Source organism: Methanosarcina sp. MTP4 (assembly GCF_000970045.1).
Taxonomy (GTDB): domain Archaea; phylum Halobacteriota; class Methanosarcinia; order Methanosarcinales; family Methanosarcinaceae; genus MTP4.
In genome coordinates this window covers 2,479,871-2,595,213 of the sequence record NZ_CP009505.1, presented here as the reverse complement: position 1 = coordinate 2,595,213, position 115,343 = coordinate 2,479,871, and the positions used below count along the sequence as shown (strand labels likewise).

Here is a 115,343-nt window from a genome sequence, read left to right as displayed (position 1 = left end):
TGATTCTCGGGACGAAGGTGTGATCATTACAAACCTGGAACTGAATCCCATAGCTTCCCCGAGCTTTGAGCCCGGACCCCCCAGGGAAGAAGCAATCGAGATGGCCCGTGTCGTGGACAGGGGAATCAGGGAATCAGGCGCAATTGATATAAAGAAGCTTTGCATAACGGAAGGCGAATCCGTATGGATCGCCTTTATCGACATTCATGTCCTGAATGACGAAGGGAATATCATTGACGCATCCTGCCTTGCTGGTATTGGAGCCCTCATGACCACCATTGTCCCGAACGAGATGGCGGGCATTGGGGAAGACGCACCTCTGGCAATGAAGGAAATGCCGGTGGGTGTAACCATTGCCAAGATCGGAGGGAAGCTTATGGTGGACCCTGGCAGGGACGAGGAAGCTGTCTGTGAAACAAAGCTGACAGTAGTGTCCAGCTCGGACGGGTCGGTTAACGGCATGCAGAAGATCGGTTCTGCCCCTCTTACCGAGGATGAGTTGCTGGAAGCAATTGAGCTGGCACGCAAAAAGGCTGAAGAAATCCGGGGAGAATTCCTGGTAGGCCTTGAAAGGAAGGACTAAAGTCAGGCAGGATTCATTGGGCAGTATTCATCGGGCAGGATTAATTAAATATAAATATTACATGCCTGTATTACGGTCTAAGTTTAAGCTATTAAACTTAGGCCAGTCCCTTTGGACCTAAAAGTGTTACATTTCAGGTTTTACAGTTCAAGGAGTTTATAACGATGGCAAAAAAGTATACTAGACGAGGACGAGTCAGCAGATCTGCAGGTAGATTCGGGACCAGGTACGGGAGAAAAGACAGGAAGCTGGTTGCAGATCTCGAAGAACGCATGCGTGCACCCCACGTATGTGTAAAGTGTGCCCGTCCGACCGTAAAGAGGATCGGTACAGGTATCTGGAAGTGTAGCAAGTGCGGACATACCTTCGCTGGCGGAACTTACATCCCCTCCACCAGTGTTGGCCAGAACCTTCTGCGCACCATGAAGAACGCCCTTGAGGCAAAATAATTCCGGATTACCGGTATGTGAGGTTGTATGGGTTACAAGTGCACTCGATGTAAACAGAAAGTGGAAATCGATTACGAGTACACAGGCATACGCTGCCCGTACTGCGGACACAGAATCCTGGTGAAGGAGCGTCCGACTACTATAAAGCAGATCAAAGCCGAGTAAGAACTATGTTCATTACTCTGGCTGACGAGTACGGAGTAGTCGATAGTATGAAGGGTTTCTATTGATATAAGCCCTTCTCTTTTCATTTTAAGGCATAGCCTTGACAAAAAACAGATGTCTGCGATCAGGACAGTAAATCTCCATCTCTATTTTCAGCCTGGGCAACAGATCACAGCAGTACGTAGCTGCAACTCCGTAGTACTTTTTTAAGATGCGCCAGAGTTCCCGGACCTCGACCCCATCGTGCACATAAGGCCGCATACTCTCCAGGACCTCCCTGGCAAGCTCTTCTTCTGTCACCTTATCAGACACTTCAATATATTCGACCGTATACCTGGTCACGGTTTCCAGGTCCGTGAACTGTTTTTCCAGGGCGTGTAACTTAATGTTGTGGTACCGGTCTGTACCGCATACAGGGCATTGTGTTTTTATATACATTTTTGAAACCCCCATAATTTACATGTGAATAAAACAGTCTGACATATATAAAAAATAATTAAGCGGGCTGAAAGTAATCGAGAAGAAATTTAAATATGTATGGATATTTTCAAAATTTACAACTGAAAATTATCTCAAAACGGATTAAAAGCAGAAGATTATATGAAATCTATATTTATAAAAAATGAGGTATTATTAGTGTCAAAAAATTATATATAATATAAATATTATCAGATGGAGCTAATACATTGAGAAAAACGGAAAAACAGAATTCCTCCCAATATGATCCAACCCCATGGATTGAGAGGAAATTTTAAAAAACGGAAAAACGGATTTCCTCTTACGATGGTCCAACACCTCGGACTGAGAGGGAATTTTAAAAACGGAAAAACGCACGTTCCCAATTTGATTTAACCCCAATGATTGAGAGATAAACCCCTTTATCCTCTCGATCCTTACTTTTCTATAACTTTTTTCTTTCGGATATCTTTTATCAAAAATTTTAAAACTTGCTTATGCAATATTTGTCTACGTTTAAAAATATTTTCATTTGGGTACATTAGGAAAAACTTTTATTCTTTCAAACCTATGGCGAATTACAAGTTTCTAAAACTTGGAAAAACGGTATAAATAAAAAACAGTCGTCCGAAATGATTTAACCCCTTCAGATTGAGAGGAAACCCTTTGCCCTCTCAATCACCTACTTCTCTATAAAAGATTGGTAGCTCTTTTCTGAAAAAAAACTTTACGATATAATTATTAAGTTTGCTAAATACAATTTATAGAATAGAACGGAGGTGGACCAGCTTCATTTGATCAGGAAAGTGTATCTGAAAAGATACCATGGAATGCCTTAGAGCTCGGAGTCGGATCTATGAAACTGGCCTATTAGTAATCATCCATCTTTGTAAATAAAGTTATTCCGTGCTCCCCCAAACTCAGGCTATGTATCCCTGGAAAGCATATACGTAATCATTTCCGGGGTCAGTTTGTTTTCCTTTACAATCTTTTCTATCTCCTCTGAGGGTGCGCCTTCCAGTTCTAATTTCTTTAGATCTTTAATAACAGAAATCGGGATGATGTAGTATTCGTAGATGTCTTTCCTGTGACCCCATACATCCCCTTCCATGAGCTGGATTCTCTGGATTTCCAGGTACATTTCGATCGCCTTTGAAACCGTCTGACGGTAAGATTCAGGAAGCTGAATTACCTCAACTTTCGGGCAGGCCTCAACAAGCGCAAAAACATCCATGTTCGAGGGGCGAAACGCCAGGTGAACCACTTTTTCATTAGGATCAAGCGTAAAAATCTCTTCTTTGGAACTAACTACACGTATCTTCATTTAATAATTCCCCACTTGTTTATTTTTTTCCCGCTGTTACAGTTCATTTACTTCTGATAAATATTTTACCCCTAACAATCTTTTATAAAATTCAAAAATCAGAATTCCCCCGAACCCCCGGCATATAAGCTTTTGATATCTCAGACACAACGAGGGCCCCGCAATGGATCAATCCGCCGGAGTGCTGATACATTGGGACATGGCAGTAATAAAAAAACTCATTCGTATTAATAAGTGTTAAATTTTCAATCAAAAGTATTAAATAATGGGGGGTCGTAGTACACATTGCGTTCTCATCTCGTCGCCTCCACAACAAGCATTTCCACACATCGAAGAATGAACATTGGGTATTAGGGACAAACATAAAATCAACACAAGCACAACCATACGCCGAATTCAACACCTTGAATCTTTCCTACAAAAAACTCCGTTGAACACCGTTCGAGGCTTCCAGGTTTTCCTGGGTGAGAACGCAAATATTTTTTTTAGAGCTTCGGCGTTGTGTAAAAAATCAGAGCAAAAATCTTTTTACACAAAGCCGCTAGACATTACACGTTTAGAACCGCCTGAGGCGTATCTTCTTTATCCCCCTTCTCTTTTTTCAACCCCTGTTCCCGTTCAATCCAACCCCCACATATATTCAAGAAGCCTAAAAAATGACATTCACGGCTCAACATAAGCCGCGGCCAATTTTGCGCTTTCGGTACCAGTCTTCACGAATGTAGCTGCTTTTCGGAAATCGTTTGTAGCTGATATGATATGACCGTTTTTGTAAGCATCCGCCCCTGTTACTATGAATTTACCTGCCTTATTGTAATCTTGTAGAGCTAACACCCATTGTTTTTGAGCGTCCTGGAGCGTGGAGGATACCGTATAGTTATCATTTTCTTCTTTGGCTTCCCGGGTATCGTTTACAAGATTCTGACCCCATTTTCCCAAAACGTCAGCGTCAAACGACTCCCGGGCACTGCTTATCCCTGCAAAATCAGTTCGAATGATTTTTGATTGATTTTTCGCAGAAGCTATCCATTCTTCATCTTGATATGTGGATGTGTTGGACTGGGGTGAATTTTCCTCAACCTGTAGTGAACTTTCTTCGTCAGCTGATCCCGATAAACTCTCTTCACAATTATTCAAAGTTTCTTCGTCAGCTGACCCCACACACCCCACAGCCAATAAAGTTGCAAAGATTACAAAAAGAACGATAACTTTAGTTACTAATTTCATCACGCCACACCTAAACTTTAGAAATTATGAAAAAAATTAGACGTGAAACTAAATAAATTTTCCTATATTGTTATTCAATCACAAGTTTTTCTGTAGAAATTACACTTTTGGGCCTGCTAAAACTCCCCCGAACCCCCGGCGTATAAGCTTTTGATATCTTTGAAACAACGAGGCCGTCATAAGGTCAAGTCGTTGAAGATCCACCCTGGGGAGATCAGGTGGAGCTCTGGAATACAGCCAGGCCGGGACAGGCAGATCCAGAGGAGCTCAAAGCCTCAGCACGGCTGTCAAAAGTAAAGAAAAAAGTCTTCACGGCCTCGAGTTATCTCAATTCGATTAGTTTCTAGTATGTTATTCTGGTCTTTTTCTCCAATCCCTCCCTCCTAAATATTATTTTTTTTTGCATATGTATTATGAAGTTCGAATAAAATAATTAATTGTAGCAAAGTTGATATGCAATAACTGCCATCTTTGTAAATAATATTTCAAATGTTTGTCTAAGCAAATTCTGAAGTTTTACACAGGGTTGCTTTAAAAAATATTTATGTTTGGAATATCAACAAAAATAGAAAAGAGGGAATAATTATGGTATCTTTAAAAGACATTATGGATGAAGCATCTGCCAAATTAGGAGACGTAAAATTTAAAGGGCTTATGTTAAAAGAAGCCCGGATCAAGAATGGAGCCGGACGTACCCCCGAAGATGTTCTGGGTTGGGACTATATATTCCGGACAAATGATGGAGTTTGCTACAGCTTTTATGGGGCCCAATTCCCATTAATCGGCTTGACACAGGCGGTTCCAATACTCTGCCCCCTTGGAATACAAACCTTTGATTCCTACGAAATTGACTTCAAAAAAGCAATTGAGATCCTGAACACAATGAACTGCGGAGATGTCTTTGTAGCCATGACACTCTCCTGGCCGTTGACTCCTGAATGCACGGAACCATACTGGCACATCAGAACCTCCCTTGGAAACGACATTTCCATAGGGGCCAACAGCGGTAAACCCAATTGCAACAAGATATAAGCGGCCCCAAAAAATATGAATATGTTGGGAGGTTAAACATTATTCAATATGGGAAATGCATTAAATAAAGATACATTCAAAAGCTGCAAGAAGCCGGAGAACCCGGAGCTCCGGCATGCAGCCAGGCTGTAAAACTCCTGTAGAAACTTAAGGATTCCGGGTCTTATCCTCTTATCCCTCCTCTCTTTTTTCTTTCCCTCCCCCAAACCCCCGGCGCATAAGCTTTTGAAACTTTTCCCTCAGAATTTGCTGTCAAGTTTAAAAGTAACTACTCAGCCCAAACAAAAAAGATCAATAGCTATCTTCTTTCAATTTTTCAATATTTTGCCTAAAAGCATTCCCAGGACCCAGATAGTGTATAAATTGATCAGTGACTACACATTTCGTTCTAAAATTATAACCCTTGTGACAGTCCCAACACATGTAAACATCCTGATCGATCTTCCGGTCTTCTGGTGCACAATGAGCACAAGCACCATCAAAACAGCCTTCACACCCGGTAGTGTAACCACCATAAAAGGGACAGATTATAACCACGCTAAAATCCTCAGAGCCGCAAAATGGGCACCTCCCACTTTCAAACGACTCAAAGATATCTTTTTCAGTCAGCAAATGTAATCTCCCCTTTCTTTATGATCGATTAATTCATTTGAAAAAAATTAGACTAGGTACTAAATAAATTTGCCTATTTGTTATCCAATCACAACTTTTTCTTCCGAAATAACACATTCGAAACCGCCTGAGGCATATCCCCCTTACTCCTCTCGTCCTTTCCTGGACCCCTTTTTACTTACATTATCTGATTCCTTTTCCGAAAAACCCGATAGCAACCAGAATCCCACTAAGGGATTTGACTGGAATTTCAGGAATATATTTTCCTAAAATAACAAATACGGCAATTACAAAGAATATTACAAAGAACATTTCTGCCATTGGAGACAAAGCCATAAAATTACCTCTTACATTTCCCGACCCCTGGGCGTTCCTTACAGCCTCTGATCCCTTGTCCAAAATTTTGACTTCGTTTTTATACAGATCATTAAGTCCAGATTCAATATTTTTAATTTCAGTATCTACTCCTGTTTTGAATTCTTTAAATTCATTTTGCGTTCCTTCAAAATTTCCAGATGCATATTTTTGAAAAGTTTGCCTGAAAGGGGAGTCTAAAGTTAAATGCTGATATTTATAGAGACGATTGATACCTTTTTTTGATACTTCAGAAGGATTCTCATACTCATTAATTAATTGAAAAAGTGGATAATAAAAAAGTTCGAGTTGCTTTTGTTTTAATTCAATATCGCTTTTATTCTTTTCAAAAATTAAGGATCTTCTTGTGAATTCTGCATAAAAAAAAGTAATTATCAAAAGTAAAAAAGATGTTATCAGAGATGAACTTACAGCATGTGTTTGTTCTAATTCTATAAAGTACATTGTAAAAAACATAATAACTAACAAAAAGTACGCAATTTCAAAACGATATTTTTTTTTTATTTTCTTTTTCTTGTTACTCATTGTACTCACGTTTTCAATTTGATTATATATAAACAGTTGATTGAACGAAAAAATATTATTCAATCACAACTTTGCTTTTCATAGTCGAAGGCAGATCATCTTTCCCTTCAAGTTCTTTCGCTTTTGCAAAGCACTTCTTAGCTTCCTCATATTCTCCAGCTTCAACATGCGCAATTCCAGCCTTAGTCAATGCCTCAGCTTTTTCTTTTGCAGTCCTTGGAACTTCATCCAGGAGTGCCCTGCCTTCCTCGTGTTCTACAAGAACTTGATACAATTGTGCCATCTTTTTTTCGTGTTCGCGCTGTTCTTCGTGGACGAAATGCTCTGCTAATGCAATTGAAACGATGTCACTCTGGCTCGAATATTTTTCGGATGTTATCCCTTCGTCTATTTTTTTCGCAAGGATTGGAGACACCGTTGCGTTTACAGTGCTTTTTCGTCGTGTAATTGCCATTACAACAGTGTTACAATAGCAATGTATTGTATAAGAAATTGACACAATTATATTACATATGCGTTGTGTACAATTACCACTCAATAATTGTAATTACGATGCAAAATGGGGACAAAAGAATTGAACGATACAACGCAACCCTTTGGAAAAATATGAACCTGGCATTCCCATATTCTCATATCCTATGTATGCAAAAATATAAGCTGCCTCCAGGCGGAGGGAAAGTGAAAAATACTTCATACCCATCATGAGAACTATGTTCATTACTTCTTCTCGCAAACCTTCTGCAAAGACCCGGACGCTTTGCAAGTACCTCTCGCGCTTCACCGGTGCAAGTTATGTGAACCGCGGCAAGATGAGCATGCAGCAGCTTCTGGAGTCTGCAGGAGCCGAACCTCTGATACTCGTGGGAGAGTACCACGGAAATCCCGGAGAACTTGGTTTTTACGGAAAAGCCGGGCAACTTCTTTTTTCTGTAAGGTTTACGGAGTCCTATTCCCCAAAAATCGATTCCCACCGCTTCCGGGAACTGGAACCTCTCTTCTCTGGCAGAGGCGAAATTGCCAATGCTCTTGCATCTTTTCTCCCCTTCGACAGGGTTAAAGAAGCTCCTTGCGATGTCCCCGTTATGTTGGTTGGTGAGGAAGAAATCGATTGCATGGACGAAGGAAAGTCCCTTTTCAAGCTCAATATCAAAAGTTTTAAAGCGTACTGATTTAATATCTATTCTTAATTAAAAATTAAGTTGAGGGGTCCAGAAACCTCTCCAAATTAAAAAACAATTTTTCTAAGGAGGAATTCCTTGAAACTTTCCGCAGAATTTGTGTTCGAATCCGGTGAAGCCGAAAAAATCTACATGGCTGTCCTTCCCGAACTAAACGATGCTTTTTCCGACCGCTCTCTTGTAGGGCTCTCCCTTGAAGCCGACGGCCGCCTTGTACTTACAGTAAGAGCCGAAGATGCCGTTTCCATGCGCTCGGCCCTGAACACCTGGTTCCGGTTAATCCAGATCGCTCAGGAAGTCTCAGACCTCACCGCTGCTGCGCAATAATAGTCGAGCGTCGCACTTAGGCGTTTTTGAGCTCAAGTTAAACCCTTTAAATTATCGAATCTTCTTCAAAATCCACATCCAGCACCGGGAGTTCCCTGACTTTTCCTTCCCTGTCATAGCAGGTCCAGCTTTTCCTGTCATAAGGGGAACCCACGATGATATGGCAGTTTCCGGTCTTTGAAAAGAGGCGCAGGTCAGCCCGGGAAGGCCGGCGGCTGGGACCGGGGTGGCTGTGGACGGAACCTGCGGATTTGACGTTTGGCATCATGTAGAGCCTGATAATTGCGCTTTTGTTGCTGGACTCGGTGCCCGGGAGGATCAGGACTTCGGTAATGACGCCGTCCGTCGCCTGCAGGAGGCCGGCGAACTCCAGGGGAGCCATGGACTTGCTGGCTTCGAGGACGAAGTCCAGGGTTTCGCGGGCAATTCCCTTAATCTGCATACTGGTAAGTTTTCCCGGAAGGGATATATCTGTTTCTGGAATAATTGTTTTCTGAAGATCTTCTTCTCCTTCACCTTCGTCTTCATCATGTAGATTTTTGAGGAATTAGTCTGGGGAGCGTGGGACTCCAACTGCTTTATTCTTTTGGTTTTTTTGTTATTTCTGGAAATTCCGAAATTGGCCTTTCGTGCCTGTTGAAGTTTTCCAGCAATTTTTGATGTCCGTGACAGAAAGTGGGGAACCTCGAATCGATAGTGAAGGTGTAAGCCCAATCCTCTTTATCCCGGACAGAACGGCCTATCGCCTGCACCAGATAGAGGGCGGTCCTGTTTTTATAGAATTTCCGATCCTGCTTTTTTCGTGCTTTGATCTGGATGTCTCCCAGGAAAGGGTAGGGGACTTTGATGATTATCTGGAACCTGGATGTGTCAGATTTGAGGTCAACTCCTTCAGACATCGAAGGGGAACATAAAACGAGAGGTTTTTCGCTCTCTTCATGTTGTTTCAGGACCTCTTCCCGGTTAAGGGAGGTATGTCCCTTGATTCGATCCCGGTATTTCGAATGGTTTTTTATAAAGTGCAGGTTTTTGTAGGTGTTACAGTGGATAATTCCTTTTTGGGTGGGAAATATCTCAAGAATTTCATCGATAGTTTCCACAACTTTATTCATATTGGCTTCATAATCCTTGAAGAGACGGTTGTTTTCATAGCCCAGGTCGCAGACCTGAAGGTGATACAGTTTGTTTGATTCTTTCGAGAAAACAGGAGGAATTTTAATGGTTGCGTACTTTCCTTTTGGAATTCCCAGGTCCTTTGCCATATTATCAAAATCGAGGATGGTAGCAGACATCAAGATATTGACTTCCCCGAATTTGAAATACGTCTCTTGAGCGAACTTGTTGATCCTGACGGGTTTGAACTCCCCTTTTTCAATATCGGAACCTTCCTGTTCGATCTGGATAACCCAATTTTTAGGGTTTTCGGAGTAATCGCCTAAGAAAAAAGATATTGTTGTGTGTTTGTTTTCAAGGTTCTCAATCAGTTTTATAATCGTTTCCTGCACTTCTGATTTCGTTTTTCCTTCGCACGATTTTGGAACGTCGAATGGGAATTCTTCTTCCGTAACTTTCTCTTGATCTTTGGGTAAACTGAGGATAAAGTGGTTGATAGCATTCAATTTCACTATCATGCCGGGAATCTTCATGTACAGGTCATTCAGCCACCCCATCCACAACGGGAGCAACTTCTCCTGCCCGTACTTCATCTGGTCATGGGTACCCAGAGTATCATCTTCAATGTAGGGAAAATCTACACCACCAAGATCTTCAAGAAGCTTTTCGGTGAATGAAATCATATAAAAGCTCATGATCTGCTTTTCGATGTTGTGACATTCATCCGAAACCAGGACCGGCCTTACCCCAAAATCCCCTACATAATTTCCCTCAGTTAAAAGGTAAGGGTAATTATGGATAACTATGTCGCTGTTAAGTGCCCTGGTCTTGTGAAGCCAGTAATTGCATTTTTGGGATTCTTCCGCCTTTTTTTTCCAGAAAAGGGGGCCTCTTGAGGCAGAATATGCCGCAAACAAAGGGTCGTCTGGTTCTGGATCATCTCCTGCAACAACGCAGCCTACACATTTGAACTTTTTATCAAGAACGCAAGTCCCCCTGTTGCACATGATTTCCTCGCCTGCTTCCTTCTCCATTGATGCCTGTTTGCAGACAAAATTCGCTCTGCCCATAGCCTGTATGGTACAGTCTTCAAAATCCCGCAAATATTGTTTCTGCAAACTTTTTTGGTCGGTGCAGATATGCCCCCTTCCAAAATATTTGCAAATAGCTATCGCAATCGGGGATTTTCCACTCCCGGTAGGGGCTTCGACCAGAATGTATTTCAGTCCTTTGTCGAGAGCCTCGACAATGCCTTTGATTATCTGTCGCTGTTCTGGCCTGGTCTCTTCCATAGGAAAACAAGAAAGGATTTCTTCATACGTACCCATCAAAAAACCTCAGTTATGCTATGCCTGGGCTTCACTCATTTTGTGTCCATCCCTGGTCAACTACCCCTGCTTCGGATATAAATTATTATGATGTGATTCTGTTCAGTCGTATGCACTATAGTGCAAACGGTTGTTTTATTTAGGTTCTCAACAAATTATTATGCAGCAAATTGTATAATTCAACCAGCAGATTGTATAATTCAATTAGCAAATGTACAATTCGGGGGTAAGGGTCCGGGTAAGATAGCCGGTCCGGTACACCGGGTTTTTGATTACGGGGGATCGGGATGAGAGGTACGCGCTTTGCTTCGGAGCCGAAGAAGGCTGCAGATATTCACGCTTCGCTTTATGAGGAATCGCTTGACATGCACAGGACTCTCAGGGGGGTGCTCGAGACGGCTAGCAAGGTCCGTCTTCGCACGATCCATGACCTGAGTGTGGCTTATTCGCCCGGGGTTGCGGAGCCCTGCCGGAAAATAAGTGAGAACCCGGATTTTGCCTATTTCTACACCCTGAAGAGTCACACCGTCGCCGTTGTCACGGACGGGTCTGCCGTGCTGGGCCTTGGAAACATCGGGCCGCATGCGGCTTTGCCGGTGATGGAAGGAAAGGCCATTATTTTTAAGGAGTTTGCCGGGATTGACGCCTTTCCCATCTGTCTCGATACCCAGGAAACAGAGGAGATTATCAAAGCCGTAAAGTACCTGGCCCCCGTTTTCGGGGGGATCAACCTCGAAGACATAAGCGCTCCCCGCTGTTTCGAGATAGAGACCCGGCTGCGGGAAGAGCTGGACATCCCCCTTATCCACGACGACCAGCACGGGACGGCTATCGTCATGTTTGCGGGGCTCCTGAATGCCCTTAAGCTTGTTAGAAAGGATTTGAAAGCCCTGAAGATTGTCATGTCCGGCCTGGGGGCTGCCGGGGTCGGGATCTTCAGGTTCCTGGTCCGGGAAGGGGCAGACCCCGAAAAAATGCTTGTCTGCGACAGCCGGGGGATTGTTTATGAGGGCCGAAAAGAGAGCATGAACCCCGTAAAAGAAGAAATCGCCCGGCTGACAAACCCCGAAAAATTGAAAGGCAGCCTTGCGGATGCTTTTCCCGGAGCAGACCTCTTTATCGGGGTCTCGGCTGGAGGGATCGTCAGCGAGGCTATGGTCCGGTCCATGGCAAAGGACGCAATTGTCATGGCAATGGCAAACCCGGTCCCCGAGATCATGCCCGAGGCCGCAAAACGGGCAGGAGCCAGGATCGTGGCAACGGGCAGGTCCGACTTTCCGAACCAGCTCAACAACTGCCTGGGCTTCCCCGGTATTTTCAAAGGGGCTCTCAGCACCTGTGCCAGGAAGATAACCCCGGAGATGGAGACGGCTGCAGCCTATGCCCTTGCAGGTATCGTGAAGGGCGAGGAGCTTTCCGAGGACTACATAATCCCGGGGCCCCTTGACAAGCACGTGGTCCCGGTAGTCGCAAAAGCCGTTGCAGGGGCATCCGTCGAAAGCTGCTCTGCCAGGCATGTCCTGGAAAAAGAAGCGTGAGAGGTTTGAGTTCCAGTTGAAAAAGCTCTGTTTGTGAGACAGGTTTTTTCACATTTTTCTATTCCTCAACCTTTCTATCTGGATCTGATAAGTTCAGTCATGAACTGGAAAGGGATCAGGGGTTATTCGGCCTTATTCCTTTTAATCTCTTCTAATATTCTTTTCTGCGTCTCTGCCATTTCTTTTAATGTTGCATTGATCTCTGTCAGAATCTCTATCGTGTTTTGTGTTATAATGGTTTCCTGGACTTCCACCAGACATGTCTCAGTTTCCTCCATTTCTTCCCTTTGCAGTTCCCGCAGAACATCTCCCAATACGCCAAATTCACGGCTCTTTTCGTCATTTACTGTTTCTTCATCTTCAAGATGCATGCTTCTAACAGTGCCACTAAATATAAATAGATTATTTTTTGAGCTTTATAGAGACTCTGCCTAAATTAACTTTGAGGGATCGAAATCAAATATCGGATACGGACAAAAGGTCAATAATGAATTAATTATGTGCGGTACAAAGGCATATACAGTAAGAAGGAAAAATGCAGTAAGAGGGAAAAACGCAGTAAGAAGGAAAAACGTAGTAAGAAGAAAAAGAAGAAACATTCCCTGTTGCTAAAACCTGGAGGGGAAAAATGAGCGAAATTCAACGAAAGTTTGATGCTATTTCAAAAAAGTATGATGAACAGAGAAAGAAGTTTATACCCTGTTTCGATGACTTTTATGGAATCGCGGTATCCGTGGCATCAGTAGATGCGGAAAATCCAGGCATTCTGGATATAGGTGCCGGAACAGGGCTTCTATCGGCATTTCTGATGGAAAGATATCCGGAGGCATCATTTACGCTTATTGACATATCGGAAAAAATGCTGGACATGGCAAAAGCCAGGTTCGGAAATAACTCAAACGTAAAATACATTGCAGCAGACTATTCAAAATATGATTTCACGGAAAAATATGATCTGGTAGTTTCAGCCGTATCTATCCATCATCTGGAGGATGAAGAAAAAAAGGAACTTTACAAAAAAAGCTATTCCATGCTTAAAGAGAACGGGGTTTTTATTAACGCTGATCAGGTACATGGAGAAACCCCTTTCATAGAAAATCTGAATAAGACGACCTGGAGACAGCGGATCGAAAGTAGCGGCTTGCCCGAAGAAGAAATATTGGCTGCTTATGAAAGGGTTAAACTTGATAAGGATTCAAGATTAGACCAGCAGCTCGATTGGCTTAGAGAAGCAGGTTTTTGTGATGTTAGCTGTATATATAAGTACTATCAGTTTGCAGTGATGTTTGGGAGAAAACTGGATAGAAATAATCGTTGAGGGTTCAAGGTTCGCCAGTGAAACTTTACTTTTTGCTTTTTTATTCTGGAAGGCTGGACTTAAACCCCCGGACCGTATCAATCTGTGTTTTTTAGTCATCTGAATACCCTTTTTGGTCATACAAATATATTTTGTGGAAAAAGCTGTTCATACTCGCACGACCGTTGAGAGTCCGGGTTTTTTCGAACAGTGTGTTTCCCGGGGAGTCCGAATGAATGAAATCAAATCACCGAACTTTTTGAGGTGATTCTGAACTTGAATGACGATTGGGTCTGGCCCTAAAAGAGCGTTTTATAGAGCTTCACAGAGCTGAATTTTTTCTTTTCCCTCTATTTTTTTCCACTCGTTTTATCTGCTTGTTTCTTCCCTGCCTAAAAAGGGTTGTGGACCTTTTTTTTGCGGAATACCGGTTTATAACTCTCTGTAGATAAATCAAAAGCTTTATATTGGAATTTCACGTACTAGTCTCAACAACGCTGTACACAGTTGAGCATCATTTTCAAAAACCGTGCAGTATGGGCTTTATTGTTATACTGGTATTTACTGAGTCTTAAAAAAGCTTTAAGTAAGGCTCTGGGAATTTCAGTTTCTCTTTAAACCTTACTATAATCAGTTCTAATTAACCACTTGATTAGTTCTTTAATCAACTCCTCAATTTAATTGACTCCTCAATTTAAGTAAACCCTCGATTTAATTATCGAGTTTTTCCAATTTATCACCTACGGATCCGAGATGAGTATCATTGAGTAATAAAAAACTGTTAATGGGTAACGAGGCCATTGCGCTTGGGGCCATAGAAGCCGGAGTCCAGGTGGCTACCGGGTATCCGGGTACGCCTTCCACCGAAGCTCTGGAAACCGTAATCAGGTATTCGGAGAAGGGTGGAATCTACACCGAGTGGTCCAGTAACGAAAAAGTGGCACTTGAAACGGCTGTCGGGGCCGCGTATTCGGGGGCAAAAGCGCTTGTAACCATGAAGCAGGTGGGCCTGAACGTTGCATCCGACCCCCTGATGAGCCTTTCCTACATTGGGGTAAAGGGAGCCCTTGTCCTGCTGGTTGCCGATGACCCTGGGCCCCATTCCTCCCAGACCGAGCAGGACACCCGGGCTTTCGGGCATTTCGCAAACCTCCCGGTCCTGGACCCTGCCACGCCTCAGGAAGCCTACGAGCTCACAAAGCTGGCCTTTGAGCTTTCGCACGAGTACGAAATCCCCGTGATCCTCAGGACCACCACAAGGGTCTCTCACGGCTCCGGGGATGTGGAGATTGGGACGTCAGCCGGGATGGATGCCGGAATGGAAGCCGGACAGATAAAACCCGTTGCATGGGATTTCGAAGGCTTCACAAGAGACAGGCGCTGGACAATTTTTCCGCGGCTGACGGCTGAGAGGCATCCCTGGCTTGAGGGGCTGCAGGTACAGCTCTCGGAGCTTTTTTCCGCCCTCCCTTACAATACGGTTTCGGGGCAGGGAAAAATCGGGATCATGGCTTCGGGAGTTTCGGCTCTTTATGCAAAGGAAGCTATCAGGGGTTTTGAAGCCGGATTTACCCTCTTCAGGATAGGGACTGTCCATCCTTTTCCCGGAAAGGCTGCTCTTGACTTCCTGAAAGGGATCGAAAACCTGATTGTAATTGAAGAGCTGGACCCCTACCTCGAAGAAGAGGCCCTCAAGCTTATCGGAAAAGAACACCTCCAGGTGGACGTTTACGGGAAAAAGGACGGCTTTTTCCCGGTAAGCGGGGAATATTCCGTGGACCTCGTGATCGACGGCATCGACAAAGTGCTGGAAACTATAGGAATTGCTTCCCGCCTCTCCCATGCGTCCCCTGCAGTTTTGCGGGAGAAGCTGCCTCCCCTGCCTATCCGGGCCCCGACCCTTTGTGCGGGCTGTATGCATAGGACCGTCTTTTACGCTTTCAAGCAGGCCGCAAAACAGCTCAGAAAAGAAACGAAGGCGTTGCAAGCACCGGATACCGAGCAGACAGTGCAGGCAGTTCAGACAGATACGATTTTCTCGGGGGACATAGGCTGCTACACCCTGGGAAATGCCCATCCCCTGAACATGGTGGACACCTGCCTCTGTATGGGGGCGGGGGTAAGCATTGCAGGCGGGCTTTCCAGAACGAACCCTGAGGCCAAACACGTCGCCTTTATCGGGGACTCGACCTTTTTCCATTCCGGCATCCCTGCAGTGGTAAACGCAGTCTACAACGAGGCGGATATCACGCTTGCTGTCCTTGACAACCGGACAACCGCCATGACAGGGCACCAGCCTCATCCCGGAATCGGGGTGACAGCTCTCGGGAGCAGCTCGAAAGCCATTGACATTGCAAATGTGGTTCTGAGCTGTGGAGTCGAGTTTGTTAAGACCGTGGAAGTCGAAAGCCTGGCCGAATGTGTGGAAGCCGCAAAAGCTGCCATGGAATTCCGGGGGCCTTCGGCTGTTGTGTTCAAAGGGAAATGCGTCGGGATAACGAAATCCGACAAACGCTGCATAATCGACCCTGACCTCTGTACCGGCTGCGGCTTTTGCGTGAAACAGCTGGGCTGCCCTGCCCTGGCCCTTCCCGGTGGAGCGGTCGGGAAGAGCGGAGAGGATGCAGAGAAGGCAGGGAGCGTAGGGAATGCAGGGAACGCGGAGAGTGAAAAACCGCAGATCCTGGACAACTGCAGCGGCTGCGGGCTCTGTGCCGAAATCTGCCCTTCCGGAGCCATAAAGACTGAGGAGGTGCTGAGGTGAAATTCGATATCCTGATTGCAGGGGTCGGCGGGCAGGGCGTTGTGCTTGCTTCCCGGCTGCTTGCCCTTACCGCAATGAAAGCGGGTTTTCATGTGAGTACGGCTGAAACCATAGGGATGTCCCAGCGGGAAGGCTCGGTAAGCAGCCATATCCGGATAGGGGACGAAATTTCGGGTTCCCTGATCCCGGTTGGACAGGCGGACCTGCTCTTTGGCCTCGAACCCGCGGAAACCGTGAGGAACCTGGCTTTCCTGAAAAAAGGCGGGCAGGTGATCGTGAACACCCACGAGATCCCCCCTGCTTCAAAGCCTCCCGGAAGCCCTGACTACGACCCCGAGGGCCTGCTTTCCTTCCTGGAAGCAAGCTGTCCGGGCCTGCTCTGCCTTGATTTCACAAAACTTGCCGGGGAAGCCGGAACGCCTAAAGCCGCAAATGTTGCCATGCTGGGAGCCGTTGCAGGGACCGGAGTGCTGCCTTTTTCAAAAGAGACTCTTCAGGCAGTGCTCGAGGCTGAAATTCCCGAAAAGTACAGGGCAGTTAACAGCACAGCGTTTGAACGTGCAATGGAAGAGGTTTCCGGTATTTCCTGAATCTCCTATCTGAATTGGAAATTCCTTATACATACGGGAATAATCCCAATCTCCGGACAATTTCCAGATAATTTCCAGAATCTGGTTTCAATACTAATTCCCAAAATGCTAATTCCAGAAATTTATGCTAATCTCCGAAACCTGAGCGGAGAGCAGAAGGTGAAAAGAAATGTATGAAGTATCCGTGGATTCTGAGCTTGATCCGCAGGCCCAGCTCTATAGTCCCGAACTCTCGGAAAAAGATACCCTTTCAAAACTGAAAAGCCTGCTGAGGCGTGTAGCCGAAGGTAGTCCTTTCTACCAGAAGAAATTCAAGGAAGCAAATGTGGACATCGAGGAAATCGAGACCCTGGAAGACCTGAAAAAACTTCCTTTTACGACCAAGGAAGAGCTCAGGGACGCCTATCCCCTGGGGTTGCAGGCAGTTCCCGATTCTGAGGTCGTCAGGATCCATTCCTCTTCCGGGACCACTGGCAAGCCTGTGATCATCCCTTACACCAGGAAAGATGTGGACGTCTGGGCCGAGATGATGATGCGCTGCTATATGATGGCAGGCCTGAACAACCTGGACAGGATCCAGATCACTCCCGGGTACGGGCTCTGGACCGCAGGAATAGGATTCCAGCTCGGGGCCGAAAAACTCGGGGCTATGGCGGTTCCCACAGGGCCGGGAAATACCGAAAAGCAGCTTGAGATGCTGGCCGACCTGAAGTCGACAGCCCTTGCAAGCACCTCTTCCTACGCCCTGCTCCTGGCAGAAGAGATCGAAAAGCGTGGGATAAAGGACCAGATCCACCTCAGGGTAGGGATCGTGGGTTCCGAGCGCTGGAGCGAAAAGATGCGGAACAGGATCGAATCAGAACTCGGGATGGAGACCTTTGACATCTACGGGCTGACGGAAATCTACGGGCCCGGGATTGGCCTGGACTGCTCCCGGCATGAAGGAATGCACTACTGGTCCGACCACCTGCTCTTCGAGATCATAGACCCGATCACGGGAGAACAGCTTCCGAAAGGCACCCTGGGAGAACTGGTAATCACCACGCTCACCAAGGAAGGCGCTCCCCTGATCCGCTACAGGACCCGGGACCTGACCCGAATCATTCCCGGTCCCTGCAAGTGCGGCTGTCCCTTCCCGAGGATCGACCGGATCCTGGGCAGGAGCGATGACAGAATCAAGTTCAAGGCCGTAAACATCTATCCTGGCCAGGTCGAGGACATTATCCATAACAAAGTCCCCGGGGTAAGCAGCGAATACCAGATCTTCCTGACCCGCAAAGAAGGCAGGGACTCCATGCTCTTCAAGGTTGAAATTGAGGGTGCCGATGACCCTGATGGAAAAGCAAAGACCGAAAAAGCCCTGAAAAAAGCCTTCAAAGACTTCATCGGGGTCAGTGTCGATGTCGAGGCCGTGAAAATCGGGGACCTGCCAAGAAGCATGAAAAAGAGCAAAAGGGTGTTTGACGAAAGGGAACTTTGAGAGTCCCTCTTCATCAACTTTTGAGTTTCCCGATCACCTTCTGACTCATTTATTAACAGGGGCTTTTCCCTGTCTTATTTTTCCCCTGTCTTTTTTTGTTTTACTCTACCCTGTCTCCTCAATCCCCATCAATTCCTTTCTCGGGAGAGCAGGTCCTGAAAGGGGCATTTTGCCCGGGAATTTCTCCCGGACCGCCGCCTGTTCCGGAAGCTTCTTTTTCCATCTCAATGTCTTTCTTGTAAACGATGGTCCTGTATGGGAAGGGGATTTCAATGCCTTCCTTATCAAAGCGCTTCTTGATAGCTTCCCTTATCTGGCATCCTGAACCGTATGAAACGCTCCGGTCCTTGAACCAGACCAGCAGCCGCATGTTCACTGCGAAATCCCCGAGTTCTGTTACGTAGACTTCAATATCTCCCCTTTCCCGGAAGTCAGGGTCTACGGTGTACAGTGCAGGGTAAATGTCCAGAAGCCCCGTTTTCTGGGACTCTTTTTTCCTGAAGCCCGGCCTTAAAATGTTGTATTCCACTTTCTGGGGGGTCATGACGTTGGGATGTTTCCTGGCTTCTTCGATCATAAGTTTCCGGGCGAAGTCGATGTCGGCATCGTAGCTGATCCCGATGTCTATGGGCCAGATAATCGCAGGGTCTTCGATGGTCCAGTTAATGATGGATTCTTCGCTAATTATGGAGTTCGGGATTATAAGGCGCCGGTTGTCCCAGGTGGTGACCACCGTATGCCTGAGGTTCAGGTCCGTTACTTTCCCGTATTCGTTCATTATGTTGACCCTGTCTCCAACCCTGAAGGGCTGGAATATGGCAAGGGAGAGCCCTGCGATAATGTTGCTCAGCGTGCTCTGTGCCGCAAAACCGATAATGATACCTGCAAGTCCTGCAGAAGCAAGAAGGGCGGTGGCGATGTTCTGGAGGTCAGGGATGCTGAAGATGATAATCAGCAGGCCCATGAAATAGATTGCAGCGACCGTAATATGCCGGAACATCCTGAATGTGGTCATATCCACATGAAGCCGATCACTTGCGTTTTTCAGGTAACTCTGCATCAGGTGGTTTGCCAGCCTTGCAAAGAAAATGGTGCTCACTGTCACTATAAGAATAAAGACGAGTGTGTCCAGGTTGTTTGAAAACCAGTCAAAGGTCTGGCCAATCCCATCATCATATTGAGATAGATTTAAGGTAATGGCAGATTGCGGGAAATGCATGGTACCGGATGTTTGTTAGAGGCTTTATATAAACCTTAATGAAGATTCGATCATAAAACAATTTCCGGAAAAAAAAGGAAAAATGAAAGCCATAAAAAATGTAATATGGCAATTCAGGTCTTTTGGCTCTGTTTTTTCATTACTGCCAGTTCTATTCTGCCAGCTTTCTCCTGTTCGTTTTCTCCTGTTGAAAGAACCTGTTCAGGCAAAACCTCCTTCCTCTTTCATGTAGACCCAGTACCCTTCGTACGGTGCCACTTCAAAGATATCGGTCCCAACCTGGTTTTCGTTCAGTGTGCCGTTAAGGCCGTTGTAACCCACAAAGGCATAGGTGCCAGTGCCTTCTTCGTCAGGGACCCAGGGTCCGATGACCTTTGCGTAATAGTCAGCTATGGAAAGCAGTACCGTATCTGCCGGAAGGGCTTCTTCTACCGGAGATCCTATTGCGTTCCATCCCTGGTTCAGTTTCATGCTCGGCGGGACAGCAGCCACCTTTCTCTCGGTTTCAGCGAACTGCTCGGAGGCATCAAACTCGACCGTTGCCGGGGCATTGATCCAGTACCCCTTCAGGGGTTCCAGGTCAGTGGGTGTCTCAAAGAGTTCGCTTGTAGCGTTGTAATAGAGCAGGGCATTGTAATCCACACCATCAAGCAGGGACTCAACGGTTGTATTCTCGGCTTCGAAGGGAATCGAGAAGAAGTACCATATCAAAGGCGGTTCTTCCGGCGGGACCAGGACCGCATCGATTACGTGGATGACTCCGTTGCTGGCTTCGACGTCTGCGACTATTATTTCTGCATCGTCAACAAAGACCCTTCCGTCCTCTGTCACGTTTACTGTGATGTTGCTTCCCTGTAATGTCATTATTTCTGTCAGGTTCACAACATCCTCTGCCATCAGTTTCCCGTCCGCCACATGGTAGAGCAGGATTTCTGTTAGCATATCGGTGTCACTCTGCAGGGCTTCAATAGTCTCGTTTGGCAGTGCTGCAAATGCGTCGTCCGTTGGTGCGAACACCGTGAAGGGCCCTTCTGCTTTCAGGGCATCTGTCAGGTTTGTGGCATTAAGCGCTGCCAAAAGTGCTGTGAAGTTTCCGTCGGCTTCTGCCGTTTCAATGATGTCCAGTTCTTCCGGTTCCGGTTCCGGTTCCAGTGGGACCAGGACAGCATCGATCACGTGGATGACTCCGTTGCTGGCTTCGACGTCCGCGACTATTATTTCCGCTTCGTCAACAAAGACTCTTCCGTCCTCTGTCACGTTTACTGTGATGTTGCTTCCCTGAAGCGTAGTTATGTTTGTCAGGTTTGCGACATCTGCTGCCATCAGTTTCCCGTCCGCCACATGGTAGAGCAGGATCTGTGATAGGGCTTCGGTATCGTTCTGCAGGGCTTCAATAGTCTCGTTTGGCAGTGCTGCAAATGCGTCGTCCGTTGGTGCGAACACCGTGAACGGCCCATCTCCCTTCAGGGCATCTGTCAGGTTTGTGGCATTAAGTGCTGCCAAAAGTGCTGTGAAGTTTCCGTCCGCTTCTGCCGTTTCAATGATGTCCATTTCCTCCGGTTCCGGCTCGGGTTCTGGCTCGGGTTCCGGTTCCAGTGGGACCAGGACAGCATCGATCACGTGGATGACTCCGTTGCTGGCTTCGACGTCCGCGACTATTATTTCCGCTTCGTCAACAAAGACCCTTCCGTCCTCAGTCACGTTTACTGTGATGTTGCTTCCCTGAAGCGTGGTTATGTTTGTCAGGTTTGCGACATCTTCTGCCATCAGTTTCCCGTCCGCCACATGGTAGAGCAGGATCTGTGATAGGGCTTCGGTATCGTTCTGCAGGGCTTCAATAGTCTCGTTTGGCAGTGCTGCAAATGCGTCGTCCGTTGGTGCAAACACCGTGAAGGGCCCATCTCCCTTCAGGGCATCTGTCAGGTTTGTGGCATTAAGTGCTGCCAAAAGTGCTGTGAAGTTTCCGTCGGCTTCTGCCGTTTCAATGATGTCCATTTCCTCCGGTTCCGGCTCGGGTTCCGGTTCTTCCGGCGGGACCAGGACAGCATCGATCACATGGATAACTCCGTTGCTGGCTTCGACGTCCGCGACTATTATTTCCGCTTCGTCAACAAAGACCCTTCCGTCCTCAGTCACGTTTACCGTTATGTTGCTTCCCTGGAGCGTGGTTATGCTTGTCAGGTTTGCGACATCTGCTGCCATCAGTTTCCCGTCCGCCACATGGTAGAGCAGGATCTGTGACAGGGCTTCGGTATCGTTCTGCAGGGCTTCAATAGTCTCGTTTGGCAGTGCTGCAAATGCGTCGTCCGTTGGTGCGAACACCGTGAAGGGCCCATCTCCCTTCAGGGCTTCTGTCAGGTTTGTGTCATTAAGCGCTTCCAGGAGAGCTGTGAAGTTTCCGTCCGCTTCTGCCGTTTCAATGATGTCCATTTCCTCTGGCTCGGGTTCCGGTTCTACAATGGTGATGTTCACCTCGTAGCTAGCTTCCTCGATTACCGGGTCTCCCCCTTCGTCAAGAGTGTACAGGAATTTTACATTGTCGCCGATGTTCACCGTGTTCAGGCCGAAGTCTTCCGGAGCTAATTCATCGTTTATGAATATGAACCAGAATTCTCCTCTGGTAGCGTTGTTTTCTATTCCATCGATGCTCTCAAGGATGAATGCCCCGGTTTCATTGAACTCCTCATCCGAAGCGTTGAAGGAAAGCTCGCTGGCGTTAAGTGCTCCAATGTCGGTGAAGTTATCGAGCTCATAACTGGCAGTTTCATTGTTGCTCGGGACGAAGGTAAAGTTCCCCGGGATAAGGACAACGTCGTCATCGAAACGCACATCCGGTCCCTCTTCCTCTTCCGGAGGGATCAGGACGGCGTCGATCACATGGATTACCCCGTTGCTTGTTTCGATGTCCGAGATGATTATTTCAGCCTCGTTAATAAGCACCTTTGCGCTCCCTTTAGCGTCCACGGTGAGGTTACTTCCCTGCAGAGTTGTTATTTCTGTCAGGTTTACCAGATCCGCTTCCATCAGTTTTTCATCAACCACATGGTAGAGGAGGATTTCTGTCAGTGCTTCCGTATCGTTCAAAAGCGCTTCCAAGGTCCCTTCCGGCAGGGCTGCAAAGGCTTCGTCCGTCGGGGCGAATACCGTGTACGAGCCATTCTCACTGAGAGTTATATTAAGGCTTGTAGCATTGAAGGCAGTCGAAAGGATAATGAAGTTTCCGTCCTCTGCCATTGCTTCTGCAATATTTTTGTTTTCCCCATCCGGCGCCGCCGCGGCGCAGGAAGCCATACTTATAAGTAACAAAATTGTTAAAGTATGTACTAAACAGTTAAATTCCTATCTAATACTTGATTCCCCCACTTGTTTCTTTCAGTAGACACGAACCCTGTTCTGATCTGACTGATTTTTTTTTGTGTGAATATGTATTAATTCCAATCTAATATATCATAAGAAAAGTATTTGTATTTTGTTATTTATATTATTTAATAATGAATATTAATCTTTTTATAAAAATTCTTGCGACTATTATAAAATAGGAAGTTGCTCTTGATTTCACTTACTTCTAAAATCTTTTAATTCTATTTTTTATCATACTTTTTCTTCTATGCTCCAGCATATCTCCAAAATTCCTGTTTCCACTTACAGATCCCTTTTCCGGAATTATTGATTTTGGGGATTTTGTCAGTAAACCTGTATTTGGAACTTCATACATGTAAAAAAGTTAACTGTGCTACGAAACTGTGCTACAGGAATCAGATATATTAGTTAATTTTTATCTTTTTCCCGTCTTGGAAACGTTGTCTTAAAGTGTCTCTAAGAGTGGCTAAACATGTCATAAAAAAGACATCTGTTAACTGTGCAAAATTATAATCGGCACAATAACATTTGTCTATTAGTTCTTTCTTGTGCTGTAAAGTGCACAAAGTGATTTTTAAATAATGTGCCGTAAAATCGGTTAAACCTGTCATAAAGTTGCGAGAAAAATATAGAGATAGTTGTGAGAATAATAGAAGAGGGAACAAACCTTCGGGTAAGCAGAAAAAGGAAAGCCATTTTTAAGCCGGATTCAGGAAAAAAATGGGGAAGGAAGGGTTTTACTTCCTTTCCTTTGCATACGCAACAATTGCGTCCTTGACTCCGTATTTAAAGGCTACAACGAATGCGATACCCCATGCCAGAGGCCCGAAGAAGAGGTAGAGGATACCGGTGTCAATAAGCATCGTGTCCAGGGCGAGAAGGACCACGATCAGGAACAAAAAGCCTCTCAAGAGAGGAATTATGATATTCGCTCCCTCGATTTCCATACCTTTTACCATGTTGCTCAGGTAGTCCATGATAATGTCAATGGTCAGAACCCCTATCATAAGGATCAGAATTCCAATAAGGAGCCGTGGCAGGTATTGGGTTATGTCCACCAGAAGTGCCGTGAACAGAGGCAGCCTCAAAATGTCCACTGCTGCCGTAATGAAGAGCAGATAGCCGAAGAGCCTGATCAACCCGGCTACTATTCCCGAAGCCGTCAACCCTCCAGATTTTAATGAATCCCCGAAGGGAGTACTTTCAAATTTATCGTCAACCCCGGTTGCAACAAGTAGCTTTTTTGCCGTATCGCTAATGAAATCAACGATCAGCAGTCCTATGAGCAGGACAATGAAAGCTGAGATCACAAGTGGGATGTAGTAGATGACCTGGGTGATGAAGTCTGCTACTATCTGGATATCCAGCAGGTCTATAATAATCACTGCGAAGATAATGTAGATGAACCACCGGATAACGGCCGCAAAAAAGCCAACCGTACTCATATCTGCTTTTTTTATCATGCCACCGATAGCCGTTTTTTCAACGAGGTCATCAAGTCCTATCTTATCCAGAACCTTCGATCCCAGGTTACCCAGAACCACTCCCACGATCTTTCCGACGATCAGCAGAAGGATAACCACTACGAGGGTCGGAATAAAAGCAATGAACTGGTCTACCATAGTGAGTAAACTATTCATGATTTCCGATTCAGCCATAATAACCACTCCCAATATCGCTTGTGTTAAAGGATCACTTTTCAGGATTATTTCTCAAGCTACCCCTTTTTGGAGAAATATTCCAATTTATATATACTCCATATTATATTATCCGGTATATAATACATATAGCTTTCTGAGATTTAGCTTTCTGAGATTTAGCTTTCTGAGATTTAGCTTTCTGAGATTTGTGGAGGGCCTGTTTTTGAAAACGGATTACCTGTACGAATCCGGCTTATCATGACAGCTGCAAGTAGCAGGGATGACCCCGAACTACGGTAAGGGATGAGCCGGGACTCCGGCAAGGGGAAACTAGGGACTTATGTAAAATTGTTTGGACAGAAACTTAAACTAATTTCAGTGTCAATTTCCATTTGGGAACAGGGGATAAAACAGTGAAAGTCAGGATGTTTGAAAGGAAGAAATCGAAAGTCGGCATGGCTCCCGGTACGCTGGTGCATGTGGGGGAGAAAAAGGCCGAGAGGGTCGTGGTCAGGGTCTGGGCTTACAATCAGAGTGAGCTGATAGAAAAAGAGCTGGAAACTGTCGACGATTGCCTGGTTTTCAAAGACAGGCCCGACCTTAATGTCTGGATCAACGTTGACGGGCTTGACCGGGTCGAGGTTATCGAAAAACTCGGCGACTGTTTCGGAATTCATCCCCTTACCCTGGAAGACATCCTGAATACCGGGCAGCGGCCCAAGATGGAGGATTACGAGTCTTATATTTATACCGTCCTGAAGATGATGCTCCTTTCCAAAACCTGGGACGAAGACCTGGAAGAAATAATCGTGGACCAGGTTAGCATCATTCTGGGTCCGAACTTTCTTCTTTCGTTCCAGGAAAGGGAAGGGGATGTTTTTGGCCCTATCCGGGAGCGGCTCAGGAAACCCGATTCCAGGCTCCGGAAGTCCGGGGTCGATTACCTGGCTTATTCCCTGATAGATTCCGTTATCGACTATTACTTCGTTATACTCGAGAATTTCGGGGAAAAGGTCGAAGACCTTGAAGACGAACTGATAAGCGACCCGAGGTCTGAAACCCTGCACACCATCCAGAGATATAAAAGGGATATGATCCTGCTCCGGAAGTCCGTCTGGCCTCTCCGGGAAATGATTAACGGAATGCAGAAAGTGGAGTCCGGGTTTATTAAAGAGTCAACCCGGATCTACCTGCGCGACGTCTACGACCACACAATCCAGGTCATCGATTCCATTGAGGCTTTCCGGGATATCCTCTCCTCCATGCTCGACGTCTACCTCTCCAGCGTGAGCAACAAAATGAACGACATCATGAAAGTCCTCACCATCATCGCCACAATTTTCATCCCCCTCACTTTCATCGCAGGCGTTTACGGCATGAACTTCGAGTACATGCCTGAACTAAGGTGGAAACTGGGTTATCCGGCAGTCATGGCCTTCATGATATTGATCGGGATCTCCATGTTTTCCTACTTTAAGAAGAAGAAATGGCTCTGAACCGGAATCTTTACCTTTATTTTATACTCTTATTTTATACCCTTATTTGATACTCTTATTTTATACCCTTATTTTATACCCTTATTTGATACTCTTATTTGATACTCTTATTTCCTTTCTTCAAGAGCATCCCTTATTTTTTTGACCGTAAGAGCCCCGGGGGTCCCTTTCATGTTGTGGGGAGGCCAGTCCCCTGATTTAATTTCTTCCGAGTTTTCGTCGTGTTCGTCTTCAAGGAGCAGGATGAGTTCAATATCGTCGGGAATGTCGTCTACCATCTTTGCCCCGCAGACCTTGAGTTCCCCCAGGGCTTCTTTTCCTTTTTCCTCATCAAAGGGGACAGTGCAGCCCTTCACGACGTTTGTCCGAAGACCCCTTTCAAGAAAGCCTAGAGAGTTGTGGTAGATACAGACCTCGTCAACCAGACCTGTTATGAACACTTCACCAATGCCCAGTTCCGCAAGCTCCAGTTCGAGTCTCGGGTTTGTAAAGGCGTTGTAATGGTCTTTCGGAAGCCTGAGCACTGCGACATTTCCCCTGCTCAGGACCTTTTTCACAAGTTCCACTATCGGGCCAATGATTGTTTTCCCCAGTGGGGCTGCGAGTCGCCCCTCATACTCTTTGTTTTCATGTTCGTATTTCTCAAACACGAAGTCATTAGTCATGTCTATGATAACCAGTGCTTTCAAGCTTTCACCCTTATCTTCGTTTTTACCCTAATCCACGTTATTCAAAATAAGTTTACCCCAGGGTCCCGTTCTTAGCTTTTCTCAGGCAGGTTTTCTTTGCGATTCATGGATTCATCCCTGAAATTCCGGTATGGTGCAGGCTTGTGGTGGGAGAATATTTTGTTTTTCACGGATAGCCTGTTTTTTTGGTAAACTGTCGTACATACGAAAAGAATAAAAAGCTTAATAGCATCTAAAAAATAAAAAACATGAATTGTTTATTTGCTTGTAATGTAAAAAAGTAGCATGTTTTTTTTGAAAAGTTTTCGAAAATCCTTAATTTAAGGCTCTTATAAGGTTCCAATCTACCTCTTTAAGCTTCAATGAACTAAAAAATCAAAATGAAACGGATAAAAGGATAAAATGCTAAAAAAAAACGTTATATTTTTCTCTCTTGCTGCGATATGCCTCCTGCTAGGGCAAGCGGCAGCAGTTTCAGAAAGCCTGACTTATACAGAAAATGGATATATTACATTTGAAAATAATGAGTATCAAACATTTGAAAATAATGAATATATATCTTGTGAAACTAATATATATGTTACATCTGAAAATGTTTCTTCAGAACTTTTTACTCTTGCTCCTTTGAATCCTGATTTTGAGGAGTATCAGGAAAAAGAAGAGCTAAGTGAAGAACGGATATTCCTTACCTCCAGTGAACCTTTCTTTCCTGAAATCGCAAATTCCGGAGAAAGGGCCGAAAATTTAGTAACGGGACTCACTCCAGCCCCCGTGGATCTCTCACACCTGAAAACTGTTAAAAGTCCGGAGGGCCTGAATAATTATCATGTGTCTGATGAGCCTCCCGTTTCTTATGACCTCCGGGCTCTTGGGTATGTGAGCCCTGTCCGGGACCAGAAGGACGCAGGAAGCTGCTGGACATTTGGGGCTTATGCATCCCTTGAATCTTACATTCAAAAAACAGACGGAAAAAATTGGGACCTTTCCGAAAACAACATGAAAAACCTGCTTTCCAAGGATTATCCTGAAGGTTTTGACCGCAGTTATGATGACGGCGGAAACGAGTTTATAAGTACGGCTTATCTTGCCCGCTGGAGCGGCCCGGTAAGTGAAACCGATGACTCTTATGACCCTCACTCCGGGGCCTCTCCGACAGACCTTCCTGCCCTGAAGCGTATTCAGGAAGTGCTCTTCCTCCCGGCAAGAAGTGGCTCCGGAGATAACGACCTTATCAAATGGGCCCTGATGAATTACGGGGTGCTTGACTCTAGCATTCATTTTTCTTCCGATGCTTATGACTCGCTCAACTGCAGTCATTATTACTCAGGTTCGGAACCGGCAAACCATATGATAGGCATCGTGGGCTGGGACGATTCTTTTGACCGAAACAAATTCACTCCTGCAGCTCCGGGAGACGGGGCATTCATTGTCAAGAATTCCTGGGGGACCGGTTGGGGAGATAAAGGATTCTTCTATGTTTCGTATTATGATACTGCCATCGGGACCGGGAATGCCGTCCATACGGCCGAAGACCTCGGTTCCTATTCCCATATGTATCAGTATGACCCCCTGGGCTGGGTCGAAAGTATAGGGTATTCGGGAAGCAACACAGCCTGGGCAGCCAACGTCTTTACAGCCGAAGCCGCCGAAACCCTTGAAGCTGTGAGTTTCTATACCCCTGCCTCTGGCACCGATTATGAAATCTACATCTACACTGATCCGGTTGAAGGGCCAGTAAACCCCGGCGGGGCAGAAACTTCCGTTAACGGGACAATCCCCCTTGCGGGTTACCATACGGTTTCCCTGGAATCCGGAGTCCCACTCGAGCCCGGGCAGAACTTTTCAGTGCTTGTAAAATTTACTACCCCTGATTATTCCTATCCTGTGGCGGTTGAATACCCGCTGGAAGGGCACAGCAGCAAAGCGAGGGCAAACCCCGGGGAGAGTTTCTTCAGCCCGGACGGGGAAAGCTGGGTGGACACTTCTCTTGCTGTGGAAAACATGAGCGTCTGCATTAAAGCCTTCACAAACCGGAGCGAGGCGGCAGAAGCTGCTTTCACGGCCAATATGACCTCGGGCCCGGCTCCGCTGACGGTCGAGTTTATTGATGCAAGTACTTACTCTCCCGCGGCCTGGTACTGGGACTTCGGGGACGGAAACAATTCAACGGCCCGTTTCCCTGCCCATACCTATGCGGGAGCCGGAAAGTACAATGTCACACTCCGCGTGGAAAACGAATACGGATACAGCACTACTGAAAAAACGGAATTGATAAGCGTAACTGACGCTTCCCTGCTCTATGTGGACGACGACGGGACTGCGGACTTTTCTTCCATCCAGGCAGCGGTTGACGCTGCTTCCCCCTACGCTACAATCATTGTCAGAAACGGTACTTACACGGAGAACGTGGATGTTGACAGGGCTCTTACAATCATTTCCGAGTCCGGGCCTGAGTACACGGAAGTAAAGGCTGCAAACCCGAAAGATTCCGTATTCTACGTAACGGCAGATGGGGTTAACATTTCAGGTTTTTCCGTAAGTGGGGGGTCCGAACTTCTGTCTTCTTCTACCTACTCCACCGCCGGGATCTGGCTCTATGAGGTAAGGGACTGCAACATAAGCGGAAACGTGCTTTCGGACAATTGCTGCGGAATTTATGTGATTTCTTCAGGGAACTGTACCCTTAACGGGAACAGGGCCGAATCCAACGGCTTCGGAATCTATCTGTACAGGTCGGAAGGGAATAGTCTGAGAAACAACTTGATGGAAAACAACTCTTACAATTTTGCAATTCCGGGCGCTTCAACCAAACAGGACATTGACGAAAGCAACACGGTTGACGGAAAGCCTATCTACTACCTTGTAAACGAAAGCGACCTTGTCCTAAATTCAGGTTCGCATGCCGGAACAGTTTATTGTATTGATTGCCAGAACATAACAGTCCGGGACCTGAACCTCTCCGGAAATTACTATGGGCTTTATCTCTACAATACAGCGGATTCCCACTTAGAGAACATTAGCTCGTATGATAACGATTATGGGTTCTACATAGGAGATTCCTCCGGCTTAAATTTCACGGACAACTCCGCAAGTTCAAACCGTTACGGGCTTTACCTTGAAGGTTCGGAATTTGAATCTTTCTCCTGCAATAGAATGGATGAGAATATATTCAACTTTGAAATTTATGGGGATTGTTCTTCACAAAGCGTGCCCTATATGGATTCAAGCAACCTGCTGGACGGAAAGCCCCTGTACATCCTTTCCGGAGTTTCCGATGATGTCCTGGATTCGGGGTCTGATGCAGGTTCTGTTTATTTGTTTAACTGCCTGAACGTAACAGTCAGGGACCTGGTGTTCCGGGACAGCCTGTTCGGAGTCTACCTTTACGGGACGGAAAGGGCATCAATCGAAAACAATACGTTCTCTGGTAACCGGTACGGAGTGTACCTTGACTGTTCCGGGAACATTGCGGTACAGGGAAACAATCTTTCGGATAATTCCCGGGGTATCTACCTGACAGCCTCTTCGGGAAACACCCTGGCAAACAACACGCTGGACGAAAATTCGGCATACGGGATATATCTTTCCGGGTCCCGGGATAACATTATATGCAGCAACAACGCCTCCGGAAGTTTTGCCGGAATTTATGTCGCATACTCCGATGAAAACATTATCGTGGAAAACATTGCTTCTAATAATACTCTCGGGCTCCTTCTGCTTGGTTCGGAATACAACACCCTGACAGCAAACACCGCAAATTCAAACAGTGAAAGCGGATTTGACCTGACCATCAGCCGGCACAACACCCTCTCGGGGAACGCCGCTCTGGATAACTCCCGCGGAATTACTCTTCAGGGCTGGGCCGGGGAAGCCTGGACTGCGGATAACGTCCTGTGCTCCAACAAGGTTTCAAATAACTCGGAACTCGGGATCTGGCTTACAGTAGCCGAAAATAACACCCTCTACGGAAATTCTTTCAACAACACAAAGAACGTTGAGGACAGCGGCGACAACATCTGGAGCACCATGATCGGGAACTACTGGAGCGATTATACGGGTTCTGACGCTGACGGAAATGGGGTGGGGGATACTCCCTACGTTGTCAACTCCCTCACCTCAAGCAGGGATTACCTGCCTCTCACCAGGGAACCGGGTGTCCCGCTTACCTTTACGATAGGCTACGGAGATGAAGATTTCCCCTCGATCCAGGCGGGTGTGGATGCTGCGTGGGAAGGGGATACTCTGCTTGTAAGCCCTGGAACTTATACGGAGGACGTGCAGGTAAACAAATCCGTTAGCATCATTTCTTCATCCGGGAACCCTGAAGACACAATTGTCCGTGGGGCTGTTCCTGATGAACACGTTTTCAACGTGACTGTCGATTCCGTAAGCATCAACGGGTTTACCGTGTCCGGGGCTTCCGGAGAAAATGCTGAAGGGAATGCTGCAGGGGTCTATCTGGATGGAGTATCAGGCTGCGATTTAAGCGGAAATGTCCTTTCTGATAGCTATTTCGGGGCATGGTTAAGTGAGTCCGAAAACTGTTCCCTTTCCGGAAATACCGTGGCCGGAGGAAGGTTCGGGATTTACTTTGAGGGCTCCGATAACAATACTGCAGTTGAAAACAGCATAAATTCGGTTTCTACCTGTGGGCTCTGGCTGGAAGAAGCCTCAGGAAACGAACTCTCCGGAAACGAGTTGCAGGACAATGGATACGGGATTGCGGTCCTGGGCATGAGTAATGAAAACGACCTGCACAACAACACTATAAGCGAAAGTGACTATTATGGGCTCTGGCTTTCGGGTTCGGGGGCAAATGTCCTGAGAAACAATTCGATGCAGGCCAATGCTTTCGACTTCATGGACGAATATTTCTTTTTGGGATATCTCCCTCCAAATGACGTCGATACCAGCAACTTGGTGGACGGAAAACCGATATATTACCTTGTGGGTGAGTCGGACCTTGTCCTCGATTCGGCTTCAAATGCCGGAACTGTCTATCTTATGGGCTGTGAAAACGTAACGATAAAGGACCTTGTGCTCGAAAAGAACGGGTTCGGGGTTTTTGTCTCCGAATCTTCGAATTCCACCCTTTACAACCTCTCAGTATCCGACAACGAGTATGGGATTCTGGGCCTGGTAGACCTCGACGGCAACTGTTCAAACAACACCGTGGAGAATAATATTTATGGGATCTATCTTGTTGCCGGGGAAAACAACTTCCTGGAGAACAACAGCATCTCGGAAAATGAGTTTGGACTAATGCTTGCTTCCTATTCCAGCGTCCTGAGAAACAATCTTATTTCAGGCAACGAGTACAACTTCGGAGCTTTGCCCTTTATAGCAGGCGGAACCGCTGATATAGATACAAGCAACCTTGCGGACGGAAAGCCAATTTATTACCTTACAGGGGAATCCGATAGGGTACTTGATGCCGCCTCAAATGCAGGGACAGTGTATCTCTTTGACTGTGTAAACATAACGATCAGGGACCTGGTGCTTGAGCACAACATGTACGGCATTAGCCTTTACAATACTACGAATTCAAGTCTGGTAGGAAATCATATTAGCAGTAACGATGAAGGGCTTGTGCTTTACGATTCTTGCAATAACAGCATCTACAACAATCTTTTCATGAATTTGGCTAACGTCCAACTCATGGGAAATTGTTCCGGAAACACCTGGAACATCAGCAAGACCGAGGGGCCAAATATCCTCGGGGACCCGTATATCGGGGGCAATTGCTGGGCAAACCCGCAGGGGACAGGTTTTTCCGAAGTCACACCTGATGCCAATGAAGACGGGTTCTGTGATGCCCCTTACGAGATTCCGGGATCCGGAAACCAGTTTGACAGCCTCCCCCTCTACAAAGCTCCCGAAGTTACCGATGACGGAGAAGACGAAGAAGACGAAATAGAACACAGTGGAAGCAGTGGGAGCCGTGCAGCTCTTTTCAGTGGCGTCTCGGGAGTGCCTTCTATCAATGTCCTTACAGCAAGCTTTTCCAGGCAGCAGGTTCTTGCAGGCCAGCAGGCAGAGTTCAGATTTAGTGAACCCGACTGCATTGTTACGGGCATAAGCTTTGTTTCGAGGACCAGTGCAGGGACTGTAACCGGGAAAGTGGAGGCTTTGAAAGGCCTGCCTGAAACGGTTCCGGAAGCTCCGGAAGGCGAGATATACCGGTACATGAACATAATTGTCGGGAGCCAGTTTTTCGGGGAATCCGGGACGTTTGATGGTGCGGTAATCGACTTTAAGGTCCCCCGTACCTGGGTGGAAGAAAACATGGTCGATGAAGCAAGCATCGTCCTGAACCGCTTCCATAACGATGTCTGGGTCCCGCTTACAACTGAAAAAACCGGAGAAGACGCCGAATTCTTCTACTTCAGGGCCGAAACCCCGGGCTTTTCCTACTATTCGATTACAGGAGAAAAGACAGGTGCCATTACGATAACGCTAGCAGAAACACCCGGCTCCGGAGAAGAAGTACAGGAAGTAACGGGTAACGAAGTTCCGAAAGCAACCTCTGAAGAAGAAAATAAAAGTCCGGGCTTTGGGCTTGTCTTTGCAGTTGCGGGAATTCTTTTCGTACTGTTCCTGTTGAAAAAGAAGTAAGGAGGAGAAAAATAGGATAAAATATGACCTGAAACGCTATACTGTGAGGGGAAATCATTTTCCCTTCCATTTTTTTTGATTTCTTTTTTGATTTCTTTCTTATAAGTTTGGTCAATATTATAAATCATTTAATTAATTTTTTTAAGGTTTATTTTGTCGATCTCCCAACGTTACGAGGTTGGTGTTTTTGAGTAAATAGAAATAAATGAAACATTTTTCGATTTGCTTTTCAGGTAACGACGCTCTCACCGGTCAGCTTGCTGACCGGCCTTTTCAATAAAGTGTATGTAGACAAGCAAAAGAGTAAACAGATGACCTAAAAGTTCATTTTCATGAGTAAAAAGTTCGTTGTAATGACTGAAGTTTATTGTGATGATTGAGAAGTGAATTGAGATAACCAAAAAAGATATTGGTATAACCATAAAGGGTATTGGTATAACTATAAAGGGTATTGGTGTAACCATGTGGGTATTGATGTGACCATAAAAGGTATTGGTATGACCATAAAAAATATTGGTATAGCCATAAAGGATATTGAGATGACCAAAAAAAGAATCTCAATAACTTAATAATGCATTCTTATAAATACAAATGGCATCCAGTTGACTGAATGGAAGACTTCAGTAAAAAATACAAGGGTTCAATTTGAAATTAGTGTGCTTTTGAAATTAATGTGCTAGCAGTCACAACCTAAAAATCACTCTTTTTTCAGATCTCTTTTTTATTTCTTTTTGGGGAGGCGCCGCCAGGCAAGCTGGCGGGGATATCCTGAAACACCTGGACTGAAAAAAGGTTCCCGGGGTAAACGGGCTTACTTCTCTGGCAAGTTGGCGGGGGATTCCTCTAGCGCCTGGACTGATAAACGGTTCCCGGGGTAAATCATCCGCCGGCAACCGGGGGGACCAGGACCATAACGTCCCCGTCCTTCAGTTTGGTTTCAGGGCCTTCGAGAAAGTCGGTGTTTCTCCCGTTTACCAGGAACCTCACTTTTGGAATTCCACCGGCGGTTGTGCCTGTTGTGGCTTCTTTGAACGTTGTCCCGTAGCGGGCTTGAAGGGCTTGCAAGGCAGCTTCCACGCTGTCGCCAGGGTGGATCTCAAGCTCGATTTCGGGCTCTCCTGTGATTTGCCGGATTGTGGCAAGGAACTTTACGCGGACTTTCAAGTCTATCTCTCCTGAAAAACTCTAAAGGAAATAAAGCTAAAGCTGGGAAGACGGAACGTTAGATGAAACGTTATATGGAAAGGAAGATGGAAAGGAAGATGGAAAGGAAGATGGAAAGGAAAATGGAAAGGAAGAGGAAGGCTTTGAGGCAATCCTCTGGCTCAGATAATCTCCAGTTCCTTCAGTTTCTCTTCCGTGGGCTTTCCGTCAACCCAGCCCCGGAGTGCGTAGTACTCGTCGATCATTTCCGGGACGTGGGAAACCTGGCCTTTGGCTGGACCTTCAGGGACCGGCTCTTCGGTAAGGCGCTTTGGGAGGATGTCTTCATTCCGGTCAAGCCCGTATTTGTTATTCATCAGCCGCTCCAGATTTGTGACCCTTTCCCCGAGTTTCAGGAGTTTATCAGCGTCAAGGTCAAAGCCCGTAACCGCTGCCAGCATCCCCGCATATTCGGGCAGTCCCAGGGCAAACGAGGAAAAGAGGCAGACCACCGACGAGTTGATGGCTGAAGTCAGGTCCTGGAGGATGATGGTCCATCTGGGCTTGTCCTCAACGGCGTAGGGGTCGAGCTTTTCGGGCAGCCCCAGGATTTCGGGAGAGATCGTGTAGCCGTAAACGTGGTCGCCGCCGCGGTTTGCGGTTGCGTAGTTCAGGCCTATCCCCTGGATCGGGCGGGGGTCATAAGCGGGCAGTTCCATGCCCTTGACCGTCATTGAAAGTTCCGGAGCCCCGTATTTTTTTGCAAGGGCTCTCGAGCCCAGGGCAAGGTCGGCTCCGATCCCGGCTCGGTAGGCGGTCCTCCAGATGGCTTCGATCATTGAGCCGACGTCCCCGAAGCGCAGGTTCATACCGTGCAGTTTTTCTTCCGGGATTTTTCCTTTCTCCACGAGTTCCATGGCACAGGCAATCGTGCCTCCCATGGAGATGGTGTCAAGCCCCAGTTCGTCGCAGAGGTGATTGGCTTTTGTCAGAGCGTCGAGATCTTTTATCCCGCAGTTGGCTCCAAACGCAAAGATGGTCTCGTACTCCGGCCCTTCGGTATTCCGAACACTGTAGGGACCTTCCGGCACATCGGACTTCCTCCCGCAGACAATCGGGCAGCCCCAGCAGCCAGACCTGCCAGTCAGGTACTTGTCGACAAGGGTCTCTCCGCTCTGTTCATCGGCTTCGGGGAAGTAGGCTTCCTGGAAGTTCCGGGTCGGATAGGCCCCGCTCTCATTGAGGATATTCACAAGGACCGCAGTCCCGTAGGTGTGAAGCCCTCCCTTGGGGCCCGTGACCGGGTTTTCCCTGATTTTTGCCATGGATTCAGCGACTTTCTCTTTCAAAAGTTCCGGGTTTGCAGGGTCAACCCTTTTGTTTCCCGAAACCACGATTGCCTTCAACTTCTTGCTGCCCATGACAGCCCCAAGCCCTGTCCTCCCTGCGGTCCGGTACTTGTCATTCATGATGCCGGAAAAGGGGATCAGGTTCTCCCCACCGGGCCCGATGCAGGCAACGGAGGTCTTCTTCGGGTTTCCTATCCTTTCGACAAGCTCATCCGTGACCGCGTGGACTGTCATGCCCCAGAGTTCCGGGGCTGGCACAAGCCTGGCTTTTCCTTCAACGATCTCCAGGTAGACCGGCTCCTTTGAAATCCCCCGGACCACAACGGCGTCGTAGCCGGCAAACTTGAGGTGGACTCCCCATTTCCCGCCCGAGTTTCCACTCCCGACGGTCCCTGTCTCTGGGGATTTGCTGCAGACGACATGATGGCGTCCACTGGTCGGAAGCTTCCCTCCCGTAGCAGGTCCGGTTACAAAGGCGAGCAGGTTGTCCGGGTCAAAAGGCTGCATGTCAGCCCTGAACTCGTCGTATACGAGCTTCAGGCCGAGTCCCTTTCCTCCAAGGTACATCCGTGCCATTTCTTCATCAAGCGGCGAGTCTTTAAGCTCTCCACTGTCAAGGTCAACTTCTAAAATCTTGCCTACATAACCGCCCAGCATGGAAATCCTCCTTTTGAATGAGTTTCTAATGAGCTCTTCAATGAGTTCTTCAGCTTTTCCGGCATGTAATCATTTTCCCACTTTTAAAGTGTCTGCCGGACCAATACGAGGTCAATTTTGGGGTATGAATCTAAACAGGATATGCAATTGAATATATCTCAGATATTATTATGTTAAGGTTACTAAATAAAAGTATTCACGCCTTAGTAATGCACTCATACCGCACGTCCGCCCTCGTGATTTTCGGCACCTCTCCCCACATTCCGATGTACTCTCCCTGGACCACGACCGCCCCCCTGACTCCGGAAATTTCTTTAACCACGTCAAAAGCCTTCTCTACAGCTTCTTTCCCCGGATTCACGGCATTCCCGAGAGCCGTTGCAGCCGAATCTGCCAGGGAAACATCCTCGGAAAACACTACAGCAGCGTCTGCCATCCCGAAGCTGATTGAAGGCCCCACGGTCCCGGCTGAGGTACAGACCCCGGTGACCGAGTCCCGGGGCTCGAAGACGAAGCCCAGGTTCCTGATGGAGGACTGTCCCGCATAAATTCCCACAACTACAGGCCTGTCGTTGATCATAGCAATGTCTCCGCCGTTGTCCACAATCGCATACGAAGCTCCGGTTTCGACCATGGCTTCCACGGCAAGAGCCGAGACCGTGCCTGCAACCGCACTCATGGGCCCTATTCCCATGGAATTCCCGGCTTCAACCATCCGCCGGACGATTTCCGGGGCGTCGGGAGGATAGGTATGGGGTTCAAGGGTGAGCTTGAAAAAAGGGTCTGAGAGGATGTAGTTCTCAAGGGCTGCGCGGTGAAAACGGATTGCTTCTTTTGCAGCTTCGATGTGGGCTTGCTCGTCAGCTGCGATTGTGACGATGGTCTCCTTAAGCTGGAAATGCTCTTTGATAGTGGACTTTACAGATCCTTTTTCGGGCGCTTTAGCGGGTTCTGGCATGCTGTTCTGATAAAGAAGTAATGGCTTAAAAAAGAAGTGCTTTTCGGGCTATGGGGGGTGAAGGATCTTCAGGGTTGGATTTTTTTCGGGTTGACTTAAAAAGCCGGAGCAACCGGAATAGCATCTACCGTCGTTTTTGTCCCGAGCGAAGCGAGGCTTGAGCAGGCAGTAATTTAAAAAGAAGACGCTGATAAATCAGAAACAGAGTAAGTTCGGTTGTAATTATTGGGGTAAAAATGTGTCCATATGCGTATTTTGTTAAAAGCGCATTTTGTTAAGTGTTATTCGGTGTTGTTGTTTCCGGGTGAGTTCTGAATCAAAGTAAGGACGGTTTAGAAATTAATTGGGAATTTCATTTTGAAGGCTTCCCTAGGGTCAGCTCAATTCCGTTCCCGCAGCTCAAGTATGTCCCCGCAGCTCAATTCTGTTCCCGCAGCTCAATTCCGTTCCCGCAGCTCAATTCCGTTCCCGCAGCTCAAGTATGTCCCCGCTTTTCACGTCGGCTTCCAGGCAGCTGGAGTATTCTTCTATATCCCTGCCGTTCAGCAGAACCCTGATTTTTGGGTATTCGCTTTCGTCTCCGACGGTCACTGCATAAAAATCATGCCCGTAATGGTAGGCAAGAGCCCACAGGACCGTACATACGGTATCCCCTTTCCGGATCTTGACTTCAATTTCCGGCTGTTCTGTGATTTCCTGCACCGAGTCAAGAAACTTTACTTTCATTATCATGGCTGGCCCCTTTCCTGTAACTCCTTATTTAATTATGTGAGGGCTCATAAATAAGAGTACTCAAGCTTCGTTACGAGCTTGAAACTCTCCCTATTTTGTGATCTCTTCTTTGAGATTTCTGGAGCTCATCTTAGTTGTGAGGGGTGATTATACCGAACGCAAAGATTTACACTTACATATAAGCACGGAAGACACAGAAAGCACGGAAGGATTGTGCCCTATTTCCTTTATTCTGTGTTTTCCGTGCTGTCTGTGGTTTAAACTTTCAATTGAGATTGGTGAAAAAATTTGGGGAATTGACTATAGTTAGGGGTGATTGATTCGGGTTTTTAAAACATTTCATTGAGAATTAATAGTTTAGCCACAAATATTCCACTGGCAATGAAAACTGCTGTTTTGGTCTGGTATGGTGCGGTTGCAGCAGTTTCAGGTTTTTCAGCTCTTTCTTCTTCTCCACAATTTTCAGGGAAAGGCCGCTCGCCTCGGCGAGCGGGACTGCTGACGGGGTTGGCAACCTGTGAGGCCCCTGGCTACTGATAATGTTTGAATTAAATGTGCTCCGGTAACAGGCTGATTAAAAGAACATACAGGGGCAAACCGGGGAGAAAACTAGAACAAAACGAAGATAAAACGGGGGCAAAATTTCATCAAAAACGAAAAAAGGGGGCGGCGGATTTCAGGATCACGCCGCCTGACTAAGATCTTTTGAATGAATTTGTGTTTAATTCGGGTCAGAACTGTTGCTCTGCCGGATCAGAACTGCAGCTTCTTCATCCGCTCGACAGCTTCCTGAAGCCTGGGTACGGGCTGGGTGAGTGCGAACCTGATGAAGCCCTCGCCTGCGTCTCCGAAGCCGACGCCCGGAGTTGCTACGATTCCGGCTTCCTCAAGGAGGACCTTTGAGAATTCCATGGAGGTAAAGCCTGCGGGGACGGGGGCCCATATATAGAAGGTGGCTTTGGGCGGTTTTGCTTCAAGGCCCATGGCTTTGAGCCCTTCGATCAGGGTGTCCCTGCGTTCGGTGTAGATTTTGTTCGTGTCGTCCACACATGCCTGGGACTCGTTCATGGCTGCTGCGCCTGCGAGCTGTACGGCTTCAAAGGTTCCGGAGTCGATGTTGGACTTGACTTTGTCCAGGCCCTTGACCAGGTCTTTGTTCCCGACAGCAAAGCCGACCCTCCAGCCGGTCATGTTGTAGGTCTTGGAGTGGGAGTAGAGTTCGATCCCTATGTCCATTGCGCCTTTTGCAGCCAGGAAGGAAGGGGATTCATAGCCGTCGTAGACCATCTGGCAGTAGGCGTTGTCGTGCACGGCAATGATGTCGTGCTCCTTACAGAACGCTGCGACCTTCTCAAAGAAAGCCATATCCGCAACAGCCGAGGTCGGGTTGTTCGGGTAGTTGAAGAAGAAGAGCTTTGCCTTTTGAAGGACATCTGCCGGGATGGAGTCAAGGTCAGGCAAAAAGTCGTTTTCAACCTTCAGGGGCAGCGGGTACGGATCTCCGCCCGCAAACTCGGCCCCTATCTTATAGACAGGATAGCCGGGGTCGGTATAGAGCACGACATCTCCGGGGTTGACAAAAGCAAGCGGGATATGTGCCACAGCCTCCTTGGACCCGATCAGGGCCAGGACCTCGCTGTCCGGGTCGAGCTTAACGCCCTTATACTTCTCGCACCAGTCAGCCGCAGACTTCCTGAACTCATAAAGCCCGTTGTGGGACGGATAACTGTGCGTCCTCGGGTCCCTGACAGCCTCGCACATAGCCTCCACAATATGCGGATGGGTGGGCAGGTCCGGGTCTCCTATCCCAAGGTCGATCACGTCGACTCCCTTAGCCTTAGCTTCGGCTTTTGCTTCATCGATCGCTGCAAAAAGGTATGGGGGTAATGCGTTGATTCGGTCGGAATACATTGGTAAAGTCACCTATATATGGGATTTACGGCGTGTTTTTCTGGGATAGGTACGGTGATTGAAATATTAATAGGTATGGGATGAGGGGAGGTTGTGATTGAGGGTAGACGAGTAATAAATATCTGGATATTTGAAATATCCGAGGAACAAATACAAACTTTTAAAAATCTTGTAATCTTTCATATTTTATTAAGATTCAATTTGTTAATTCTTGACGAAATAATTAAAAGCTTGACGTTCATATCTAAATGTACTGGTCAAATAAGTTGAGAGATTAAAATGGAAGAAGATGAAGAAATTGAAGCTATTGAAGATGAAGATTTTGTCATCACAGAGAAGTACAAGGAAGAACAAAAAAGGCTCGTTAGTCAAAAGATGGACCTGTACATACCAAGCTTAAAAGACATGTTGAAAAACAAAGTGATAGATCTTGAGCCTAAGTTTCAAAGACGAGATCGTTGGAATGTGAAACAACAATCCAAGCTTATTGAATCTATAATAATGGCTGTTCCAATTCCTCCAATATTTCTTGCAGAAGAAGAATATAATACTTACTCAGTTATGGATGGTAAGCAGAGACTAACTGCAATTAACATGTATTTAACTGATAAATTTGCACTATCTGGTCTTACATTTTGGGGGGAGCTTAATGGGAAAAAATTTAGTCAATTGAATCAAACTATAAGAAATGCTATTGAAAGACGTTCGATCTCTGCCGTTGTTTTGCTAAATGAATCTGACTTAGATATAAAGTTTGATGTTTTCGAAAGAATTAATACTGGAGGAGAAAACCTAACTCCACAAGAGGTCAGAAATTGCATTCATCGTGGAAAATTTAATGATCTCTTGGTCGAACTTTCAGAGCTAAACTATTTTCGAGAATGTTTAGGGCTTCCAACGTCTTTTGACAAGCTTAAGAAGATTAAAATATATCAAAGGATGGACGATGTCCAATTAGTTTTAAGATTCTTTTTGCTCCAAGATTATGAAAAAGTTACTGGAAATTTAAAAACATCCATGAATAAATATATGGAACAAAAAAATTCTAATGTCACAGACAAGGAACTTGAAGATAATAGAATTTCATTCACGGAAACTGTCGATAAAGTGTATAGCATTTATGGAAATCAAGCTTTCAGAAAATGGGACACTTCTAAAAGTGAATGGACCACAATTTCGGCCCCATTTTACGATGCTATTATGTATAGTTTTTCAAAAGTAAGTAAGGATTCAATAAAAGGAAAAGAAGACCAGATAATAAGTGGAACTAAATTATTGTTTGAAGATACTGATTTTGTTGAATCAATTAGAAAAGGAACAAATAGCTTAGAGGCAAACAGAACAAGAATCCAAAAATTTTTGGACATGCTTTCATCAGTAGTGTGATATTATGAGCTCTTTTAATTCTCATAGTTCCACTGAATTTTATAGAATAAATGCCTCCTATATTCATTTTTTGGACCAAATTGAAGAGGTAAATTCTCTGCTAGATTACGCTAGTAAAATGAATACTGAAAATTTTAGAATAATTTGGTCCGTGGCTTCAAGAAGTGCAATCATAATGAGTAGTGGATTTCTCGAGAAATACCTTAAAGAGTCTTTTATGGAATTTATTGAGCAAATTAATAATATGAATCTTCCAACTAAATATATTGATGAAAAACTTTTGATTACAAATAAAAGGAAAACATTACAGGTTCTAAAATTAATTAATGAACAAAAATTGAATTCAGATTATGAAAAGATAGTTAAGATTTACGCTTCGTCTTTTGAAAATTGCGAATATAAACCAATTTTTGTCAAAGAGTCTTTCTCAATCACAAATTCTAATCCTGGTAAAGATACAATTAGAACAATGTTTATTGACATAGGTATTCGTAATATATTTAGCCGTGATACTTTTAATGACTTGGATTATGTGGGGGGTGTTGAAACAAAATTGGAAGAATTCATCGGTTTAAGAAATTCATTTGCTCATGGCGGGTCAGGTACAACCATTCCTTCTATAAGTGATGCACAAGATCAGATTGAGTTCTTGAAAAAATTTGTTTACGCATTAAATAAAACCCTTGATGACGAGATTCTTAATATTGAACTGAAATTCCATCGAGATTACTTTAAAACTCTGCCTAATTTTTATGAAATTTGAAATTGCATTTTTTGTTTCATAATTTTTTTAATTGTTGATGGCTAGTCCTTTACCTTCCAAACTCTCCCTCACCCCATTCCCAACCCACTGAAAATTTATATCCCCTCCCTTCGTACTCTTTGGCATGATGCCCTCACTATTAACCCCGCTGGAAATGCCCTCAATAGCCGGCATCAGAATGCCCCGGAACCTCTATATCGTACTCAAGGAGCCGGTGCTTCTTGCCGGAATGCCCTACCCCGGAGTTTTTACTCCCTGGGAAAAGATTGCTGCTGCGGGCTTATCCGAAGTTGTCTGCCTCTGCGATTCGGAGGTCTCTTATGATCCTCATCCCCTCAAGGTGCTGTTTTCTGCGGAGATGGAAGACCTGCACTATGGGAATTCGCCGCAGGACCCTGCGACTGAGGAGGGGCTTGCCAGGCAGGCAGCGGCTCTGGTGAGAAGAAAAATTGATGCAGGAGAGGGAGTCGTTGTCCACTGTATGGGGGGCATAGGCAGGACCGGGACGGTCATAGGATGTGTGCTACGGGACTTTGGTTTTTCCGCGGACGAGGTGGTGGGCTACCTGGACAGGATTAATAAGTCAAGAGGGTTGAGAGGGTGGCCGGAGACGGAGTGGCAGGCGGAGATGGTGAGGAAGTATTAACAGTGGACGGTTTTTGAAATTTGTCCATTGAATTTTAATTAAGATGGCTATTGATGTTGTTTTGTCCAGGCTGAATTATTACGATTAATGTCTCCTTTTACGGATACTTGCCCCACAGTATCCAGCTATAGATGGCTGTTAATCCCGTGACATAAACCCCGAGAGCATAAAACCACCTTCCGTTAAACTTGGGCGTTCGGATCGGTGCTAAATTAAAGACAGCCATACACATAAACATTGTATATATAATGACTGAAAAAATTGTATGGCCGAATAAACCGTTAAACAGAAAGACAAAAGCAAGAATAATGACATTGTTGTCAAGTGCCAATCCCATGTATGTCGAATCATCGACCAGGCCGAAAACATTGAAATAACTCAAGCGTATTGCACTGGCAGCGACAATCACGAATGCTCCAGGTAAGAACCATGGACTGAATTCTCCATAGCTCAAGAGAAATACAGCGGGGCAAATTCCAAAACTTACAATATCTATCAATGAATCAAGCTGTCCCCCGATAGCTCGATATTCATCAGTTCGCCCCTTCATCCGACGGGCAATGATTCCGTCCCCCCAGTCAAAAAAAACAGCCCAAACCATTCCAATTATCGCAACCGGAAAATTGCCTAATATAGCATAGTATATACTAAGGACCGCACATAATAGCCCTGCAAGCGAACAGATATTTGGAAGGTCTCTGGCAAAAGTAAGCATTCCTGTCTTATGTGATTGTTGATGTTGCGAATCTTTCATCTGGATACTTCCGTTTTATTCAAGTCAATGATATCTGCCAATGCTTCAACTAATTTGCAATTTTCTGTTTCAGTACGGCTGGCAATACGAACATAACGGCTAGAATCAGGTAGAGTTTTGTCCTGGCAGTGTTTTATGTACATGTTATGCTCAATAAACAATTGCCGCGTGATTTCAGGGCCACTTTGTGCATAATCCGGGAGGCGGCAGAAAACAAAGTTTGCATCAGGTTTGTAAACAGTCATTCCCTGGATAGCACACAGGTTTTTATACAGATTGTCCCTGTCGATCCGTACCTGTTTACAGCTTTCGACAAACTCCTGTCTGTAATCGGGCAAAATCCGAAGAAACTCTTCGGCAAATCCGTTAATATTCCAGATATGTACGCCTTTCCTTACAGCTTCAGCAAATGCTGAATTTGCAGTTAGCATATAACCTATCCTGAGACCGCAGATGCCATAGGCTTTGCTCATGCTTTTAATGATTGCCACATTTGGGTAACGTTCGATTTCATGTTCCAGGCTTGTTTGATCCGGGTTATGTACAAAATCCATGAAGGATTCATCGACGATCAGCATGCAATCATGATTTGCAAGTTTTTGTGCAAGATTTATTAGATCGGACTTAGGAACCAGTATAGATGTTGGATTATTAGGTGTTACCACAACAGCAACATCTGCTTTAACCCTGATCGCTTCAGCAGCAAACTTATCTACATCCAATTGAAAAGATGGAAATTCAAGGGGGAATTCAACTACCCGGCCTGCCGGTGCTGCATTAGCATATTCATTAAAAGAGGGCACTGGAACGATCAACTTGCTGGATACGTGGCCGGATATAATTTTGATAAGTTCGGCAGCGCCGTTTCCCACAACGATTCTTTCAGCAGGTTGATGGATCAGATTACCGATAAGGCCGGCAAGAGCATCCTGTGCAATCGGGTAATTAAGGACAATGTCGTGAATTTGATTTTTAAAGTTTGTAAAAACTGCCTCTGGCGGGAAATATAGATTGTAAAGATAAGCATGGTCTATGAAATTATGATGATAGTAACCACCATGCTGTCCGGAAACGAATTCGTATTTTTCAGTTTGAGTCTTATAGTTATACTGCATCATGTATTTTCCTTCTTTATTTGTTTTTAGGTGGCACTTCTGTTTTTGGAGTCTTAGCCTTAAGAATTGGCTTTAATTTTAAAGAATTGGACGGAGGGAATGACCTCAAACCGGAAATTGAACGAGTAATCGTATCCTTCTCCTTTCTTTTTGTTTGTTGAAAAAACGACTTTGATATTCCAGAGCTATGCGGCGTGATATTGTTAGGAATTATTGTTTTTGATTTGTCCGCCGAAAATAGTTTCTCAGCCTCTGCCAGATCCTTAACTGTGTCTATTTCATACCATCGCTTGCTGTCAAAAGAGACGGTTTTAAGAGAGAGACTACCATCAGCCACCATTTCCGCAAATACGGTTTCATAATAGTCGTTTACTCTGCCGGCTGAAATGTACTGGTCCAGTCTTTTTGTAATACTATGCCATGAAGAAAGCGAAAAACTGTAAATATTAACAGTCTTGTATCTGATCTCATCAAAAGGCTTGAGAGTACCGCATTGGAACTTCTTAACATCCTGGGATTGATCGATTGTGACAGTGGAACCATTCATCCACGGCTGCATGTGTGCAACGGCAATTCTGTCAGGAAAACACATGTCATCCAGAAGAGATACGTCAAAAACAAGATCACTTTCAACCAGGAGAAACGGTTCATTAATAATTTTACGGGCCATCCAGAGCGAATATATGTTATTGGTGGTCTCATAAAGGGGGCTGAAAATATATTCGATTTTCATTCCGCCAGCCCGCGTTCCCAGAAAATCACGAATACATTTTTCCTGGAACCCTGTGACCACAACAAGACGTTTGAAGCCTTGATTTTTCAAATTGATGACAAGTCGTTCAAGTATGGATACTTTATGAACTATTGTAAGACATTTTGGTGTGTCGCGTGTTAAAGGATAAAGACGACTACCCTTACCAGCTGCCAATAGTAATGCTGTAGTTATAACTCCATCATCACGATTGCAGTGGTTCACATTCATCGTAAATCCAATTGATTGTTATTCATACCATGTATATAACTAGTAGTTAGTATTTAAATTGTCCCCAGAGTTTTAAAATTTGGGATTATTTGGTCAAAAAAGAGTATATTATTCATAATAGTTCCAATAAATAATCCTGGTGGGGTATGCCTCAAACAAAGGCTGATCTGATGATTACGCCTTCAAGTTTTTTAAATGAGTGATATAAATTTTCATTCGGGTTATCTCCCCACCATACGGCTTTTAGATCCCAACTCCTTCCAACACTCCCATCCCCAACCCACTGATAATTTATATCCCATATCCTCCCTACTTCTTCCATGATGCCCTCACTACCAACCTCGCTGGAGATGCCCGTAATAGCCGGCATCAGAATGCCCCGGAACCTCTACATCGTGCTAAAGGAGCCGGCGCTTCTTGCCGGTATGACCTATCCTGCAGTATTCACTCCCTGGGAAAAGATTGCTGCTGCGGGCTTTTCCGGGGTGGTCTGCCTCTGCGACTCGGAGGTCTCTTACAACCCCTCTCCCCTCAAGGTGCTGTTTTCTGCGGAGATGGAAGACCTGCACTATGGGAATCCGCCGCAGGACCCTGCAACGGAGGAGTGGCTTGCCAGGAAGGCAGCGGTTCTGGTGAGAAGAAAAATTGATGCAGGAGAGGGAGTTGTCGTCCACTGCATGGGGGGCATAGGCAGGACAGGAACGGTTATAGGGTGTGTGCTCAGGGATCTTGGTTTTTCCGCGGATGAGGTGGTGGACTACCTGGACAGGATTAATAAGTCAAGAGGGTTGAGAGGGTGGCCGGAAACGGAGTGGCAGGCGGAGATGGTGCGGAAGTATTGAGAGTGGTTTATATTTACTTAGTTACTTATTAGTTATTTGTTAGTTACTTAGTAGTTACTTGTTAGTTGCCTATTAGCTTTCATGCTAATGTTTTAGCTGCTGCTCACATGTTCCGGTTTTTCTTCATAGAACACGTCAAGCAACTTTGCTCCTCTCTCCGTAGTCCGGTACCTCTGGTTTCTATCCTTCGGCCTGGTGGGAATCGTGTATGAAAGGTATCCCTGGTCAAGCAGGGGCTTTATTGATGTCCTGACGTTCTTGGTCTGGTTGGTGAGTCCGATGTGCTCCATTATTTCCGATCTTTTCCTGGGCTTAATGCAGAATTCCAGGATTTCCAGGGACCTTTCATCGGGCAGGTATGCGGATCTGGCTTCGGCAGTCCTGTCGGCCAGGGGCTGGCTGATGAACGCGGGGTGGATTGGGAGGGTCGTCAGGAAATAGTTGAGGTCGTCGTCGGTTTCGAAGATGGGGGGTGGAGAGCCGTTTCTTTTCATTGCCTGGCGGATCTTGGGGATGCCGGTGCTCCTGCCCTCGGTAAGGTGCAGTTCTTTCAGGAAATCCCCTATCCTGCGGTTGCGGTAGTTGCGGGCAGCTACCCTGGGCTTTTTTAGTTTTTCGTTGTTTACGGGAGGGACGGGACCGGGGAAGGAGAGGATCTCGATTCTGTCCAGGCGGACGTTTACTTCGATAGGGCTCCTTTCTTCGTAACTTTTGTGATAGACGGCGTTTGCGAGGGCTTCTTCAAGGGCTCTGTAAGGATAGTTGAAATATCTGAGGGCTTCTGCCCGGTCCGGGACTTTCCTTACCTCTTCTTTCAGGACCAGATTTTTCAAATACTGGAGGGCGTTTTTGAGCTGGATGTGGAGGGGTCCCGTGAAGATTTTTTCCGTGAAGCGGTCTCCTATTTCATCGTAGTACTCGACGATTTCTATTCTGGTCCCGTTGAACAGCCTGTCCGGGTTTTCGTTGAAGAAGAGCAGGCCTGCGTTTACAGGTTTAAGGTATTCGGGAGGTCCCCTTGCTATCTGCATCTGAAGACAGAGGCCTTTGAAGGATATGGAATCTGCGGTTTTATAGAGGTCGCTTCCGACCTCTTTCAAAAAGGCTTTGATAAGGGTAAAATTCATGTCTTCCAGGTCAGCGTTCTGGTTTATCCGGTCGTCAAAGGGTACTTTGGCAGCAAGTTTGAATAGCTGCTGGTCCTCGGAGGAACTGGCACGGACCGTAGAGGAAAAGCGCCGGACGTAATATACGGATTCGGATTTCTTGCCGAGAGTTCTGGGTGCCCTGTACGGCCGTGTATCCCCACCCGCACACCAGATTATAAGAATGTGTTTTTTCTGGAATACCTCGGGCACAGCTACCGGGAAGTAATTTGGGGTCATCAGGTGGCAGAGTTCGAGAAGCTTTTTCTGGTATGCATCAATCTGGCCGAGATCAAGGCCTGCGGGTGGAAGGATCGGCCTTCCGTCCTTTTCCTCGATTCCGACAATGATGTAGCCCCCTCCCCAGTTGTTGATGTCGTTTGCAAAAGCACACATCGAGTGAAGAATGGACTCGGGATTCCAGGATCCTTTGAATTCCAGCCTTTCCCATTCGACTGTGAGCCCGGTGATGAGTTCGTGGACGTTAACCGGAAGCGCCAATCAGATCCCCCATTCAGATTTCATTAGCTTACCCCTTATCACGGTTATTTTGTTAGTTACTACTTATTTCTTTCTTGGTTATTTTATTAGTTACTACTTAGTTATCTTCTTCGTTATTAGTCAGCTATTTATTGGTTATTTTATTAGTTACTACTTAGTTATCTTCTTCGTTATTAGTCAGCTATTTCTTGGTTATTTTATTAGTTACTACTTAGTTATCTTCTTCGTTATTAATCAGCTATTTATTGGTTATTTTATTAGTTACTACTTAGTTATTATTACTTAAATACTTAATTACTACTTAGTTACTTCCTGATGCCTGATAATCTCTCTCAACACAGTCAAAATCTTTCAATGTAAACAGCAAAAACCCTCTTCCTCTGCCAAACTCCATCGCTTTTTTTGTAAAACCTTTCCTCAAAAAAACCGCAAAATACTCTTTCCTCTCTTCCCCGTACCAGTCAACAAACCTATTGTTAATTATTATTGTCACAACAATTATTGTGTTCACAATAATCTTTTTCATATTGCCTGCTTGGTTCTGGTTTCTTCATTTCAAAACTACTTTTTCGAGCACGTCCCTGTCAATCAATGTAACTTTTTCAGCAGCCGCAAGCTCCCGCAGTTCCTCATCGAACCCGCTCATGCTGACAAGCAGGTAATGTTCTTTGCATCCCTCAGAGCCCCACTTGACCTTTCCAGCTTTCTTTTTGAGATCGTTAAGGACTTTGACACTCGTTTTTCTGGCCGTGTACTTTATCTCGCCGAAAAGGATTTCGTCCGTTTTCTCATTCATAGCTACAAGGTCAATTTCGTCTTCTCCTTTCCACCAGCTTCCGATTTTCTTGAACTTCATCGGGAGGAGGCTTCTGTTTTCCTTTAAGATTTCGAGCATTATGTTTTCGAATGCAGGTCCCAGGTATTTATTGAATGCGCTTTTGATCTTGTCCAGGACAAAATCCCTGTCCCCCAGTTCGATGTGCTCGATGTTCGGAAAGATGAACCTGAAATAGAATCTGAAGTAGCTGTCTTTTATCCGGTAGATCCCTTTTCTGGACTTTATTCCTTCTGTTACCGGAATTCTCCTCTCTATGATGTCCAGTTCCTGAAGTACCTGCAGGTATTTCCCGACCACGTCTTTGGACAGGCCGGTGTCGTTTATGATTTTGCCTGAGCTTGCGTTCCCGAAGGCAATCGAGCGGATGATCGTAAAATAATACCTTGGCTCCCGGAGTTCTTCCCGGAGGATGAATTCGGCGTCCCTGTAGAGGAATTCTTCCTTTTTCAGGACCCGGGCTTTTATTGTCTCGAAAATATCGCCTTCGTATTCCAGCAGGTAGGCAGGAGTGCCCCCGAGGACGGCGTATATTGCGATTAGCTCGTCCAGGCTGGCGTCCGGGAAGAAATCTCCCAGGCTTGTGAATTTAAGGGGCTGGAGGTTGACCTGCTTTGTCCTCCTGCCGTAAAGGGGGGATGAGTAGTTGAAAAACTGTTTTTCCATCATGGAAATGGAAGAGCCGCAGACAAAGATCTTGCTCTTTGTGTCCTTGATCTTATGGTCCCAGTAGTCCTGCAAAACCGAAGGGATGGAGCTTTCCGTGCTCGCCATGTAAGGAAACTCGTCCAGGATGAGCACCAGGTCTTTCCTGTCCGCAAAATAGTGGAATGCCTCGTCAACGTTCCTGAAAGGAAAGCGGGAAAGCCTTTCATCCTCCAGCTTCTCTGCGGTGATGGCATAAAGGCGCTCGAGCATGTCGGTCGGGGCTTCCAGCCTGCCCACAAAGTAGATCGCATGGGCTATGGGAAAGTGCCAAAAAAAGAACAGGTCAATTTTGAATTAATTCTTAAAAAAGTTGAGTTAGATCCAATGAATAAAAAAGGAAGGGACAGTAGAATCCTGATGGATTCCGTTCACTGTCCCTGTAACTTCTGACCGGCAGCCTGCAGGGCTCCACCGAGGGCTTTTGCAAGCTCGCAGTTTTCGGAGCACTTTGAGGGGCATGTGCAGTACTTTGGGACGTTTTCCATCATCCACTGTCCGAGGAAACCAAAGGCTTTGAGTTCTTCGGAACTGGCATTCTGTACGTAGTTGTTAATGTCTTCTAACTCCATGAATTATCACCAAACAGTGAAGTGTTGTGTATATTTATATACTTGAGCGTCATAATTATGTACACGTCACTTTTTTGTACAGAAATATGACCTTAAAAATTTAAAATAGAGGACATTTATGGTAAATTTGTCTGCTTTTTGACCCTCTTCTGGACTTTTTTATTGAGTTTTTCCTCTTTTCTTCCTGATCTTTTTTTCTGGTTTTTATTCCAAATCATGTAGGCATACAAAAGTAATTGATAAGAAAGACAATGAGAAGAAAGTGACAATAAAATGGGAGTGACAACTGGAAGAGAGTAGTAAAAAATTCAAGCAGAACTTTGGAACTATTTTTAAATACGGCGGTCTGGCTATGCGGACAAATTTAATAGCTGGAAAATGAGTGGGTGGAGAACATAAAAAGGATGGGATTAAGCACGATGGGGTATGAAATCCTGGGTGAAATATGGGGGAAGTTGACGAAACCCAGGCGTAATATATAAATAGGAAAAATAATAGTGTTTATTATAATAAAGCGGGTCAATATGGTAAAATATTGATAAGAGAACATACATAAAAATATTAGGGCTCAATGCCTGAAAGATAAATGGCAGTTTATCTGCCAGGTCACACAAGCCCTATGTAAACAAAGTAGGTACACGGTCGCTGCACGGTGTGGTGTGTAGATATTAAAAACGGCTCAAAATCAGTCACATTATAGCAGATTGAGGGTTGTGTATCTACTTAATCCGTACCAAGGCGCTGATCCGCAAGCCGTAAGGCTCCGTGGAAGACCTCTGTGTGCTCGCACTCACAGGAGTCTGAGTTGCAGAACCGGATTCCGTAGTGCTGCATCCACTGGTTAAGGTAGCCGAAGGCTTCAAGCTGTTCGTCACTGGCATTCAAAACAAAAGCAGTGATGGGGTGCGCGGAGTCCGTAGTGTCAATAAAACTCGAAATCACACATTCTTCTTCCTGGGTAGACTGTACTTCTTCGTAGACCGATGGCCGGCAAAAACGCCTCCATGCGGCGTGGTGTTCTTCTATTTCCATATGTCAATGCCTCCATATATTGTACAATATATAGTTTACATATTTTAAAAATGTGCTGTATACATATAAATTTGAGCGTCATGATTATGTACAAATAGCACGCAGTACAGAAAAATGACCTTTTAAAGAGAACGTTCACAATAAATTAGAAGAAGTTTACGAAAAAGTTAAAACCTTTTCAATGCAAAATATAGCATAAAGAAGGTACCTGACATGAACTCCGAACCCCTAACAGAGAGTCCAAACCTGAGCGGAAAAAATAGCCAGTCAGTAACCGGGGAACCCATAAGTTCACTTGAAAATGTCCCTGACTATTTTTTGAAATATGATGTTGAGAGTAGTTACTTTGAAGAACTGCATTCCATAAAAGAAGAAGTTACCTCCCTTCGAAACGAGTTCTCCCGCTTCCTGCAGCGGGCAAACCAGCAGCATATCGAAGGGATGCTGACAGAGATGAGAAAGAACTTCATGAAGCCCATGGTTGACTACATCTGTGAGGACGCAAACGAGAGGATGCACAACAACATGACCCGGGACTGCGGGATGCGGGAGTTCTGCGAAACGGCATTTAAGGACATCTTGCAGGAAACTGCTGGGCTGGTTGGCAGGGGAAAGGTCGACTCAGAGACCGTAAAGCAGTACAGGAGCAGGCTGGAGGAACTCCGGAAAGAGGCAAAAACTCCCCAGTGCAGCAAGTGCTTTTCGGAAGCAACTTCCCTCTTTGAAAAGCAGGTCAAGCTCATGCGCTCCCTCCAGATCTACGAGGACCGGGAAGAAGAAGGCAAAAAAGGAAATATCAGCGAAATGCCACCCGAAAAGCTGGTCTCCGAAATCTGCGAGCCTATTGCTAACAAACAGCGCCTTCTTATGCTAAAGGCTCTTTCCGGGGAAAGCAAGACCTTCTCCGAGCTTTCAAAACTGACCGGCCTCAGGGGCGGAAACCTCCTCTTCCACCTCCAGAAACTCCTCGACACCGGGATGATCCTGCAGAGAAGCGAACGTGGAGACTACATCATCACCCGAAAGGGATTTTCTACACTCCAGGGGCTTTCACGGATCTATTCTGAAGTTGGAGAGGCTTAAAGCAAGCGAAAAATGCCGTAAGCTCCTTTTTCCATTCCTTTTTCCATTCCTTCTTTCATTCCTTCTTTCATTCCTTCTTTCATTCCTTCTTTCATTCCTTCTTTCATTCCTTTTTACCATTCCTTCTGTTTTGAATTTTCCACCGGGCTGACGGGATGAACAAAAGGAATGGTTATCAAAAAGAATAGTTTTTATTGAATAAATTTCCTTTTTATAATAGAGATACTGTGGACAGGCGCCACAAGCAGATAAGCCTGAAAAATCTTGCGAGGGGGACCACTATTACCAGAAATGAGATGCAAAACAGTTTTTCCGGAAAGAAAAAGACCGGCAGTGAAAAACCTGATTTTTTAGAGGCTTTTGGGTCATTTGATGAGCTAAAAGCTGTTCTGGAAAACATTCCCTCAGTTATTTTTTTGCGAAAAGCAGAGGCAGGGTTCCCTGTGGATTTTGTCTCCGAAAACGTTTCACTTTTCGGGTATGAGGCCGCGGATTTCAAGGACGGAAAACTCCTATACTCAGACCTTATCCACCCTGAAGACCTGGAAGCCTTCGGCTTTGCCGTAATCAGCAATTCCGAAAGAGGGATCAGGGACTATGCCCAGAAATACCGTGTTCTAACAAAGGCCGGGAAAGTGCGCTGGGTAGAGGACCGGACTCTTGTAAGGTACGGGCAGAAAGGGAGAATAAGAGATTATATCGGCTTCATCAGGGACACCACCGAAGAAAAAGAGCTTGAAGAAAAGCTGGAATACTCGGAAAAGAAGTTCAAAGCCCTTCTGGAATACAGTGACGACGGCATCATCATCCACGACAGAGACGGGAAGTTCCTGGAAGCAAACGAGACAAGCTGCAAGCGCCTCGGGTACAGCAGAGAAGAGCTCCTGCAGATGACGCCCTATGACCTTGATCCGAAGTACAAAAAAAGCCTCCCGAAAATCTTCAAACGAATCTATCGGGAAGGGGAGTACAACTTCGAAACCGTACACATGCGAAAGGACGGATCTATCTTCCCCATCATATTGAATACGCACATCATGGAATATGACGGAAAGACCATGGTCCTGACGGTTGCAAAGGACATGAGGGAACAAAAAAAGACGAAGGAAGACCTGCTCTATGCCATGAAGGTCAGGAATGTCCTGGAAACTGTTGTAAACAACAGTCCGGTTGTTGTATTTCTCTGCAGTCCCGAGAACAAATGGCCTGTGGAATTCATATCCGAGAACATCAGCCAGTTCGGGTATAGGGTTGAAGATTTTACAGAAGGGAAGCTGCTTTTTGGCGACATCATACATCCATCTGACTTTGAAAAAGTCAAAGACAACCTGAGGAGGAACTGCCTGGAAGGGCAGACCGATTTCAGCCAGGAATATCGCATACTGACCGGGGACGGGCAGGTCCGCTGGGTGGACGAACGGACTTTCATCCAGGCGGATGAGAAAGGGGAAACTGCCTACCTGCAGTGCGTTATCATGGACATCACCGAACGCAAGCAGGAAAGCGATTTCCTGCGGATCCAATGCGAAATGGGAATTGCACTCATCACAACGGACGATTTTAAGGAAACCTTTAAACAGCTGCTTGACCTGGCGCTGCAGGTAAGCCCAATCGATTCGGGATGCTTATACTTAGTGGACAAAGAAACGGGAGCTCTCTCCATGGAAACCCAGAAGGGGCTATCTCCGAGTTTTTTGAAGTTTGCTTCTAACTATGACGGGAATTCCGTAATGGCACGGCTGGCAAGAAACGGGCAGCCCGTATACAAGCACCACTCCGAGATCTGCTCCCTGACAAATGTAAAACTCCAGCCTAATGAAAAACTTAAGGCTGCGGCTTTTATCCCAATCTCCTATAAAGGAGAATTTGTGGCAGCCCTCAAACTTACCTCCCACACGGAAGATGAAATCCCTGAAAACGCTCGTAAGACCCTTGAAACCATAGCAACCGAATTAGGTACCGCTATCGGAAGGATAATGGAAAAAGCCGAACTCAAGAAAACCTGTAGAGATCTTGAGGGGCTCTTCAATACCCTGGACGACCTCCTTTTCATAATGGATGATGATGGCTGTATTGTCAAATGCAATCATGCATTTTTGAAAAGACTGAAGTATACGGAAGAGGAACTTCTCGGGCGAAGTGTAGTCTCCCTTCTCCCCTATAAAAAACAACTGGAAGTAGCAAAGAATTTATCGGAAATTCTTGAAGGGAAAAAGTCTTTTAGTCTTCCCTTATTAAGTAAAGAAGGAGAAGAAATACTGACTGAAACCCGAATAAGCAGAGGAAACTGGAAAAACAGGGAAGTCCTGATCAGCCTTTCCCGTCCCGCGCAGGAAACCGCTGAGGGTGAATAAACAAAAATTATACAATTGCCTATTCAGGGAAGTTTCCAATCAGTTGTTATATATAAAAACTCATCTTTTGCTTGTGTTGTATCCTGAAATGTTGAGAATTAATTTGCTATACTTCATTTCGCATGCGCATGGATAACATTCAGAGCAGTGAGACTTTTCGGATAGGCTCTAAGTGCAAATAGTGGAACGAGTTTGAAGTTGTGAGAAAATAAAAGGTCACCCTTGTCCTTATTCAACAATTGTAAAAGAAATTTAAAGTGCGAAATCTTTTTGGTATAAATTGCTTCAAAGAAAACTTTGTCCTTTACTCGCAAGTATATTTTTTTATTTTTCTTGCCGGTATATTATTAATAATTCTCAATTAAATAATACTCTTATTTATAATTTTCTAAGGCAAAACTATGACTATTTTTTTGATAACAAGGCACATAATGCTGTTTTTTTCATATGAGCAGATTTGAAAAAAAACTATCTAATTATATTTATTGTGATCTAATCCGCAAGTTCTGGAATGTTGTCCTTAAATAAGTTAGGAAATGATGCGATTTAAGGAGCTTAAAATACGGTAGCATCCAACTATTCATTAGGTGGGGTTCGAAGCATTGAGAACAGACCGCTGGAATTCCATCTTAGGAATCTGTACACCATAAAAACAGATTTACTAAAACCCGAAAAATGGAAAAACGAAATCTGAAATTCCAAGGAAAATTTTCTCAAAAACAGAAATAACCAGATAAATACGGCCCTTGCTTTTCACCATTTCATGAAGTTAAAGGGCCGGAAAATTCCAAAAATGGCAGAGTAAAAAAAACAGAGTGGTTTTATGAGTTCTAAGGAAGAAATCTTAAACGAATTAGCGGATGCTGTGGTCGGCGGAAAGCAGGACCTTGCAGTAGAGCTTGCGAATAAAGCAATCGACGAAGGCGTTGATGCCTACGAAACAATCATGAAGGGCTGTGCTCACGGGATGAGTATTGTGAGTGACAAGTATGATAAAAGGGAGATGTTTGTCCCCCATATCATGATGTCGGCCCGGGCGATGAACTCGGCCGTGGAAGTCCTGCAGCCTCATGTGAATGTTGAAAGTATCGAAGACCCCGGGCACGTGGTCATGGGGGTGGCTTTTGGCGACATCCACGACATAGGGATCAACCTGGTAAACAGCCTGCTTGCAGCTGCCGGTTTCAACGTCCACCACCTGGGAAAGGACGTTGCTCCCGAAAATTTCATCGAGGCTGCAAAAGAGCACAACGCTGACGTAATCGGAGTATCGGCCCTCATGACCACAAGCATGCTGGTCATGAAAGATGTAGTAAAACTGACCAGCGAAGAGGTTCCCGGCGTAAAGGTCATGGTCGGGGGAGGGCCCGTATCCCAGAACTTCTGCGACGATATAGGGGCGGATGCCTACGCCGAAAACGCTCCTGAAGCCATTAAAGCCGTCAAAAGGCTCGTAGCCGAAAGGAGGGCATAAAATGGACGAAATGAGCCATGGAGAACGGATCAAAAAAGCAATCGACCTGAAAGAACCTGATAGGGTCCCGGCATTTAGCCCCTGCAGCTGGGGCGTAAACATGGCCGGGGACAACATCAACCGCGTGGGGAAGCCTGAAAAAGACGTTTACCTCCCGAAATTCGTCCATAACCCGGACATCTACGCCGACGCCTGGGTCAAAGCCGTGGACCGGTTCGGTTTCGACTTTGTCCATGTCCTTGTGGGCTCCAACGTCCTCGCCCTTCCCATGGGCTGCAAGGAAGTCGAACCACCATGGGGTGTCCCGCAGGTCGTCAGCGAAGCTATCGAAAAAGTAGAGGACTGGAAGGACCTGAAATTCCCGAACATGGACACCGACGGGAAAATCCCTGTCCAGCTCTCCGCAATAAGGCTGCTCGACAAAGAACTGCACGAAAAGCGCGGGGACGATATCTTTGTCACAGGAACGTTTATGGCCCCTATGAGCCTTGCAGGTTTCCTGCTGGGAGTCGAGCCCCTGATGTTTGCAATGATCGAAAAGCCCGACGAGACCAGGGAGCTCCTTGAGTTCTGCGCCGATGTGGGAATCGAATGTGCAAAGGCCCAGATAGACGCCGGAGCCGACCACATCTTCACCCCTGACCCGACAGCCTCGGGTGACCTGATCCCTGCGGAATTTTACGAGCAGCTTGCATTCCCCGCTGCAAAAAGGCAGTCGGAAGCGATACGCAAATACAAGGACAAATACGCCCATCACTATCACATCTGCGGAAACACAGCCGACCGCCTGGAAACCCTGGCCGAAGTGGGAATGAGCGTTATAAGCCTGGACAATCAGGTAAGCCTCAAAGATGCAAAGAAAAGAATAGGGGACAAAGTCTGCCTCTGCGGAAACGTAAACCCGGCAGACGCCCTTTTCATGGGAACCCCCGAGAAAGTCGAAGCCGAAAGCAAACAGTGCATCGCAGACGCAGGTCCCGGAGGCGGGTTCATTCTCTGGTCAGGCTGCGACTTCCCGCTGGACTGCCCACTTGAAAATGTCGAACGTTTCTACGAAATGCCCAAAAAATACGGGAAATACCCGCTCCAGGGCTAAAAACTAAGGCACGATTACAATGAATAGTAAGGAACGTTTTCTTGCTGCCCTTGCGCGAGAAGAAGTGGACAGGGTCTCTGTAGCCTGTCCTCTTCAGACAGCAACTGTTGAGATGATGGCGGAAACCGGGGCAGCCTGGCCCGAAGCACATTCCAGCGCACAGAAGATGGCAAAACTGGCCCTTGCCGCCAACCGGTTAGGAGGAATTGAAAGCGTAAGGGTTCCCTTCGATCTATGTGTTGAAGCCGAAGCTCTGGGCTCTGCCATACACGGAGGAAAATCCGATTCCCAGCCTTCCATCAAAGATCCGGTTCTCAGTGATCCGGAGAAACTCTATTCCCTGGAAGTCCCGGATCCTTCAGAAGCCGGAAGGATGCCCGTGGTGCTAGAGGCAATAAAGCTCGTGAAAGAAGAGGACCCCACCCTCCCGATCATAGCCGGGATTACCGGGCCCTTTACCCTTGCCGGGCAGATAAGAGGTGTCGAAGCCCTGTTAATGGACATGTTCGATAACCCGGGCTTCTTTAAGGACCTGCTCTCCTTCACAACCGTGTTGCTGATAAGTTACGGGCGTGCCCTTGAAGAAGCCGGAGCCGATTCGATCGTAGTCATCGATCCCTCGGCAGGCAGCGAGCTCCTGGGATGTGACTTCTACCAGGAGGCAGCCTATCCCCCCTGTTCCAAACTTGTCCACAGCCTGGACAAACCGGCCATCCTCCACATCTGTGGGGATTCAACCCCTCTTCTGGGGATGATGGCAGACACAGGAGTTGCAGGTGTCAGCCTTGACCATCTGGTGGACATCCAAAAGGCAAAAGAACTGGTGGGGGACAGGGTTGCAATCATAGGCAACATCAACCCCCCGGACACCCTCTTCCTGGGCAGTCCGGAAGACGTCCGGGCCGAAGCTCTCGAATGCATTGCCAGGGGAGTGGACATCCTCGCCCCGGGCTGCGGAATTCCCCCCGGAACGAAGCTCGAGAATATAAAGGCTATGGCTGAGGCGGCAAAAATAGTCGAAAAATGATCAAAGAGTAGAAGCCCATGAAGCTTCATCCTGTAGAATTAATTTCTCATATAAAATAAATGGAAAGTAACTCACAGAACTGTAAAAACGGATGATTAAAAAAAGTGTGTAGCTAAATGGCAAATAACTCAAAGAACTGTAAAAACGGATGATTAAAAAAGTGTGCGTTGCAGAGTCTCATGTTAAAAGGTGATAGGGAATAAAAACCAATCACCCACTTTTATTGTATTAACAACAAGTAATGCAAAAGAGGGAGTTGTAAACTTGAAGTATTTTAAACTGATAGCGGTAGCTCTGGTTGTACTATGTGTATTTTTACCAGGAATTTCTCCGTGTTCAGCAGACACTTTGGAAATTCGTGGTACCACGTACGACACCGGGAGTGTAGAAGCAGATGACCTTTCATGGGATTTTAGAACATTTGATGGATTTATATATGGCATAAGAGCTCCTTACGGCTATGTTACGACAGTAATCCCGGAGAGGCTTTATTATACTGACAAAGGTGGAAGCCCTGCGCTTGGCAAATCAAATCCTACTTCTCATACATTTGATGAAGGAGAACTTATCTATTATACCCAGCCAATCGACACCCCATATGAAGTTTTTGACAATGAAATTGGTGTGACTAAAATTGATTTTGCACCATTCTTTTACATGTTCGGCAAGGTTTACATCGCAGCTGGATATGACGCTACCAATCTTGCTACCTTAGTCTTTGCACAGGGGCCTGATGACAGAAAAACGCTCAAAGTAGGAGAAACATGGGAATGGCCGGAAGGCTACAGCCTAACCCTGAACGATGTAGACATTGAAGGAAATACATGCCATTTCTCACTGTGCAAAGATGGCGAGCTATTAGAATCAGGAATAGTGGACACAGGTACAGGTGACATTAACGACAAGATTTACACGGCTAATGCGGATGTCGGCAGCAGTTCCGACCTTATATACTTTGTAATATTCGTGGACTCCGTCTTCCAGGGGAGCACCGATAAGTTTGCCAATTTCAAATACTCGTTCCTGATAGACCAATATCAACCGTTTTCTGTTGATGAAGATTATGAGTATGGTGTTTTCACGGTAGATTCCGCAGCGAAGGAGGGCATTACGATGTCCAACAAGAAAGGAATCAAGTTTACGGTAGATAGGGATGCAAAGTGTTACCTTACTGACGAATGGTATTTCAGGATCTCGGATATGGGCAAAGGGACGAATGGCGGATATGTCATCTATCCTGCAATGGAAGTAACATTAGGAGAAGAGAATAGACTATCTGAAGATACAGGCGCAGAAGAACCAGTAGCAGAGGAAATCGAGTCTGAAGAACTTATCGTCATTAACATGAGTGAAGTAGATGCGCTTGAAACCGAAGAGTCGATCCCCGGAGACACGATCGCTGAGGAAAATAGCGAGGAAGCTAAAACTGCAAAATCAAGTAGTGCACCGGGATTTGGAATACCGCTTGCTGCTTTGAGTATTTTTTCAATGGTGTTACTTTTCAGAAGAAAACTGAGCTGAACTGACTGAACTTAACTTAAGAAAACAGGTGAGAAAGAAATCCGATACTTGATTAAAGGAGGAATTAATTGTGTCAAATGAACCATTGAAATTTGGACTTATCGGGGGCATTGCAGGCTTGGTACTTGGTGGAGCGGCTAACTACTTTATTATTCCGGTTCCGGTTGATGCCCTGGCTAACGGTATTGGAAACGGAATAACCGGATTTATAAGTGGATTTGCAGCAGGGTTCCTGGGATTAACAATGTACATCAAAGAGAAGAAAACTGAGCTGAACTGACTGAACTTAACTTAAGAAAACAGGTGAGTAAGAAATCTGATACTTGATTAAAGGAGGAATTAACTGTGTCAAATGAACCATTGAAATTTGGACTTATCGGGGGCATTGCAGGCTTGGTACTTGGTGGAGCGGCTAACTACTTTATTATTCCGGTTCCGGTTGATGCCCTGGCTAACGGTATTGGAAACGGAATAACCGGATTTATAAGTGGATTTGCAGCAGGGTTCCTGGGATTAACAATGTACATCAAAGAATCGATGAAAGCAACTGATTAATACATTTTGTGCGACTTAATGAAGTGCACCGGGAACTTGATTTAAGAGGGTAAAGATTCTGTGAGTTACTGAAAGCAGTCCCTAATACGAAGCTTTAAGCCTTTCAGCCAGAAGTGCTGTTTTCAGTTTCTCCTTCCTCAAAGCTTCCCCGGATTTATGCCCCGGGAAAACATATCCATGCCGAGTACTGGGCAGTTGTAAACGGGTACAAAAGAAGCTTAATCACGCTGATGACAGCGCCTGTCCATACCCCTCTCCATCAAGATGGCACTGTTGTCAAATATCCCCCAGAAGTGAGTAAAAGACCTGCAAAACCTCCCCTGTGTAGCTGCATATTTGCCATTTATGCCGTTGCACAGGATTTTGTGTCCGATCGGAAAGCCCCGGTTACGGGTTAGCTCCATCAACTCAAACTGGTTTGCCATTTCCCACTCGGGAAAGATGGTTTCGGACAGGAGCTTTCCGGGATGATAACAGATACCTCTCCACTCCTAACCTCCAGGTGAGAGAGGTCCATAACTCGCTTCAATGGCTTCAGGATGTTCCTCAGGTCATACCTTGAAAAGTCAGGATCATTTTGCCTTTTCTGGCAATATTCCATGACATTTAGGAATGGTGAAAATATAACTTCAGATTTTCTGATCGGGAATTGCTCTATTAATGAGTTTCCCATTAAAGAACCACGGATGGACACGGATAGACACAGATTTAAACCATCCGTGTTCATCTGTGTTCATCTGTGGTTTATTCTCAAATTTTGAAATCCTTGATATTATATTTGACTAATTCCTTAATGTCCTGAAGCTATATTTTTTAGCTATAGTCAAGAACCTAAATTCCTTCACCAATCTTAATTGAAATTTTAACCACAGAAAGCCCGGAAAACACGGAATAAAATGAATAAGGGGCACAATCCTTCCGTGCCTTCCGTGTCTTCCGTGGTCATAAAGCAAGTGTAAATATTTACGTCAGGGACTATATTTCGGAATCTGCCTCCAAAAGAACGGAGGAACTGAAAAATCTGACTCATAAGCATCGAAATTTCAACGAGGGCGCTCGTGCCTTCGAGCAGGATGCTGTAATTAACACCTACGCACAGGTATCGATTTCCTGTTGAAAGAGAACAGTGTGTTCTTATTTAATAAGTTTGCTATAAGTCTTCTATAAGATTTCCTCATCTTCGATAATAAGTTCGATCGAAAAGCTGTGACTGATTCAGGCATCTGCTGGCTCTTACATCATAAAGATAGGTTAGGATAGCAGCCTTCCTGCACGGGATCGGTTTCAAAGCCTATCCGTCTGAGGCTCCTGAAATAATAATAGTATTTATATTTAACTCATGCGAAATAATATTCATTTTTTTTATACAGAGTTGGAAGAAGCTGTTTTTCCCACGAAGTCATAAAACGGCTAACTAAAAAAAATATTTTTAATTTTCAGGACTGCAAAATTCCGACTTCAGACCTTTAAAATAGCTGGGAAATTAAGCAATTTACAAAGGTATTAAATTGATGCAGCCTCTAATATATTAATAGGTGGGAGGGTTGACGTTGAGAACATCGAAAGTTCACGTTCTCATAATGAGATCTTCACACCGTAAAATACACACCACAAAAACCCAGAAGATGAATATAGGCGCCTGAAAATTGAAAAACGGGCATTTAAAAAGGCGTAAATTTAAAAAGGCATAAAAACCCAAAAACCCGGTTCCGGGCTTTTCCCAGGTCCGGAGTCCGGGAAACTTCTAAAAACGGCAGAGTGAAGGCAGAGTAAAAAAGCAGAGTGATTTTATGAGTTCCAGGGAAGAAATCTTAAACGGATTAGCGGATGCTGTGGTCAGCGGAAAGCAGGGCCTTGCTGTGGAGCTTGCAAATCAAGCAATTGAAGAAGGCATTGATGCCTACGAAGCGATCATGAAGGGCTGTGCTCACGGGATGAGCATTGTGAGTGACAAGTATGACAAAAGAGAGATGTTTGTCCCCCATATCATGATGTCGGCACGGGCGATGAACTCGGCCGTGGAAGTCCTTCAGCCTCATGTGAATGTTGAAAGTATCGAAGACCCCGGGCACGTGGTCATGGGGGTGGCTTTTGGCGACATCCATGACATAGGGATCAACCTGGTAAACAGCCTGCTTGCAGCTGCAGGTTTTAACGTGCACCACCTGGGAAGGGACGTTTCCCCCGAACAGTTTATCGAGGCTGCAAAAGAAAATAACGCAGACGTAATCGGGGTATCGGCTCTCATGACCACAAGCATGCTTGGCATGAAAGATGTGGTAAAACTGGCCAGCGAAGAGGTTCCCGGCGTAAAGGTTATGGTCGGGGGAGGGCCCGTATCCCAGAAATTCTGCGACGATATAGGTGCGGATGCCTATGCCGAAAACGCTCCTGAAGCTATTAAAGCCGTCAAAAGGCTCGTGACCGAAAGGAGGGCATAAAATGGACGAAATGAGTAGTGGAGAACGGATCAAAAAAGCAATCGACCTGAAAGAACCCGACATGGTCCCGAGTTTCGGCCCCTGCAGCTGGGGCGTAAACATGGCCGGAGACAACGTCAACCGCATGGGAAAGCCTGAAAAGGACGTTTACTTCCCTAAATTCGTCCACAATCCAGACATTTACGCCGACGCCTGGGTAAAAGCCCTGGACCGTTTCGGTTTCGATTTCGTCCATGTCCTTGTGGGCTCCAACGTCCTTGCCCTTCCCATGGGCTGCAAAGAAGCCGAACCACCCTGGGGCATCCCTCAGGTCGTCGGAGAAGCCATCGAAAAAGTAGAGGACTGGAAGAACCTGAAATTCCCCAACATGGATACCGACGGGAAGATCCCTGTCCAGCTCTCCTCAATCAGGCTGCTTGACAAAGAACTGCACGAAAAGCGCGGGGACGATGTCTTTGTCACGGGAACGGTTATTGCCCCCCTGACCCTTGCCGGTTTCCTGCTGGGTGTGGAGCCCCTGATGTTTGCCATGATCGAAAAGCCCGATGAAACCAGGGAGCTAGTGGAATTCTGTGCTGACGTTGGTCTCGAATGCGCAAAAGCCCAGATCGATGCCGGGGCAGATCACATCTTCACCCCTGACCCGACAGCTTCGGGCGACCTGATCCCTGCGGACTTTTACGAGCAGCTTGCATTCCCCGCCGCAAAGCGCCAGTCCGAAGCAATCCGCAAATACAAGGACAAATACGCCCACCACTACCACATCTGCGGAAACACAGCCGACCGCCTGGAAATCCTGGCTGAAGTGGGCATGAGCGTGCTCAGCCTGGACAACCAGGTAAGCCTCAAAGAAGCAAAGGAAAGGATAGGGGACAAAGTCTGCCTCTGCGGAAACGTAAACCCGGCTGACACCCTTTTCATGGGTACTCCCGAAAAAGTCGAAGCCGAAAGCAAACAGTGCATCGCGGACGCAGGCCCCGGAGGCGGCTTCATCCTCTGGTCAGGCTGCGACTTCCCGCTGGACTGCCCCCTTGAAAACATCGATCGTTTCTACGAAATGCCCAAAAAATACGGAAAATACCCACTGAAGGGCTGAAACTACGGGAATGCATTGGAAACTCAAAGAAAGCCATGATGTGTTGTGAATCCCTTCATGGCTCTTTTTTCCTATTTTTCAGAACCTCTTTAAAATCATACCCATCTGCCGGCCCTTTAAATACCCACTTGCGGTCTTAAACTTCAATTCATCCCCCACAGAAATGCATTTAACTTTCAATTCCGTATTTTTCATAGGGGGAAGTGCTATCACCGTTAGCAAAGACGAAATTATCGAAGTTCTCAAAAACGTCTACGGACTCGAGATTCCTATCAACATAGTGGACCTCGGGCTTGTCTACGGCGTGGACGTTGAAGGGGACAGGGTAGATATCAGGATGACACTTGCAAAAGCGGGCTGTTCAAAGTGCACGTTCATCACGGAAGAAGTCCGGAAAAAGGTCGAGGCAATCGAAGGGGTGAAGCAGGCGAAGGTCGAACTGGTCTGGGACCCGCCCTGGACGCCGGCCAGGATATCGGGAAGGATCCCGGAAGATGTAAAAAAGCAGATTTTGGCCTGAAGCAATTGAAAAAAGCTATTTGCCTTTTCTACCAGGTAATTCCTGATCAGAAGCAAAAAACCCTGTGCAAAAGCACCAAAATGGCAAACATGCAATTGCACAGGAGAATTATGGCAGGTCTTATCACTTTTCACACGCTGAAGGGGTATTAAATCAGTGTCCTTTAAATTGTTATTAAAGGCACTGTCAGCATGACTTTTATTAATTTATGGGATATTTTCCGTATTTTATCGGAACTTCCATGAATGCCTTCACATTTTTTAGGGAGCAATCTATGGGAAGGTCGCATCCCGACCAGTAGATGTACCCACCACCGGGAGCTGCATCCCTTATGCACTGACGCCCTTCTTCTTCGATCTTTTCAGGAGTCCCCAGGAAAAGGGTCTCCGCAGGGTTTACGTTTCCGCAGAGGCAGACCTTGTCGCCGATCCTCTCTTTAGCCTCTTTCATACTAACTTTGTAATCCAGGCTGAGGAAGCTTACACCTATTGAAGCCAGGTCTTCCAACCTGTCAGCCGTGTCCCCGCATATATGATACATGCAAGAATACCTATCCTTATGGCCGACAATCGCTTTACAGTACTTCTGTGCATAAGGTAGTGCAAATTCCTTGTAGAAATCCGGGGGGATCAGGTCTCCTGAGGCTGAAGGGTCGGGACAGAAAATCTGGTCTGCACCGGCATCAAGCTGGGCTTTTGCAACTTCTATGGCTACGTCCGTGCAAAAATCAATAAACTCTTTTGTATCATCCGGTCTGTCGACCATGGCAAACATCAATTTTTCAATACCCAAAACCAGCCCTGCTATCGTAAAAGGTCCGTTTGTGAGCCCGTCTATAAAAGTATCATTTCCTCTTTTTTCATGCAGCCCCTTCTCCACCAGCCTGATCGTATCAAGTTGCGTAGAGGTTGTAGGGTCTTTTTCAATGTTCGGAAACTCCAGGTTTTTCCAGTCTTCTACTTTATCGATTGCCGTTCTGGAAATCGCTGTCGTGCTCCAGTAAGGCTGATTTGTTTCACATCCAAGGGCAACTGCCACAGGTTGATTGGACGAATAACACCAGACAAAGTCAGCATCAAAAAGTTCAGTTGCCTTGAAATGAGCTTCAGCCTGAATCGCCGGTGTGTTGAGGAATTGGGGCATGCTGACATCTTTTTCTTTTTTGCCGATGCAGTTCAGGTTATTACCTGCTAAGTTTACTGCCCAGCTAAGTGTACAAAACGCCGGAACTCTATCTGGCTCCTTGAGGTCTATTGCTGCTTTGACCCTTTCTCCATGACTCATTTCTTCTTTTGTGCTCATACATACACCTCGAATTTTTTTACAAATTGCTGGCCGTCTTATTAGCCAGTTTTACGTTATTTCAGCACAACGTTATTTCAGCACACCTTCTGCAATCACATAAACTTCCGCACTTACATGCACCTGTAAAGCCGGAAACCCGGGTATAACTGCTGGTCCACTTCAAAAGACCAGAATTCATCTAATTTGTCCAGACTTCAGGACTCAGCAAATTTATTCAGACTTTAGAACTTAGCTAATGTATTCAGATTTGTTTATTGCGCACCATTGAAATTTTTCATCGGAACTCTTCAACTTCACTCCAATGAGGTGGCAGTGTCCCTAATTTTCTGCAAGCAAGGGGTTAAATTTCATAGATTTTTTAAATTCACCGTTTTTTGGTCGTTTTACCGTATTGGCCTTATCGAGAGCGAATCTGCCAGCCTGTAATTCTCGGGGTTTTTGACCTTCCAGAAATTGTGGGACACTATCCGGGATTTCACCCTGAGGATTCCACCCGTGAAGCTCTTCGAAGAGCTACAAATTAAAATGCTGAAAAAAATAATTTAAACGCTTCCAAATTATCAGAAACCCATCCTATTCAAATACTGCGGATACTTAAAAATAAAATAATAAAAGTTAACTAACTTCAGGCAAGTCCGTGGAAATCTGGCAAAAACGATACGTTGAAAGCCAGGATACTAAAAATCAGGAATGAGATATTTTAGTAAATTATAAATATGAGATGCATCTTTTAAAAAAAATAAATAACACCACTTTGCAAAATAATTACAAAAACAGGTTAAAAAGAGATTAATATTTCATTAATAATAATTTGGTTTTTTTCTTCATATTATAAAAGCCTGCTTATCAATCAAAGCCCGGAAAAGAGATTTTGCACACCCAACCCTTCTCAGGGCTGCACCTGCGCTGTGATAGGGCTATCATGCTCCGGAATTTTGAACTCCCTGCCATGAGAATGAGCATCGTTGTCCGGAGTAGCTCCAAAAATAAGTACTGAAGGGTTACAAATCAAATACAAATCAAATCCCAATTTGCTCACCTCGGTCAAGGATTTCCCGGGAAAGGCATATTATAGCCTCGTAACCATTCCACTCCCCTTTAACAGATCTGGTCTCAACCGGAACTGCTATTCCATTTTTATCGAGAAACGGAATATCGCTGAAAGACCTTTTTCCAGCCGCAGTGTCAGAAAAGACCCTGGCTGCCTCCAGCATCTGAGAACGGGCACAAAGTTCAAGAATATTCATACCCGGAAGCTCTTCCTTTGAATAAGCCAGGCGTTTAACAAATGCCGGGTTGCAGTGGACAATACATCCGTCCGGGCTGAGTATAAAAAGAAAATCTTCCAGTACATCAAACAGATTTTGAAAGTCGTTACTTTTCTTATTAAATTCTGCTTCATCCGTTACACGTTCAATAACTACCCCCACCTGAGAAGCAATAGTTTCAAGCGAACTGCGAGAAGCTTCCGGAATGTCATTCTTGCTGTGTGATATAAGTTTGAGCACAGCTATAATTTTTCCCCCGCATTTCACTGGCATGAGGGCTGTAGCACGCAATTTTTCATCCGGGGGAAATTTAACAGCCGTCATGGAACTGATTTCCGGATGGGTCTTATACACGGGTTTTCCTAACATGAGCAAACGGACAAAGACAGAATTCGCATTGTAGTGGGAATCATTTTCAACGTATTGGGGAGACAAACCCTTGTAGGCTACAAGATCCAGGACACCTGTGGATTTATCGAACACATAAAGGCAGCCGGAATCGAAGGGGCTTATATGGAGAGCCAATTCGAGTACCTGTTTATATGTATCCTGTAAATTATTGTTGAAAGCAAGGACATTTCCAAGGTCGCACTGAATTTGCAGGAACTTACTGCTCCTTTTATTCTCTGTGATGTCAACGATAATACCCTGAATGGAAGTGAGCGTATTATTTTCATCATACTCGATAAAAGTCCTTTCTTCAACCCAGCGTACCTCGCCGGATTTCGTCAAGACCCTGTACTCCTGAATGTAGTTTTTCAAACCGGCTTCCAGACTCCCGGTATACTTATTCCTTACTTTCAGGATGTCGGAGGGGTGAATTATGTCGCCGTACAAAACTTCTCCGGATGTGAAATCCTCGGCTGCATACCCAAACTGATTAATATTTTTAGATACGAATTCCACAGGCCAGTTGTGTTCAGCCCTCCAGAAAAAAATGACTACCGGACTATTATTTATAACGTTCTCAATCATTATTTTCATTTCATGAGAACGCCTCATTTCTTCCGCATATTTTTGAAGCGCCTCCTCGGCTTTTTTGCGCTCAGTGATATCGTTAATAAATGCGAAAAGATATTCTTCACCCTCAAACTCAATATAGTTTAACGTTGTCTCGGCAGGAAAAACACTACCGTCTTTTTTGCGGTAATAGCCTTCAAACACTACTAATTTTTCCTTTTTATGACTTTTCCAGGCTTTTTCCCAATTTTTATCCCAACTATCTTCTGAAAATTGAGTTTCAACATCGAAGACCATCATTGCAAGTAGTTCTTCTCGGGAATAGCCGTAATATCTACTGGCTGCTTTGTTGACGTAGATAAAACGACCTTCGGAATTAATCCAGAAAATGGGCTCTATACTGTTTTCAATTGAATGTTGTACAAGAGGAACATTTTTTTTCATTACGGTCTGGTCGGTAAGACCAGGGTTTAGATTGTCGGAATCCATTTTTGTCCCCCATAAATTAAGTTGATGGACTTGGTGAAGGTATTCAATGTTAACATTATATTAATTAATTCTATATATCACTATTAATTTATTTTCCATCAAGTGCATATATAAATCTCCAGAAATACTATTTTTAAAAGTTTTTTACTAAAAAGAGAAAGTACACTGTCTTTAATCCACATGACTAATTCAAAAAAATATTCTGAGAAAGTTTTAAAAAACATTCAGCGCCAAAAACGGTAAAAACATAAAGTCATGATAGGTCTCCTGCGCCCTATCAGGAGGATTTAGCAGGATAGTGAAACAAAAATTCCCTGAAAATGCTATTTTAGAGGATTTATTGCCAACAAGCTTTTATATCACGATTAGTCAGACCTGCCAGAATGGCTTTCAATAAAGCCCAAAAAATTAGCTTTAATCTTTTTGTTTCCCTATAGTGACATTGCAATAAATGTTTCAACCTAATCCATCATATTTATAGTTTATCAATCTGGCCAGTCACAATTTTTTTCATATCACTTCGCACAATGCTATTTTTCCATACTTCGAGGGATTTGGAGCAACTACAAAATTAAATTATATATGTGTCATGGGAGGTGGACACCAGCCAGTACCATATATAAAAGCTATGAATAATTGCGGCTTAGGATGGTTTAAATGCCGTAAAAACAGCTTTTGCAATGAGAACGTTGCACCATAGTTCTCATCACACTATCTGCACCACAAAATGTGAAACCCTGACAAAAAAAGAGTAAAAAGAAGCATGCAAACAGGCAAACAGACTAACAGACGAAGCATGCGAAGAAAAAGGAAAATCGATAAACTCAAACAGACCCAAAACCGTCCCTTGTATTTCACTTCAAGCACGAGGGCCGGGAAAAAGTTCATTAAAAAGGCAGAGTGGTAATATGACTTCTAAAGAGGAAATTTTTGAAAGCCTGGCAGAAGCTGTGGTCAAAGGCAAGCAGGATCTTTGTGTGGAACTTGCAAACAAAGTGATCGAAGAAAAGGTAGATGCCTATGAAGCGATCATGAAAGGCTGTGCTCATGGAATGAGCATTGTGAGCGACAAATATGATAAGAGGGAAATGTTTGTCCCTCACATTATGATTGCAGCTCGGGCCATGAACTCGGCCGTGGAGATCCTTCAGCCCCATGTAAACGTAGAATCAGCGGAGAAACCGGGAGATGTGGTCACAGGCGTGGTTTTCGGTGACGTCCATGACATCGGGATCAACCTGGTAGTCAGCTTGCTGGGAGCCGCAGGTTTCACGGTCCACCACCTGGGAAAGGATATTGCCCCCGAAAAGTTTATCGAGGCCGCAAAAGAGCACAATGCAGATGTTATCGGGCTGTCTGCCCTCATGACCACAAGCATGATGGGAATGAAAGAAGTGGTCGAACTTGCGAGGGGGGAAATCCCGAGCACTAAAATCATGATTGGAGGAGGCCCCGTATCCCAGCGCTACTGTAATGATATAGGTGCGGATGCATACGCCGAAAATGCCCCGGAAGCCATCAAAGCTGTCAAAGAGCTCGTAGCAGCAAAGAAAGCTAACTGACAAGCAAAAAGAGAAGCATAGAGCTACATAGCTAAAAAAATGTATATGAAGGATTGTAATGAACAATAAAGAACGTTTTCTTGCTGCCCTTGCGCGAGAAGAAGTGGACAGGGTCTCTGTAGCCTGTCCTCTTCAAACCGCAACTGTTGAGATGATGGAGGAAACCGGGACATCTTGGCCCGAAGCACATTCCAGCGCACAGAAGATGGCAAAACTGGCCCTTGCCGCCAACCGGTTAGGAGGAATTGAAAGCGTAAGGGTTCCCTTCGATCTCTGTGTCGAAGCCGAAGCTCTGGGCTCTGCCATACACGGAGGAAAATCCGATTCCCAGCCTTCCATCAAAGATCCGGTTCTCAGTGATCCGGAGAAACTCTACTCCCTGGAAGTCCCGGATCCCTCCAAGGCCGGAAGGATGCCCGTGGTGCTCGAGGCAATAAAGCTCGTGAAAGAAGAGGACCCAGGCCTCCCGATCATAGCCGGGATTACCGGGCCCTTTACCCTTGCCGGGCAGATAAGGGGTGTCGAAGCCCTGTTAATGGACATGTTCGACAACCCAAACTTCTTCAAGGACCTGCTCTCCTTCACAACCGTGTTGCTGATAAGTTACGGGCGTGCCCTTGAAGAAGCCGGAGCCGATTCGATCGTAGTCATCGATCCTTCGGCAGGCAGCGAGCTCCTGGGATGTGACTTCTACCAGGAGGCAGCCTATCCTCCCTGTTCCAAACTTGTCCACAGCCTGGACAAACCGGCCATCCTCCACATCTGTGGGGACTCAACCCCTCTTCTGGGGATGATGGCAGACACAGGAGTTGCAGGTGTCAGCCTTGACCATCTGGTAGACATCCAAAAAGCAAAAGAACTGGTAGGGGACAGGGTTGCAATTATAGGCAACATCAACCCCCCGGACACCCTCTTCCTGGGAAAGCCAGAAGACGTCCGGGCAGAGGCTCTCGAATGCATTGCCAAGGGAGTGAATATCCTCGCTCCAGGCTGCGGGATTCCCCCCGGAACGAAGCTCGAGAATATAAGGGCTATGGCTGAGGCGGCAAAAGCTGCTGCAAAAGAATGATCCGACTTTCCGCACATCTCTGATTATTATTCAGACATTTTTATTGGAAAACTGTAAATAAGGTAACTTGCTATTGAATTTTTGAATTTTTATGCACATTACTACTAACTCCTTGGACCATCACGGTATAGTTTGTGGAATTTTCGATGAACTTGAAATTGGAAGTATTATCGATGAAGTCCTTCCCAAAATTGGGCAGCATAAGTTAGCTCATTCAACAGTGATAAAAGCAATGATTCTTAATTGCCTTGGATTCACTGACAGCCGACTTTACCTGTACTCTCAATATTTTGAAAATCTTCCAGTTGAAAGGTTACTTGGTCCTGGAGTTAGTGCGTCAGATCTTACTGATGACGTTTTAGGGCGAACTCTTGATAAGATATACGAAGCAGATCCTACTCAACTGTTCATGAAACTTTCCATGAGTATGATGGAAGTTGTGAACCTTAAAGTCATACAACTTCATTGCGATGATACCAATTTCAGCGTTCATGGAGACTATGAGCCTGAAGATGGTAGCTCTGCCATTGAACTCACTTATGGTCACGCGAAAGATAAGAGATATGATTTGAAGCGTTTTTCAATGGGGATGATTACAAACCAGTATGGAATGCCATTATTTACACAAGCATACTCTGGGAACTCATCCGACAAAGAAACCATAGTAGAAGCCATGAAAAGACTTAAGGAAAACATCGATTTCCTTGATGACGTTTACTTCATAGCTGATAGTTCTCTGTATTCTGAAGATAATGTCAAAGCATTAAAAGACATGAAGTGGATCACCCGTGTTCCCTCAACTCTGAATCTTTGTAAAGAGTTGCTGACTTCTGATTTTGAGTTTAAACAGGGAGAAGACCCACGCTACTTATTTTACGAAACTATGGTTGAATATGGTGGCATAGAACAAAAATGGGTAGTTGTTCACTCCAAAGAGATGCATAAAAGAAAAGACATTACATTTGAAAAGAAAATCAAAAAGATACTTAAGAAAGCTCAGAAAGAGCTGAAAGAGCTGAAACAAATAGATTTTGCATGTGAAGAAGACGCAAGAGCAGCTCTGGAAAGATGGAAGAAAGAGAACCCCTACTGTTTGCTGGAAACAGTGGATATCTCAACGGTATCAAAAAGGGAAAAAGGCAAGAGAGGAAGGCCAAAAAAAGGTGAAAAGCTTGTTACCCATTATGTTGTAGATGCGAAGGCCATCAAGAATGAAGAACTCGCACTGCATGAAATGAAGTATCATGGAAGATTTATAATCGGCAGCAGTGACTTGAATCTTGATGCTGAAGAGATGCTGGAAAAATACAAAAACCAGAGTAAAGTGGAAAAAGGATTCAGGTTCATAAAGGACAAAAGTTTCAGGGTTTCTGAAGTTTATCTTAAGAAACCTGAGAGAATTGAAGCATTGTCAATGATCATGGTTTTAACTCTGATGGTTTACTCGGTAGCAGAATGGAAGCTGAGAGAAAAACTAAAAGAAACAGGGGAATCAATACCGAACCAGGTTAAGAAACAAACTCAAAAGCCGACATTGAAATGGGTTTTCATGCTGATGAAAGGGATTACGGAAGTGGAAGTAAAAAAGAAATCAAAAGCTAAAATTCAAATCGCCAACTTGGATGAAATCAAAGAGAAGTTAATAAGGTTGATGGGAAAGAGTTGTGAAAAATACTATTTTTGAATGAGGGTATAAGCTCTTTAACTAAGAAATATCAAAAGTTTCAGACAGCACAAGTAGCGGATGCTGTCGTAGAATTTAGGAAATATCAGCTCTACAATATAAAAAATATGAGTATAGTGACAAATTCAGTTTGTGCTGTGTTTAAGAATCAACGAATTTGCCATTAACATAAGTCAATTATTATTGGACAGTTGATTATTGAATAAAAATAATTGTATTTTTATGGACATTTGCGGAACGTCGGATGATGAAAAAGAAGGAAAAACCAGAAGGGGAGAGGACAAAAAGAAGAAGAAAAAGAAGAAGAGAAGCATAATACAAAAGCAATGAAGCCAGGTCTTCATTGCACTTTTTTTCATCCGGATAGCCGGGCGCTTTTAACCTCCATAACTTTTAAACCTCAAATTTAGATTTTTTTAGCAGAAATGTATTTAACTTTCAACTGTGTATTTTTATAAAAGGGGGAGTGTCTATCGTCAGCAAAGACGAAGTTATCGAAGTGCTCAAAACCGTTTACGACCCTGAGATCCCGATCAATATCGTTGACCTCGGGCTTGTTTATGGGGTTGAGGTAAAAGGTGATCATGTCCATATTGAAATGACCCTGACCATGCCGGGCTGCCCGATGGGGGAAGTTATAGCCGAGAACGTAAAACGGAAAGTTGAGGCAATGGAAGGCATAGAGAAAGCCGAAGTCAAACTTGTCTGGGACCCGCCCTGGACGCCTGCCAGGATATCGGAAGATGCGGTGGGAAAGATCATGAAATGATCATGAAATAATCCGAAATGATCACGAAATTATCTGCATGAAACAGAAAAGGAATGAAATGTTATTAACAGTCACGAATGGGGTCTTAAATTAGGGTATGAAATAGAATTGTGTATGAAATAGATTCGGTTATGAAATAGAATAGGGTATGAAATTAAGGGGGTAAAGATATGGGAGATCAGGGTCTTACAGACCTGCCTATGAAAATCAAACTGCCTGAAAGGGAAGCTGCAGGCAGGAGCTCGTTTGAAGAAATTCTTGCAAAGCGGAGATCTATTCGCTCATACTCGGAAAAGGCACTTTCCGAATCGGACGTGGCCCGCTTCCTCTGGGCTGCCCAGGGGATCAGTTCGAAAGAGGGGTTCAGGACAGCCCCGTCAGCTGGAGCCCTTTACCCGCTGGAAGTGCACCTTGTTGCCGGAAACGTGGCGGGGATCGAGCCGGGAGTGTACCGGTACATCTCGGAAGAGCATTCTCTTATCGAGGACGTTTCGGGAGACCTGAGAGCAAAGCTGGCCACAGCTGCCCTTTCCCAGCCCATGATCAGGAACGCTCCTGCAAGCCTGGTGATTTCCGCAGTGTACCCGCGCATCACCAGCAAATACATGAAAAGAGGAATCCGCTACGCGGTCATGGAGGCGGGGCACGTAGCCGAAAATATTTACCTGCTGGCGACGGAACTCGGGATCGGGACCTGTGCCATCGGGGCATTTGAGGACGAGGAAGTAAGAAAAGCGCTCAAGCTCCCGGCAAACGAAGACCCGCTTTATATAATGCCGCTGGGCTACGTCTGAGAAGTAAAATCAATCTAAAAAGCAACCTCGAATCCGTTAAGCAGGAGAATCCCGTTAAGCAGAGAACCTGATAAAAAACAAAAAAAGGGAGTAAGTAACCGGAAACCCTTACTCTTCAGGTGTCGGGGGGCCTGACAGGTCGAAGTACATCCCCGACCTGACTGCCGGTTCATCTTCTTTCCAGGCCAGCAGGAGATATTCGGCTTCTGTGCTGAGTTTCTCAGGCCTTCCAGCTTCTCCCAGAGCCACTTCAAGCTTCCATTTCCCATTTCTTACGATCGCAGTTGTATTTTTGGGCCACCAGCTTTCAGGCTCACCATCGGCGAAAAGCTGGCTCCTGAGTACCGTAGCTTCAGGCAGGGTGCTTGTGCCTTCAAGCAGGACCTCATTGTGGACGCTTACGTGCTGGACGTCGATTTTCTGTGAGAAGAGGGAAGGATATTCGTCTTCAAGAAGTTTGGTATATGTTTTCTCCACGATTTTCCCGTCCTCGATTATGAGTTCGACGGAAAAGCCGGTTACGGATTTGGGCAGCTTATCAGTCCTGACATCATAAAGGTAGGTCAGGGTGTAGCGGCCTTCCAGCGCAGGGTCGGCTTCAAAGCCTGTTTGCCTGAGAAAACGGCCTTCGAATTCGGCATAACTGTAATCATTTCTGAAACTTTCCTCGACGATTGCTTCGGGCCCGGTTTCACTGTAGGCCTGTGTACCGGAACCTTCAGAGACTTCAGATACATCAGAATCTTCTGAGACATCAGTTTCGGAAGGGCTAGCCTCACTGATGTTTTCCTCAACTACTGCCCCTGATCCAGCGTCGGTGTGCTCCCCCTCCTCAGGAGATTCCGTACAGCCGGAAAGGCAGAGAGCAAGCAAAATAAGAAGCACTAATAAAACTCTTTTCATTAGAACCACGTCCATTTAACAGATTATAGAGGGCACGATCCATTAAAAACTTTTAGATATTTTTAAATCGAACTGAGTTTTTATAGTTAAGGCTCTGTTTTGTTTCCAGATCTTCTTTCTAAAAATCAACCGCCCTCGAAAATCAATTTTTGTCCTTCACCAGCCTGCCTTCGGAATACCTGTAAACCAGGGAAGTTGCCGTTGCAAGCGCTACTGACGGAATATCCTCGTCGGAAATATCCTCGATATGTTTTATAAGTGCCCGCAAACTGTTCTGGTGGGCGCAGATTATGACGTTTCTCCCTTCCTTTACGGCAGGCAGGATTTCCTTTTCGAAAAAAGGAACTGCGCGAGCGGAGATGTCTTTGAGGCTTTCTCCTCCCGGAGGCCCGGTTTCAAAACTCCTGCACCAGATGAAAATCTGCTCGTCCCCGTATTTTTCCTTCATTTTCTTCTTTTTCTTTCCCTGCAAAAGCCCGTAATAGCGTTCGTTCAGGGCTTCATTTGAATAAATCGGGATCACTTCATCCAGGAGCTTTTCAGGAAAGGAATACCGTTCCCGGTGTGAAGCAGCTTCACCTTCCGCTTCTGCTTCATGCACAACGATCCCGGCTTTTTTCTGCCTTGAGAGGATAAGGAAAAGGGTCTCCCTTGCCCTGATCAACCCGGAGGTAAAAGCAAGGTCAAAGTCGATTCCTGCAAGATCAGATGCACAGCGCAAAGCATCCTCGATCCCCTTTTCGGTAAGCGGGGTGTCAAGCCAGCCGGCAAACCTTTTTTCAAGGTTCAGCCTGGCTTCCCCGTGACGGACAAGTACCAGATAAGTCATTTAAGCCACCGTTTCAATAAATCATCTCAAAATCATCCAAAAATCGTTTTATAAATCGTTTCAAAATAGTATTAAAAATTTGTATTCAAAAATTTACATTCCGGCTCATTTTTTCGATTCGGGCCTGAACTCAAGTTTCGTGTCAAAAAGCAGGTGCCAGAGGTCTCCTTTCTTTGCCATCCGTTCAGCATCGATTACAGCCCCCGGGCCTTTTATCTCAAATACGACGGCTTTTTTTCCGAATTTTGAACTTCCCAGCCTGCTTTCCAGCCGGCTGTAGTCCAGGGCATCGGCAAGCCGCAGGAGGGCAGCTACTTTCAGGGTGATGTCCTGTATTTCTTCAGGCATTTCTGCAAAAGAGGTTTTCCGGAGCTTTTCCAGCTTTTTTTCTCCGGCTTTTTTCCTGTGCAAAAACGCGGCCCAGGCAACCACCGGTCGGAGTTGTTCCGGGAGTTCTGCTGGAGGGTACCTAAACAGGATGTCCCTTCCTGCCTTATGGTGCTGATCCAGGTCTGTCGAAATCCCCGTATCATGGACAAGGGCCGCGATTTCCATGAGCTGCCGGTACTTCAGGTCCAGCCCGTGGATAGGGGCAAGCAGGTCGAAAAGTTCCAGCGAATTCCGGGCCACGTTATCGGCATGGCTGCGTTCGATCCCGTACTTAGAGTAGAGGGACTCCAGGGACAGGGGTTCGGGAACGAAATTTTTTCTTACAGGATTGTTATTTCTCAACCCGGGATTCTTATGTTTCCACTCAGGATCGTCTATCGGGCACATATGGAATTCCTTTTATATTAATTCCCAATCTTTCCATTATCAGCAAGCTTATAATTACATACTTTAATGCCCGTTTTTATATAATTGAAAGTAACTAATTTACTGATTTTAAAAACAATGGTCTTTTGGCAATTAACTTGTGTCACACAAATATAAAAAGTTTATTTTGAAAAAAGAAAAATTATTTCCTTAAAATTTACATTTCGACCCCCCTTTTAATTTTTTCACCGAATTTTCGTAGACTTTGTAGTATTTGCCCCTTTTTGGATTCGAATTGTTTGAAAATATTCATTCGTTCATCTCCCCTCTATTGAATTCAACCTAAAATTCCATAGCTTCCGCTGTGGAATTTGATTTTTATGTTCTACGTGCTTTACAACTAAAGGAGATTATCCTGTTTCTGAGTGAAGTCCCAACAGTTCTAACAACTTGCAGAGATGATCTGTTTTCCCAGACTTCGAATAAATAATATGTTCATCCCCCATAGTGACGATACTATGTAGTGAAAATAATCTTAGCAATTTATCTGCAGTAGGCTTCACTAAGGGTCTCCCTGCAAAATCAATTAGAGGTGGCTCACTTTCATTTTCAAGATTCATTCTGGTGATGACCCTCATCAATACCCTTATGAGCAGTGAAACATGAAGTAACATCATCAACGCATCAATACGCTCAGGTTTTTCCAGGAAAATGGTAGATACCATCGTAGGTTTTTTCAATTCTTCAAAATTGGTTTCGATAACTCTTTGTTTTTTGTAATCCTGAAGTATCTGCTTATTGTTTTTTTCATCTACTGGAATGTTGTTGATCAAAACAAAGGATTCTTTGTCTTGTTTGTACTTCTTCACACGTTCCTCATTTTCGGTTAATTTGTCCAGCTTGACTACAAATTTTTCAATAATAGTAGGAGGCTTTTGATCTTTAGAAGGTCTTCCTCTCGACCTTTTTTCTATGACTACCTTTTCGACACTAAGTTTAATGTCAAGCAATGAGTTTTTATGCTTCTTAAGGAACGCAGCAATTTCTTTTTCTGCGTCTGGTTCACAGGAAAATGGTTCCTTAAACGACTTCTTAACATCATCCACAATCGCTTGTTTCTCTTTTTCAATACTCTTTTTTACTTTGCTTTCCGCATCGTCACCCTTGATTACAACCAATCGAAACTTATTTTTATAGATAGTTTCCACAAAACCTTGAGCGTCATATCTTGCAGCCCTTTTTGATTTTTCATCTTCACAACAAATTCCGAGATCTTCCCAATTATTCAGCAAATAAGCCTGTTTTATTGACTTTTCGGCAATTTTAGAGTTAAAATTGGAAGGACAGCGAGATATGAACCTTATTGGATGTTTATCTCCGTATATAACCTCTATATTCTTTTTGTTAACCAGCTTTGAATCTGCTATAAATGTATAGCCACCACAACCATCACCAAGAAGTTCCTGCAAATATTGTATTGCACTCTTAAACCAGGTACTATCGGAAGTATTTCCATCAAGTGTTTGTTCATATACTGGAATCCCATACTCATCTGTAAGCATTCCAGTCATAATTTGCTTCAGTTCAGGGTGCTTGTCTTTACTGTGTCCATGAGTTACATTCAACCCTTCATATCCTTCCTGTTCACAAACCTTACATTCTCCGTAAAATACATGGGACGTTGTGTCTGCATGAAGTATATGGCTAACAGGGATTTTGAAATTCACATAAGAATTAGCTGCTATTCTGCTAAATAATCCAGTACTACCTGCCTCAGCAATCCGATCCAGTAATTTCGCAAGATGATCATCATTGAAATCACTACGGAGATAATTCCCACCAAAAAGAAGCTTCAAGTCAAGACCTTCAAGTGCCTCTTCAATGAGGTAAAGAGGACATCTTTTATCATCTCTTAAAAAGGGAGTTAAAATGATACTTCTTGCAAGTGTTGCAGGAGAAACTGCCCACTGGTCTTTATCCCACTTAACATTATCATTGATGATCTCGTCAAAACCAAGTATATCAAGAAACTGGTTGCAAACGATTAAAACAACAGGAGTTTCCGTTTTTTGTGAGATTTTTTTGTCATTCAAAAGTTGGGATATTTTTTTAAAATTCTTAGTGCCTTCTGCAGAAGGGGAAAGTTTTTTGTTTTTTGCTTTTTGATCCGTTTTTTTCATGTAAGATATTATTTGAAAGATATTATTTAAAGAAACACTTTGACAAAAAAATCCATTTGAAGCCGTAATTAATATTATAAAAAAATAAATTATGTTTAATTTTTAAGGGGGGGTCGAAATGCAAATTAAAAGAAAAATCAAGGATTAAAATCATTTCCTTCAATCCCGTGAACCTTAAAAAATTAATAAACTTTCGGGAAATTTCGGGAAATTTCGGGAAAAGTGCAAAACTGGCCCAAAACCCAGTTTAAAAACCTCCTTGAAATCCCTCCTTGAAATCCCCGGCTTAAAATCCGATCTCAAAACCCGGAATAAGAGCCTCTGTATTCCTTAACCGTTATATATCATGCCCCGACTTTTAATAAACAATGATCAAGCTCAGCTTCAAGCAGGGTACTCTCCTCATCGAGGGAAACGTCCGGGTGCCCAACGCAACCTGGGACGAGCGCAGCAAAAGCTTCAGGGCTCCCGCCATGCAGTACCGGGACATTTTAAATTACCTGGAAAACTCCGGGATCGGGTTTGAAGACGACGTCCTGGATCTCCTTCCCTGCCCGGACCTCCGGGTAGCCTACGAGGCTTCGGGGAAAAAGCTGGAACTCCGGGACTATCAGGCCGAAGCCCTCGTCTCCTGGGGGGAGAACGAAAAAAGGGGTGTGCTTGTGCTTCCCACGGGGAGTGGAAAGACCCTTGTGGGAATCCGGGCCATTGCCGGCTGCAACACCCCTGCCCTGGTACTCGTCCCGACCCTGGACCTGCTTGAGCAATGGAAAAAGCAGCTTGAAGAAGCCTTTTCAATGGAAATAGGAAAACTCGGGGGTGGGGAAAAGAAACTCCTCCCGATAACCGTGTCAACCTACGATTCCGCTTACATCCACGCCGAGACCCTGGGAAACAAATTCGGGCTCCTGGTCTTCGATGAAGTGCACCACCTCCCGGCTGCAGGCTACCGGAGCATTGCCGAATTTTCCGCAGCCCCGTACAGGCTTGGGCTTACCGCCACCTACGAACGGGAAGACGGGCTGCATACCGAACTGAACCGGCTGGTCGGCGGGAAGGTCTACGAAAAGAAAGTCTCGGAACTTGCAGGCGGACATCTTGCCCCTTACCGAATCGAAAAAGTAAACGTGGCGCTCACGGACGAGGAGCGGGAAGGGTACGAGGAACACTATTCCGTATTCTTAAACTACCTCAAGAAAACCGGGATCATAATGAAGAGCCCGCAGGACTTCCAGAAACTGGTCATGAAAAGCGGTCGGGACCCCGGAGCCCGAAAAGCCCTCCTGGCAAGAAACGCAGCCAGGGACCTTGCCTTCAACAGCGCCTCCAAACTTGAAAAGCTAAGCGAAATCCTCGGGGAACACCGGGAAGACAGGGTCTTCATATTCACCGAACACAACCGCCTCGTCCACCGGATCTCCCGGCAGTTCCTGATCCCCGCAATCACCTACCGGACCCCTGCAAAAGAACGAAACTCCATCCTCGAAAAGTTCAAAAACGGGACCTACCGGGCAGTGGTAACCTCCAGGGTGCTCGACGAGGGAATCGACGTCCCGGAAGCAAGCGTCGGGATCATCATGAGCGGGACCGGGAGCAAACGAGCCTACGTCCAGCGTCTGGGCCGCATCCTCCGGAAAAAAGAAGGAAAAGAAGCCGTGCTCTACGAAATCGTAGCCTCGGAAACCTCGGAAACCGGGACCGCCCGCAGGAGAAAAGGAGCTCTGGACAACGCAGGCAGCCAGCCCGGAAGCCAGGCAAAGCCCAGGGGAGGTGAGTGACCTGCTCACATCCGACCTCCTGGTAACCCGCATCTCCTACGGAAAAATCAAACCCACATACGCTTCCTATGATGTCGAAAACCTGGAACTTGCAAAACTCCTGATCGAGACCTTCGAGCAGCATGTGGGAAAACCCTACGGGGACCTCCTATCCGAACTGGAAGGCCTTGAGGAGATGAACTACCGCTTCATCCGGGGCCTTGCCCAGCTCCTAGGAAGGAGAACAGTTATCAAAACCGATGCAGCCGTGGACCCCACTGCCGCCAGGGAAGCCGTTTTCGAAGCCTGCGAAGGGATGGCTCTTTCCATCCCGGAAAGGAATACTGCCCTGGAAAAGGCAGCCGAAAAATTCGCGGTATCCGTCCCCGAACTTGAAGAAGCCCTCTGGGCCGACCTCGAAGAAAACCAGGTCCTGAAAAGTTTCGAGCCCATCTCCCCACCCGAACTCCTGCGGAAATACAACATCTCCCTGACCCAGACCCTGCTTTTCAAAGCCGTGGATATGGACATCCGGATCACGGGGGATTACCAGAAAATCCTCTGGAGAATCCTCAAGACCGGACTTATGTACACCCTGGAAGATGAAGGGGAAACAGAAGAAGAAGAAGAAGAAGAAGAAGAAGAAGAAGCCGGAGAAGAAGAAAAAGCAGGAAAGGGAAGGAAAACAGGAGTGAGAAAGAGAACAAAAGAAGGTGTTCACCTGCACCTGGACGGGCCAGCCTCCCTTTTCAAAATGTCGGAACGCTACGGGAATTCTTTTGCAAGGCTTTTCCCGGTCCTTCTTCGATCCGGAAACTGGAAACTAAAAGCCGGAATCCTGCACAAAGGATACCAGGGGAAGCGCCTCCTGGAATTTGCCCTTGACAGTTCTGAAAAGGCTTTTATGCCGCCGCTGCCTGCAGGGCCTGAATACCCCGAAGCCACATCCGGATCCAAATCCTCAGCCTCAGAGACCCGGATTGGAGAAGCAAGAGCAGGGTACGAAACCCGTGGCGGGGTCGGCATACCAAAAGTAGATATGGAAATCCCGGACGAAAAGGAAAGTATCACCTACGACAGTGCGGTGGAAAAGATCTTCGGCGGCCTGAAACTTGGGAGCTGGGAGATCAGGCGGGAGCCCACCGTCCTGAGAGCCGGCAAATATGCCTTTGTCCCTGATTTTGCCCTGGAGCGGGACGGGACGGTCGTGTACCTGGAAATCGTGGGCTTCTGGACTTCGGAGTACCTGGAAAAGAAGATCGGAAAATTGAAAGAAGTCAGGGAACCGGTCATCCTGCTGATCAACCGGAAGCTGAAGTGTTCGGAAAAGGACTTTCCTGCCAGGGACGTGATCTTCTATGAGAAAAAAATCCCGGTCAATGAAGTAATGCAGATCCTCAGACGCTACGAGGCTGAGAAACGTGCAGAGGACAGGGAAAAGGTGCAGGATGCGGAGATTCCGCTGACCGGAGAGATAATCAGCCTTGAAACGATTTCAAAAGAAAAGGGAATCGGGACCGATGCCCTGAAGGACGTGCTTTTGAAGCGGCTTGAAGGATCCGGGGAATCTAAGGAAGCAAAAGAATCGAAAGAGCCGAGGGAATCAGAGGGGTTGGAAGAATACGTGCTGCTCGAAAACTACGTGCTTCACCGGAACCTCCTTGAAAAAGTTGACAGGGAACTTGCAAAACTCGAAAATTCGGGCACATATGCCGATGCCGTAAAGGTCTTTGAGGGATTCGGGCTTGACAGGAGCCTCTATTACCCTGTACTTGAAGAGCTGGGGTATAAGGTTAGCTGGGTTGGGCTCAGTGAGGATGATGCAAAGGTCAGGAAGGAAAAAGCCTGAAGATGGTGGAAAAAGAAAGTAATGGCTGGCTCGAAAGCATGAATTGTGCCCCATGCAACCGGAATTAGGAATATCCCGTGGTTTTTTTCCACGGTCGCCGAAGGCGAACGGCCTTTCCAGAGTTAAAAGGAAAGAGAAAGAAAAAAGAAAAAAATGCCGAAAAAACGGTAAGAACACAAACTATAGTTAAGTACCCAAATTTCTTCACCAATCTCAAGCGAAAGTTTAACCACAGAAAGCACAGAAAACACGGATAAAGGAAATAGGGGCACAATCCTTCCGTGCTTTCCGTGTCTTCAGTGGTTATAATGTAAGTGAAAATAATTACCTTCGGGACTATAAACAGAAAAAAATACAGCCTGAAAAATACTCTTTTTTCATTTCTCTTTTTCATTTCTTTTTGGTGAGGGCCGCCAGGCAAGCTGGCGGAGGCACTTTCTCTCAATCCTATTGAAGAAAGGTTTCCGGGGTTAAGGAAAGTTGGAGACGGACGTTTTTACTTTCAGCTGAGAAAGCTACAAGTCGGCGTCACTTACCGCAGCTTAAATTCTCATATCATCAAGATCAAGAGCCAGTATCCCCTCTTTTTGAAGGGCTGTCTTCCCCTCAATCTTCCTTGCGAAGATGCCATAGTGATATTCAGGCGTTCCACGGGGGTTAAGGTATCCTGCTTTTTCATTCAGGGAACTGATTATCAGGCGGGCGTCTTTTTCACTGAGGTCCTGCCATTTGCATTCCATGAGGAGCATTTTGCTCATCCCTTCATTCACTGCCAGCAGGTCTATTTCATAAGTGTTTTTTCCTCCGGGTGCGCCCCTGATCGTTCCCCACTGGCGGCCGATTCTCTCGAACTCGAAGGGGACAAATTGCCTGTTTCCAAGGAGGAATTCCTCGACTATCCTTTCAAAGGCAAAGCCAACAAAGGTATCGAAGTTTCTTGAGAACATTTTAAACAGTTCGTCTGTCCTCCCCTGTTCAAAGTAGGAGTCATACCTTTTTATGAAGCCGAACCAGAACCTGAGGAAAGGGTCCCTTATGGAATAAATCCCCCTTTTTGATTTCCGGGGATCGTCCAGGATGGGAGTTTCCCTTGAAATGACGTTGTATTCCCTGCGGAGAATATCCAGGTACCTTGATGCCCTCCCGCTTTCGCCCTCAAGGACGGTGGCAATTTCTCCGACTGTGTTTTTCCCTCTTGAAATGGCTTCAAGAATTGAATAATACGTTTTGTACTCCCCGCCAAACTCCGTTGCCAGTACATTTCGCCCTTCGTCTTTCAGAAGGGGCATCATGCTGTCAAAGAACAGCAGCCTTGCAGTCTCTTCAAAAGGAACGGGGCCGATCCCTTCAAGGAGTTCATAGTACTTCGGGATGCCTCCGAAGACGGAATAGTACTTGATGGCCTCTTTTCGGTCCTTTATTCCCAGGTCCCTGAGAACTTCCAGCACGGTGCCAGGGCCAAGAGGGCCGAGCTCCAGCATGGTGTCCGCCCTTCCGTAGAGGGGATGGGCAGAGTCGACAAATATTTTGTTCATCAGCGAATAGCTTGACCCGCTTATGAAAACACAGCAATCTTTTTCTTTCTGCTTGAACTCGTCCGCAAGCTGCTGGAGGTCCGAGTAGACACTTTTATCCATGTCGTAAAAATTCTGGAACTCATCCAGGAAGATGTACTCCCGGGTCTCAAAAAGATACCTGAAGAGGTCTGCTGCTCTCTGGAATGCCGGGAGGTTCGAAGTTTCGGAAAGCTCCTGCAGGAAAAGCTCCAGAGTCTTGTACTTCGGCACAAATATATACTCAAAGTTTTTCTCTTTAAGAAACTCAAGTGCAAGGCGCGTCTTGCCTATCCTCCTCCTCCCCGAGATCACCGCTATCCTGAACCCTTTCAGGCCGCAGACCCTTTTCAATACTTCCATTTCTTTTTCGCGGTCATAGAACTTCATCGGAAAACCTTCTTCCAGGCTGTGAAATTAAATCAATAAGATCCGGTGTAACGGAAATAATGTACAGGGGATTCGAAGCTTATTCAATTGAATATTTTATACATTTCATGTATTATACATACTATATATTATACATGCCATGTACTTTAACTTTTTCCAGGGTGAATTGCCTCAAATTTTTTTAGAGACAAGAACTTCAATCGGTAGCCCAAAGCTGCTAATTTCAATTAAATCCAGGATACGAAATGCAGAAGATTTTATTCAGAGGACCTGTTGCAAGGAACATGACCTGGTGCAGGGAACTTTACTCCACATACTCCACGTTCATCTTTGCCGGCCTGAAGAAAGTCATGAACTCGTGCACCTCAGGAGGAAAATCCGTGTTCACATTGAGCCCGAGCTGCTTTGCTTCCTCAGCCGAAAGGGGCGTAATGTGGATCATTTCCCCACTTACCAGTTTTTCAACAGCTTCATCAACCCAGATCTCTCTTCCTTGCTCAGATCCGGTCTTGCCAGCCATCCCCGGTTTATCAACCATCTTTGGTTTATCGGCTATCTCTGGCATATCAGCTTTCTCCGGTTCATCAGCTTTTTCCGGCATATCGGCCATTTTTGGCTTATCAGCCTTCTTCGGCTTATCAGCCAGGAGTTCTTTTGCCACCTTTCGGGTGAGTTCCAGGGATTTTCTTGAGATGTCGCTCATGACGAGGGTGCTGTCATCCGCCTTTTCTTTTTTCGTGTCTGCGGCGTAGATCCAGGACGGGGCGGGGTAGAGCCCTCGCACGAAGTCTCCTATCTGGGGGTCGATGGGGCCGATTACGGCGTCCTTGTCCATGACAATTTCGTCGGCTGCAAGGGCTATCATTGTGCCCCCGGACATGGAGTAGTGGGGGATGATGACCCTGGTCTTTTTCGGGTGTTTTTTCAGGGCGCGGGCGATCTGGATGCTGGCATGGAGCTGGCCCCCTGGGGTGTGCAGGATCAGGTCGAGGGGGTATTTTCTGGAGGCCCGGATCCAGCGCAGGACCTGTTCGGCGTCCTCCTCGTCTATAAACTGGTAGGCGGGAAGCCCGAACATCGAGATCGCCTCGCGCCTGTGAATCATGGTGAGCACCCTGCTGCCCCAGCGCTTCTCCATCCGCTTCAGCCTTGCCTGGCGCTGCATGCGGATAACCTTGAGCTGCCACTGTGGGTAGATGACGGCGTAGAGAAAGAAAAACAGAAACAAAAGGGTGAGTATATCCCATAGGCTGATGGTAGTGCTGTCAACTGCTGCCAGAAAATTCCTCCCTGATCCTCCCTGAAAAATTGCCCCGAAAATTGGCCTGAAAATTTCCTGAAAATTCTCTTGAAACTTCTACTGAAAACTGGCGCCGGGTATCGGCAAAGCTGTCCGAAAAAGGATACAGCTCGGACCCCCGGGCTTAATCAGATAATGAATCCCCCTACTAACATTGTCCTGTTAGCTATTAATTATTAGCCCTATGCACAACACACAAAATATACAAAAAAAGAAATAAGCAAATGTGTCTGACGAATACACTGTAGTCAACAACCCAAATTCCTTCACCAGTCTCAAGTTAAAGTTTAACCACCGAAAGCACGGAACACATGGAACAAAAATAAATAGGGGTACAATACTTCCGTGCTTTCCGTGTCTTCCGTGGTTGCAATGCAGGTGTAAGTATTTACATTAGAGACTATAAATTACGTCAATGCGTGAGAAATTTAAGCCCCATTACCCCGGAAAAAATCAGCATTATGCACAGAAGCTTTCCGATGTCGCAGGACTCGTTGAAAAGCAGGATGCCAAGGACAGTGGTGCCCAGGATTCCGATTCCGGTCCAGACGGCGTATCCGGTCCCTATGGGGAGGGTCTTCAGGGCCTGCGCCAGAAAATAGAAGCTCAAGAGCATGCAGGCTACCGTGAACACGCTGGGATAAAACCTGGTGAAGCCTTCCGTGTACTTCAAGCCGATTGCCCAGGCAGCCTCAAAAATACCTGCTATGAAAAGAACAAGCCATTCCATAAACAGCCATCCACATACTAAAAGCACTTAAACATGTCGGCACCACACAGTATTCACCGTAAAGCATTCCCAGCACAACATCCATCACAAAACATCCACAAAAAAGCATTCACGACAAAACATTCAAGCCATGCAGACCAATATTTCCATATGGCAGCTCCGAAGTACCTGAAGCGCTATCTCAGGGTACAGAGAAACGAATTGCCTGCCCTTTTCAAGATAAGCGAGCGAATCCCGGCAGAGTTTGAAGCTGATATGCCGCTTGAAGAGCTCTGGGCCGCCCATTCCCAGGAAATGGATAAATACCGGATACTCCGGAAAGAGCTCGAAACCGAAGCCCTGAGAGCCCTTGCATACCCTGATGCCTCGGATAAGTTAAAGCTCCTGACCGACGGCTTTCTGGAACTCGAAAAAGCCTCCCCTTCCCTCCTTGACCTGAAGGTCGCAATCGTTGACCAGGTCCTGGAAAACTGCCATGCCTGCGAGCGCCGCTGCGGGGTTTCCCGGAAGGCAGGCGAAAAAGGCTTTTGCAGGCTAACCGACGTTTCCCGGATCGCCTCGGAGTTCCTGCACATGGGAGAAGAGCCCGAGCTTGTCCCCTCCCACACGATCTTTTTTACAGGCTGTGTCTTTGCTTGCGTCTACTGCCAGAACTGGGACATCTCCACCTTCCCAGATTCCGGTACCGAAGTCGAACCCCGGAAACTTGCAAAACTGATCGACGTCCGAAGGCTGCACGGGGCAAAGAACGTAAACTTCGTAACCCCGACCCCCCACCCGCACACCGTCCTGAAAACCGTCCGGGAACTTTCCGAAAACACCCCCATCGTCTGGAACTCGAACATGTATCACTCCCCCGAAATCGCCCGCCTCCTGGAAGGCGTGGTAGACGTCTACCTCGGGGACTTCAAATACGGAAACGACGCCTGCGCCCGCAAGTACTCGAAAGTCAAAAACTACCTGGAAGTCGTCCGTCCAAACTTCGAATTCGCCTACGAGACCGCCGAAATCCTCCTTCGCCACCTGGTCCTCCCCGGCCACCTCGACTGCTGCACAAAACCGATTGCCGAATGGGTTTCCGAGCATATTCCTAGGGTCAGGTTTAACCTCATGTTCCAGTACAGGCCCGTCTATCGGGCGATGGAGTACCCGGAAATCGCAAGAGGGCTGACGTTTGAGGAAGAGGCAGAGGCAATTGAGATTGTGAGGGGGGCGGGGATAGAGGATTTGTTGATATGAGTGAGGACCTGCAATTTAATTATTCAGGAAAACCGGAATTATCTAATTTTAAGTTAAGCGCCAGAATTCTTTTTTGATTCCGTTTTCTAATTTTCCGGCGGGCGTTTAGTCTTCGCTTTATTGGACCCCGGGCTCTCACCGGGTGCCGAAGGCAGCCGGCTTTTCCAAGATGTAAATGGAAAAGAAGAGGAAGAAGAGAGACCTATACATACATATTTTTTATATAAATACTGTTCTCGGCAAACGGGTCTTCAAGAATGCCACAAATATGGGAAGTATCACGCGGGTATATCCAGATCACGCTGTTTTTGAGAGAAGAGATAGCGTTCCCTGCTTCGGAGAACGGCACGCCCCAGCCGTTTCTATTGAGTTCCCCGAGGGGAAAAGCGGTGCCTTCAATGAAGAGAGACATTTCTTAATATTGTTAACGACGTTAACAATTATATATTTATTGTTTGGGTTGGGTACTCAAGAATCAAATTATAATCCATCCATAGGCTCTGTGTGGCCTGGCCTCGGAAGATTTCGACCTGAAGACGGTGCCGTGCAGGGCCCGGCACTGGGGGCTCTGTAGAATAGAGAAACGGGGTTCTCACCGTTCAGCCGTGGCTGAACGGCTTTTCCCATAAATAATAATTGTTTTTAATATATTTACTTTTAATAATTAATTTCAAAAGGTTTATCTATTTTATTTTAAAATAGAACTAAGGTATAACTTGTTTCTATAAACAAAAATTGGTTAGTGGACCAAATAAACTGGATAATTTGGAGAAAAACCGCTCGGTCGAGCGCTAAAATTTGTCATAATATCATTGAATCCAGACAAACGACTTGTCATTCAGTGAAAGAATCCTGAAACATTAAGCAATATCGAGTTAAAGAAGAGTGATTATGAGCGAAAATGAGCGAAAGACCATAGAGCACAGCCATACCCCACAGCATCCTCTTTGGCTGTCTGTTGTCCTGAGTCTCTTCCCGGGCGTGGCGCTAGGCACGTTCATCGTCGGGACGACACCAGTATTGAAGGGATGGGGACTGGATCCAATCTTCGCCCTCTTCGGCGGTATCGGACTCGTGATCGTACCCCTCGAACTCGGGTGCCTGGCTATCGCCTCTCGCAGGATAATCGGCTCGTGGTCTCCACTTGCCGTTACAGATTACAGATCCAAGCTTCCTCCCGGACAGCTGCTGCCAATGGCCATTGGTCTGGCTATATGGTTCATCTTCACACTAATCGTGTGGATATTGTTGCTGGAAGGCTGGGTCATCGATTGGTTGCCCTCGTGGTTGCCCGATTCGATACTGCAGTTTTCGCAGACGAATGCGGAGGGCGATTCACCTTCTGCGGGCGTTTTCGCAGCGTTCTTAGTCATAGCATTTGTGTTCAATGGCCTGGTCGGTCCAATGACCGAGGAACTGTACTTCCGCGGCTATCTTCTCCCACGGATTGACCGCTATGGCATATGGGCGCCGATTCTCAACACCCTCCTGTTCAGCATATATCATGTGTGGTCGCCGTGGCGGTGGCCTCAGATAGCCGTCGGGTTCCTGCCCTTGGCTCTAGTCGCGTGGCAAAAACGGAGCATCTACGTATCCATGATTGCTCATGTGATTGTCAACATCGTCTTCCTGGTCATGCTCACAGCCTCGTTCGCCGCTAGCTGACACTCGGGATATAGGAAAAGGTTCGTGCAATAATTTTGTCAATCGGGCGGTGGGATCTTTTTTCAGGCTCGGAGTCTGCCCGGTCGTCCAGGAAGTTGAAGTCCCGGTCCATCTGCCGGGAAAAGTCGCGGTTTTCGATGCGGGTCTCTGGGTCCACGGTCCTGGTGATGGGGACGGGCAGCAGGTCACAGAGGCAGTGAAAATGACATGGAATACAGTATTGTTTTACTTCTGGCGAGTTTGATTTGAAAACTGTCCCACGCAACCTTATGCATATACAAAACTTTAGAATCAGGCTGTCTCTCCTCCCTCATTCAAAACTCCCCAGAGTCGACTGGACCTTCCCCTTCATCGGATTTTTCCCCTGCCTGAATTCTTCGATCCTGTCCGGGTTGTTAGCCAGGTATGCCAGTATGTCCCCATGGCATTGATCGGGCCAGCACCAGCATACGAGAACTTTGCCTGATAATTCCCCGGGGATTGCCCTCAGGAGATCCTTCTTGGTGCCGTGAACTGATTTATATATCTCACAAAGAAATTGTCGCCGCACTGAGGCGACAATTCAATGAGTGAATTGTCTCCGCACTGCGGAGACAATTGAGCCTGAAACACTTCAGGTTGCTTATCTGCCGAGGGAAGGATTTACAAAATTGTGCAGCGGCTTGCTGCACAATCTACCTACCTACCTAATGAACTGACTTTCCACACAGAATGCCAAACTACCACCCAGTTAATTTTCCACTAAAAAGCGAAAACTTATATCATATTCGCATATAATTGGAATTAATGTATTTTTCCAGAACCGAACTCCAAACCATCGCAGAACTCGCAAAAGGCAACACCTCAATAAGCACCGTAGCCGAAGCTCTCAACAAAAGTGAAAAACACATCTACCGAATCGTGCAAAAGCTTGAGGGAAAAGACCTTGCAGCCCTCTCAGATGGAGAAATCGTCCCGAAAAAAAGCACGTTGATGGTCAGGCTTACCCGGATTCTCGATTCCTACCCGAATTTGATACCCGTTCTGGCAGATTCCGGAACCCCGATACTCATCTCCCTGCTCGAAGCAAAAACTGTGAATGAAATCACCGAAGAAGCGGATGTGAAAAAGAGCACGGTCTATGCTTTCCTGAAAAAAGCCCTGAAAATAAGCCTGGTAAAAAAAGACGGGGAACGGTATGTACTCAATGAAAGGCTCTGGGGAGATGTTGCAGGCCTGCTGAGGGAAATAAGGAATATCGAAAGGCTGCTTGACCCGTGGGTGCCTTATAATTCGGTGATATACTACAGGGGCAGGGATGAGGTCATCTATTCGAATAAGTACGGAGGGGATTCAGGGGAAAAGACGGGGTTCTCGGTCTTCGAAAAGGAAGGGATCAAGCTCCTTTTGCCAACCACCTATTATTACTATTCGGATAAAGCACCGGAAAAAGAGCTCACAAGAGAAGATATCTTCAGGCATGCGCTTTATGTTACGGAAAAAGAGCCTTCTGTCAGGCATCTCATATTCCTTGCACTGTACTACTGTAAGTATGAGGAAGAACTGAAGGATGTGAAACATAAGATAGTTAAGAACCTGGAGCTTGTTTTGCAGGGGGAAAGGATCAAGGGATATCCTGATTTTGAAGAAATAAAGGAAAAGGCTGAGATGTATGGGATTGAGATCAAGGGAGGGAAGGAACAATGATAGAGAGCGTAGAAGAAATCCAGAGCCTTTTTAGAGAAATTGATAGCTCCTTACATATAACTCCTGAAACTGAAAAACTTGAAATTTTTGTTATTGGCGGGACAGTACTTCTGGAACAGGGCCTCAAGCCTGCAACAAAAGATATAGACCTTGTCGTCCGAAACATGCATGACTTTAAACTGTTTGAAAATACCCTTAACAGCCTTGGTTTCAAAAGTACAAAACCAGGAGCTGAATACATCCATATGAATGTCAGCCAGGTCCTGGAGAGGGAAGATTTTAGAATAGATCTCTTCCAGACAAGTGTCTGCGGGAAGTTTTCGGTCACGGATTCAATGGTTGAAAGGGCCAGAGAATATTTAGTTCTGGACAGACTTGCTGTTTATCTCTGCTCCAATGAAGACGTTTTCTTATTCAAGACAATGACCGAAAGGAGTGGAGACATTGAAGACTGCATTTCTCTTGCAAAAAGAGGCATCGAGTGGGAAATAATTCTTGATGAACTCAAAAACCAGATCAGGTTAAGTGGGCAGAATGTTTGGATAACATGGGTAGGAGAAAGACTTGACATACTTGCAGACGAAGGGCTCTATATCCCGATTCTTGGAGAGGTGGAGAGATTGAGCGAAGAGTATTATGAGAATGAATTAAAAAAATATGGGAGTTAAAAAGAAATCTCAGTCGAATTCAGAATATGTGGGAAAATGTTCACATATATTATATATCATGTGGCGAAAATTCCACATTGACAGAAGAAATCAGATTCATACCAACTAACAATTTCCAGCTAAATGAGAATATAATTAAATAATTCGCATTTAAATGGAAAATTAAAAAAACTGGACACACTTATTTTTTTTCATAACTTTAGCTCTGTCAGAATTTCTGGAAAAGCCGTCCGCCTCGCTGCGCTCTGCGGCCGTTGAGAACGCCGGTACCTGAAAATCAAATCGAAACCCGGTTTCACGGCACCGAAATATCCGAAAATAGCAAGCCACCTGATACTTGAAGATCCGAAACTTGAGGAACCGGAGATCGAAATACAGATTCTTGAACACTGAACCCTGAATACCTGACACCTGAAATTTCGAACATCAACCTTGCGTGAATAATAATATTTATAATCTTATCAAGTGTATCCACCTTATTGATGGCAGATAAATCGGCTGCAGATGAAAACAGCATACTTCTTGAACGCATTTTCCAGATCCACGAATCCTCCTGCAAAGTAGTTCTGGCAATAACCGGCGGCGGAGCCGAAGTTATTGGGGAATTGCTCCGGCACGGCAGCGGCTCGGCAACAGTACTGGACGCGTTTGTCCCATACGGTATGGAGGCGATGGACCGCTTCCTCGGAAGAAAACCTGAGAAGTACTGCTCGGAGAAAACCGCAAGGCTCATGGCAATGGTTGCCTACCAGCGAGCTCTTGAACTGTCAAAAGGCTCCGACGGCTCCGACGGCTCCACAGATCAGGACGTAATCGGGATCGGAGCGACCTGCAAGCTCAAGGCGGCAAACGAGCGGGAAGGAAGAAAACACGAAGTCCATGTTGCCATACAGGCATATCGTGAAACCGGGGTCAGAACCCTTGAACTGACAGTGGACCGGACAAGGGAAGAGGAAGAAAAGATTGCTGCAGCCCTGATTCTCAATGTGCTCGCCCGCTACTGCGGTGTTCCTGAAATTGATTTGCCGAATGGGATCGGAATGCCAGGTGAAATCGGAACCGGTGTTGAGGCAGCAGAAGGGGAAAGAAAAAAAGAAGAAGTTTTTGAAAAATATGCTTCAGTTTCCGGGGCGGTAGGAGATCTTCTGAGACAGCAGAGGTTCAGCCCGGACAGTCCTCGTGAAACAGCTGGGATGGCAAGGATCAATTTTGATGAGGAAATCGAAGACGCAAAAAAAGCTCCAGAAGAGATAAAGCCTGAAGAGATAAAACTCGTATTCTCCGGCTCTTTTGACCCCTGCCACAGGAACCATGTTTTCATGGCAAGTTGGGCGTCGAAGAAATATAATTCGCCCGCCCATTTCGAGATTTCTTTGACGAACGTTGACAAACCGCCCATAGATTTTATCTCACTGAACCAGAGGCTTGATTCGTTGAGGAAATACAAAGACGAAGCTTTCATGGGTGGGGTTTGTCTGACCAACGCGCCGCTTTTCCTGCAAAAAGCCGACCTTTTCCCGAACAGCACCTTCATCATTGGGGCTGATACCTTTAACAGGCTGTTTGACGCAAAATACTATGACGGCACAGTGGATACACCCGCCATTTTAAAGAGTTTTAAGGAAAAGAATGTACGTTTCATGGTGTTTCACAGGAAATCCATTAAAATTTCCGTCAATCCTGAAGTTCTTGAGTTTTGCGAGATAATCCCGATGGACGAATATGCAGATGATGGGACGTCTTCCAGGGAAATTAGAAAGAAGCGAGATAATAAATAAAGTGAATAAGGGCCGCTACACATTAAATATAAATAAAAAGTAATATCTAAAGTTTTCTGTTTTGAATTATGAATGAAAGACGCTGTGTTTGAGTTATGAACTAAAGGACTGCTGTGGAGGTTGAATTCAATTTTCCTATGCAATTTTTCGGGGATCCTGGAAAAGCCGTCCGCTTCGCTGCGCTCTGCGGTCTGTGAGTGCCCCGGCACCTGAAAATCAAATTGAAAAATATTCACTGGTAAGTTCTCTAATACATTCTCTAATACGTTTTCTAACACATTTTCTGATTTACTTTAAAGTTTACACTTTGTAAGTTTTCATGCTTATTTTCCGAACACCTTGCAGTACTGTGCGAGTTCGCTCTTGAAAATCCCTCTTCATATTCAAAGACCCGGAAGATATATTTAAATATAAGTTTCATTTTTTGCGTACCAGATAGAAACTTTTATATAATATATTAACCGGTAATAAGTTACCGGTTGCCTATGATGGTGCAGCCAAAAAATGGAGAAGTGAATTAGCAGATGACCAGCGAAGAATTACTGCAAGAACTTTCGGATGCGATCATCTCCTGCAAAAAGGACGCAGTCCTTGCCGCCGTGGAGAAAGCGAAGTCTGAGATTCCTGCATCGGAAATCATTGAAAAGGGGCTTGCTGCCGGCATGAACGAGGTCGGAGTCCTCTTTGAAAGGGGGAAACTCTTCTTACCCCATGTGATGATGGCAGCTGATGCCATGACTGCCGGAGTTAGTCTCCTGGAAGCCGGCATGCCTGCCGGGGACCAGGGAAAGAAACTCGGAGTCATTGTCAACGGGACCGTGGAAGGAGATGTCCACGACATCGGAAAGTCCATTGTTTCCACAATGCTCCAGTCTGCGGGTTTTGAGGTACACGACATCGGAAGGGACGTCCCGATCCGGAACTTTGTGGAAAAGGCAAAGGAAACAGGGGCTGACATGATCGGGCTTTCCGCGCTTATGACAACCACTCTTCCGGGGCAGAAGGAAGTCATCGAGCTCCTGAAAGAGGGAGGGCTCCGTGAGAAGGTGAAAGTCATGATAGGAGGAGCTCCCGCAACTCAGGCCTGGGCTGAAAAAATCGGAGCGGACTGCTACGCGGAAAACGCCAGCGAAGCCGTTACAAGGGCAAAAGAGTTGCTTCTGTAAGCCAGGTTCCGGAGGACTAAAAATGGCAACTGAATATTTACTGAGAATGGGAGACGGAAAGCGGATTTCCCTGACAAAAAAGCAAATTTTTGAAGAAATCGAAGAAGGTTCGGCAAACGCGGCTGATCTCGGGGAAACCCCTTTCCTCTCGGGGGATGAGCTTGAAACCCTTGCCGAAATCCTGATGATGCCCGGAAAAGCCGTAAGCGTGGAACAGGGCATGGAAGTTCCCGTGACCCACGACATCGGGACCCTCAGGCTTGACGGGGACCAGGGAAACAGCGGGGTCGGGATTCCCAGCAGCCGTCTTGTAGGCTCAATGATGCACGAAAGGGCTTTTGGGGCCGACACCATGGAGCTCGGGCACATCGACTACAGTTTCAAGCCCGTCAAGCCTGTTGTCGCAAACGAGTGCCAGGCTATGGAAGTCTGCCAGCAGAACATGATTATCCCTCTCTTCTACGGAGCCATGCCCAATATGGGGCTCTACTATACCCCGGACGGACCCTTCGAAAACCCCGGTGACCTTATGAAGCTTTTCAAGATCCAGAAGGCCAGGGAGTCCATGGAACACGCAGCCGAGCACCTTACCAGGGACACAGTCTGGGTCATGCAGCGGCTCATGGCAAGCGGAGCCGATGGGGTCAACTTCGACACCACCGGAGCTGCCGGCGACGGGGACATGTACGGGACCCTGAACGCTGTGGAAGCCCTCAGGGCCCGGTTTCCCGACATGTACATCGAAGTGGGGATGGCAGGAGAGATGGTACTCGGGATGCATGGGGAACTTGAATACGACGGGACTACCCTTGCCGGGCTCTGGCCCCACCAGCAGGCCCCCCTGGCTGCAAAAGCCGGAGCAAACGTTTTCGGCCCGGTCTGCAACACCAACACCAGCAGGACCTCAGCCTGGAACCTGGCAAGGGCTGTTACTTTCATCAAGGCAGCCGTTTCAGCTTCTCCCATTCCCTGCCACGTGAACATGGGCATGGGCGTTGGGGGAATCCCGATGCTCGAAACTCCACCTGTAGACGCCGTTACCAGGGCCAGCAAGGCAATGGTCGAGATTGCCGGCGTAGACGGCATATAGATAGGGGTCGGCGACCCGCTGGGTATGCCGATTTCCCACATAATGGCTTCCGGGATGACCGGGATAAGGGCTGCAGGGGACCTGGTTGCAAGGATGCAGTTTTCGAAGAACATGCGGGTTGGGGAAGCAAAAGACTACGTCGCAAAGAAGCTTGGTGTCGGGGTTGGGGACCTCACCGACGAGTATGTCATGAGAGAGCTCAGGGAAGAACTCGATATCGGAGTAATCACTTCCGTGACAGGCGCAGCCAAGGGAATTGCCGCAAAAATGAACATCGAAAAACTGCTCGGCATCAACATTAATTCCTGTGAGATGTTCCGAAAACAGATCGTGTAAACGGAACGAAAAACGGACAGGAAAACTAACAGGGAAATTTTCGTTTTATTTTACTTATGGATGTGAATCCGCGAATTAAAAAAATAAAAAACATACAAAAAATATAAAAAAGGAATTGTTATGGACGAAGATACCAATCCCCCCTACTCACAGGTAGACTGGCAGCACGGGTCGGAATGCAGCCGGGCGAGCTGCGACCCAAAAGAGCTTGAACGGAGCATTGACTGGAAACAGGGACTTGCAATTGCACTCGGTGTGCCGCTGTTGATCCTGCCTTCCATTGGCTATTTTACAAGTTATGTCTGGGCGTTTTCAATAGTTGTCTGGGTGCTGACCATTTTCCTGGGCTTTTTCCAGAACTTTGCATTCGGGGAGCTTGCAACCGTCTTTCCGAAGGCATCAGGGCTTCCTGGCTATACCCAGACGGTTTTTGGCTCAGTCTCCAACAAGAGCAATAACGGGAAATTCAAGTTAGGAAAGTTCATAGGCGGTTTCAGCGCCTGGAGTTACTGGTTCGGCTGGAGCCCGGTGCTCGCGATCTATGCGATTCTAATCGGAAGCTACATGCACGGCCTGGTCCCTGCCTTCGGGGCTATCCCTGAGACCCTGCTCTCCTTACTGGTAGGAGCCGTGATCTTCGGGGGCCTTGCCATTCTTAACTCTAAAGGGCTCAAGAACGGCGCAACGGTCGGATACATCCTGGCCGTGGTCTCCCTGGTCCCCCTCCTAGTAATTACAATCGCCCCCTTCCTTACCGGCGATTTCCAGATGGCAAACATTACCGGTTCCTGGTTCCCAACCGACTGGGTCTGGGATATGAAGCACATCCTTATCCTCTTCGGGATTTTCGCAATGGCTGAATGGAGCGCCTGTGCCTGGGAAACCGCAGCCATCTATGGGCCCGAGTACAAGAACCCAAACACCGACACCCCGAAAGCCCTCCTGGTATGCGGAGCAATCTGTCTTGTGCTCTACGTGCTTGTCCAGACCTCGGTTATCGGGACCCTGGGAGTCGAAGGCGTACTTTCCGAACCCGTATCCCCGATGCTCCCAATCGCCAACATGACCCTGGGAAGCCTTGGAGCTTCGATTACAATCGTAATGTTGATAGGGGCCATGCTCCTGATCATCCAGACCGCCTTCCTCTCCTCAGCCAGGTCAATCTATTCGATGTCCGTCGAAGGCAATCTCCCGAAGTTCCTCAGCAAGCTAAACTCCCACGGGCACCCAATGAACGCAATGCTTGCAGATGCCCTTTTCAACATGTTCCTTATCCTGCTCGGGACCCCGACGGCAATCCTTGCAGCCTCAGCCATCGGGTACATCTGTGCAAACGGGATCAGCCTCTACACCTACGTAAAAGTGAGAAAAGACCCCGAACTCTCAAAGCTCGAAAGGCCCTTCAAAGCCCCCCGCGGTTGGAAAAATGTGGCTCTTGCAACCGCCTTCCTGAACATCCCCTTCTTCCTTATCGGGATTATCTACCTCAACAGCCTCGAACTTGGCTGGAACACGACCTTTGTCGGCTTTTCCGTGCTCTGCCTCTTCATACCGCTCTGGATCTATTCCCAGAAGGAGAAGAGAGAAGATATGCTAGAAGGCGAAATTAAAGAAAAAGAAGCCATACCTGTCGATATAACTGCCTGATTTTTTGTGCAGAGTGTCTCAGTTCAGAGAGTTTCAGCGTAGAGAATTTCAGCGTAGAGAATTTCAGCAAAAGAGGTCCGAAAATGCCCCCGGAAAGTTCCACCAGTCGGGGGACAGGTCCGGACCCGAATGTTTGTTCCCGGAGCACGGAATGTTCCGGGTTCCTTTCTTTTCTACATCTTTACTTTTATCATTTACCCCCGGAAAACTCTGGATATTATGCCAGGTAAAATATAAAATAAGGATTATTATTTCGTATTGCTTATTTTACCACGCAGACAGATAATGTAAAGAGAACAGATTTCCGCAGGACCTTAGGACTCGTCACAGAACAACCTATGCATATTCCAGATTGGATATATTGATTTTCAAGATCAAGATCACCAATCGAAGTTATAATTGAATGATAAGTTGCATAGTTTATTTCGCTGCGGGTCCTTATTGTTTCGGACTCACGGAAGAAGCTGTTTCTCAAGAAATTCGCGGGGGAATAAATTACGGGAAACGAGCATGGGGAATACGACGTCTGTTACGTATGCATCTCCGATATGCACCTCGGAGAAGAAGACAGCCTTCTGACCAACATAGAAGGGGGAAACCTTGATACCAGCAAGCCGAGCGAAGTTATGGTCAAACTGGTGGAGTGCCTGAAGGAAATCATTGGCGAGAATAAAATTAAAGAAAAAAAACCAACCCTGATTTTAAACGGTGACATCTTGGAACTGGCCCTGACAAAGACCAATATCGCAGCAATGACTTTTGACCGCTTTCTTGAACTTATCTTAAAAAAAGATGAACCATTATTCGACAGGGTAGTCTACATACCCGGAAATCACGACCACCACATCTGGGAACTGGCAAGAGAGAGCCAGTACACTGACTACATTTGTAGGCACCCAAACGAAGACCTGCCTTTTCCCTGGCACAAAACCCCCCTTTGCCTGCCTCCCCTTCCCGATAATTATTCCAGCAATGGTTGGGGCTACATCAGGCCTGGTGAAACCGGGGACGTAACCTCGGACGTGGAAGATAAAAGAATTGGTTCCGAATTCCTTGACCGGCTGATAGAACGCCATTCTTTCTCCAAGTACGAAGGAATAGAGCTGGATGACAGAATTCGGATAGAGATTGCTTACCCCAATCTGGGCCTATTTTCGGAGGACAACAAAAAATGCGTACTGATCCACCACGGGCATTTTGTGGAAGTTATATATCGACTGATGAGCATTTTAAAAGCAGCTGCCCTTGGGATTGACCGAGATATGCCTCTTGACGTCCAGATGCTTGAATCGGAAAACTTCGCCTGGATTGAATTTTTCTGGTCCACCATGGGAAGGTCCGGAGATGCTGGAGAGATTTCCGAAACCTGTTACGAACACCTGGGCAACAAAGAGCACATGGAAAAATTAACATCCGAAATTGCCAACAACTTATCAAATAAATACGGGGTGATTTCTCCCCTCGCCAAAAAAATTGAAGCTGCAGTAATCAAAGATATCTTAAATCTGATCCACAGATGCCTGGTCTCAGACTGGGTAAAATGCCAGGAAAAAGGTTCCAAGGGAGAAAATACTGTTAGGGGAATACTTCTGTACCTGAATACCGTATGGAACCAGATCCTTGAAGAGCAAAAAGGAAATGCACCTTCCGAATTGACTTTCATTTTCGGGCATACGCATAAACCCTTTGACATGTGCATCCCTCTTACCGGAATACTGATAGAAGGCCTGACCACTGACCTGAACATCTACAACACCGGGGGCTGGGTGGTCGACGAAGCCGTGTGCAACAAAAACAAAGGCGCATCAATAGTTTTGCTGGACAAAGAACTGAATCATGTCGAGGTTCATATGTATAAAGAAACCAGCTGTCCAGAGATGAGTTGTGTAAAAGTCACAAGTAGAAAAACAGACGGAAATCCCTTCTACGATACAATCAAATCAAATATAGAAAATTGGGAGAAAGAAAATAAGGAGAACGAAAATAAGGAGGAAGAAAATAAGGAAAATCCATGGAATGAGTTCTCAAATATAATAAATTACGAGATAGAACTAAGGAGAGAATGTATTAAATGCAGACTTCAAGGTCTTTGAACTAACCCCCCTGAAGGCAGACTAATACACTCCTTTATGTTAAAGCATCCATTTCCACACCTGCTTAACCATAATTTTCTTCCATTTTTCCCCGGCCCGGTTCCCCATATTTATCTCCAGAATTTCATCATCATCCAGCGTCAGGATAAGCCCCTCTTCAAGCCCGTACTCCTGCATGGCCCCCATCAATCCTTCTATCTCCCTCTTCCTGACCGCCGGATTCCCAAAATAGGTCGAAACCTGAATGGCCTCTGTAATTTTCTGTCCCTGTCTGCCCTCTCCCTTCACCACAAAATCGCATTCCCTACTGTCCCTGAAAAAGAATACCTCCTTTCCTCTCCTCAAAAGTTCCAGAAACACAAGGTTTTCAAACCTCAGCCCCAGGCTGTCCGGGTAATTTGTCGCCACGGTCTTGAAAAATCCAGTGTCTCCGGCATAGACCTTGCAGGAAGCAGCGGTCCCATTCTCGTATCCGTTCCTGTTTCCGTTCCTGTTATCAGCTTTATCCTGAGTATCGGCTTTATTCTGAGTATCAGCTTTATCCTGAGTATCGGCTTTATCCTGTGAATGGTTGAGCATCGGGACCCTGTACAGCAAAAAAGCTTCTTCCAGATGGCCGAGATAGCGCCGGACAGTCTCCTCACTTTCGATCCCACTCACCTTTTTCAGTGTCTCGAAAGAATACTCGCTTGCCACGTTGGAGAACAGGAAAACAACAAGCCTTCTCAGCCCTTCCGCATCCGGGATTTCGTGCCGGTCAAGGATTTCCTTCCGGAGGATTTCTTCAAAATATTCCCGTGAGAGTTCAAACTTCTCATTTTTTATGACCTGAGGGAAGCCGCCGTTGTCAAAATATTTCAGGAAATGGGACAAGATTTCATCTTTTCTGGAAGTGGGAAGGGAATCAAGGTCCGGATCAGACATTTCGATCCCCTTCAGCCGCAGGTATTCCTTGAAAGAGAAGGGAAAGATCCTGAGCGGCTTGCTCCTGCCCGTGAGGAAGGGGCCGTTTCCGGAGTTCAGGAACTTTGAGTTTGAACCGGTAACAAAAACCTTTATACCCTCTTCGTAAAGCTTGTTCAACCAACTCTCCCAGAGCGGGATATGCTGGATTTCTTCCAGAAAATAGTAGACCTGCTTTTCTCCACCCTCTTCAATCTCTTTTTTATCAAGCTCTTTCCCGGAACTTCCGTTAAGCTCTGCAGCAATATCCCGGATATCCTGAAAATTCCGGGGTTCGAAATCTTCCGGCCTGATGGCTTCAAAGTTGATGTAGACTTTTATTCCGTCCAGCCTGTCCGCTATCTGCTTCAGAAATGAAGTCTTCCCGCAGCCCCTGATCCCGCAGATCATGACTACTTCTCTGCCCTTTAGATAGCAGTCTATTTTCAGGTCACGGGGGATTAGGTCCTGATGTTTTTGAAAGGAGGGCTGCCGGGGGAGGATTATACGGCGGAGTTCGGATTTTTTCATTATACCCACCAGGTTTTGTGAAGTTCAGCTATATAGCTTTCATTGGCATTTGAGAGGTTCTCGATAAATGGATAGTAAATGGCAGTGAACCTTTTTTGCGATGGGAGGATTAAAAAAGCGAGCAAGGGATAGCTCGAAATCCTGAATTCTAATCCCTTACAACCGGAATATCGTCTTCCGTCGTTTTTGTCCACGGACGCCAAAGGCGGCCGGCCTTTCCAAAATAAAGTGAAGAAAAGAAGATTAACAATGAACATTAATAGTAAAGTCAGTCAAAAAAGTCAAGCGGAAAAATAATATAAAAACATGTACGATCAGCATATATTCAGTTCAGTATATTTTTTTGTTCCTTTTTGGTGAGGGCCGCCAGGCAAGCTGGCGGAGGTTACTTATTTAACAATTGAGCTTATACCATTTTCCACAGAATTTCTTATTTTCCAATAATATTGGCTAATAAAAATTATTTGCCGAAAAAATTTGTTTAAAACACATTTTAAGCAATGATAAGCATAAATAAAGGTATAATGGCAATTATATGCAGTATTAATCGTTTAATAGGTAAAATAAGGGCAAATCGGGATTTCAAACATAGCAAAAAATTAGATTTTTGTGCATTATAAACTAAAAAATCATATTAAATGTTAATTTATAATTCATATATAACATAAATTAAGTATTTATGATTAATACTTCTAATAGGCATTTTGAGGAGTACTAATTTAAAATCATTATATGTAATTTTTTGGCTAAATAAGTATTTTTAAGCTTTTTTTACCGTTTTAAAGCATTTTAGTAAATTTTGGCATAAGCTCAATTAAATTGAAAAACGGTTCCCTGGGTCAAGTGAAATGTAACATCAACCGATTAATCAGGAACCGCTAAAAATTCCATATTCGACCTCAAACCATTTGTAAAAGAGTTGCCTTTTCAAGAAATATCCTTCACCAGATACACCGTATCAACAAGAGGTCCACGGTCATCTTCTATTATCCGAGCCGTTGAAAAACCCTTTTTCCCGTAAAGAGCCAGAGCAGACCGGTTTGTGGACCAGGTACATACGTACATTCGTTCCATTCCTTCGGAGCGCATCTGTTCTTCCAGCAGGTTTATGAGTTCCGAGGCTAGTCCCATGTTCCGGAAGCCGGGGTTCACCGCCACAAAGGAGATGTACGCATTGTTTTCTCCTTCCCACTGTTTTTCGTAGCTGATAAGCCCGGCAATTCGATCAGGTCCAGCGGGCCTGTCAGGCTGGGGAAATGTCTCTATCCCTGTTCCTTTTCCTGTTTCTGTCCCTAATCCGGAATCTGCCCCCGATCCAAACCCTGAATTTGAGATGCCTTCTGCCATCAGAAAATTAGCGTCAGGTTTTACAAGGGAATTTTCAATCCTTTCTTCAATCCCCCCGGGCCTTTGGGAAAGAGGCGGGTAAAATTCCGAATCCACAAGTTCTATGAACTCCCGGATCTGAGAGTGGTCGTTTTTTTCGGCTTCCCGGTAAAAGATCCGGAGAGGTTTATTTTCTGTGATCATGTTTTTCACGCAAAATGCAGGTGCAGGCATGTTTGCAAAGAATATTCATAAGCATTTCGCCTGCTTTTTTTACGAGCAGGAATTGACTCTTTTGCCTTCCAATGAGGCCTTTCCGGAGAATCTGAAGTTTAAATTTTTCTAGAGACACCTGGTTTCAAGGAATTAAATTTGCGATAGTTTTTTATATTATTAAGTAGGTGCTAAGTTGCCGCATTCCCTCTGTGTACAGGGGGAATCGGGGGCTCTTCACCCTCTGTGCCGACCGGAACCTTCTTGACGACAAACCGGACACACATCCGTCGCTCAAAGTCGTGAAGAACCCTAAAAACCTTCCGGAAAAACCACCCTTGCCCGTTTGCAGACGGCCTGGTCAATGAGGTTCCGGAGTTCTTACCGGATTGACGTGAAATTAAAAAGTTTTTATACTCACTGGAAATATATAAATATGGTTAATCCGGTAACATGGGTCTGTACCCCCATTAACGAAAGTGGAACACATAAGGTCCTTTACTAACATTACTCATCACTCCACCCTGGCAGGCGAGTGAGTTGTTCCGGTAATGGGTGAAGGATCGGAAAAGAAGGATTCGGACATCAGTTGATGCTTTTTGTGGTAGAGAAGCAAAATTCTGAATTTGTCCAGGCGAGGAAGCGAGAACAAAAAGGTTAAGCAAAGGCACATTTCATTTCTTAACGATGCCTCAAAGGCTGTGAAGCGCTCAAGATGTCTCAAAGCTGTTCAGAACTATCGGAAATGAAGATTTGCCTCTGGTTTTTCCTGCCCACTTCCGAACCATCTACTTCTTTTCTAACTCTTCTATTCACTTCCACCTTTTTCGTGAACTTCTTTAACCCATAACCGTTTTGTTTAACTTACTCTGCTTAACTTACTCTGCTTAACTTACTCTGCTTAACTTACTCTGCTTAACTAACTTTTTTAGCCTAACTTTTGTTATAAAATATTGCCCCATGTAATTATATTTTAGTTCAGTCTCTCAATATTTCCATAGTTGTATGAAAAGAGCCCACTGTATGAGATCTATCTGGGTAAAATATTTATAATAATAAGCTACAAATGCATGGCTTGTATTTCTGTTGCGGAAATACAAAAAAGTTCTTCGCTAATTCATAACGATCATCACTTCACCCTGGCGGCAATGAGTGGTTCGTTTCGTTAGGTGGGCGAAGAACGGGTAAAAGGAAATATTGGGCAATAGGTATATTTGAAAGTGGTAGATAACGGCAAGTATGCCTGAAAAACCGGTGGAAAGGCGTAGCGTAAAGGTTTGAAGCAATTGTATCTCTTTTTCCAGATCGATGCCTCAAACGTCGTATAACAAATGCCTCAATGTTATGCGGTGGTCACAGATACGCACTTTTAACCCTTGAATCCCGTTAGTGTACGGTATTTTCGGGGCACAGAAAGTGGATTTGCTTTTTGCCTTATTAAGCGCTTTCGCCCTTCCACCCTCAATTTTCTCCAATAAATTTTCCCCTACATTTTCCCCTTATACCTTCCAGTACCTTACCCAACGCCACCATGTCACGGGAGAAGAGGAAGAAGAAAAAAGTTGAATGAAATTCTCTGCAACTAATTTTTCCTGGTGTTTTCGTTATTTTCGCTACTTTCGTTATTTTCGCTACTTTCGTTATTTTCGCTACTTTCGTTATTTTCGCTACTTTCGTTATTTTCGCTACTTTCGTTATTTTCGCTATTTTTTGGTATCTTCCTGGTATTTTTCCGGGTAGTTCACTGTTAAGCACTTAATCCGGAAAGGTCACAGGTTTTCGGCAGACCAGTCGGTAACTGCTTTTACCCACTGCTTGAGCCTTTCCGGACTGCTGGGGGAAGGTGTACCGCATCCAAGCATGCTTGCTTTTGCTCCTCCGTCCAGCGCTTTTATCGTTTCTTCCCGGATCTGCTCTTCGGAACCGTCTATCATCAGGAGAGGGGTTACATTGCCGACCACGGGCACGTTCCTTGCGATCTTTACGACTTCTTCCATCTTGACTGCCTGTTCGACACTGAGACAGTCTGCCCGGGTGGCTGCCATACCCTCGATAATCGGGGTTGTGTCACCGCAGATGTGGAGTTCCCATGGGCATCCCCGTTTGTGTATGAATTCCCCGAGTTCTATTTCCGCGGGCACCCCCACCTGGTAGTAAAAGTAGGGGATAACGAGGTTGGGCGAAGCAGAAGCATCGGAATAGTAAAGCACGTCTGCCCCGGCTTCAATGCATGCTCTTGCATAGATCTTATTAATTTCCAGGGCTTTGGAAAACCATTCGATCATTTCTTCCATGACCTCATCTTGATTCAGGCTCCTGCAGCTTAAATTCGCAAGTTTATCAACTCCCATCAGATACCCCGCAAGAGTGACAGGCCCGACAAGGAAAGGCGTAATTGCAGCATCAGGAAACTTTTCTTTTGCAAGCTCTGTAGCTTCGATGGTGGTTCTGACGTAAGGGTCTGCCAGGAATTTGTCCGGGTCAAGGTCCACGTCCTCGGGTTTTTCAAAGAATCCTTTGACAGATGGCTGGATGTCTATCCTTCCCATCTTAACCTCAAGCCCGAGAGCCATGGATTCCACAAACATCCCGAAAGGCATGACAATATTGTCTATCCCTGCATCCGTATGCATCAGACTCGCAGCATTGACCATCATTTCCGCATCATGATGGTAATCGGGAAAAACTCCCCCGCTTTTCTTAGTATATTCCGCAACCATAGCGGAACCCGAGATTACAGGGACCCTATCTACAGGTTCCCGCCTGAGCATAGCCAGAACTCGTTCCCTTGAAGTCATTTCGTCCTGCACGTTTCATCTCTCCTTTTTAATATATTTACTAATTATACAAGCAATGTATATTTAACTTGCTTTTCAGAAACCCTATCCCGGCTCGTAAAATCCATGGTAAATCACAAAAATCCTACATCAGGAAACTTGTCTTACTTTTCCAGGCTCTTTTCGGACCCCCTTTTCTCCGGGAAACCCCAAACCTAAACTGCGAATAAAACTGCACCTTAAAAAATCAATAAATAAGTTGGAGGATAAAGTAAGGAATAGAAAATTCCTCCTGAAAAAGGAGAATCGGAGAATATAATGAACCCTAAAACCTTGAAACAAGCATCAATCCTTTTGATCGTCCCGGCTCTCTGCCTGCTCTTCCTGACCGCAAGCCCCGCAGCAGCCGAGTTAATCGCAGAATCCGTCGAAATTCCCTACCAGGTCAACCACTCGGATCGAGTAGCAATCGGAACGGTCAGTGACATAGAAGAGCATTACGACTATACCATCTTTACAATCACAGTCGAAGAGTGGCTTTATAACCCCCTGCCCGCCGAAACCATAAAGGTGAGAACCGAAACCGGCACAGGCGTCTGGACCGAAGACCAGCCCGAATTCGAGGAAAATGAAGAAGTGCTCCTCATGCTGAAGGACCTGGACCTGGAGGACCGGCTCTTCAAAGTGTCCGTAGAATTCCCCGGAAAGCGCCCGGTGTCCGATAGAGGTGCCGTGATTGAGGAACTGAAAGTGCAGGGGAAGTGGCAGGAAGGAAATGAGACTGGTGGTGATGGGGTTGAAGGTGAGCCGGAAGAAGGAGATACGGGTTCAGTTCCTGAATCAGAAAGCACTCCTTTCATTAGTTTGGTGTGGGTGCTTGCAGCAGTGGTAGGGGTGGTTTTCGCGATCAGGAGGATGGAATAAAACCGGGGTTTTAAAAAAGACGTGCTGATGCTGAACTTAAACCGAAGCAGCCGGAATAGCCTTATCGAGTCTGTCTTGTTCCGGGCAAAAGCCCGGTTTACTCAGAATTAAAATTGAAAGACTAACCAGAGAGTGAAAGCAAAAAACGTTCAAAGCTCAAAAAGAAACAAAAATGGCTAAGTTGAGCTTACTTTTCGTTTCCTTTTTTTATATTAGAACGTATTTTTGTAACTCGTTTAGATATTCTGGTAGCTTCTCGATTCCTTTTCATATTATTTAACAAAGAAGCATAACTCTTTAAAAGGTCAGCAAAATCAAGACTATTTTCACCCTTGGTTTTTTCCACAACTTTAATTGCTCGCTCATAATAAGGTCTGGCCTTAAGGTATTTATTTTGATTACGGAAAAATTGTGCTAAATTTTTAAGGCGAATACCTACATCTGGATGTTCAGAGCCAAGCGCTTTTTCTGTGATTCCCAGGGCACGGGTATACAGAGATTCGGCTTCGGAAGATCTACCTAAATCTTGATAAACTCCAGCCAGATTGTTAAGGCGAATACCTACATCTGGATGTTCAGGGCCAAGCGCTTTTTCTGTGATTCTCAGGGCACGAATATTGAGAGATTCGGCTTCGGAAGATCTACCTAAATCTTGATAAACTAGAGCCAGATTGTTAAGGCAAGTACCTACAATCGGATGTTCAGGGCCAAGCGCTTTTTCTGTGATTCTCAGGGAACGAATATTGAGAGGTTCGGCTTCAGAAGACCTGCCTAAATCTTGATAAACTACAGCCAGATTGTTAAGGAAAGTACCTACATCTGGATGTTCAGGGCCAAGCGCTTTTTCTGTGATTCCCAGGGCACGGGTGTACAGAGGTTCAGCTTCTGAATATCTGCCTAAATCTCGATAAACTCCAGCCAGATTGCTGAGACTCTCTGCTATATCCGGATCATCTGGATTTAAAACATTTTCTCGGATTTCTAATGCACGCACACACAGTGATTCCGCTTCTGAATACCTAGCCAAAATTGTAAAAAGCTCCGCTAAGTTGTTGAGACTCTCTGCTATGGCTGGATTATCTGGATTTAAAACATTTTCTCGAATTTCTAATGCACGCGCATATAGTGGTTCAGCTTCTGAATACCTAGCCAAATCTTTGTAAAGTTCAGCTAAATTGTTGAAACTCTCAGAAAGGTCAAAATGCTCAGGTTCTAGCACTTTTTTTCGAATTTCCAATGAACTTTTCAAGAACGGTTCGCTTTCCTTGAAACGTGCACGTTTATGCAGGTAACTTCCACTTGCATTTAGCAATTTTGAGGACTCTTCAGTTTCCAGGCCCCATTGTTTGATATATTCTGCACAGGTCAGTGCATGTGGAAGAAGCTTATCACAAAGCTCCCAATTTTTATACTCCACTTCAGGAAATGCACAATTTACAGCTTTAATAACACGTTCAGCCCAGAGATACTGTTCATCATTTTTCATTCCATCTCTAAGAACAGCTTGTACAAGGCGGTGAATATCATAAGTATGGCAACCGGCATCACGGTCAATTAAAGAGTACTGCCAGAGTGGTTTGAGTACTTCATCAAAAACAAGTGGATCGGTATCAACATCACTAAATTCAGCAGAAATTAGTGATCCTAACTTCTCCGCACCTTTGCAAAAGATTTCTGCAGGGATTTTGTGGGGATTTAGAAAAGCGCTTGCAAATAAAATATCCGCTGAAACTTCTGAGTTTTTCTTCACCTCATCGAAGTTCATCAACCAAGTGGTAGATATCGATTCTGGATACTTGCTCTTATCAATAAGAGATTTTTCCAATAACTTCAGGCCACGTTTTTTATAACTTATCAGATAATCTTTGAAGCTGGAGTTATTTGCATATATGTAAGCTCCGGCCTGTTCTAAAGCCAATGGAAGATAACCAAGTTCATGTATCAGTTTCTCAAGTGCTTCGATTTCCTGTTGATCTGGATCAACACGCGCTGTACGCTTTAGCAAGAAGTTCTTAGCTTCGTCAGGGTACATCTCCTCCATTTCAACTAAACTCGTAATCCCCAGTGCATCAAAAACTCGTGCTCTTGAAGTCAAGAGGATATGTCCTTTAGGACTTGGGGGAAGAAAATCCTTTACAAAAGAAGGGTCATCTGCATTGTCGATAATAAGTAACCAGTCCTCATTGGTCCTAAACCAGTTCAATACAGCCGCCACAATAGTGTTCTGGTCTGAGTCATTTTTAACCGGTAAATTCAATGATTTTGCGATACCGACATAATCCGAAATAATCGAATCTGTAGAATCGGCTTTTACCCAGAATATGAATCCATATTCATCACGGTAACGATAGGTATATTCAATCGCAGTTTGTGTTTTGCCAATACCTCCGAGTCCGCATACTGCAACGGGTTGAGATAAAGCAACTGCATTATTTGAAATAAGGGCTTCATGGATTTGTTTTAACTTATCTTCACGACCTGTGAAACGAGGGTTCCTTAAATGTGGAATATTTGAAATTCCCTCGTTAACTTCCTTGATAGTCTGAGGTGGCAAAATTTCTATAGGCTTGGAATCAGAGTTTTTAGCAATAACTTGAATCTGAGAATTAGGAGACAAGTCACTTTCTTGTATCTTTTTGTCCAAAACAGCAGTTATCTCAGGAGGGAACTTTTCAGCACGTTTGTGTGCCACAACGTCTGAATTAGTATCGATTACTAAAGAAATATTCTGTTCAACCAGCGCGTCTAAGACAAGCTGATTTTTGCTTTTAAAATGAGTGATATATTCTTCACGCACAAAGGAGCCATATGATTCAAAGTCTTCAGGATGCAAATGGACTTTAAGGCGAATTTTGTTAGGATCAACAAAATTGACTTTTGTATAGTTGTGTAGCCACCAGTAAACACTATTATCTGGGTATATGGCAAAAATCTTTGCAGTCCCGATATTAACACGTGTATTGCTTATATCAAGTTCATCAGCAAAACGCAAAAGTGCAGCGACCATTTTTTTGCGACTGTTCGGATCAGAGTTAAAAGAGTCAGGACAATCACTTATTGGTAATTTTGAATGGAATTTACACACATCCATTAAATCGTCCACAAGATCATAAGGTAAACTTTTGATCGCAGGAGATAACTCCGGATCATTTCCTTTATACAGGTAGTCAATCCAGGCTGCGGAAAGAAGATGATGATTCTTGCGGATTTCGTTCTGCTCTTCTGAGGAATAGCCATTTGTTGTTTCTGCGGTAAATTCTTTATCGAACTTTGCGTCTAAATCCTCATCCTCGGCCCTTTCCTTTATTGCAGGATACTCGACAACATCGCACTGCATCCCGATGTCATGCAAATAAACGCCTGCGAGAAGCAGGTAAATTTCTTGTTCTGAAAATTCTGCATCAGGATTTACCTGGAGCAACTTTTCTACAAAGTAAGCAATTCTTTCACTGTGCTCAATACCATGGTCCGTGTAATTCTGTACTATTCTTGGTGCGTCATTTGCCCAGATACTTTCCATGACCCCACGAATTGAAGCAAGGCTGTTAGATAACTTAGGATCTGAAATATATTTTTGTAAAATACGGTTTTCTACTTTTGTAAATCCGGGCATGTTATCCCCATATCCGATCTCATTACTTTTATCTTAAATTGAGTGAGATGACTATTTGATAACATCATATTTCAAAATTATGATATAAGTGTTGTTAATTTTGTCAGTTTTTCCTAAAAAAGTGGGCATAAGAAAACTATATCACTTGAATCATTTCCTTATGATGGAAAAAATAATTAAAAATGATTAAAACGGATTAAATTCACGGCATTTTTCCATAAAAGTGATAAATGGCATGTTGGGACTATTTTCTGCTTTTTTTCAAATTAGAGGGCAGTTTCGGGCAGGCGCGCTTCGCGCGAACAAAAACGACGGAAATACGGTATTCCGGCAGCCCCGAAAAAGAGTTTGCAAAGATTAGTTAAAAACGGCCACAGAGAGGATACAAAAGCAGAAAGTAAAAACCAGCCCCAAAAAAGAATACTAAAATCGAGAATAAAAAATCCATCCCTCGTTTTTCAAATCCCGCAGATCTCAATTAATTCCTTCGCCCACTTCAACTTCATCTTCTTAATAGGATTAACCCCGGGATCTTCAAAATCAAATCCCGCAAGCCTGACGCTCGTTGCCCCAAACTCTTTCGCCACAAAGACGCAGCGGTCCCCATCACTGAAGCCGCCGAAGTTGTAGACGCGGTCAAAAGGCTCAGCCTGGGTCGTGGCTATGAAGCGCTTGAAGCGGGACACGTATTTTTCGAGCTTGTCGGTGTTGTCCCCGTGGGCGTGGATGAGGACGAGAGCGCCTTTTTCAGAGGCGAGGATTTCTTTTTCGATGTCTGCTTCGGAATTGCCGTCAAGGTCGGTGCAGATGACTTCGGGTACTCGGCCGAGGTCCATCAGGACGGCGGCGGCTCCGTCGGCTGCGATTATTACAAAAGAGGAAAGGTCTATTTCCGAAAGCTCAGCCCGGAGTTTCGGGGCGTTTCCGCAGACAAGGACGGGTTTTCCGGAAATCGTTGTATTAAGTTCGGAGAGGCTGACAGTGTTTTCTTCTGTCAGCATTTTGGAGAGGAGCCGGGCTGCCTCTTCATCCCCGGTACGGTCGAAGCCGAAATCAGCCAGGATTCGCTCGTAGATCGGTTCCCAGGCGGCAAAGTCCAGATTAATCACTCCTCTCCATTTTCCTTTTTTCCTTGTTATTTTTTTCTGTTAGTTGTTTATTCCTTCAGTCGTCTGATTCCAGGTCCTTTGCGATTCCGATCTTCATGGCAATGCCTTCGACTTCCCAGTCCTTTACGAGGTCTCCGGTGATTTCGTCTTCGTTGGAGAGCTCGAGGATGCTTGCCCGGACTTCTTCTGCGAGAAGTTCACCAAGGGTGTCTACCAGGTCAAGGACCCTGTCGTCATCGATCTGGACCAGGGCTATGATGTTATCGTCAACAATGAGGTCGAGTTCCTTTCTCATGTCCTGGACCCTGCGGATAACTTCCCTTGTGAACCCTTCGGCTTCGAGTTCGGGAGTCAGGTTGGCGTCCACATAGACGAGGCCTGCGTCGGAGTCGGCACTTGCGACACCTTCGGGGAGGGTTTCGTTGAAGTTTGCCATTTCGGGGGTGACGGTCACGACCGAGCCGTCAGCAAGGGTGAGTTCGAACTCGCCGGCTTCGGCAAAGGCTTTCTTGAGGAAAACACCGTCAAGTTCCTTCAGGGCGGGGACTACTTTTCCGGCGTCCTTCTTGAAGACGGGGCCGATCTTGCCAGGGTTGGGGATTACTTCGAGACCCAGTTCGTCCCAGCTTTCGCCAACGGCGGTGAGCACGATGTCCTTGGAGTTTGTCTGGTCCATCAGGACGGATTTGAGCCGTTTGACCGCTGTTGCAGCTTCTTCGCTTTCGGGGCTCAGGATAATCCGGGAAATCGGCCACCTGAGTTTCCTGCCTGCTTTCTGGCGGGCGTTTGAGGCAGCTTCCACAACGTCCCTGACCAGGGCCATGGAAACTTCGAGTTCGGGGTCCCGGAGAGCCTCGTTGACCGTTGGCCAGTCGCACATGTGGACGGACTCGAGGGCAGCGGGGTCCACGTTCCGGCCCAGGTTCTGGTACATCTCTTCAGCCAGGAAGGGCATGAAGGGGGCGATCAGCTTTGTGAGGGTTACGTAGATCTCGTAGAGCACACGGTAGGCGGCAAGTTTGTCCGGGTCGTCGGCTTCGGTCCAGGTCCTGGGCCTGATGAGCTGGATGTACCAGCGGGAAAGGTCTTCCAGGGTGAACTCGAAAATTTCCCTGACAGCTTTATGGAGCAGGTAGCCGCTCATGGCGTCATCCACGGCTTTGATCACGGACTGCAGTCTGGAAAGGATCCATTTGTCCTCTTCCCTGAGGGCGCCTTTTACGGAGTCCAGGGAGACCTGCATGGGGTCGAATTTATCCAGGGCCATGTAGGGCAGGGGGAACCTGAAGACGTTCCAGAGGATGTTGATGGAGCGGTTAACGGTTGCCACTTCTTCCATGTTGAACTTCAGGTCTTCCCAGGGGGCGCTGGTTGAGAGCACGTAAGCCCTGAGGGTGTCGGCTCCGACTTTGTCGATCACTTCCTGGGGGGTGACAACATTTCCGAGACTTTTGGACATCTTCTTTCCGGTGGAGTCCAGGGTGAAACCGTGCATGAGTACGCTCTTGTAAGGAGCTTTTCCAAAGTTCACCATGCTGGCTCCAAGCTGGGAATAGAACCAGCCGCGGGTCTGGTCGTGGCCTTCAGTGATGAAGTCGGCAGGCCACCATTCGTCAAAGTCTTCCCTGCTGTGCGGGAACTTCAGGGTTGCCCAGGAAGCAACTGCAGAGTCAAACCAGACGTCAAAGACGTCTTCAACACGCTTTTTCTCGCCGCCGCATTCACAGGGGATGGTCACTTCGTCCACATAGGGCCGGTGCAGCTCGATTTCCCCCCCTGCGTTGGAGGACCTCTCAATCAGTTCTTCCTTGGTCCCGATGACCTCTATGCTGTTACACTTCGGGCATTTCCAGACCGGAATCGGGACTCCCCAATAGCGCTGCCTGGAGATACACCAGTCCCGTGCGCCTTCCACCCAGGTCCTGAAACGGGCTGAGCCTGCCCAGTCAGGATACCAGTCCACGGCATCGATTTCCTGGAGCATTTTTTCCTTGAGATCGGTAATTTTAAGGAACCACTGTTCTGTTGCCAGGTAGATGATCGGAGTCTTGCAGCGCCAGCAGTGCCCGTACCTGTGGGTGATGGTCTCTTCGGCAAGGAGGCGGTCGCGCTCTTGCAGGTCCTTGATGATCCCGGGGTTTGCCTCCCGGATGTTCTGGCCTGCGTAGCTGCCTGCTTCTTCGGTGTAAGAGCCGTTAGGGCCTACGGGACAGAAAATGGGCAGCTTATTCTTGATCCCCACGGCAAAGTCGTCCATCCCGTGTCCGGGGGCGATGTGCACACAGCCAGTATTTTCTGCAGTTACGTATTCGGCCTCATAGACGTTGTGTTTGAACTCTTTCTGGACAGGCACCAGGTCCCCGAGCGGGCTTTCGTACTCAAGCCCTGCAACGTCTTCCCCGAGCATGGTCTCAAGGATTTCGTAGTCCGTGTACCTGCCCTTCTTGAGCACGTTTTCGATGAGGGGGGTTGCGGCGATCAGGATTTCTTCCTTTCCGTCCTGCCTTACCACCCTAAACTTAGCGTATTCAAAGGAGGGGTGGACAGCAACGGCGATGTTCGAGGGAATGGTCCAGGGGGTTGTGGTCCAGATCACGATGAAGGTGTTTTCCTCCCCCTTGACCTTGAACTTGACATAGATGGAAGGGTCGGTCCTATCCTCATACTCGACCTCGGAGTCTGCAATTGCGGTTTCGCAGCGGGGGCACCAGTTGACCACACGCTTGCCCACATCCAGGAGGTCCTTTTCCTGGGCCTGCTTGAGAGTCCACCAGGCAGCTTCGATGTACTCGTCTTTCAGGGTCATGTAGGGGTCTTCCCACAAGAGCCAGGTCCCGAGGCGCTCGAACTGCTCTGTCATAGCCTCCTTCTGGGTGATGGCGAATTCCTTACACTTCCCGATGAAGTTGCCTACCCCGAAGCTCTCGATGTCCTTCTTGGACTTGAAGCCGAGCAAGCCTTCTACCTTAACCTCAATCGGCAGTCCGTGCATGTCCCAGCCCGGCCGCTCCATGATGTTGCGGTTATTCATGGAATAATAGCGGAGAATGGAGTCCTTGATAATCTTGTTCCAGGCAGTCCCCAGGTGAATGTGCCCTGTGGTGTAGGGCGGGCCGTCTACGAAGAAGAGCTTTTTTCCGGGCTTGCGGTGTTCCCGGGTCTTCCGGTACGCGTCGCTGTCTTCCCAGAATTGCGTTACCTTTTGTTCGATTTGTCCTGCATCATACTTGGCAGTAATTTCTTTTATCATGTGGGGGTCTCCCTGTGAAAGATAAGGTTGATTGATAAAGTTGATTGATAAGGTTGATTGATAAAGTTGATTGATAAGGTTGATTGATAAAGTTGATTGATAAAGTTGATTGATAAAGTTAATCGATAAGGTTAATCGACAAGGTTGATCGATAAGGTTAATCGACAAGGTTAATCGATAAGGTTAATCGATAAGGTTAATTGGTGAAGTAAACCTGCTCCTTTTAGAGCGTAAAAGCATCCTATTCTTTACATGCTTCGGTTATAATTTAGTTTATCAAGTCCGGTTATCAGGTCCGGTCAGTCAGTACATTTTATTCAGTAATTACTGCACTCAATTTAAGCTTTATTATAGAAACATGGAAAAGGAGCCTGTTGCCTCCCCGCAGATGGACCTGAAATGGATATTTCAACGTTTTTTTACCGAACTTCGATGATCCTTTTGGCTGAGGGCCAGGGTATACCGGGGCTCCCATGGCTCAAGAACAGCTAACTTTTTCGTTAAAATTCGCAGTAGCTTTATTGTTGAAGCTCAGACTATCTTTTTTGTGAAATTTGAAGGGTCTC

94 protein-coding genes and 1 pseudogene (1 of these 95 cut by a window edge) are annotated in these 115,343 nt (G+C 45.8%); 49 read left to right on the top strand and 46 right to left on the bottom strand.

Features of this window, described 5'->3' with window-relative positions:
- From rrp42 to MSMTP_RS18555, 3 genes are all read left to right on the top strand, one after another.
- Nucleotides 1-583: the 3' portion of an exosome complex protein Rrp42 gene (gene rrp42 / locus MSMTP_RS10740; protein WP_048179150.1), read on the top strand. The gene continues 218 nt to the left of window position 1, outside the view; the window shows 583 of its 801 coding nt (coding positions 219-801); the start codon falls outside the window, past its left edge; it ends in the stop codon at nt 581-583.
- A gap of 164 nt (nt 584-747) precedes the next feature.
- On the top strand, nt 748-1,032 hold the full coding sequence (locus MSMTP_RS10735; RefSeq protein ID WP_048179148.1) for a 50S ribosomal protein L37ae: 285 nt from the start codon (nt 748-750) through the stop codon (nt 1,030-1,032).
- 27 nt (nt 1,033-1,059) lie between these two features.
- Nucleotides 1,060-1,197: a DNA-directed RNA polymerase subunit P gene (locus MSMTP_RS18555; RefSeq protein WP_082090591.1), complete on the top strand. Its 138-nt coding sequence runs from the start codon at nt 1,060-1,062 to the stop codon at nt 1,195-1,197.
- An 87-nt stretch (nt 1,198-1,284) separates the two neighbouring features.
- Here the strand turns inward: MSMTP_RS18555 and MSMTP_RS10730 are convergent, their stop codons facing one another.
- The 3 genes from MSMTP_RS10730 to MSMTP_RS10720 all read right to left on the bottom strand — a co-directional run bounded on the left by MSMTP_RS10730 (nt 1,285) and on the right by MSMTP_RS10720 (nt 4,204).
- Nucleotides 1,285-1,635, bottom strand: coding sequence for a hypothetical protein (locus tag MSMTP_RS10730; RefSeq protein ID WP_048179146.1), 351 nt, complete (start codon nt 1,633-1,635; stop codon nt 1,285-1,287).
- A 943-nt stretch (nt 1,636-2,578) separates the two neighbouring features.
- The gene (locus MSMTP_RS10725) at nt 2,579-2,977 is read right to left on the bottom strand and encodes a DUF1699 family protein (RefSeq protein WP_048179144.1); all 399 of its coding nucleotides are present in this window, start codon (nt 2,975-2,977) and stop codon (nt 2,579-2,581) included.
- Between the two features lie 663 nt (nt 2,978-3,640).
- Nucleotides 3,641-4,204, bottom strand: a complete 564-nt coding sequence (locus tag MSMTP_RS10720; protein WP_052718377.1) for a hypothetical protein — start codon at nt 4,202-4,204, stop codon at nt 3,641-3,643.
- A gap of 585 nt (nt 4,205-4,789) precedes the next feature.
- Between MSMTP_RS10720 and MSMTP_RS10715 the strand changes: the two genes are divergently transcribed.
- Entirely contained in the window at nt 4,790-5,236 is a 447-nt protein-coding gene (locus MSMTP_RS10715) for a hypothetical protein (RefSeq protein WP_048179141.1), read from the top strand.
- Nucleotides 5,237-5,268: 32 nt separating this feature from the next.
- On the opposite strand, the gene MSMTP_RS19295 is transcribed toward MSMTP_RS10715, so the two are convergent.
- From MSMTP_RS19295 to MSMTP_RS10700, 4 genes are all read right to left on the bottom strand, one after another.
- Nucleotides 5,269-5,442, bottom strand: coding sequence for a hypothetical protein (locus MSMTP_RS19295; protein ID WP_156153796.1), 174 nt, complete (start codon nt 5,440-5,442; stop codon nt 5,269-5,271).
- Nucleotides 5,443-5,527: 85 nt separating this feature from the next.
- On the bottom strand, nt 5,528-5,848 hold the full coding sequence (locus MSMTP_RS19290; protein WP_156153795.1) for a hypothetical protein: 321 nt from the start codon (nt 5,846-5,848) through the stop codon (nt 5,528-5,530).
- A 183-nt stretch (nt 5,849-6,031) separates the two neighbouring features.
- The gene (locus MSMTP_RS10705; protein ID WP_156153794.1) at nt 6,032-6,748 is read right to left on the bottom strand and encodes a hypothetical protein; all 717 of its coding nucleotides are present in this window, start codon (nt 6,746-6,748) and stop codon (nt 6,032-6,034) included.
- Nucleotides 6,749-6,803: 55 nt separating this feature from the next.
- On the bottom strand, nt 6,804-7,202 hold the full coding sequence (locus MSMTP_RS10700) for a tetratricopeptide repeat protein (protein ID WP_156153793.1): 399 nt from the start codon (nt 7,200-7,202) through the stop codon (nt 6,804-6,806).
- Nucleotides 7,203-7,458: 256 nt separating this feature from the next.
- Here MSMTP_RS10700 and MSMTP_RS10695 point away from each other — a divergent pair, with 256 nt between their 5' ends.
- The gene (locus MSMTP_RS10695; protein ID WP_048179133.1) at nt 7,459-7,917 is read left to right on the top strand and encodes an rRNA maturation protein; all 459 of its coding nucleotides are present in this window, start codon (nt 7,459-7,461) and stop codon (nt 7,915-7,917) included.
- An 87-nt stretch (nt 7,918-8,004) separates the two neighbouring features.
- Nucleotides 8,005-8,253, top strand: a complete 249-nt coding sequence (locus tag MSMTP_RS10690) for a KEOPS complex subunit Pcc1 (RefSeq protein WP_048179131.1) — start codon at nt 8,005-8,007, stop codon at nt 8,251-8,253.
- Between the two features lie 46 nt (nt 8,254-8,299).
- Here the strand turns inward: MSMTP_RS10690 and MSMTP_RS10685 are convergent, their stop codons facing one another.
- Both MSMTP_RS10685 and MSMTP_RS18030 read right to left on the bottom strand, forming a co-directional pair.
- On the bottom strand, nt 8,300-8,695 hold the full coding sequence (locus MSMTP_RS10685; protein ID WP_048179130.1) for a Mov34/MPN/PAD-1 family protein: 396 nt from the start codon (nt 8,693-8,695) through the stop codon (nt 8,300-8,302).
- A 136-nt stretch (nt 8,696-8,831) separates the two neighbouring features.
- Nucleotides 8,832-10,694 (bottom strand): helicase C-terminal domain-containing protein, encoded by a 1,863-nt coding sequence (locus tag MSMTP_RS18030; protein ID WP_052718376.1) that lies wholly within the window; start codon nt 10,692-10,694, stop codon nt 8,832-8,834.
- A 287-nt stretch (nt 10,695-10,981) separates the two neighbouring features.
- On the opposite strand from MSMTP_RS18030, the gene MSMTP_RS10675 reads away from it, so the two are divergent.
- Entirely contained in the window at nt 10,982-12,232 is a 1,251-nt protein-coding gene (locus tag MSMTP_RS10675; protein WP_048179128.1) for an NADP-dependent malic enzyme, read from the top strand.
- Between the two features lie 122 nt (nt 12,233-12,354).
- Here MSMTP_RS10675 and MSMTP_RS10670 read toward each other — a convergent pair whose 3' ends face one another.
- A complete protein-coding gene (locus tag MSMTP_RS10670; RefSeq protein WP_048179126.1) occupies nt 12,355-12,603 on the bottom strand; it encodes a hypothetical protein in 249 nt (82 codons plus the stop codon).
- A 257-nt stretch (nt 12,604-12,860) separates the two neighbouring features.
- Between MSMTP_RS10670 and MSMTP_RS10665 the strand changes: the two genes are divergently transcribed.
- The 4 genes from MSMTP_RS10665 to MSMTP_RS10650 all read left to right on the top strand — a co-directional run bounded on the left by MSMTP_RS10665 (nt 12,861) and on the right by MSMTP_RS10650 (nt 18,363).
- Nucleotides 12,861-13,550 (top strand): trans-aconitate 2-methyltransferase, encoded by a 690-nt coding sequence (locus MSMTP_RS10665; RefSeq protein ID WP_048179124.1) that lies wholly within the window; start codon nt 12,861-12,863, stop codon nt 13,548-13,550.
- 742 nt (nt 13,551-14,292) lie between these two features.
- Entirely contained in the window at nt 14,293-16,293 is a 2,001-nt protein-coding gene (gene iorA / locus MSMTP_RS10660) for an indolepyruvate ferredoxin oxidoreductase subunit alpha (RefSeq protein ID WP_048179118.1), read from the top strand.
- A complete protein-coding gene (locus MSMTP_RS10655) occupies nt 16,290-16,883 on the top strand; it encodes an indolepyruvate oxidoreductase subunit beta (protein WP_048179116.1) in 594 nt (197 codons plus the stop codon). The genes iorA and MSMTP_RS10655 overlap by 4 nt, the downstream gene beginning before the upstream one ends.
- Nucleotides 16,884-17,052: 169 nt before the next feature.
- On the top strand, nt 17,053-18,363 hold the full coding sequence (locus tag MSMTP_RS10650; protein ID WP_048179113.1) for a phenylacetate--CoA ligase family protein: 1,311 nt from the start codon (nt 17,053-17,055) through the stop codon (nt 18,361-18,363).
- A 118-nt stretch (nt 18,364-18,481) separates the two neighbouring features.
- Here MSMTP_RS10650 and MSMTP_RS10645 read toward each other — a convergent pair whose 3' ends face one another.
- From MSMTP_RS10645 to MSMTP_RS10635, 3 genes are all read right to left on the bottom strand, one after another.
- Complete coding sequence (locus MSMTP_RS10645) at nt 18,482-19,582, bottom strand: mechanosensitive ion channel family protein (RefSeq protein ID WP_082090590.1); 1,101 nt, start codon at nt 19,580-19,582, stop codon at nt 18,482-18,484.
- A gap of 201 nt (nt 19,583-19,783) precedes the next feature.
- The gene (locus MSMTP_RS10640; protein WP_197076069.1) at nt 19,784-22,873 is read right to left on the bottom strand and encodes a fasciclin domain-containing protein; all 3,090 of its coding nucleotides are present in this window, start codon (nt 22,871-22,873) and stop codon (nt 19,784-19,786) included.
- Nucleotides 22,874-23,679: 806 nt separating this feature from the next.
- Nucleotides 23,680-24,600 carry a hypothetical protein gene (locus MSMTP_RS10635; protein ID WP_048179111.1) on the bottom strand — a complete coding sequence of 307 codons (921 nt, stop codon included), beginning with the start codon at nt 24,598-24,600 and terminating at the stop codon, nt 23,680-23,682.
- Nucleotides 24,601-25,037: 437 nt separating this feature from the next.
- Here MSMTP_RS10635 and corA point away from each other — a divergent pair, with 437 nt between their 5' ends.
- A complete protein-coding gene (gene corA, locus MSMTP_RS10630) occupies nt 25,038-26,078 on the top strand; it encodes a magnesium/cobalt transporter CorA (protein WP_048183375.1) in 1,041 nt (346 codons plus the stop codon).
- 107 nt (nt 26,079-26,185) lie between these two features.
- Here the strand turns inward: corA and MSMTP_RS10625 are convergent, their stop codons facing one another.
- Nucleotides 26,186-26,767: a cysteine hydrolase family protein gene (locus tag MSMTP_RS10625; protein WP_048179109.1), complete on the bottom strand. Its 582-nt coding sequence runs from the start codon at nt 26,765-26,767 to the stop codon at nt 26,186-26,188.
- Between the two features lie 624 nt (nt 26,768-27,391).
- Between MSMTP_RS10625 and MSMTP_RS10620 the strand changes: the two genes are divergently transcribed.
- Entirely contained in the window at nt 27,392-33,382 is a 5,991-nt protein-coding gene (locus MSMTP_RS10620) for a NosD domain-containing protein (protein ID WP_197076068.1), read from the top strand.
- An 879-nt stretch (nt 33,383-34,261) separates the two neighbouring features.
- Here MSMTP_RS10620 and MSMTP_RS10615 read toward each other — a convergent pair.
- From MSMTP_RS10615 to MSMTP_RS10595, 5 genes are all read right to left on the bottom strand, one after another.
- Nucleotides 34,262-34,546 (bottom strand): MoaD/ThiS family protein, encoded by a 285-nt coding sequence (locus MSMTP_RS10615; protein WP_048179103.1) that lies wholly within the window; start codon nt 34,544-34,546, stop codon nt 34,262-34,264.
- Between the two features lie 161 nt (nt 34,547-34,707).
- The gene (locus MSMTP_RS10610) at nt 34,708-36,531 is read right to left on the bottom strand and encodes an aldehyde ferredoxin oxidoreductase family protein (protein ID WP_048179100.1); all 1,824 of its coding nucleotides are present in this window, start codon (nt 36,529-36,531) and stop codon (nt 34,708-34,710) included.
- Between the two features lie 196 nt (nt 36,532-36,727).
- Nucleotides 36,728-37,489, bottom strand: a complete 762-nt coding sequence (locus MSMTP_RS10605; protein ID WP_048179097.1) for a UPF0280 family protein — start codon at nt 37,487-37,489, stop codon at nt 36,728-36,730.
- Nucleotides 37,490-37,945: 456 nt separating this feature from the next.
- Nucleotides 37,946-38,221 (bottom strand): MoaD/ThiS family protein, encoded by a 276-nt coding sequence (locus tag MSMTP_RS10600; protein WP_048179095.1) that lies wholly within the window; start codon nt 38,219-38,221, stop codon nt 37,946-37,948.
- Nucleotides 38,222-38,974: 753 nt separating this feature from the next.
- Nucleotides 38,975-40,132 carry an LL-diaminopimelate aminotransferase gene (locus MSMTP_RS10595; protein ID WP_048179091.1) on the bottom strand — a complete coding sequence of 386 codons (1,158 nt, stop codon included), beginning with the start codon at nt 40,130-40,132 and terminating at the stop codon, nt 38,975-38,977.
- Nucleotides 40,133-40,411: 279 nt separating this feature from the next.
- Between MSMTP_RS10595 and MSMTP_RS10590 the strand changes: the two genes are divergently transcribed.
- From MSMTP_RS10590 to MSMTP_RS10580, 3 genes are all read left to right on the top strand, one after another.
- Nucleotides 40,412-41,518: a DUF262 domain-containing protein gene (locus tag MSMTP_RS10590; RefSeq protein ID WP_052718374.1), complete on the top strand. Its 1,107-nt coding sequence runs from the start codon at nt 40,412-40,414 to the stop codon at nt 41,516-41,518.
- A 4-nt stretch (nt 41,519-41,522) separates the two neighbouring features.
- A complete protein-coding gene (locus MSMTP_RS10585) occupies nt 41,523-42,281 on the top strand; it encodes an MAE_28990/MAE_18760 family HEPN-like nuclease (RefSeq protein WP_048179089.1) in 759 nt (252 codons plus the stop codon).
- 154 nt (nt 42,282-42,435) lie between these two features.
- Nucleotides 42,436-42,927 carry a hypothetical protein gene (locus MSMTP_RS10580; protein WP_231582754.1) on the top strand — a complete coding sequence of 164 codons (492 nt, stop codon included), beginning with the start codon at nt 42,436-42,438 and terminating at the stop codon, nt 42,925-42,927.
- Between the two features lie 97 nt (nt 42,928-43,024).
- Here MSMTP_RS10580 and MSMTP_RS10575 read toward each other — a convergent pair whose 3' ends face one another.
- The 4 genes from MSMTP_RS10575 to MSMTP_RS19285 all read right to left on the bottom strand — a co-directional run bounded on the left by MSMTP_RS10575 (nt 43,025) and on the right by MSMTP_RS19285 (nt 46,100).
- Entirely contained in the window at nt 43,025-43,681 is a 657-nt protein-coding gene (locus MSMTP_RS10575; protein WP_048179087.1) for a phosphatidylcholine/phosphatidylserine synthase, read from the bottom strand.
- Nucleotides 43,678-44,799, bottom strand: a complete 1,122-nt coding sequence (locus tag MSMTP_RS10570) for a histidinol-phosphate transaminase (RefSeq protein ID WP_048179085.1) — start codon at nt 44,797-44,799, stop codon at nt 43,678-43,680. Before MSMTP_RS10570 ends, MSMTP_RS10575 begins: the two co-directional genes overlap by 4 nt.
- Before the next feature lie 13 nt (nt 44,800-44,812).
- A complete protein-coding gene (locus MSMTP_RS10565) occupies nt 44,813-45,778 on the bottom strand; it encodes a phosphocholine cytidylyltransferase family protein (protein ID WP_231582753.1) in 966 nt (321 codons plus the stop codon).
- Nucleotides 45,779-45,929: 151 nt separating this feature from the next.
- Nucleotides 45,930-46,100 carry a hypothetical protein gene (locus MSMTP_RS19285; RefSeq protein ID WP_156153791.1) on the bottom strand — a complete coding sequence of 57 codons (171 nt, stop codon included), beginning with the start codon at nt 46,098-46,100 and terminating at the stop codon, nt 45,930-45,932.
- A gap of 28 nt (nt 46,101-46,128) precedes the next feature.
- Between MSMTP_RS19285 and MSMTP_RS10560 the strand changes: the two genes are divergently transcribed.
- A complete protein-coding gene (locus MSMTP_RS10560) occupies nt 46,129-46,620 on the top strand; it encodes a hypothetical protein (RefSeq protein WP_231582752.1) in 492 nt (163 codons plus the stop codon).
- A 92-nt stretch (nt 46,621-46,712) separates the two neighbouring features.
- Here MSMTP_RS10560 and MSMTP_RS10555 read toward each other — a convergent pair whose 3' ends face one another.
- The 5 genes from MSMTP_RS10555 to MSMTP_RS10535 all read right to left on the bottom strand — a co-directional run bounded on the left by MSMTP_RS10555 (nt 46,713) and on the right by MSMTP_RS10535 (nt 51,410).
- A complete protein-coding gene (locus MSMTP_RS10555) occupies nt 46,713-48,266 on the bottom strand; it encodes an ATP-binding protein (protein WP_048179080.1) in 1,554 nt (517 codons plus the stop codon).
- Between the two features lie 301 nt (nt 48,267-48,567).
- On the bottom strand, nt 48,568-48,792 hold the full coding sequence (locus tag MSMTP_RS10550; RefSeq protein ID WP_048179078.1) for a hypothetical protein: 225 nt from the start codon (nt 48,790-48,792) through the stop codon (nt 48,568-48,570).
- A gap of 24 nt (nt 48,793-48,816) precedes the next feature.
- A complete protein-coding gene (locus MSMTP_RS10545) occupies nt 48,817-50,046 on the bottom strand; it encodes an ATP-binding protein (RefSeq protein ID WP_052718373.1) in 1,230 nt (409 codons plus the stop codon).
- Between the two features lie 131 nt (nt 50,047-50,177).
- Complete coding sequence (locus MSMTP_RS10540; protein WP_048179076.1) at nt 50,178-50,378, bottom strand: hypothetical protein; 201 nt, start codon at nt 50,376-50,378, stop codon at nt 50,178-50,180.
- Nucleotides 50,379-51,101: 723 nt separating this feature from the next.
- Complete coding sequence (locus tag MSMTP_RS10535) at nt 51,102-51,410, bottom strand: hypothetical protein (protein WP_048179075.1); 309 nt, start codon at nt 51,408-51,410, stop codon at nt 51,102-51,104.
- Nucleotides 51,411-51,623: 213 nt separating this feature from the next.
- Between MSMTP_RS10535 and MSMTP_RS10530 the strand changes: the two genes are divergently transcribed.
- The 8 genes from MSMTP_RS10530 (at nt 51,624) to MSMTP_RS10490 (ending at nt 60,520) form a co-directional block, all read left to right on the top strand.
- On the top strand, nt 51,624-52,493 hold the full coding sequence (locus MSMTP_RS10530) for a winged helix-turn-helix domain-containing protein (protein ID WP_082090588.1): 870 nt from the start codon (nt 51,624-51,626) through the stop codon (nt 52,491-52,493).
- 194 nt (nt 52,494-52,687) lie between these two features.
- The gene (locus MSMTP_RS10525; protein WP_197076067.1) at nt 52,688-54,847 is read left to right on the top strand and encodes a PAS domain S-box protein; all 2,160 of its coding nucleotides are present in this window, start codon (nt 52,688-52,690) and stop codon (nt 54,845-54,847) included.
- An 823-nt stretch (nt 54,848-55,670) separates the two neighbouring features.
- Nucleotides 55,671-56,321, top strand: a complete 651-nt coding sequence (locus MSMTP_RS10515; RefSeq protein WP_048179071.1) for a corrinoid protein — start codon at nt 55,671-55,673, stop codon at nt 56,319-56,321.
- 1 nt (nt 56,322) lies between these two features.
- Nucleotides 56,323-57,417 carry a uroporphyrinogen decarboxylase family protein gene (locus MSMTP_RS10510; RefSeq protein WP_048179069.1) on the top strand — a complete coding sequence of 365 codons (1,095 nt, stop codon included), beginning with the start codon at nt 56,323-56,325 and terminating at the stop codon, nt 57,415-57,417.
- 19 nt (nt 57,418-57,436) lie between these two features.
- Nucleotides 57,437-58,444, top strand: a complete 1,008-nt coding sequence (locus tag MSMTP_RS10505) for an MtaA/CmuA family methyltransferase (protein WP_048179068.1) — start codon at nt 57,437-57,439, stop codon at nt 58,442-58,444.
- Between the two features lie 189 nt (nt 58,445-58,633).
- Nucleotides 58,634-59,965, top strand: a complete 1,332-nt coding sequence (locus MSMTP_RS10500; RefSeq protein WP_082090587.1) for an S-layer protein domain-containing protein — start codon at nt 58,634-58,636, stop codon at nt 59,963-59,965.
- 70 nt (nt 59,966-60,035) lie between these two features.
- Entirely contained in the window at nt 60,036-60,245 is a 210-nt protein-coding gene (locus MSMTP_RS10495) for a hypothetical protein (RefSeq protein ID WP_082090586.1), read from the top strand.
- A 65-nt stretch (nt 60,246-60,310) separates the two neighbouring features.
- Nucleotides 60,311-60,520: a hypothetical protein gene (locus MSMTP_RS10490; RefSeq protein WP_048179063.1), complete on the top strand. Its 210-nt coding sequence runs from the start codon at nt 60,311-60,313 to the stop codon at nt 60,518-60,520.
- 218 nt (nt 60,521-60,738) lie between these two features.
- Here the strand turns inward: MSMTP_RS10490 and MSMTP_RS19735 are convergent, their stop codons facing one another.
- Entirely contained in the window at nt 60,739-60,945 is a 207-nt protein-coding gene (locus MSMTP_RS19735; RefSeq protein ID WP_197076066.1) for a hypothetical protein, read from the bottom strand.
- Nucleotides 60,946-62,310: 1,365 nt separating this feature from the next.
- Here MSMTP_RS19735 and MSMTP_RS10480 point away from each other — a divergent pair.
- The 3 genes from MSMTP_RS10480 (at nt 62,311) to MSMTP_RS10470 (ending at nt 64,577) form a co-directional block, all read left to right on the top strand.
- On the top strand, nt 62,311-62,961 hold the full coding sequence (locus MSMTP_RS10480) for a corrinoid protein (protein ID WP_048179060.1): 651 nt from the start codon (nt 62,311-62,313) through the stop codon (nt 62,959-62,961).
- A gap of 1 nt (nt 62,962) precedes the next feature.
- Entirely contained in the window at nt 62,963-64,057 is a 1,095-nt protein-coding gene (locus MSMTP_RS10475) for a uroporphyrinogen decarboxylase family protein (RefSeq protein ID WP_048179058.1), read from the top strand.
- A gap of 163 nt (nt 64,058-64,220) precedes the next feature.
- Nucleotides 64,221-64,577 carry a metal-sulfur cluster assembly factor gene (locus tag MSMTP_RS10470; RefSeq protein ID WP_048179056.1) on the top strand — a complete coding sequence of 119 codons (357 nt, stop codon included), beginning with the start codon at nt 64,221-64,223 and terminating at the stop codon, nt 64,575-64,577.
- Between the two features lie 201 nt (nt 64,578-64,778).
- Here the strand turns inward: MSMTP_RS10470 and MSMTP_RS18025 are convergent, their stop codons facing one another.
- A complete protein-coding gene (locus MSMTP_RS18025) occupies nt 64,779-65,879 on the bottom strand; it encodes a uroporphyrinogen decarboxylase family protein (RefSeq protein ID WP_052718371.1) in 1,101 nt (366 codons plus the stop codon).
- A gap of 874 nt (nt 65,880-66,753) precedes the next feature.
- Here MSMTP_RS18025 and MSMTP_RS20210 point away from each other — a divergent pair.
- Entirely contained in the window at nt 66,754-66,879 is a 126-nt protein-coding gene (locus MSMTP_RS20210; protein WP_255350970.1) for a hypothetical protein, read from the top strand.
- Between the two features lie 22 nt (nt 66,880-66,901).
- On the opposite strand, the gene MSMTP_RS10460 is transcribed toward MSMTP_RS20210, so the two are convergent.
- The gene (locus tag MSMTP_RS10460) at nt 66,902-68,599 is read right to left on the bottom strand and encodes a PAS domain S-box protein (RefSeq protein WP_052718370.1); all 1,698 of its coding nucleotides are present in this window, start codon (nt 68,597-68,599) and stop codon (nt 66,902-66,904) included.
- A gap of 908 nt (nt 68,600-69,507) precedes the next feature.
- Here MSMTP_RS10460 and MSMTP_RS10455 point away from each other — a divergent pair.
- The 6 genes from MSMTP_RS10455 to MSMTP_RS18550 all read left to right on the top strand — a co-directional run bounded on the left by MSMTP_RS10455 (nt 69,508) and on the right by MSMTP_RS18550 (nt 74,477).
- Nucleotides 69,508-70,161, top strand: a complete 654-nt coding sequence (locus MSMTP_RS10455; RefSeq protein WP_048179054.1) for a corrinoid protein — start codon at nt 69,508-69,510, stop codon at nt 70,159-70,161.
- 58 nt (nt 70,162-70,219) lie between these two features.
- A complete protein-coding gene (locus tag MSMTP_RS10450) occupies nt 70,220-71,230 on the top strand; it encodes an MtaA/CmuA family methyltransferase (protein WP_048179052.1) in 1,011 nt (336 codons plus the stop codon).
- Between the two features lie 91 nt (nt 71,231-71,321).
- Entirely contained in the window at nt 71,322-72,914 is a 1,593-nt protein-coding gene (locus tag MSMTP_RS10445; protein ID WP_048179050.1) for an IS1634 family transposase, read from the top strand.
- Nucleotides 72,915-73,112: 198 nt separating this feature from the next.
- Entirely contained in the window at nt 73,113-73,244 is a 132-nt protein-coding gene (locus tag MSMTP_RS20205) for a hypothetical protein (protein WP_255350969.1), read from the top strand.
- 136 nt (nt 73,245-73,380) lie between these two features.
- The gene (locus MSMTP_RS10440) at nt 73,381-73,683 is read left to right on the top strand and encodes a metal-sulfur cluster assembly factor (RefSeq protein WP_231582751.1); all 303 of its coding nucleotides are present in this window, start codon (nt 73,381-73,383) and stop codon (nt 73,681-73,683) included.
- Nucleotides 73,684-73,853: 170 nt separating this feature from the next.
- Nucleotides 73,854-74,477, top strand: a complete 624-nt coding sequence (locus MSMTP_RS18550) for a SagB/ThcOx family dehydrogenase (RefSeq protein WP_082090585.1) — start codon at nt 73,854-73,856, stop codon at nt 74,475-74,477.
- Nucleotides 74,478-74,585: 108 nt separating this feature from the next.
- Here MSMTP_RS18550 and MSMTP_RS10430 read toward each other — a convergent pair whose 3' ends face one another.
- From MSMTP_RS10430 to MSMTP_RS10415, 4 genes are all read right to left on the bottom strand, one after another.
- Complete coding sequence (locus MSMTP_RS10430) at nt 74,586-75,362, bottom strand: hypothetical protein (protein ID WP_048179046.1); 777 nt, start codon at nt 75,360-75,362, stop codon at nt 74,586-74,588.
- A gap of 160 nt (nt 75,363-75,522) precedes the next feature.
- Nucleotides 75,523-76,209 carry a 2,3-diphosphoglycerate-dependent phosphoglycerate mutase gene (locus MSMTP_RS10425; protein WP_048179044.1) on the bottom strand — a complete coding sequence of 229 codons (687 nt, stop codon included), beginning with the start codon at nt 76,207-76,209 and terminating at the stop codon, nt 75,523-75,525.
- A 105-nt stretch (nt 76,210-76,314) separates the two neighbouring features.
- Nucleotides 76,315-76,986: an HD domain-containing protein gene (locus MSMTP_RS10420; protein ID WP_082090584.1), complete on the bottom strand. Its 672-nt coding sequence runs from the start codon at nt 76,984-76,986 to the stop codon at nt 76,315-76,317.
- A gap of 389 nt (nt 76,987-77,375) precedes the next feature.
- Nucleotides 77,376-79,145, bottom strand: coding sequence for an IS1634 family transposase (locus MSMTP_RS10415; protein WP_048179042.1), 1,770 nt, complete (start codon nt 79,143-79,145; stop codon nt 77,376-77,378).
- A 368-nt stretch (nt 79,146-79,513) separates the two neighbouring features.
- Here MSMTP_RS10415 and MSMTP_RS10410 point away from each other — a divergent pair, with 368 nt between their 5' ends.
- Together MSMTP_RS10410 and MSMTP_RS10405 are read left to right on the top strand one after the other, a co-directional pair.
- Nucleotides 79,514-80,923, top strand: a complete 1,410-nt coding sequence (locus tag MSMTP_RS10410) for a DEAD/DEAH box helicase (protein WP_048179040.1) — start codon at nt 79,514-79,516, stop codon at nt 80,921-80,923.
- Nucleotides 80,916-82,751 (top strand): DUF790 family protein, encoded by a 1,836-nt coding sequence (locus MSMTP_RS10405; protein ID WP_231582750.1) that lies wholly within the window; start codon nt 80,916-80,918, stop codon nt 82,749-82,751. Before MSMTP_RS10410 ends, MSMTP_RS10405 begins: the two co-directional genes overlap by 8 nt.
- 542 nt (nt 82,752-83,293) lie before the next feature.
- On the opposite strand, the gene MSMTP_RS10400 is transcribed toward MSMTP_RS10405, so the two are convergent.
- From MSMTP_RS10400 to sugE, 3 genes are all read right to left on the bottom strand, one after another.
- Entirely contained in the window at nt 83,294-84,694 is a 1,401-nt protein-coding gene (locus MSMTP_RS10400) for an ATP-binding protein (RefSeq protein ID WP_048179038.1), read from the bottom strand.
- A 304-nt stretch (nt 84,695-84,998) separates the two neighbouring features.
- Nucleotides 84,999-85,934 (bottom strand): hypothetical protein, encoded by a 936-nt coding sequence (locus MSMTP_RS18545; protein ID WP_082090583.1) that lies wholly within the window; start codon nt 85,932-85,934, stop codon nt 84,999-85,001.
- Between the two features lie 472 nt (nt 85,935-86,406).
- Nucleotides 86,407-86,724, bottom strand: coding sequence for a quaternary ammonium compound efflux SMR transporter SugE (gene sugE / locus MSMTP_RS10390; RefSeq protein WP_048179036.1), 318 nt, complete (start codon nt 86,722-86,724; stop codon nt 86,407-86,409).
- 150 nt (nt 86,725-86,874) lie between these two features.
- On the opposite strand from sugE, the gene MSMTP_RS10385 reads away from it, so the two are divergent.
- The 4 genes from MSMTP_RS10385 (at nt 86,875) to MSMTP_RS19275 (ending at nt 89,872) form a co-directional block, all read left to right on the top strand.
- Nucleotides 86,875-87,963, top strand: a complete 1,089-nt coding sequence (locus tag MSMTP_RS10385) for a radical SAM protein (RefSeq protein ID WP_048179035.1) — start codon at nt 86,875-86,877, stop codon at nt 87,961-87,963.
- A gap of 175 nt (nt 87,964-88,138) precedes the next feature.
- Nucleotides 88,139-88,537, top strand: a complete 399-nt coding sequence (locus MSMTP_RS10380) for a hypothetical protein (RefSeq protein ID WP_048179032.1) — start codon at nt 88,139-88,141, stop codon at nt 88,535-88,537.
- 317 nt (nt 88,538-88,854) lie between these two features.
- Nucleotides 88,855-89,628: a CPBP family intramembrane glutamic endopeptidase gene (locus tag MSMTP_RS10375; protein ID WP_048179030.1), complete on the top strand. Its 774-nt coding sequence runs from the start codon at nt 88,855-88,857 to the stop codon at nt 89,626-89,628.
- 49 nt (nt 89,629-89,677) lie between these two features.
- Nucleotides 89,678-89,872 (top strand): hypothetical protein, encoded by a 195-nt coding sequence (locus MSMTP_RS19275; RefSeq protein WP_156153789.1) that lies wholly within the window; start codon nt 89,678-89,680, stop codon nt 89,870-89,872.
- A gap of 66 nt (nt 89,873-89,938) precedes the next feature.
- Here the strand turns inward: MSMTP_RS19275 and MSMTP_RS20390 are convergent, their stop codons facing one another.
- Complete coding sequence (locus MSMTP_RS20390) at nt 89,939-90,178, bottom strand: DUF4326 domain-containing protein (RefSeq protein WP_048179028.1); 240 nt, start codon at nt 90,176-90,178, stop codon at nt 89,939-89,941.
- Nucleotides 90,179-90,414: 236 nt separating this feature from the next.
- Here MSMTP_RS20390 and MSMTP_RS10365 point away from each other — a divergent pair, with 236 nt between their 5' ends.
- The 7 genes and pseudogenes from MSMTP_RS10365 (at nt 90,415) to MSMTP_RS10325 (ending at nt 100,092) form a co-directional block, all read left to right on the top strand.
- A complete protein-coding gene (locus MSMTP_RS10365; RefSeq protein ID WP_048179026.1) occupies nt 90,415-91,314 on the top strand; it encodes a hypothetical protein in 900 nt (299 codons plus the stop codon).
- Nucleotides 91,311-91,982, top strand: a complete 672-nt coding sequence (locus MSMTP_RS10360) for a nucleotidyltransferase (protein ID WP_048179024.1) — start codon at nt 91,311-91,313, stop codon at nt 91,980-91,982. Before MSMTP_RS10365 ends, MSMTP_RS10360 begins: the two co-directional genes overlap by 4 nt.
- Before the next feature lie 482 nt (nt 91,983-92,464).
- Entirely contained in the window at nt 92,465-93,760 is a 1,296-nt protein-coding gene (locus MSMTP_RS10350; RefSeq protein ID WP_048179021.1) for a hypothetical protein, read from the top strand.
- A gap of 524 nt (nt 93,761-94,284) precedes the next feature.
- The gene (gene mtbC / locus MSMTP_RS10345) at nt 94,285-94,926 is read left to right on the top strand and encodes a dimethylamine corrinoid protein MtbC (protein WP_048179020.1); all 642 of its coding nucleotides are present in this window, start codon (nt 94,285-94,287) and stop codon (nt 94,924-94,926) included.
- Nucleotides 94,927-94,948: 22 nt separating this feature from the next.
- Nucleotides 94,949-96,352, top strand: a pseudogene (gene mtbB / locus MSMTP_RS10340) ([dimethylamine--corrinoid protein] Co-methyltransferase).
- A 120-nt stretch (nt 96,353-96,472) separates the two neighbouring features.
- Nucleotides 96,473-97,999 (top strand): APC family permease, encoded by a 1,527-nt coding sequence (locus MSMTP_RS10330; RefSeq protein ID WP_048179015.1) that lies wholly within the window; start codon nt 96,473-96,475, stop codon nt 97,997-97,999.
- Between the two features lie 494 nt (nt 98,000-98,493).
- A complete protein-coding gene (locus MSMTP_RS10325) occupies nt 98,494-100,092 on the top strand; it encodes a metallophosphoesterase (protein WP_369799639.1) in 1,599 nt (532 codons plus the stop codon).
- Nucleotides 100,093-100,131: 39 nt separating this feature from the next.
- Here MSMTP_RS10325 and MSMTP_RS10320 read toward each other — a convergent pair whose 3' ends face one another.
- From MSMTP_RS10320 to MSMTP_RS10305, 4 genes are all read right to left on the bottom strand, one after another.
- Entirely contained in the window at nt 100,132-101,565 is a 1,434-nt protein-coding gene (locus MSMTP_RS10320) for an ATP-binding protein (protein WP_048179012.1), read from the bottom strand.
- Between the two features lie 927 nt (nt 101,566-102,492).
- Nucleotides 102,493-103,095 (bottom strand): GNAT family N-acetyltransferase, encoded by a 603-nt coding sequence (locus tag MSMTP_RS10315; protein ID WP_048179011.1) that lies wholly within the window; start codon nt 103,093-103,095, stop codon nt 102,493-102,495.
- 1,470 nt (nt 103,096-104,565) lie between these two features.
- Nucleotides 104,566-104,859, bottom strand: coding sequence for a hypothetical protein (locus MSMTP_RS10310; RefSeq protein ID WP_048179009.1), 294 nt, complete (start codon nt 104,857-104,859; stop codon nt 104,566-104,568).
- A 14-nt stretch (nt 104,860-104,873) separates the two neighbouring features.
- On the bottom strand, nt 104,874-105,914 hold the full coding sequence (locus MSMTP_RS10305) for a uroporphyrinogen decarboxylase family protein (protein ID WP_048179007.1): 1,041 nt from the start codon (nt 105,912-105,914) through the stop codon (nt 104,874-104,876).
- Nucleotides 105,915-106,199: 285 nt separating this feature from the next.
- Between MSMTP_RS10305 and MSMTP_RS10300 the strand changes: the two genes are divergently transcribed.
- Nucleotides 106,200-106,805, top strand: a complete 606-nt coding sequence (locus tag MSMTP_RS10300) for a hypothetical protein (protein WP_231582749.1) — start codon at nt 106,200-106,202, stop codon at nt 106,803-106,805.
- A gap of 187 nt (nt 106,806-106,992) precedes the next feature.
- On the opposite strand, the gene MSMTP_RS18020 is transcribed toward MSMTP_RS10300, so the two are convergent.
- From MSMTP_RS18020 to ileS, 3 genes are all read right to left on the bottom strand, one after another.
- Entirely contained in the window at nt 106,993-110,418 is a 3,426-nt protein-coding gene (locus MSMTP_RS18020) for a tetratricopeptide repeat protein (RefSeq protein WP_052718369.1), read from the bottom strand.
- A 458-nt stretch (nt 110,419-110,876) separates the two neighbouring features.
- The gene (locus tag MSMTP_RS10290) at nt 110,877-111,518 is read right to left on the bottom strand and encodes a 6-hydroxymethylpterin diphosphokinase MptE-like protein (RefSeq protein WP_048183333.1); all 642 of its coding nucleotides are present in this window, start codon (nt 111,516-111,518) and stop codon (nt 110,877-110,879) included.
- Between the two features lie 64 nt (nt 111,519-111,582).
- Nucleotides 111,583-114,777 (bottom strand): isoleucine--tRNA ligase, encoded by a 3,195-nt coding sequence (gene ileS, locus MSMTP_RS10285; protein WP_048179005.1) that lies wholly within the window; start codon nt 114,775-114,777, stop codon nt 111,583-111,585.
- Nucleotides 114,778-115,343 lie beyond the last annotated feature (566 nt).

Coding starts and splice junctions, on each gene's coding strand:
- MSMTP_RS10715 (WP_048179141.1), top strand. CDS start 4,790: ATGGTATCTTTAAAAGACATTATGGATGAAGCATCTGCCAAATTAGGA.
- MSMTP_RS10535 (WP_048179075.1), bottom strand. CDS start 51,410: ATGGAAATAGAAGAACACCACGCCGCATGGAGGCGTTTTTGCCGGCCA.
- MSMTP_RS10380 (WP_048179032.1), top strand. CDS start 88,139: ATGGAAAAGAAGAGGAAGAAGAGAGACCTATACATACATATTTTTTAT.
- mtbC (WP_048179020.1), top strand. CDS start 94,285: ATGACCAGCGAAGAATTACTGCAAGAACTTTCGGATGCGATCATCTCC.
- MSMTP_RS10385 (WP_048179035.1), top strand. CDS start 86,875: ATGGCAGCTCCGAAGTACCTGAAGCGCTATCTCAGGGTACAGAGAAAC.
- MSMTP_RS10445 (WP_048179050.1), top strand. CDS start 71,322: ATGCACATTACTACTAACTCCTTGGACCATCACGGTATAGTTTGTGGA.
- MSMTP_RS10360 (WP_048179024.1), top strand. CDS start 91,311: ATGATAGAGAGCGTAGAAGAAATCCAGAGCCTTTTTAGAGAAATTGAT.
- MSMTP_RS10585 (WP_048179089.1), top strand. CDS start 41,523: ATGAGCTCTTTTAATTCTCATAGTTCCACTGAATTTTATAGAATAAAT.
- MSMTP_RS10730 (WP_048179146.1), bottom strand. CDS start 1,635: ATGTATATAAAAACACAATGCCCTGTATGCGGTACAGACCGGTACCAC.
- ileS (WP_048179005.1), bottom strand. CDS start 114,777: ATGATAAAAGAAATTACTGCCAAGTATGATGCAGGACAAATCGAACAA.
- MSMTP_RS10540 (WP_048179076.1), bottom strand. CDS start 50,378: ATGGAGTTAGAAGACATTAACAACTACGTACAGAATGCCAGTTCCGAA.
- MSMTP_RS10505 (WP_048179068.1), top strand. CDS start 57,437: ATGAATAGTAAGGAACGTTTTCTTGCTGCCCTTGCGCGAGAAGAAGTG.
- MSMTP_RS10575 (WP_048179087.1), bottom strand. CDS start 43,681: ATGAAAGATTCGCAACATCAACAATCACATAAGACAGGAATGCTTACT.
- MSMTP_RS19285 (WP_156153791.1), bottom strand. CDS start 46,100: ATGGAAGAAGTAGGGAGGATATGGGATATAAATTATCAGTGGGTTGGG.
- MSMTP_RS10460 (WP_052718370.1), bottom strand. CDS start 68,599: ATGGATTCCGACAATCTAAACCCTGGTCTTACCGACCAGACCGTAATG.
- MSMTP_RS10470 (WP_048179056.1), top strand. CDS start 64,221: ATGCATTTAACTTTCAATTCCGTATTTTTCATAGGGGGAAGTGCTATC.
- MSMTP_RS10640 (WP_197076069.1), bottom strand. CDS start 22,873: ATGGCTTCCTGCGCCGCGGCGGCGCCGGATGGGGAAAACAAAAATATT.
- MSMTP_RS10475 (WP_048179058.1), top strand. CDS start 62,963: ATGGACGAAATGAGTAGTGGAGAACGGATCAAAAAAGCAATCGACCTG.
- MSMTP_RS10415 (WP_048179042.1), bottom strand. CDS start 79,145: ATGAAAAAAACGGATCAAAAAGCAAAAAACAAAAAACTTTCCCCTTCT.
- MSMTP_RS10705 (WP_156153794.1), bottom strand. CDS start 6,748: ATGAGTAACAAGAAAAAGAAAATAAAAAAAAAATATCGTTTTGAAATT.
- MSMTP_RS10670 (WP_048179126.1), bottom strand. CDS start 12,603: ATGCATCTTGAAGATGAAGAAACAGTAAATGACGAAAAGAGCCGTGAA.
- MSMTP_RS10455 (WP_048179054.1), top strand. CDS start 69,508: ATGACTTCTAAAGAGGAAATTTTTGAAAGCCTGGCAGAAGCTGTGGTC.
- MSMTP_RS10595 (WP_048179091.1), bottom strand. CDS start 40,132: ATGTATTCCGACCGAATCAACGCATTACCCCCATACCTTTTTGCAGCG.
- MSMTP_RS10725 (WP_048179144.1), bottom strand. CDS start 2,977: ATGAAGATACGTGTAGTTAGTTCCAAAGAAGAGATTTTTACGCTTGAT.
- MSMTP_RS10695 (WP_048179133.1), top strand. CDS start 7,459: ATGTTCATTACTTCTTCTCGCAAACCTTCTGCAAAGACCCGGACGCTT.
- MSMTP_RS10645 (WP_082090590.1), bottom strand. CDS start 19,582: ATGCATTTCCCGCAATCTGCCATTACCTTAAATCTATCTCAATATGAT.
- MSMTP_RS10420 (WP_082090584.1), bottom strand. CDS start 76,986: ATGTGCCCGATAGACGATCCTGAGTGGAAACATAAGAATCCCGGGTTG.
- MSMTP_RS10425 (WP_048179044.1), bottom strand. CDS start 76,209: ATGACTTATCTGGTACTTGTCCGTCACGGGGAAGCCAGGCTGAACCTT.
- sugE (WP_048179036.1), bottom strand. CDS start 86,724: ATGGAATGGCTTGTTCTTTTCATAGCAGGTATTTTTGAGGCTGCCTGG.
- MSMTP_RS10565 (WP_231582753.1), bottom strand. CDS start 45,778: ATGAATGTGAACCACTGCAATCGTGATGATGGAGTTATAACTACAGCA.
- MSMTP_RS10610 (WP_048179100.1), bottom strand. CDS start 36,531: ATGCTGGGCGGTTATGTAGGCAAGATTTTAGAAGTTGACCTTGACAGT.
- MSMTP_RS10410 (WP_048179040.1), top strand. CDS start 79,514: ATGATCAAGCTCAGCTTCAAGCAGGGTACTCTCCTCATCGAGGGAAAC.
- MSMTP_RS10550 (WP_048179078.1), bottom strand. CDS start 48,792: ATGAAAAAGATTATTGTGAACACAATAATTGTTGTGACAATAATAATT.
- MSMTP_RS10315 (WP_048179011.1), bottom strand. CDS start 103,095: ATGATCACAGAAAATAAACCTCTCCGGATCTTTTACCGGGAAGCCGAA.
- MSMTP_RS10365 (WP_048179026.1), top strand. CDS start 90,415: ATGTATTTTTCCAGAACCGAACTCCAAACCATCGCAGAACTCGCAAAA.
- MSMTP_RS10375 (WP_048179030.1), top strand. CDS start 88,855: ATGAGCGAAAATGAGCGAAAGACCATAGAGCACAGCCATACCCCACAG.
- MSMTP_RS10320 (WP_048179012.1), bottom strand. CDS start 101,565: ATGAAAAAATCCGAACTCCGCCGTATAATCCTCCCCCGGCAGCCCTCC.
- MSMTP_RS10685 (WP_048179130.1), bottom strand. CDS start 8,695: ATGCAGATTAAGGGAATTGCCCGCGAAACCCTGGACTTCGTCCTCGAA.
- MSMTP_RS10675 (WP_048179128.1), top strand. CDS start 10,982: ATGAGAGGTACGCGCTTTGCTTCGGAGCCGAAGAAGGCTGCAGATATT.
- MSMTP_RS10735 (WP_048179148.1), top strand. CDS start 748: ATGGCAAAAAAGTATACTAGACGAGGACGAGTCAGCAGATCTGCAGGT.
- corA (WP_048183375.1), top strand. CDS start 25,038: ATGGCTCCCGGTACGCTGGTGCATGTGGGGGAGAAAAAGGCCGAGAGG.
- MSMTP_RS10650 (WP_048179113.1), top strand. CDS start 17,053: ATGTATGAAGTATCCGTGGATTCTGAGCTTGATCCGCAGGCCCAGCTC.
- MSMTP_RS10400 (WP_048179038.1), bottom strand. CDS start 84,694: ATGAAGTTCTATGACCGCGAAAAAGAAATGGAAGTATTGAAAAGGGTC.
- MSMTP_RS18555 (WP_082090591.1), top strand. CDS start 1,060: ATGGGTTACAAGTGCACTCGATGTAAACAGAAAGTGGAAATCGATTAC.
- MSMTP_RS10700 (WP_156153793.1), bottom strand. CDS start 7,202: ATGGCAATTACACGACGAAAAAGCACTGTAAACGCAACGGTGTCTCCA.
- MSMTP_RS10530 (WP_082090588.1), top strand. CDS start 51,624: ATGAACTCCGAACCCCTAACAGAGAGTCCAAACCTGAGCGGAAAAAAT.
- MSMTP_RS10560 (WP_231582752.1), top strand. CDS start 46,129: ATGCCCGTAATAGCCGGCATCAGAATGCCCCGGAACCTCTACATCGTG.
- MSMTP_RS10330 (WP_048179015.1), top strand. CDS start 96,473: ATGGACGAAGATACCAATCCCCCCTACTCACAGGTAGACTGGCAGCAC.
- MSMTP_RS10605 (WP_048179097.1), bottom strand. CDS start 37,489: ATGCCAGAACCCGCTAAAGCGCCCGAAAAAGGATCTGTAAAGTCCACT.
- MSMTP_RS10300 (WP_231582749.1), top strand. CDS start 106,200: ATGAACCCTAAAACCTTGAAACAAGCATCAATCCTTTTGATCGTCCCG.
- MSMTP_RS18030 (WP_052718376.1), bottom strand. CDS start 10,694: ATGGGTACGTATGAAGAAATCCTTTCTTGTTTTCCTATGGAAGAGACC.
- MSMTP_RS10350 (WP_048179021.1), top strand. CDS start 92,465: ATGGCAGATAAATCGGCTGCAGATGAAAACAGCATACTTCTTGAACGC.
- MSMTP_RS19735 (WP_197076066.1), bottom strand. CDS start 60,945: ATGGCAAACCAGTTTGAGTTGATGGAGCTAACCCGTAACCGGGGCTTT.
- MSMTP_RS10720 (WP_052718377.1), bottom strand. CDS start 4,204: ATGAAATTAGTAACTAAAGTTATCGTTCTTTTTGTAATCTTTGCAACT.
- MSMTP_RS10600 (WP_048179095.1), bottom strand. CDS start 38,221: ATGATAATGAAAGTAAAGTTTCTTGACTCGGTGCAGGAAATCACAGAA.
- MSMTP_RS10510 (WP_048179069.1), top strand. CDS start 56,323: ATGGACGAAATGAGCCATGGAGAACGGATCAAAAAAGCAATCGACCTG.
- MSMTP_RS10480 (WP_048179060.1), top strand. CDS start 62,311: ATGAGTTCCAGGGAAGAAATCTTAAACGGATTAGCGGATGCTGTGGTC.
- MSMTP_RS18025 (WP_052718371.1), bottom strand. CDS start 65,879: ATGAGCACAAAAGAAGAAATGAGTCATGGAGAAAGGGTCAAAGCAGCA.
- MSMTP_RS10665 (WP_048179124.1), top strand. CDS start 12,861: ATGAGCGAAATTCAACGAAAGTTTGATGCTATTTCAAAAAAGTATGAT.
- MSMTP_RS10450 (WP_048179052.1), top strand. CDS start 70,220: ATGAACAATAAAGAACGTTTTCTTGCTGCCCTTGCGCGAGAAGAAGTG.
- MSMTP_RS10515 (WP_048179071.1), top strand. CDS start 55,671: ATGAGTTCTAAGGAAGAAATCTTAAACGAATTAGCGGATGCTGTGGTC.
- MSMTP_RS10590 (WP_052718374.1), top strand. CDS start 40,412: ATGGAAGAAGATGAAGAAATTGAAGCTATTGAAGATGAAGATTTTGTC.
- MSMTP_RS10580 (WP_231582754.1), top strand. CDS start 42,436: ATGCCCTCAATAGCCGGCATCAGAATGCCCCGGAACCTCTATATCGTA.
- MSMTP_RS10635 (WP_048179111.1), bottom strand. CDS start 24,600: ATGGCTGAATCGGAAATCATGAATAGTTTACTCACTATGGTAGACCAG.
- MSMTP_RS18020 (WP_052718369.1), bottom strand. CDS start 110,418: ATGCCCGGATTTACAAAAGTAGAAAACCGTATTTTACAAAAATATATT.
- MSMTP_RS18550 (WP_082090585.1), top strand. CDS start 73,854: ATGGGAGATCAGGGTCTTACAGACCTGCCTATGAAAATCAAACTGCCT.
- MSMTP_RS10570 (WP_048179085.1), bottom strand. CDS start 44,799: ATGATGCAGTATAACTATAAGACTCAAACTGAAAAATACGAATTCGTT.